Source organism: Gilliamella sp. B2887 (assembly GCF_026537015.1).
GTDB lineage: Bacteria > Pseudomonadota > Gammaproteobacteria > Enterobacterales > Orbaceae > Gilliamella.
Genome location: NZ_JAFNMX010000002.1, coordinates 115,343 through 230,685 on the forward strand (window position 1 = coordinate 115,343; position 115,343 = coordinate 230,685).

The window sequence follows — 115,343 nt, forward strand, 5'->3', positions numbered from 1 at the left end:
GCTTATGCTAAAGTTAATTTGAACATCATAGATATTAATACATCTCAAGTGGTTTACAGTGTGCAAGGAGCAGGTGAATACAGTTTATCCAATCGTGAAATTATAGGTTTTGGTGGTAAGGCTAGTTATGATTCCACTCTTAACGGAAAAGTACTAGATCTCGCTATTCGAGAGGCGATTAATAATCTCGTTAATGGAATAAATTACGGTGCATGGAAACCTGCAACTAAATAAAAAATTAGATTTTAATTATTAAAGGATTATTATAATGTTAAAAAAACAATATATTACATATTTATTGTTTTCAGGAGTTTTGTTGTTATTAAGCGGTTGCCAATCCTCGAAAACAATCTATTATTGGGAGGGTTATCAAGAAAATCTTTATAACTATAACCTATCAGATAAATCAAGCCATTCTGAACAAATTAAAGCTCTAGAAAAAACCATTGAAAAAGCAAAATCAGCCAATAAACCTATTCCTCCAGGATTACATGCTCATTTAGGATTGTTATATACAACTGTAGGAAACAATAATAAAGCTATGGAACAATTTGAGTTAGAAAAATCACTTTTTCCAGAATCCAAAAACTTTATTGAGTTTGTTGAACACAAATATCAAGGACATTAATTAATGAAGAATAAAATTATTGCTCTATTAGGAACTTTATTGGCACTTTTTATGCTAGTTGGCTGCTCAACACAAAAAGGAAGCTACGATTACACCGCATTTAAAGAAAGCAAACCAGCATCTATATTGGTATTATTACCTACCAATCATTCAAATGAATTGAGTGCCAGCTTTGGTGTTTTTTCACAAGTAACATTTCCATTATCTGAAGCTGGGTATTATGTTTTTCCAGTTAACTTAACTTATGAAGTATTTAAACAAAATGGCTTAATCGTTGCAGATGAGATTCAATCGGTTAGTTTAGCAAAGATACGAAAAATTTTTAATCCTGATGCTGTTTTATTTATTAATATTCAAAATTATGGAACAAATTATCAAATCATTCAAAGTGACACACGAGTAACATTAGACGCAAAATTAGTCGATGCTCGTTCTGAAAAAATTCTTTGGACTGGCTCTGCTTCAGCGTCAAGTTTAGAAAACCAACAAACTAGCAACAGCCTAATTTCAACTCTAATTTCTGCCGCAATAACACAAATTACGAATACAGTTAGAGATCACAGTGTTGCTATTTCTGGAGTCGCTACAGCACGATTATTTACTCCCAATCCAATAAAAGCAGATGGAATTTTATATGGGCCTTATGCAGCGACTAAAGTAGAAAATTAGGTTAACCCTTAATCAAATTCATATAAATAAAATCATTTATTGTGAATGCAAGGCGGTATCTTTTACCGTCTTTTTTATATAAATATTATACTATTATATTTTATTCTTGTTTAATACTTTCTATTGAATAATACTACCGATTTTTTATTGGTTATGTTAATTATGCTCTGCTAATACAACAATATTTCCAATTAATATTTTTTGACATGTCCAGTCAAATTCTTCCTCCAATTGAATATGGTTTAGTCATACTTAATCCAACAAATATCGTTGTAAAATTATTTATCGCTTTTTACAAATTGAGTTGGTGCAAGAGTGCTTACTTCGATAGTTTTTCCTGATTGACTATGATGTAACAAATTTAAAAATTTTGAAAAACTTAAATAACTTACATTAATTACAAAATCAGTTATATAAATTTCTTATTCTTCTGAATTTTGCGTCAACAATTATACTGTTTTAAAATTCCCAATAGAAGTTTCACAATAAAAAGGTTGAGTTATGAACATGACAAAGGATTTCGAAATTAATAAAATTTACGTAGGATCGCTTCCCTTACCCATTTTTGTGATTTGTTCAATTATTGTAATTATTGCAGCCCAATTGGATATGTTACCAAAAACATTGATTGGAGGATTTGCTGTTATTTTACCATTGGGATGGTTTTTAGGAACTGTAGGTCAAAATATCCCTTTTTTTAAAAAATTTGGAGCTCCAGCAATTTTGTCCTTAATTGTACCTTCACTATTCGTTTATTACGATGTTTTTGATGCGAATACTTTAACAGCAGTCAAAATGTTAATGAAAGATTCTAATTTCCTACTCTTTTATATTGCCAGCTTAGTATGTGGTAGTATTTTAGGTATGCATAGAGTCATTTTAATACACGGTTTTATTCGTATGATGATTCCGATGTTACTTGGGATGTGTTTAGCTGCTTTAGTTGGTGTCTGTGTTGCTGTTGCTTTTGGTGACACTTGGGAACATGCATTTTTCTATACTGTTTCGCCTGTTATGGCGGGAGGAATTGGTGAGGGGGTATTACAACTTTCAAACGCTTATAGTAATATTCTTGAGCAAGATTATGACAAATTTGTGAGTGCATTAATTCCTGCAACAGTCGTAGGTAACTTTTTTGCAATTACCTTCACTGCCATAATGAGTCGAATTGGTGAAATTAAGCCTCATTTAAGTGGACATGGACAACTGGTAAAAATCGAATTTGCTGGGTTAGCAGATGCATTAAAAGAAGATAAAACATCATTAGATGCCAGAGCAATGAGTGGTGCGGTGATGATTTTAGCCACATTGTTCATATTTGGTATGATTTTAGAAAAGATAACGCATTTTCCTGGTCCCGTATTAATGATTATTGCCACGGCATTTGTTAAATATTTTCGTTTATTACCCGAAAGTGTCGAACGTGGAAGTCAGCAATGGTATAAATTTATCTCGGGTAATTTTACCTTTCCATTAATGGCAGGTTTAGGTCTGTTATATATTGATTTAGGTAGTGTTGTAAATGTTCTAACAATCCCTTACTTTATCACAATCATTTCTGTAGTATTTACCGTTTCAATGACAGGTTTTATCTGTAGTTTTTTTCTGAAAATGTATCCCGTCGAAGCCTCAATCATCTCATCATGTCAAAGCGGTATGGGTGGAACTGGTGATGTCGCTATTTTGTCAACGGCAAATAGAATGAACCTAATGCCATTTGCACAAGTTGCAACAAGATTAGGAGGAGCTTTGATGGTGATATGTACTACAGCACTATTAAGATCTTTATATATGTAATGACATAATATTATAAACTAATGGAGAGTGATAATTTTAAGAATAATTAATACAATATCAATAACAAAATATTAATTATTGATTTGATATTTTTTAAGTGAAATTGGAAAGGAATAATTATGACAACAGTTCAAGAAAAAGCTTTAGCCATCAGTAAACAAAAGCATGGTAAATTTGAAATCCACTCAAAAGTACCGGTTAATTCAATGTCGGATCTTAGCGTTGCTTATACTCCCGGTGTGGCAGCAGTTTGTACTGAGATCGCAAAAAATCCTGAATCTGTTTATGAGTATACGAGTAAACGTAATTTAGTGGCGGTTATTACCGATGGATCAGCGGTATTGGGACTTGGTAACATTGGACCAGAAGCAGCTATTCCGGTTATGGAAGGTAAAGCAATATTATTTAAACAATTTGCGAATGTAGATGCAATTCCCTTATCTTTAAATACACAAGATTCTGATGAACTAGTTAATTATATTGCTGCGCTGGCTCCATCCTTTGGTGGCATTAATCTTGAAGACATCAGTGCTCCACGGTGTTTTGAAATTGAAAAACGTCTCCAAGAAATCTTAGATATTCCTGTTTTCCATGATGACCAGCATGGTACTGCAATTGTTGTTTTAGCTGCATTATTTAATGCCTTGAAAGTTGTAAATAAAAGTATTGAATCAGCTAAGGTAGTTATAAATGGTGGGGGAGCCGCTGGATTAGCTATTGCAGATATGTTACTAGCAGCTGGGGTAACAGATCTTAAAGTTGTCGATAAAATAGGAATTTTATCTGAAGATGATAGCTCTTTACCTTCCCATCATATAGCAATAGCAAAACGAACTAATCGTTCAAGACAGCGAGGAACCTTACAAGATGCAATAAAAAATGCAGATGTGTTCATTGGTGTTTCAGCACCTGGTGTGTTAAAACCTGATTGGGTTTCTACAATGGCAGAAAAATCAATTATTTTTGCCATGGCTAATCCAACACCTGAAATTTTTCCAGAAGAAGCCAAAGCAGCTGGTGCTTACATTGTTGGTACAGGACGTAGTGATTATCCAAACCAAATCAACAATGTACTTGCTTTTCCTGGTATTTTTAGAGGGGCTTTAGATGCGAGAGCCAAAAATATTACGTTGGAAATGCAATTAGCAGCCGCTAAAGGGTTAGCGAGCATCGTATCTAATGATAAATTGTCAGCAGATTGTATCTTACCAAATGCCTTTGAACCCAATGTGGCAAAAATAGTTGCAGAAAGTGTAAAAAATGCAGCTAAAGAGTAGTGATCATTCTGAAATTATCTAATTTATTTCAAATACACCTACTAATAATTTTTTTGTTAGTAGGTATTTAATACGTTAGAACAATAATGTTGGTATTAAAAAATTGAATAATAAAAATGAAGTATCTCTTTAATCGATTAACACTGAAAGCTAAACTCATCACACTGATTTGTTTGGTTTTTATACTTTCAGTGATTGTACAAAATATATACATTATTCATGTTGTGAACGACGAGTATTTCGATCATTCGCGTCAACAAGTTGAAAAAATAGCTAATATAATTTCAAATTCAAATGATTTTATTGATAAAATGCAAAGCCCAACCCTACTAAATCTAGATTTTATTCAAATAAATACTGAACAAATCCGAAGATTGACGCAAGTCGATTTTGTCGTCATTTTCAATATGCAAGGTGTACGTTACTCTCATCCTGATAAAAATAAAATAGGTCGATTCGTTGTTGGCGGTGATGAACAAAGAGCATTAAAAGGTGAATCTTACACATCAATCGCTAAAGGAACTTTAGGTAACTCTGTACGTGCATTTAGCCCTATTTTTAATGAACACAATCATCAAATTGGCGGAATACTGGTAGGTCAAACTCTAAAGAAAATTGATCATTTAGCTGCAAAGACAAGTCAACCAATTTGGTTATCACTGGTTGCATCATTAGTCATTGCTATCATTTTGGCCTCATTGCTTTCTCGTAATATAAAAAAAATCCTACATGGACTTGAGCCATTAGAAATGGCGCAGCTATTTGAAGAAAGAAATGCAATTATAAGAACAGTTAAAGAAGGTATCGTTGTGGTTAATCGTCAAGGCTTTATTACCCAAATTAACAATGAAGCAAGGCGCATATTACGCATTAATAACAGTAAAGAGAATATTATTGGACATCAAATTGATGACATTATTCCCAATACCCGATTATATGAAGTCATGATGACTGGTGTTGCACAATATGATTGTGAACAAAACATTAATGGTGTTGTGATTCTTACCAATAGGACACCTTTGTTTGTAAGAGAATCATTAGTTGGAGCCATTGCTTCGTTTCGGGATATGACTGAGGTTCGACAGTTGGCCGAAAATCTTACCGGTGTGAATCGGTATGTCGATGCATTACGTTCTCAATCTCATGAATTCAACAATAAATTACATGTAATTTATGGTTTAGCATGCAACAATAATAAGCAAGAACTCATTGAGTACTTGAAGGAAATAATAGGTAATAAACAAGCTGAATCAAATGTGATTAGTCAAACAATAAAAGATCCTATTCTTGCTGGTTTCTTAAACAGCAAATTTATCAGGGCGAGAGAACTAGGTGTTAGTCTATCTTTGAATGTTGATGGTGAATTAAAAGTGATTCCCAATCCCTCTGTAACACATGGTTTGATAACAATTCTTGGTAATCTCATTGATAATGGTTTAGATGCAGTTCAATTTTTAGATAAAAAACAGATAGATGTGAATTTAATTATATCCAATCAGACCTTTCAAATGGAAATTAATGATAATGGTAAAGGTATTTCTGAAGAAGATACACACTATATTTTTCAAAAAGGATATTCAACTAAAGGGGATAATCGAGGGATTGGACTTTATTTGGTTTTAGCAAGCATTGATGAATTAAATGGTTATATTCAATTATGTGATTTAGATAATAAAAAAGGTGCCTGTTTTAAAGTATTATTACCTTTGAAAGAGATCTATAGAGAGAAAGAAATTCATGATTGAAGTTTTAATAGTTGAAGATGATCCTATGGTTGCTGAATTAAACAAAAAATATTTACAAATGATCACAGGTTTCAATTTAATTGCTAATGTCAATGATGGAGAACAAGCATTACATTTTATTCATGATAACCATATTGATCTCATTTTACTTGATGTCTTTATGCCAAAACTAAATGGGCTTGAACTTTTACAACATATACGTATTAGTTATCCGCAAATTGATATAATAATGGTTACAGCTGCATGTAACGCTAGTGATATCCAAACAGCATTACGGTTAGGAGTAATTGATTATATAGTTAAACCTTTTACTTTTGAGCGATTAAGAATAGCACTTATTTCATATCAAGAACGCATTCGTTTATTATCATCCTCAACAAGACTTAATCAACATCAGTTAGATGATCGGATTTTTGCAAAACCTACTATTCAATATAAAAATCTTCCTAAAGGTATTGATAGCCAAACACTAAAAAAAGTTAGAGAGGTTATTATTAACTATAATAAAGAATTTTCAATGAGCAATATTGTTAAACTAATTACTTTATCAAGGATATCTTTAAAAAAATATCTCGATTATTTAGAAGAATTAGGCGAACTTGAAAGTTATTTGACTTATTTATCTATTGGCCGTCCTGTAAAACATTATATTTATAAAAAATAATTTTTACTGCTTTCAAATAATCAGATATTCAGTTAAATCAATATACACTCAATTTATAATTTATTGATTATCATTTTTAATCGTTTATCATTTCATTTCTTTATAAAAATTTTTTAAATAAAACAATGAAGATCAAACCAATTTCTTTTCTCATAACAACTGTATTTGGCACAAGTTATGCTAATGCTTATAATTATAATTATGATGCATCAACAGATATTGTCTTACCCTTTAATCAGATTAATGAACGTTATTTTCTAACAAACAATATTAATCTACCTATCAATATTACAACATCCGATAGTTTAATCGTTCATAATAAGGGATCATTTCATCTTGGTTTTACTGGTAAAACGGCAAAAGAATCTGCTTCCATTGCTAACAGTGATATCAATATGACGGTTAATGGTAATTTTCAAATTTTTAATGATACTTGGATTGGTAAATTCGATACCAAGTTCTTTACCGAGTATTTAGGGCTGCATACTGATTTTCCGTATGCTCCTATCGATTATAATATTGATGTACATGTAACAGGAAACATTAATGTTGAATTAGGTGCAGACAAAAAAAGAGGCGGGCTCATGATTTTATCTGGTAACGTCATGGGTACGGGGACAACAGTGAAGGTAGAAGGTGATACTAATATCCGTAGTGGTGATAACCATTTAGCAGGAACATCATCATCTCCTGCAAGACTTATTACACGTAGTTTTAATCTAACTGGTGGCGATATAGAAATTATCGGTGCTAAAACAGTATTAGAAACAACCAATAATGATATTCAAAGATCCTCTGTTTTAATAGGAAAAACCGGAAAAATGATCATTATGCATGGGGCAACTGTTGATTTGAGTCGTGGTGGTAATTTTGATGTGATGGATAAAGGTCAATTAACTTCCAGTAGAGGGGATGGTTTTGTAAAACTTTCATCTAATGGACAACTTAATATTGATAAAACAGCCACTATAGAGTCATCTAAAGGTTCATTACATATAAGTGATCACAATAATCATACTTCCCATTTGAATATTGCTGGAACGCTTAATTTTGGAATATCAGAGACCAAACAGTATAACAATATTCATGGAGATAATGTTAATATCTTATCTTACGCTAAAATCTCTGCAATCGATGATTTTATTAAATACAGTCTCAAATATAGTTCCTCTGAAATAAATGCTACCGTTTTATCTGCAAATAATTCATTAAATATTTCTAATATTAATGATGGTGAAACTAAACCCACTAATTCAAAATATTTATGGTGATTTAAACTTTAAAAAAATAGGAAATAAACTTCAATTTGTAAATGCAAGCAATGTAACCAATTTCAGTGATCTACATCATGCAAAATTGGCGGCAGAACGACAAATTTATCGTTACTATGAGCAATTAGGTACTCAAATTAAAAATATTGCTCAAGGTTTTTGCTCAAAATTTAGCAAAAGTATCGTACGAATCACTTTACAATATAGCCCAAAATGGCAATGTAAGTTCTGATAAATCTTTAGCTGGAGATTTGAATTGGGAAATTCTAGCAGCTATAGGAAAAGGAAATTTGGCAATTGAAAATAGAAATACAGCTCTATATTTCAACAAGAATTTAGCAGGATTATACAATAATCATCATGGATTACATTTAACAGAAATCACAATGCATTCGTTTAATTATACTCGAAATACAAATAATGACTATGACATCTCTGGATACAAATATACATCTAGTGGTTTCATAGTAGGATATGATAAAAAAATAATTGATAATTTTTTAGTCGGCACAACGTTGAGTTATACTTCGGGTAAATACAAAGATAATGCTGCATCCTCAAATAATTCCGATATAAGTAATTATCGAATCCGATTATATTCTGGCTATAGTTTTCCAAATAATATTATAATTTCTGCTTATGTTGGTTACACTTATGGAAAAATCATCTTAATACCTATGATAATTATTATTCAATTAATGAGAAATTTCACAGTAATACTTGGAATATTGGGAATACTATTGGATATAATTGGCAAGTTAAAGAAAGTTAAATTTAACGCCTAGTATAAGTTTAAATTACCTCTATACAGAAAACAGTTCACATAATGCTAGCTATAATAAAATTGACCTAGTTAAATATGGTAAAGCATCAAATTCGACATTATTAATTCCTCTGGATCTGAAAATTGATTATTTAATTTTCCAAAATCAGGATATACAGTTAATTTAAGTCATAATGAATTTGATAGTGATATCACTATCAATGGAATTAATGGAATATCTAAAATGAGTTCCCATACCTCTAATCGATCTAATAATCAATACAATCTAGGATTGGAACTAACCTATAATTATAATCTTATTGATCTTAATATTGACTATCAATATTTTGGCGAAAGCAAGACAAACTCAAACTATATTACTGTGCTTGCTAAATTTAATTTTTAATCATCTAAAATAACAATAGGATGTTGCATATATTTTTTATGAGCATCTAGACCTCAATAATCATTTTTTTGAATATTAAAATCTACTAATAATCCATAGTGATTTCATCTAAAGATAACTTAAAACTTGGAACAAAGACTTCTAAAAAATAGTCCATTTCAGGACTATGACGTTGTGATAAGGTTTTTTTTAAACGCTGTTCTGCTAATCTAAATTCATTATTGCCAGCACTCAGTTCCTCAATCGTTTTTAAATACGCACATAATGCATCAGCTTGCTTTACTATACTTTTTTCTGCTTCATCATAATAGTCATCATCAATTAATAATTTAAACTCATCTTGTAACTCTTTAGGAAGCATATTTATAAGCTTATGCTGTGCTATTTTTTCAATCTTTTTATATTCAACCGTGATTTGTGGGTTATAATATTTCGTTGGTGTTGGTAAATCTCCTGTTATTACTTCTGAAACATCATGATACATAGCCAATAATGCAATTCGTTCAGGATTAACATTACCATTAAATTTTTTATTTTTAATAATTGCTAAGGCATGTGCAATAAAAGCAACTTGCAAACTATGTTCAGATACATTTTCAGTTCTCACATTACGCATTAATGGCCAACGATTAATTAATTTTAATCGTGATAAATGAGCAAAAAAATGGCTGCCGTTCATATAAAAATCTCTTTTTTAAAAAATAAAAACGCCTCCATATAATTGGAAGCGTTCAATCGATTAAAATGTATTACTTTAGAATTTTATGCTAAAACAAGTTGTTGTGTACCTAAAGCAAGTGGAACATTTTGCTCTTCAGTAAATGTTACATATTCCCATGCTTCTTGGTTTACCAACAATGATTGTAATAATTGGTTATTTAAAGCATGACCTGATTTATAACAAACAACTTCACCAATCATGTTATGACCACTCATGAATAAATCACCAATAGTATCAAGCATTTTATGACGAACAAATTCATCTTCAAAACGTAAACCATCTTCATTAAGTACTTTGTAGTCATCAACAACAATAGCACAATCCAAACTACCACCTAAGCATAACCCTTTTGATTGTAACGCTTCAATATCTCGCATAAAACCAAATGTTCTTGCTCGGCTAATTTGGCGAATAAAAGATTCAGACGAAAAATCTAATTGATAACGCTGTGAGCTACTATCAATAGCCGGATGATGGAAGTCGATAGTAAAATCTAATCTAAAACCATTATACGGTCTTAATTCTGCCCATTTATCGCCGTTTTCAACTCGAACTGTTTCTTTAACTCGCAAAAATCTTTTTAATGCATTTTGTTCAGTAATACCTGCATCAAGTAATAAATATACAAATGGACTTGCACTACCATCCATAATTGGAATTTCTGGCGCATTAACTTCAATAATAATATTATCGATACCAAGACCTGCTAATGCTGAATTAATATGCTCAACAGTTGAAATGCGAACATTATCTTCATTCACTAGACATGTACAAAGCATAGTATCACGCACAGATTTAGCATCAACAGGGAAATCCACATACGGATTTAAATCAGTACGACGATAAATAACCCCTGTGTTTTCAGGTGCGGGACGTAAGGTCAAAGTAACTTTTTTGCCAGTATGCAAACCAACACCTGTCGCTTGTATTGTCTTTTTTAATGTTCTTTGTTTCACTTTGCACCTACTATTCTATTTGTTTTTACTGAAATATTAGACAATAAAAAATCAACTAAGTTCAATACTAATTTGCCTGCTTACGGATAAATGCAGGAATATCTAAAATTTTATTTTCTTCAAGAGGAGAAATACCTTGTTCATTCACAACTTTAGCTAATCTCTCTTCTTGTTGTCCTAAATTACCACTTTGACCAAATAATGGATTTTGAGTCATTGGTTTAGCTATTTTTACTTCTGGACGTTTGTCCATACCAATACCTGTTGCTACAACCGTTACTCGAATCTCATCTGACATATCTGGATCAAAAGTCGTACCAACCACAACAGTCGCGTTATCAGAAGCAAAAGCTCTAACTGTACTACCCACTGTTTCAAACTCTTCTAATCCAAGATCTAAACCAGCTGTAACATTGACAAGGACACCACGAGCTCCCGATAAATCAATATCTTCAAGTAAAGGGCTTGAAATTGCCATTTCAGCCGCTTCTTCAGCACGATTATCACCACTCGCACAGCCTGAACCCATCATAGCATATCCCATTTCAGACATAACCGTTCTGACATCGGCAAAGTCAACGTTAATATGACCTGGTTTAGTAATCAGCTCTGCAATACCTTGCACTGCACCTTTTAACACGCCATTAGCTGCTGCAAAAGCATCAAGCAGTTTAACTCCACGACCTAACACCTTTAATAATTTATCATTTGGTATCGTAATAAGCGAATCTACATGCTTTGCTAATTCAGCTATACCTTGCTCAGCAAAAGCCATGCGCTTTTTACCTTCAAAACCGAAAGGTTTAGTCACAACAGCAACAGTTAAAATACCTAACTCTTTAGCTATTTCAGCAACTACTGGTGCTGCACCTGTTCCTGTGCCACCACCCATTCCAGCAGCAATAAACACCATGTCAGCACCTTCAATAGCACTACGAATTACTTCACGATCTTCCTCAGCAGAGTTTCTACCCACTTCAGGATTGGCTCCAGCACCAAGTCCTTTAGTAACATTGGTACCGATTTGGATAGTTTGACCTACCTTAATTCTTCGCAATGCTTGTGCATCTGTATTTGCCGCAAAAAACTCTACACCTTCGATATGTTCAGCAATCATATGTTCGACAGCGTTACCGCCACCACCACCTACACCAATAACTTTAATGACTGCTGCTGGTTCATCATCTGCAACCATAGGCTCAAACATAACTTATCTCCAAATTTACGCTCTACGAACATTGTACAGATAACCGCCTGCAATGTCCACGAAGTTCTTGTAATATATTAGCTAAAATTCTTTTTTAAACCAACCGGTCAAACGTTTAGCTATCCCTTTTAATGATGATTTATCACTATCTTTAGAGTCATCATTTAATAAACTCTGTTTTCCATAATGCAATAATCCTACTGCTGTTGAGCAATAAGGTTTTTGTACATAATCCGTTAAGCCCGAAATATTTAAAGGATGACCTATACGCACTTGATTTTGAAAAACTTTTTCAGCACATTCAACCATTCCTTTAATTTGTGCTGCGCCACCGGTTAATACAATCCCTGCTGCTAATTGATATTTGACATTTTGTTTTTTCAGCTCATCTTGTAATGTGAGCAACTCTTTTTGTACTAATGAAAGAAGCTCTGAATATCGGGGTTCAATGACATCAGCAAGCGTTTGTCTTTGCAAAGAACGTGATGGCCTTCCACCAACACTTGGCACATCAATCACTTCATCTTTACCAATTAGCGATCCTACGGCACATCCATAACGGATTTTAATATTTTCAGCATCCATCGGAGGTGCACCAAATGCATAAGCAATATCACTAGTAACTACATTTCCTGCATAAGGTATGACAACGGAATGTCGTAATGCACCACCTGTATAGACAGTTACATCCATTGTCCCTCCCCCCATATCAATGACACAGACACCAAGTTCTTTTTCATCATCAGTTAATACGGCATAGCTAGAAGCTAAACCAGAAAAAATAAGTTGATCCACCTTCAATCCACAACGTTCAACAGCTTTTACAATATTTCTTGCCATATCGTTATGACAAGTAACTAAGTGTACTTTTGCTTTCATTCGTACACCTGATAAACCGATTGGATTTTTTATCCCTTCCTGTAAATCAATAGAATATTCTTGAGCAATCACATGCAGTATACGGTGTTCATCTAAAATTCGAACTGATTTTGCTGTATGCACAACATTTTCAACATCTTCTGCTGTCACTTCTTCTTCTGCAATTGGCACCATACCAATTTCATTTTGACAACGAATATGTTTTCCTGAAAGGCTTAAATAAACGGAAGATATCTGGCAGTCAGCCATTAGCTCTGCTTGATCAACTGCTCGTTGGATTGATTTCACTACCGACTCGAGATCGTTAACACCACCTTTATCAACCCCTTTTGATGGGCAATGACCTACACCGATAATATTTATAATACCATCGGGAAGAACTTCACCAACGAGAGCAAGTACTTTAGAGGTACCAACTTCTAATCCAACAACCAATTTTTTTTCTGTTGCTTTCATATTTCAGCCTTTATTGATTCCTTACTGCGCTATTTTCTCTGTTTGTACTGAAATACCATTTTCATAACGTAAATCAGCGACTATTATTCTTTCATCAACCGGCGTTTTTGACTTAATTTCAGGAAACAATCTAATAAATTGCTCATAACGTTCTTCAATGTTTTTATTTCCCAACACTAATTTTATTTCCTGATTTTCATCGCATACACCAGCTATACATTGTGTAACCATCAGTTGTAAAGAATTACGCTCATCAGATATTGTAGCGTTAATCTGTAATGCCAACTGATTATTAGCTAATTTTTTAGAAAGATTTTCTAATTTATAATAATTTTCAAGTACAGATTTAGCTTTACCCTCTGGACCATAAAGCCTTGATAACTTTAAATCAGCGATACGATCCGATGGCACACTAAAAACATTTCCTTTTTTATCAAGAAAAAACAAATCATTCCAATAATAGGCTGGCTTATAGTCTTCTACGTAGACAATTAATCTATCCGGCCACTGTTTTCGCACACTCGCTTGCTTAACCCATGGAAATCTCATTATTTCTTGCTGAATATCAACAACATCTTGCCCAACATAAGTATTAGGCAAACCTAATCCTAAAATTGCCTCACGAAGATCATCTTCTGTTGTAAAAATGTGCTCACCACTTAATGTTAACTGTGACAGTACCATTTGTTCAGGATCATCCATCCAGTTTTTAATGCTTTTTACAATCCAAGCACTTATTAGAATAATCACAATAAAGAACAAAAATCCCATCAAATGTTCTTTACTGCGAAAAATAAGCAGCCTTCTTCTTTCATCTCTTCTATGTGCTGCTTGTCTAACTTGTTTCATAAAATTAGCCAGTTAAACTGCTGCTAGTTGTAATATCTGGCTAACTAGTTGATTAAATGACCAACCATGTTGTTTAGCTGCCATTGGAACTAAGCTATGATCTGTCATACCAGGAGCAGTATTAACTTCAAGTAAATATGGTTTTTGACTATCATCAAACATAATATCGACTCTTCCCCAACCTCTGCAACCAACAGCTTTATAAGCATCCAAAGCTAATTTACGGATTTCTTGTTCTTTTTCATCAGATAATCCACTTGGACAAAAATATTGAGTTGAGTCTGATAAATACTTTGCATCATAATCATAAAATTGGGTAGATGGCTTAATGTAAATTGAAGGTAAAACTTCATCTCCTACTATTGCCACTGTAAATTCTGGACCTGATAAAAATGATTCAACCATCACAACACTATCATATTTAAAAGCAATCTCAAGGGCAGCTTTTAATTCCGATACTTGATTAACCCTAGTCATACCTACACTTGAACCTTCATGACTAGGTTTAACAAACAAGGGTAAACCCAATTGTTTAACAATATCGTCAATATCAATGGATTGCGTTTTTTCCACCATTACATAATCAGCAACAGGTAAACCTAATGATTTCCAAACTAATTTAGTTTTTAATTTGTCCATTGTTAATGCTGAAGACAATACGTCACTGCCAGTATAAGGAATATTTTGATAAGTCAATATTGCCTGAACAATACCATCTTCACCACCTCGCCCATGTAAAATTACAAAAGCCTTGGTGTATCCTTCTTGTTTTAAATTAGTTATAGGGTGATCTTTTGTATCAATAAGATGTGCATCAATACCATTTGCTAATAAACCGGTTAGAACCGCATTACCTGATTTAAGCGACACTTCTCGCTCTGCAGAGGTACCACCATATAATATGGCAACTTTATCAACCATTTATAATTCCTCTTTTGAAAATAATTGTGTATTGGCCAACTGACGTGCAACTCGACCAACACTACCAGCACCTTGTGTCAATAAAAGATCTCCACCTTTTAATATTTCTTGCATAATTTCAGGTAATAGATTTAAATCAGACACATAAATGGGGTCAACTTTACCTCGATTGCGAATAGTACGACATAATGAACGACTATCAGCGCCAGCAATTGGTTGCTCACCAGCTGAATAGACATCTAACATAACAAGCGCATCAACTTGTGATAATACTTGTGCAAAATCATCAAATAAATCTCGAGTGCGTGTATATCGATGTGGTTGAAATAACATAACTAATCTACGATCCGGCCAACCATTTCTTGCAGCTTGAATGGTTGCATTAACTTCACTTGGATGATGACCGTAATCATCAACCATCATGACATCGCCCCCATCTGAATTAGGAAAAATACCTAATAAATCAAAACGTCGACTAGTACCTGCAAATTTAGCCAAAGCTTTTACAATAGATTCATCATCAATACCATCTTCAGTTGCAGCAATGATAGCAGCTGCTGAATTTAGGGCATTATGTTTTCCTGGTGCATTTAATTCAATTTGTAAATCTTGGCGATCAGGGCGACAAACGGTGTAATAACTAACACCTCTTTCCTGACGATAATTTTTAATAACAATATCTGCCTCTTCATTGAATCCATAAGTGATGATTTTACGACCAACAATTGGCAATAACTCACGATTAATTGGATCGTCATAACACATAATAGCTAAACCATAAAACGGAAGATTACGTAAAAACGAAATAAAGGTCTGTTTGAGATTTTCAACACAACCGTTATAAGTATCCATATGATCAGGCTCTATATTTGTTACTATAGATACCATTGGTTGTAAATGAAGAAATGACGCATCACTTTCATCTGCCTCTGCAATAAAATAACGACTGCTACCTAATCTAGCATGTGTTCCAGCAGCTTTAACTAAACCACCATTAACAAAAGTTGGATCAAGTTTTGCCTCAGCATAAATAGCTGTAACCATTGCCGTTGTAGTAGTTTTACCATGAGTGCCTGCTATTGCAATACCATATCGAAAACGCATCAATTCAGCTAACATTTCTGCTCTTTGAATAACCGGTATACGAGCTTCACGTGCTGTAATTACTTCAATGTTATCTTGTGAAATAGCTGAAGAAATAACGACAACACTTGAATTACGCACATTTTCAGCGGCATGCCCAATAACAATTTTTGCACCTAATGTTTCTAAGTGTTGAGTAACCGCATTTTCAGCAATGTCTGAACCACTAATTTGGTACCCTTCATTAGCCAGAACCTCAGCAATGCCCCCCATTCCTGCGCCACCAATCCCAACAAAATGGATATGTTTAACACGTTTCATTACGGGAATAATTGCTCTTAATTCAGCTAATTCCTTAGTATTCACTATTTAACTCCTAATCATTTTATTTAGTGTTTATCGTCAAATCTTTATGGAAAACTCAGTTCATATTACGAATTTATAATTTCAATAAAACATTTAACTCAAAACTACAAATTAACCGAAACCATTACATAACGTTATGTAAAAATTATTATTTTACCACTGAACAAATAGTTTCAGCCACTTTTTCTGTAGAATCGACAATAGATAAACTTTTTGCTTTAATGGCCATATCTGTTAACTTATCACGATTAAAATTCAATAATAAACTTGATAACACTTCAACATTAAAATTTGGTTGTTCTATAATATATGCTGCTCCGATATCGGCTAAAGATTTTGCATTCCAATATTGCTGGCGATCTTTATGCATAAATGGAATAAATATTGCACCAATTCCAACAACTTCAATTTCACTTACAGTTAATGCTCCACTACGGCAGATTACTATATCAGCCCAGCTGTAAGCTTCAGCTACATCAGAAATAAATTCAGTAACCTTATTCTTTGTCATATCACAATTTTGATAAGATTGAGAGACAGAATTCAACATCCCTTTACCTGTCTGATGCCATACCACAAAGTTATCGGATAACTTTGTTATCGCTTGAGGTACTATGTCATTAATAACTTTTGCTCCCTGACTGCCTCCCATAACTAATACTCTAATAGGTCCATTTCGATCTTTAAATCTTACCTCTGGATTTGTAATAGTTAACAAATCATTTCGTACCGGATTACCCACTAGTTCAGCTTTATTAAATGCCGTTGGAAATGCTTGTAACACTTTAGTTGCAAATTTTGCAAGATATTTATTAGTTAAGCCAGCTATACCATTTTGTTCATGCAATACAATAGGTATACCAAGAGTTTTAGCCGCTATAGCACCTGGACCAGAAACATATCCCCCCATGCCTAGGACAACATCAGGACGATAAGTTTTTAAAATTTTTCTAGCTTGTAATACTGCTTTTAAAATTTTATAAGGTGCTTTTAATAATGCCATTCCCCCTTTTCCACGTAATCCTGAAATCTCGATAAAATCAATATCAATACCATTTTCAGGTACAAGACGCGCTTCCATCCTATCTGCAGTACCCAACCATCTCACTTGCCAACCTTGTTTCATCAAATAATGCGCAACTGCAATACCAGGAAAAACATGACCTCCTGTACCACCTGCCATAACTAACAATTTTTTCATTACTTTATAATCCTAATTCTTGCTTGCGATTGTTTTTGTCTAAATTCGAAATCAATTCTTAGTAATATTGCTACAGCAATGCTCATTACTATAAGACTTGAACCACCATAACTAATAAATGGTAATGTTAATCCTTTAGTTGGTAACATACCTGATGTAACTCCAATATTCACAAATGTTTGAAAACCAAACCAAATACCTATTTCACAAGCTAAATATCCTGAAAACAGTGAACCGTCATTTAATGCTCGGTATCCAATGGCCAATGCTTTAAATGTTAAAAAGAAAAGTAATATTAATAAGGTAATTACACCAACGTAACCAAATTCTTCCGAAATAATTGAAAAAATAAAATCAGTATGACATTCTGGTAAATAGCCTAATTTAAGAATTGAATTACCCATTCCTTGACCGGTGATACCACCACTACCGATTGCCATTAATGATGCAACTAACTGATATCCCGAACCTGTCGCATCTTGCCAAGGATCAAGGAAGGTTAATAAACGAGTTAAACGATAAGCTTCAAACAATATCAAACAAATTACAGCACCAACACCAGTTAATAAAATAGCAATAAATTGCCACAATTGAGCTCCAGCTATAAATAATATGCCGATTGTCACCATAAATAATACAATAACTGTCCCTAAATCAGGTTGTTTGAGTAACAAAATAGAAAGAACTGTCATTACAACCATAGGTTTAAAAAATCCCCAAAATCGATTTTGGACTTCATCAGATTTTCTTGATAAATACCCTGCTAAAAAGATAAAAAGGGATAATTTAGCTAACTCCGCTGGTTGAAAATTAAAAACACCTAACGGAATCCATCTTGAAGCACCATTGATTGAAGAACCTATACCTAAAACTGCAATTAACATTATAATGGCAACAATTAATAATGCAGATCCAAATTGTTGCCATCGTTGCATAGGAATATATAAAGTAATAATCATCAATAACAATGAAATTGTTATCTGAATCAGTTCTCGCCGTGTATAAAAAAAAGGATCGCTTTCACTAAATGACATTGACGCTGATGTGACCATTATCAAACCAAATACCATTAAACTAAGGATTATCCAAAGTAATGAATTATCAAATGGTATATTAGGATTAACTTGTTTTTTTATTCCTAAAAGTGTCATTTTTCACTCCTTAGAACATATTGCTTGGCAAGATAGGCAAAGAGATTTCCTCGCTCAATATAATTTCTAAACTGATCCAAACTTGCACAAGCAGGGGAAAGCAAGACTACATCTCTTGATAGTACTTTCCGAGCTATAATTTGCATAGCATCTGTCATCGTTTCTATAACGGTAGATAAATTAGGCGCTAATTCAGCAAGTAAATTACGATCTCGACCAAAACAAAAAATTTCAAGATTTTTATCTTGTAAATAAGGAATTAAAGGAGAAAAATCAGCTGATTTTCCATCCCCACCTAATAATAAATATAATTTTCCATGACAGACAACACTTTTCAATGCGGCTTCAGTACTACCAACATTCGTTGCTTTAGAATCATTAATCCATTTCACACCATTTTGTTCTAAAACCAACTCAAAACGATGCGGTAAACCTTGAAATGTCATAATTGTAACTAAGCTTAACTGCCTATCTATATTTAATTTATCGGAAATAGCTAATGCAGCCAAAGCATTAAGATAGTTATGACAACCTATTAGTTTCATATCTTGAGTTGACAGTACGGGGTGATTTTGAGCAATTAAATATTCACATAGCTCATCTAAATGGTAATCACCTTCTTTTAATCCAAATGAAACTGTATGATGATGTTTAGATAATGGTACAGTTAATTGATCATCATGGTTAATTATGCAATATCTCGCATTATGATAAATCCGTTGTTTAGCCGCTGTATATTGCTTTAGACCTAATGGATAACGATCCATATGATCTTCGGATATATTTAAAATTGTAGCGACTGTGGCTTTTAGACTATTTGTTGTTTCTAATTGAAAACTAGATAGTTCAAGTACATATACTTCACAATCTTGATTTAATAAAGATAATGCTGGTTCACCAATATTACCTCCAACACCAACTTTAATACCTGCAGACTTAACAATTTCACCAACTAAAGTTGTCACTGTCGTTTTTCCATTCGCACCAGTAATTGCAACAATTTTTTTATTTTCTTGTTGATTCACTTCACGACAAAACAGCTCAATATCGCCTATAATTTCAATACCTTTGTGAGATGCTTGTTTCAATTCAGGTGAGGATAGGGCAATACCAGGACTGACAATAATTAAATCAGCAGCTAATAGCCAATCAATTTTTAATGCCCCTAAATGATAATCAATGCGATCATCTAATTGTTCTAATCCTTGCGGTTTTAGACGGGTATCAATGACTTTAGGAATAACATTTTGAGCAAGAAAATAATCAACACAAGATAAACCTGTGATGCCTAATCCAATAATAACAATATTTTTGCCCTGATAGTTAACCATAATTTAATCCTGATATTTTTATTAACGTAATTTCAAAGTTAATAAGCCAATTACAACTAACATTAATGAGATTATCCAAAACCGCACAATTACACGAGGTTCTGGCCAACCTTTTAATTCATAGTGATGATGAATGGGTGCCATACGAAATATTCTTTTTCCCCGTAATTTAAAGGAACCCACTTGCAATATAACCGATAAAGTTTCAATAACAAAAATACCGCCCATTATCAGTAATAAAAATTCTTGCCTTAGTAAAACAGAGATAATGCCAAAGACTCCACCTAAAGCTAATGAACCAACATCTCCCATAAATACCATCGCGGGGTAGGTGTTAAACCATAAGAAACCTAGCCCAGCACCAATAATAGTGGTACAAATAATCATTAACTCACCACTAAATTTTATATACGGAATATGTAAATAAGCAGCAAAATTGACATTACCTGTTGCCCAAGAAACCAGTGCAAATCCAGCTGCAACAAATACCGTTGGCATAATCGCAAGTCCGTCGAGTCCATCTGTTAAATTAACGGCATTACCAGCGCCTACGATGACAAAATAAGTAAGTAAAATAAAACATATACCTAATTGTGGCATGACATCTTTAAAAAATGGTACTACGAGCACTGTAACTGAGCTATTTTTACCATAAGCATAAAGACCAAAAGCTACAACTAAGGCAATTGACGATTGCCAAAAATACTTCCATCTTGCAATCAACCCTGCACTATTTTTACGAATGACTTTTAAATAATCATCAGCAAAGCCAATTATTCCGTAACCAATTAATACAAATAATGATATCCAAACATAAGGATTGCGAAGATCGGCCCATAGAAATACGGATAACAAAATAGAGGCTAAAATTAAAATTCCTCCCATAGTTGGAGTGCCTTTTTTACTTAAATGAGATTCTGGACCATCATTACGAATAACTTGACCAATTTGTAATTTTTGCAACCAATTAATGACTTTTTGTCCCATAATTAACGAAATAGCTAATGAAGTTAATAAACCTAAAATAGCTCTTACCGTTAAATAAGAGATAACATGAAAAAAAGTAAAATATTTAACCAAATATTCTGATAATAAAACCAACATAATTTTTATCCTGACTCACTATTGTTTAATATATATTTTTTCGATGAGTTCTTCCATTTTTGCACTACGCGACCCTTTAACAAGCATAGTTAATTTTGGATACTGACGTAGTAAAGTTAGCAAATAGCTAACTGCATCTTGTTTATTACTAAAATGGTGTCCTACACCACTAAACTCACTGATAGCCTGACTAAGTATACCAACACTTACTACACAATCAATTTGCTCTTGTTTAGCTATCTCGCCTATTTTTTGGTGATATTTTTCTGCCTCACTGCCAAGTTCAGCCATATCACCAACAACAAATACTCGATATCCTTGCTGCTTTGCTAAAACTTTGAGCGCAGCAGACATTGAACCAACATTGGCATTATAAGTATCATCTAAAATTAGTTGAGTTCGATTTAGTTTTATTGGAAATAACCGACCTTTCACTGGGTTCAAAGTAGATAAGCCTTTAACTACTTGTTCAAAATTGGCACCAACCGAAATAGCTAAAGCTGAAGCTGCAATAGCATTAGAAATATTATGCTCTCCAATTAATGGTAATATAATTTCGCATTCGCCATGAGGGGAATGTAAAATAAATCTTGTATATTCAGAAAGTTGAATATTACTAGCATAAAAGTCTGCCGACGAATTATTCAAAGAAAAAGTCCAGACAGTTTTATTTGTTAATTGAGTAAACCATTTATCACTGCAACTATCCAAATTAATAATTGCAATACCATCATTGGATAACCCCCGAAAAATCTCACCTTTAGCTATTGCAACACCTTCGATCGAACCAAAACCTTCAAGATGCGCCTCAGAAATATTATTAATTAAAGCACTTTGAGGTTTAACAATATTGGTTGTATAAGCAATTTCACCGATATGATTAGCGCCTAATTCTATAACGGCAAACTGATCTTGCCGAGTTAAACGAAATAGCGTTAATGGTACACCAATATCATTATTAAAATTACCTTGTGTATAAAGCGTTTGTCCGCAATTTTGTAAAATAGAAGCGATCATTTCTTTAACTGATGTCTTACCAGAAGAACCAGTAAGTGCTACAATTTTTGCTTTGCTTTGTTGGCGAATATATGCAGCTATTTTACTCAAAGCCAAATGAGTATTGCTTACAATAATTTGTGGTATTTCACTATCAATTTTATGATTAACTATCACCGCAATAGCACCATTTTTTATAGCTTGATCGACAAATTCATGACCATCAAAATTATCACCAATAAGTGCAATAAATACAGACATATTAGAAATTTTTCGCGAATCGGTACTAATAGCCTCAACTACCCTATTCTCATTATCGATATAATAAGATTTTCCATTGATCACTTGCTTTATTTTTTCAATACTTAATGGGATCATAATTGATTCTCAATTCCTAGTAACTGTCTGACTGTTTCCTGATCTGAATAGTGGTACTTCGTTTTACCAATAATTTGATAGTCCTCATGACCTTTTCCTGCAATTAAAATCACATCATTCGCTTTTGCTTGTGCAAGTGTTTGCATAATAGCTTGTTTTCTATCTGTAATCACTTGTGTTTCTTGATTATTATAAAAACCTTGTTCTATATCCCGAATGATATTCATTTCATCTTCGGTGCGAGGATTATCATTAGTTAATACTACTTTGTCAGCAAATTGCTCGGCTATTTCAGCCATTAAAGGCCTTTTCCCTACATCCCTGTCTCCACCACAACCAAAAATTACCCATAAAGTTCCTTTACAATGAATTCGACTTGCTTGTAATGCTTTTTGTAGCGCATCAGGAGTATGAGCATAATCAACAATAATTGTTGGATTATTGTTTGAATGTATGACTTCCATTCGTCCACAGATTGGTTTAAGAAAAGATGCCATATTAATTACTGCAAAAAATGGATAATCAAGCGTTAATAATGTTGCTATAGATAGCAAAATGTTAGACACATTAAATTCACCTAATAATCGACTGTTAATAATGGCATTACCCCAAGTTGATTCCATATGAATTTTGGCACCTTTATCGTGATATTCGATCATAGATACACCAACGTAAGGGATATTTAATGCTTTTAAGCGTTTTAAAGATTTAGGCTGACAAGACACAGCTGTTACTTCTAAAAGCTTATCAATCCAACGTTTACCATATTTGTCATCATAGTTAATGATTGACTTACCTGAATTTGAAACTTGCTTTTCTTTTTCATCAGGATTGAATAATGACCATTTTGCTTTAGCATATTTACTCATGGTTTTATGATAATCAAGATGATCACGACTTAAATTAGTAAATACCGTTGCTGCACAATTCAAACCTTTCACTCGATTCATTACTAATCCATGAGATGAAATTTCCATCGCCAAAACTTTGACATGTTTTTTTACAAAATCAGCTAATAATGATTGAACATCTATAGCGGATGCCGTTGTATTAACTGATGGTTTTAGATGATTATAGATTCCATTTCCGATGGTACCTAAAATAGCTGTTTTGTCATTAAGAAGTGTTGTACATTGAGCAATAAGCTGCGTAATTGTTGTTTTTCCATTTGTACCTGTCACACCAATAACCGTTAATTTTTTTGATGGAGAATGATAAAAATCATTTGCAATAGCGGATAAACGCTGTGAAAGTTGAAAAACACTTATCTGTGGTATAAGCGATTGATCATCTTTCTTCAAATAATCAATTTTTAAATCATTCGATTTCTTATAAGTTTCAATTAAAACAACAACAGCGCCCGCTGTAATAGCTTGAGGAATAAATTTTCGTCCATCAACTGAATAACCTTTGATAGCAACAAATACATCATTTTTTTTCACTTTGCGACTATCAATTTGCAAATTATTAAGCGGGAAATCATTTAATTTTTGAGTGTGTTGTCCTCCTAATAATTTAAATAATGATTTAAATGTGCTTGTAGCCATCATTTACCACCTATTAATAAATAATCGTTTGACCGTCAATTTGCCGATCTGGTTTAACATTCATAGTTCTAAGTACTCCCCCCATAATTCGACTAAAAACTGGAGCAGAAACCGAACCTCCGTAATATTGACCAGCTTTCGGATTATCAATTATAACGACCAACGAATATTTTGGCCTTGTTGCTGGTGCAATCCCTGCTGTGTACGCTAAATATTGATTAACATAGCGTCCACTCGATAATTTTTTAGCTGTGCCTGTTTTAACCCCGACACTATAACCAGGTACGGAGGCTTTTGCTCCACCACCTGAAACAGCTACAGCTTCCATTAGTTGAACTACTATTTTAGCTATTTTTTCTGGCACAACTCGCTGACCATCGACTTGGGTATTTACTTTTAAAATAGAAACAGGTCGATAAATTCCATAACTACCAATAGTTGCATAGGCTCTTGCTAACTGTAGTGGTGTCACACTTAATCCATATCCAAAGGCGAAAGTTGCTCTTTCAATATCAGCCCATTTTCTGGTTCGCTCTGCGGCTATTGACCCATTAACTTCTCCACCTAATCCAAGTCCTGTTGTTTGCCCTAAGCCAAAACGACTATAATACTCAACAAGTTCGCTAGACTGCATTTGCAAAGCTAATTTACTCACGCCAACGTTACTCGATTTTTCCAAAATTCCTGCTAAATTTAATGATTTTTGATATGACACATCTTTAATCTCATAACGATTGACTAAAAAAGGTCTAGTATCAATAATGGTATTCAAATCCGCGATTTTCTTCTCTAACGCAGCCATAACAACTAGAGGTTTTACAGTAGAACCCGGTTCAAATGCATCTGTTACAGCACGGTTACGCAGCAAATTATAATCAATTGATGAGCGATTATTAGGATTATAAGATGGACTAGTTGCCATCGCTAAAATCTCTCCGGTATGTACGTCAATTAAAACTGCAGTACCACTGTCTGCTTGATTAAATGTAACAGCTTGACTAAGCTCGCTATAAACTAAAGATTGTAACCTTTCATCAATACTTAATATTAAATCTTCTGCTGCTTCACTTTCGGTTCGTTCTATTTCTTCAATAACGCGCCCTACTCTGTCACGTCTAATAACTCTTTGCCCTGATTCACCCGTTAACCATTTATTAAAAGTTTTCTCGATACCTTCAGCGCCTTTTTCTGTACCATTTTCATCGATATCAGTTAAACCAATAAGTTGAGCAACGTTCTCTGCTGCCGGATAGTATCGTTTTGAAGTTTTTGCAAATGAAATCCCTGGCAATTTTAATTGTTTTAAATAATTCGAAATTGTCGGCGTTATCTGTTTAGATAAATAAACAAAACGCATAGACGGATTACTCAATTTTTGCTCAAGCGTTGACATCGGAATATTAAGAATTTTTGCTAATCCTTGCCACCTTATATCAGTAGCTTTTACACCGCCTTTTTGCACAACAATTTTTGGATCAGCCCAAACATCAAACATTGGTACGCTAACAGCTAATGCTCGCCCATTACGATCGGTAATCATGGCTCTTGGAGCATCCATCTCTTGATGACGAATGGATCGCTTATCACCTTCAGCAATAAGTTTATCTGGTTCAATGATTTGCAAAATTGCCATTCGGATAATTAAACAAACAATAGCAAAAATAATAAAACCATATACAACATAGAAACGATTAGGAGTAAAAAACTGTTTTTTATTATTCAGTTTATTTACTTTATTTGTCTTTAAAACCTTTTTAGATTTATCTTTATTATTTTTTATAACAGGTTTCATTATTTACTCTTTATCACAATAACGGTTTCATTTTGCGGTGTCACGTAAGACATACCTAATTCATTTTTTGCTCTGTATTCAACACGTTTTGGATCTGCAAGTACATTTTCTTCAATGACTAAATTACGCCATTCACTTTCTAATACATCTTGCTCTAATAGAAGTTGTTCACGTTCAGATAGCTGCTTACGAACCTGCTGAGTTGTGATTAATACACATCCAGCAGACAAAATTATAAGAACTAGTAATAGTAATGAAAATTTTTGATACTCAATGAGATCACCAATAATTAGACCAAATAGACTCTTTCTTGGCCTTTTTTGGCTATCAATTTCTGCATATAAGTTATCAAAATCATTATTTTGATTACCGTTCATTTTTCCTTTCAGCTACCCTTAATATTGCACTTCGTGAACGAGGGTTGTGGTTAATCTCATCATCACTTGGTTTAACTTTGCCAAGTGTTTTCAATTTAGCCCGACCATATTGTTTAATTTGTTGTTCTGTTAGTGGTAATCCAGCAGGGAGTTCTGGTCCTTTACTGTTTTTATTAATAAATTGTTTAACTATTCTATCTTCTAAAGAATGAAAACTAATTATTGCTAATCGGCCTTGGTCAGCAAGTACTGATAAACTACTATTTAGTGCCTGCTCAACTTCTTCCAATTCACTATTGATATAAATGCGTATTGCTTGAAAACTTCGAGTTGCAGGATGTTTATATTTATCTTTTTTAGGTGTGGCTAGTTCAATTAAATTCGCCAACTCTAAAGTTCGGGTTATTGGTGAAATTTTATTTTGTTCAACTATGGCCCGTGCAATACGCTTAGCGAACTTTTCCTCACCAAATGTTTTTAGTACCCAAGCAATATTGCTTTCATCGCTACTCAATAACCATTCACTCGCAGTCATACCTCTATGGCTATTCATTCTCATATCTAAAGGGCCATCACGCATAAAAGAAAATCCCCTTTGTGGATCATCTAATTGAGGTGATGAGACACCAAGATCTAATAAAAAACCATCAACTTTACCGAGTAATCCTAAATTATCAATATATTGATAAACATTAGAAAATTCTCCTCGAATAAACGTAAACCGCGGATCTTTTATTTCTGTTGCGGCTTGTTGTGCTAAAGCGTCACGATCTATAGCAATTAACTTTCCTTGTTCGCCAAGTTGTTCAAGTATCAGTCGAGAATGTCCACCTCGGCCGAAAGTTCCATCAACATAAATGCCGTTTTTTTTTATATTCAATGCTGTTACAGCTTCACCTAATAAAACTGTTGTATGTTGATAGCTCATTAATTTTTTTACTCTTTGTTAAATAGTTAAACTTTTCAAATTATCAGATAAATTAGCAATATCGGATGGTAATGCAGCGATATCTTCACTAATTTGTTGATACCATATTACTTCATCCCAAATCTCGAATTTATTAGATTGTCCAACAAACATGATATGTTTTTCTAATTTGGCATATGCACGTAACGTTGGCGGTAACAAAATTCTACCTGAATTATCCATTGGACACTCAATTGCATAACCTAATAATAACCGTTTAACTCTACGTTCAGCCTCAACCACTGTTGATAGTGTTGAAAGTTGTTGCTCGATTCTTTTCCATTCAGACATGGAGTAAAGGGTAAGACAAGAATGATATAATCCAATAGTACAAACCATACCTTCAGACAAAAATTCACGGTAGCGAGTAGGGATAGCCATTCGCCCTTTACTATCTAAAGTGACTGAAGTTGCACCGCTGAACATAAAAGCACCGTTAGTAATAAATTTTAATTATTTTTTATTTGTTAATAATCAATTGGTTAAATAATTATGACTTTCTTGCCACTTAACCCCACTTTTTACCACAAAAGTTACAAAATTAATAGGCATTTAATTAATTAATTTCTAATTGTTTAATAGTACAGTTTTTTTTATTTTTAATATAAATAAGCCAAAAATCACAAAAGTTATTATTTTAAATAATAACAGAGTGTTAAAAATAAAATTCACATGATGCTACTACCTTTGACCATAAAAATTACACATTGATTAATGATATAGATTTATATGAGTAGAAATTTTTTGAATTAGTAACGACAGGAATTAATGAAATTTTACAACAAATTAATTAATTTATTTAAAAATCATTAGCCGACAAATGTCGGCTAATTTATATCATTTAGCAAGCTGACCAAAATCCAGTTACTTTAACTTTATTTTGATGTAGAATAGCTCGAATTGGCATTTGATTAACATCATCACCATTTTCTGCTTGCTCTAATACTGCCATTTTACTTTCTCCAACTAAAAGCAAATAGATATTTGTACTATTTAAAATAGTCGGCAAAGTCAGAGTAATACGATCAAGAGGGGCTGTTAAAGGAGTCATACCAACAACCTTTCGTCCTGATTTCATATCTAAGCCCAATTGCAAATTAGCTGCACCAGGGAATAATGATGCTGTATGACCATCTTCTCCCATACCTAAAATGATTACATCAAAAGGCATTGGTACTTTATTTAAAGTTTCGTCAGTAAGTTCAGCACCATCAAATGGATTATCATAACTATTTTTTAGTCCTATAAAATTAGCTAATTTTGCTTTATTTTGTAACAAATAGGTCATGACTAACTTTTCATTACTAGCATTATCAGTATCATCAACCCATCTATCATCAACTAACGTGATAAAAACTCGATTCCATTCTAGATCTTGTTGACTAAGTAAGTTAAATAATGGAATAGGCGTTTTACCTCCAGAAACAGCAATAGAAGCATGACCTTTTTTTTCAATTGCTTGTTTTAAAGCATTAACAATATGTGAGGTTAAATCTTCAATCAAAAACTGACTATTTTCATATTTGTTTAACGTAAACATATTTAATTTTCCTTTATTCAAATTCATGCCATGAATACCCATCTTTAGTGATTAAGGCAACCGATGCAACTGGGCCCCATGTACCTGCCTGATAAGTTTTTGGTGACTCTTTATCTGATTCCCAAGCGCTAATAATTGAATCAACCCATTTCCATGCTGCTTCGACTTCATCACGATGGACAAATAGTGCTTGTCGTCCACGCATAACCTCAAGTAATAATCGTTCATAAGCATCGGCTCGATGTTGATGAAAAGTTTCATTAAAACTCAGATCAAGCTTAGTTGTTTGTAATGTATGTGTACTATCTAATCCAGGAACTTTATTTAAAATTTCAATATCCATTCCTTCATCGGGTTGCAACCGAATAGTTAATTTATTTTGTGGTAGCTCTGGATAAGATTCATTAAATAAATTAAGTGGTAATGGTTTAAAATAAACAACGACTTCGGAACATTTGCTTGGTAAACGTTTACCTGTACGCAAATAAAAAGGTACACCAGCCCAGCGCCAGTTATCAATATCAACACGAATGGCTACAAATGTTTCAGTATCACTTTCTTTGTTTGCCCCATCTTCTTCTAAATAACCCGGTACATTAATACCATTTACAAATCCTGCTGTATATTGACCTCGTACAACTTTCTCACGAATGTTGTTTTTATTTATTGGTCTAAGTGCATCAAGCACTGCTATTTTTTCATTACGTAGGCTATTATCTTCTAGATTAGCTGGAGGCGACATCGCGATCATAGTTAAAATTTGTAATAAATGATTTTGCACCATATCACGCATTTGTCCAGCTTTATCAAAATATCCCCATCGACCTTCAATGCCAACTTGTTCAGCTACCGTTATTTCTACATGATCGATCGAATTTCTATCCCAAAATGAGGCAAACAATGGATTAGCAAAACGTAATGCTAATAGATTTAGAACTGATTCTTTACCTAAATAATGGTCAATACGATAAACTTGTGATTCACTGAAATATTTTGCTACTGAATCATTGATTTCACGAGATGATTGCAGATCAGTACCAAGTGGTTTTTCCATCACGATTCGATTCTGATCTTGATTTAATCCAGCTTCAGCTAGACCTCGACAAATAGTACCAAAAGCGCCCGGATGCATCGCAAAATAAAAAATAGTTGGTCGAGTTTGATCAAGTTTATTTTTAAGCTCTTTAAAACCAGAAAGATTATTAACATCCAATTTATGGAAGTTAAGCCGTTGGCTAAATCTTTGCCAAATATTATCATCCAATGGTTCTGACATAAAGGTGGTTAATGCATCTTTAGCAACTTCAACATAAGCAGCATGATCCCATTCTGCACGTCCAACACCTAAAATTTTGGTCTGTTTTGGCAATTTTCCATATTTTTCTAATTGATATAAAGACGGTAATAATTTGCGTCTTGTCAAATCCCCTTTAGCACCGAAAATAACTAAATCGCAAGCTGGGATATCAGACATGGTTCTCTCCTAAGATAGTAGAATATGATTTATTCTATTCTGTTGTATTACCTATGTATACCTAGTTAATGGGGTAAATCATAATAATAGGCATTTGCCTTATTTTTCTAAAATAAAAGGTCACCATGAAGGTGACCTTTATTTTAAATCTTTGATTGGATAATATCCAATTAAAATATAATTATACGCGTACAAAATCCATATGGACTAGTTTTGGCTTGAATGGGTGGCGTTGTACTGCTTGCACTTTCGCTTTAACCGCTTTACCGTCAACTTCAAGGGTTAAAACTTCAGAATAAAATTCTGGTTTTTCTTGCATATTAAAGATTTGGTTGTGATCAAGCACAACAGAGATTGCAGGTTCAGTTCCACCATAAATAATAGCTGGGAATTGACCAGCGTGACGCAGGCGGCGGCTCGCACCCTTACCATGCACTTTTCTAACTTCTGCTTTAAATTTAAACATTTTTATTTCTCTTAATTGTTTTAACATAAAAACCAATTACAGGCGACCCAGTAGTTGGCTATAAAATAGGTGCTTTAAAAAAAGCGCTAGCGATTATAAAGTTTTATCCAATTAAACGCAATCAAATAATACTATTGTCTTAGTATAATATTGATCGCGTATACAGCTAGAATAAAAATGATTAAATCAATTCTATCTTGAAACCATAAGTCGACTGTTTATTTAGTGACAATTTTAATGGTTTATTGATACGCCCTGCTTCAACACAAACCATATATCTATATTCCTCATCACCAAAATCAGACATTGCTTTAGATTTATCTATCCATGGATTCCAAGTAACCACATCACTTGCATCAGTAGTGGTAAGTTTAACAGTTCGAACATTATCATTAATAGTTATTTCAGTATTAGCATTTGTATAAATACGATCAACTTCTTGATTAAAAGTCATGTGACCAACAGTAACGGGGTTATTTTCAACAACAAGTCGTTCTTGATAAGTTTCACCTAATCCCTTAACAATAACATGACTAATATTATCAATACTAAAATAAGTATGCAGTGCACTGGTTGCTTCAAAGTCACCTGTACAGTTCAAAGTCACTTCACAAGTTTTACCTAAATGAATCTTTAAAGACACATTAAAAGGTTTGTCAAAATAAGATTTTGTTTGTTGATTTTGGGAGAGTACCAAAACAAGATTAACGCCATTATCATCTTCATTACATGAATCTAGAGTCCATTGAACAAGGCGAGCAAAGCCATGAGAAGGAGTTCTTGAAGCTCCAAACCAAGGCCAACAAACTGGTACACCACCACGAATTGCAACGCCTTTTTCAAATTTTGATTGTTTACTTAACCAAATAACAGGTGTCTGCTCTGTTGAAGGTTGCCAGAATAATAAATGAGCGCCTTGCAGACTAACAGCAGCACAACAACGATTATGTTGAATAACTAAAATAGGCAATTCACCAAATTTTATTTGTTTAACTGATGAGGTTAATAACTTTGATTCTGTAGTACTAGTTAAAATTTGTTTATAAATATTCATATTGACTCCTATATTTAACTTGATCGACGATCAATGTCATAAAAAATGAATTTAAATACTAGTATTGATTTTACGCTTTTTGAGCACATTATAAAAACGATATAAATGTAAATAAGATTTTTTCAGTTATTTAGAGTAATATACCCCGCACTCATTAAGTCATCATTTATCATTTGTCAAAAAATTTCAGGAAATTTGTATGTTACAGTATAAAATCCCAATAAGCCTATATATTCATATGCCGTGGTGTGTGCATAAATGCCCTTATTGTGATTTTAATTCACATACTGTGAAAAAAATCCCAGATTATGCAGCATATATCGATAATTTAATTAAAGATCTGCAACAAGATGCTGTTCTTTGTTCAGATCGTTCAATTCACTCAATTTTCATTGGTGGTGGCACACCAAGTCTATTTTCCGCTGAATTAATTTCTAATCTTTTGACAAAAGTTAACCAAATAATTCCTGTAAATAAGGATGCAGAAATTACAATTGAAGCTAATCCAAATTCTGTTGATGTGGACAGATTTAATGGTTACCAACAAGCAGGAGTTAACAGAATTTCAATAGGGATTCAAAGTTTTCAAGCCGATAAACTAAAAAATTTAGGACGTATACATAATCCAGAAGAAGCCATAAATGCAGGAACTCTTGCTCACAATCTAAATTTACGTAGCTTTAATTTAGATTTAATGCACGGTTTGCCTAATCAAAGAGTTAATGATGCTTTATATGATTTAAAACAAGCAATTAAGATTGCTCCACCTCATTTATCTTGGTATCAATTAACTATAGAGCCCAATACATTATTTGGTTCTAAACCACCAATATTACCGGAAGATGATAATCTATGGGAAATTTATCAACAAGGTCATCAATTATTAGCTGATCATGGATATCTACAATATGAAACATCAGCTTATGCAAAACCAGATTTTCAATGTCAACATAATTTAAATTATTGGCGTTTCGGTGATTATTTAGGTATTGGTTGTGGAGCACATGGTAAAATTACGAGCTCGAATGGCGAGATTATCCGTACAATAAAAACACGTCACCCTAAAGGGTATCTAGAAGGACGGTATTTAGATAGATCTTATACTGTTACACAAGAAGAATTACCGTTTGAATTTTTTATGAATCGTTTTCGGTTATTTGAAATTGTGCCTAAACACGAATTTGAACAACGAACTTTCTTGCCGCTAAAAACTGTAAACAAACAAATTAATCTTGCTATTGAACAAAATTATTTAATTGAAAATGCACTAGGTTGGCAAGTAACCGAACGGGGAAAGCTGTTTTTAAATTCTTTATTAGAAATATTCCTATAGATAATTATAGGATAAATATTAATTTATTAATAGAAGAATCATGGTTTACATTTATTTAACGATATTAATACTAACCATTTAATTAATAATTTAGTTATTTTTACATACATTTTAGGAAAAAAAGTGCATACTTACGCCCGACAATGCATTTATTTCATTGTTTTCCTATTCCTTATGTTTTCCCAATAACTTTGTTATTGGGATTTTTTTCATTCACGTTTCTAGTTGAATAATAGCGTAATATTATTATTAATGTTTATACTGAGCTATAAATTGTTTTAATTGAGTCAATGTAGAAGTTCCTTCCATTGGACCTGTTTTCGATACAGCTAACGCACCACTAGCATTAGCATATTGCAATGCATTCTTGACCGAATAACCAGCCAACATCAGACTGATAAATGTCGCACCAAAACAATCTCCTGCTCCTGTTGGATCAACTGGGTTTGTATTAAAACCGTCTACATGCAAAGTTAATAAATTATTGTTATCATCATATCCATAATAATTTGCACCTTTACGCCCTTTTTTTACTACAATGTGCTTAATACCTTTATTGAGTAATGACAACATTATTTGCTCTTCACTTTCATCGTCACTATTAGCAAAATAGCTTACTTCGCCCTCACTTGGTAAAAATATATCAGTATAGTCCATAATATAGTCAAAAGATTGCTCCATCTCTTGAATATTAAACATCTCTTTTCGTAAATTAGGATCGAACGAAATTGTCCCCCCTTTACTTTTAATAATATCAATTGCTTTACGCATCGCATCAATTGCACGAAAAGAATATAATGATGATCCCATAACATGCAAATGATTACAGTCTTTTAATAAGTTTTCATTGATATGATTGAAAGAGAGTAAACCACATGCACTATTAGGAATATTGAAAATAAAGTCCCTATCATTTGAGCCTTTATAAGTTACAAAGGCACTACCCGTATTAGCCTTATTATGAGTTGTAATACCATCAATAATAACCCCATCTTGCTTAAGCCGCTTAATACACATATTACCAAAGGGATCTTTACCGATACAGCTAAAAAAAACGACAGAAAAACCTAATTTTGCCACTTGATCAGCAAATATTGCTGGAGCGCCACTTGGGAAAGGTCCAACAAATTCACCTGTTTGATCAAAACGTTGATTTTGCCGCTTTGCTAAAAACTCAACAAGCAATTCTCCAATAGTACAAATTTTAAATTGCATATTAAGTTACCTTTGAATTATGATAAGTTATGCAGTATTTGTTTATAGCACGTTGCTTAAAATCTGAATCTAATAATTGTTGATGATATTCAGTAACAGCTGGTTTTGATAATATTACAACATCCAGATGTTTTAATTTTCCAATACTATAATTATCAGATAATAAAAATCGCTGAGGCATAATACCAATGGTATGATCAGCATTTTTAAATATCTGTTGATAAGTATTTTGTTGTTCACTATTTTCAATCATCAATTGATTATGAGCATTGATAGCTGCTAGTTCAAAAATAAAATGCGAAATATGAAATTGGTTAAGGATAGGAGTTAATGTATTACTATTTTGGAGCGTATTTCCATCTTGTAAAATCCCTCCAATAAGAATAACTTCTGCATCAGAAAATTCTCTAACTAATTGAGCATTCCTAATGTCATTCATAATCAATCTTAATGACTTCTTATTATGCAAAAAAGGGATCAGTTTTCGAATTGAATTACCATGACTTAAAAAAACAGTATCACCATCATTAATATAATTTAAACAATTTTTTACTAAATCTATTTCACCACCCTCTATACCTATATTAATACAATTTGGTGGTTCAATATTTGTATGATTAATCAAATTTTCTGGAGAAATATAAATCGCTCCTCCAAAAGAACGTTTTAAATATCCTTGTTGTTCTAAATAAGTTAAATCTTGTCGAATAGTAACATTCGAGACCCGAAGCATGTCAGATAACTCATCCACTTTTACTTCACCTTGCTTACGTACGATTTGGGCAATATCTAATCGACGTTTTAGTAGGGCTGAAGACGCTCTAGCCAAATTTTATTTCCTATATAACTGATAATTATTAAAGCGAAGATAATAAAATTTATCCTACTAGTGGTCAATATTAATTACTCCAATAATTACTTAATCCTTTTAAAAGGATTAAGAAAGATTATATTGTTTTTACAACCTGATATAGCTGATGAGTAGTTAACCGCTAAAATTAAACTTTAGCAACAAATTTATTATTTTTTGAATATTAAAATCCATTTTTGTGATCTTTCTCACTCTATTAACACTAGTATAACTTTCGTTTTGCAAGCATAATTTTTATTAATACCTTTCAATTAAAAAGTTATTATGTTTGGTAATTTATGCAAATTTAAGGAGAAAACACATGTCTATCATTTCCACTCACAATATGTTAAAAAAAGCACAAAAAGAACATTATGCCGTTCCTGCCTTTAATATCCATAATTTAGAAACCATACAAGTCGTTGTAGAAACAGTTTCTGAATTACAGTCACCAGTTATTTTAGCTGGAACACCTGGTACTTATAGTTATGCTGGTACAGAAAATATTATCGCCATTGCTGAAGAATTATCGAAAAAATACAACATTCCTTTAGCAATTCATTTAGATCATCATGAAGAATATAACGATATCGCTTACAAAATTAATGCTGGTATAAGATCGGTAATGATCGATGGTTCACACTTTCCTTTCGGAAAGAATATTGCCATCGTAAAACAAGTTGTTGAATATGCTCACCGTTATGATGTCAGTGTTGAAGCAGAATTAGGGCGTCTTGGTGGTGTAGAAGATGATTTAATGGTAGATGCTAAAGATGCCTTATATACAAATCCAAAACAAGCAGTCGATTTTATTGAAAGGACGGGAATAGATTCACTCGCAATTGCAATAGGTACAGCTCATGGACTTTATAAATCTGAACCAAAACTTGACTTTGAGCGTTTATCAGAGATCCGTTCAATGATAGATATTCCATTGGTATTACATGGTGCTTCAGGTGTTCCTGATAAAGATGTTCGTGAATGTATTAAACGAGGTATTTGTAAAGTCAATGTAGCAACAGAATTGAAAATCGCTTTTTCTGATGCATTAAAACACTATTTTATTGAGCACTCTGATGCTAACGATCCTCGTGATTATATGAAACCAGCAAAAGCGGCAATGAAAAAGATTATTGAAAAAATTATTACTACTTGTGGATGTGCAGGTAAATTATAGAGGCCAAAATAATGATCTATACATTAACACTTAATACTGCAATTGATATGAATATACATTGCCAAGAGTTAATTCCATATTCGGTTAATCGTACATCACATACGAAATACAGTCCAAATGGTAAAGCGGTCAATGTTTCAATAGTTTTGCATACATTTAACAAACCGACGTGTGCATTAGGATTTTTTGGTGGTTTTACTGGCAAATATATCGTTGAAGAATTAACTAAGATGCAAATTCATACGATACCTTGTTTTATTGACGATATCACACGAATTAATGTTTTTATTAACGATGGGCAAAAAGAATATAAATTGGTAAGTAAAGGACCTTTTGTTCCAGATAATAAAAAAACAGAAATGCTAAATATTATCCATACTCTTGAAAAAAATAGTTATTTGGTCATTAGTGGCAGTTTACCAAATAATATTGAATCTGATTATTATCAATCTATCATGGAATTATGTCATACACAAAATATACAAGTTATTTTGGACATCAGCCATCCAAATTTAAAGCAATTACTCACTTATCATCCCTTGTTAATTAAACCAAATGATGATGAATTAAATGATATTTTTGGATTGAAAACTCAAACAATCAAACAGGTCATTACTGCTATAGAAACAGTACATTCATTTGGTGCTCAAAATATTTTATTAACAATGGGATCGAAAGGTCTCTATTTTTCAAATGGACAGCACATTTGGTTTTGTGATGCCGTTACAATCAAACTGGTTAGCTCTGCATGTGCAGGTGATGCATCGTTAGCAGCTTTTTTAAGCGAGTGGTTACCAGAACAAAAACATATTGAGAATGCAATGAAAAAAGCCTCAGCAACTGGTGCTAACGTTGCTGAATCTGATGGCTTAGGTCAACTGAATAAAATCAGTTCCTATATGGAAAAACTAGCCGTAATCCAAATTAAATAAAAGGGAAATGTTATGAAGAAGATATTAGCCGTTACAGGTTGCCCGACAGGCATTGCCCACACTTATATGGCAGAAGAAGCTTTAAAAAGCGCTGCGCAAAAAGCAGGAATACAGATAAAAGTTGAGACAAATGGTGCTGGAGGTGTTGACAATGCAATTACTGATGATGATATTGCCAATGCTATTGGTGTAATTATCGCAGCTGATAAAGACATTAACCCCGATCGGTTTGATGGCTTGCCCGTTATTGAAGTTCCCGTTAAAGATGGTATTCATAAAGCTACAACATTAATAGAACAAATTACTTCTGGAATGATTCCCATTCGTAAAGGAAAACAAAATAGCACGATTAATACGACACCATCAAATCAATTCGTAAGAAAAGAGTCAATAGGACGCCAAATTTATAAACATTTAATGAGTGGCGTATCAAACATGTTGCCTTTTGTAGTAGCTGGTGGTGTCTTAATTGCTTTATCATTTTTATGGGGAATCTATTCTGCCGATCCAAATAATGCTCAATACAATGAGTTCGCAGCGTTATTAATGAAAATAGGTGGACAAGCATTTAACATAATGGTACCAATCTTTACAGCTTTTATTGCTTACTCCATAAGTGGAAGGCCAGCGATGGTTGCAGGGTTTATTGGTGGATTAATAGCCAATATTACTGGCGCTGGTTTTTTAGGTGGCATTATAGCTGGTTTTGCTGCCGGTTACTTGATGCTTTATGTCAAAAAATCACTTAATGAACTACCTCGTTCATTTGAAGGTCTTAAATCCATTTTTATTATGCCGTTAATTGGTGTATTTGTAATTGGATCAGGTATGTTCTGGCTTGGTGGACCAATAGCAGGCATTAACAATGCAATGAAATCATTCCTTGAATCATTACAAACTGCCAATCCAGTTCTGCTCGGAATAGTTATTGGATCAATGTGTTCATTCGACTTTGGTGGACCTGTTAATAAAGCTGCCTATGTAACAGGTACTATGTTATTGGGTGAAGGTAATTTCTACTTTATGGCTGGTGTTTCGGCTGCTTGTATTGTGCCACCTTTTGTTATTGCTTTTGCAACAACTATTTTTCGAGATAAGATTTTTACTGAAGAAGAACGTGCCGCTGGGATAGTAAATTATATTTTAGGGGCTACCCATATCACCGAAGGGGCCATTCCATTTGCAGCAAAAGATCCATTACATGTCATTCCTATCATGATGTTATCTTCCGCTATCGCATCAGTATTGACATTTATTTGTCAAATACAAGTACCAGCACCACATGGTGGTTTTTTAGTACTTCCATTAGTTAATAATCCATTTCAATGGGTTGGTTGTATTTTTGCTGGCGCGTTAGTTGGAGCAATATTATTCGGTTTACTGCGTATTCATCAAAACCGACAATTAACGACGAAAATGCCTAAATAAATTACTATTTAATATTCTGTTATGTTCAATTAATAAGGAGATAAAATGAATAATTTTAAACTAACAGCCGATGACATTTTAATTATTGATGGATATTATTCTAAATCACAAGCAATTCAAACTGTAGCAGAAAATATGATTAAAGCTGGTTTAGTAAAAGATAATTATACTCAAGCTATGTTAGATCGTGATGCACAAATTTCAACATTTTTAGGTAATGGTATTGCTATTCCACACGGAACTACAGACAAACGAAATAGTATAATTGAAACTGGTTTAAAAGTAATTTACTATCCACAAGGTATAAGATGGGATGAAGATAACAACATTGCTTATGTTATAGTTGGTATAGCAGCTAAAAATAATGAACATTTAAATGTGCTAAGACAACTTACGCGAGCTGTGATTGATGAAGACACAATAGAGCGAATTCAATCAGTTAAAAAACCAGAAGATCTATTAACAATTCTTCAAGGAAACTAATATAACCATCCCATGAGAAAAATAATGTGAATTCATGGGAGTTTATTTCTATTTTATTAACAATCACTTTATTATTTCAAGTCGTTATGTTATTCAAAATAAGGTTATTGAACTACCATCAAGAATGAAGTTTACTTTCTTTTTAAAATAATTCTTAAATCATCGCCCATTGCTGTTACAGATTCAAATTTAAATTGGGGTGCTAGAGATAATTTTCTTAGATGAGGCAATACACATAAATCTTTTGCATTATGACCTAGCAGTTTAGGTGCATAATATATTATTAGTTCATCAACTAAATTTTCTTCAATCAAAGCACCAGCAAGATGTGCTCCTGCTTCAACCCAAACAGAATTAATTTGATTTTTACCTAATTGCTTTAATAATTCAACTAAATTTATATGATTTTGAGCTGAAGATTCAATTATCAGCTTAGTGTTGGATTGAGTAATTGGGATATTTTCCTTTCGCACTATCCATGTTTCAGCTGATTGACTAAAGATATTTTCATTCCCTGTTAATCGATTTTTACTGTCTATGATAATGCGAACAGGTTGTCGAATATTTTCTTGTGAATAAAATTTTCTGATCTCATTAGGTAATTCATTATATCTAACCGTTAAACTGGCATTATCAACTTGAACTGTTGCTCGCGTACTCAAAATACAACCAGCCTGAGCTCGAAATTGTTGAACATCTTGTCTTGCTACACTTGAAGTTATCCATTTACTTTCGCCCGATGCCATAGCAATCTTTCCATCTAACGAGGAAGCGAGTTTAAGTTGGACATAGGGTATGCCTGTGCGCATACATTTTAAAAAGCCTTTATTAATGGCTTCAGCTTGATCAGTTAGAACACCAACAATAACTTCAATTCCAGCGCCTTTTAACCGTTTAATACCATTACCTGCAACTTTTGGATTAGGGTCTTGCATAGCAATAACAACACGAGTTATACCTGAGTTAATCAACGCATCAGCGCACGGAGGAGTTCGACCAAAATGACTACATGGCTCTAGTGTTACATAAGCTGTTGCTCCTTGAGCCTTATCACTAGCCATTGTTAGTGCATTCACTTCTGCGTGAGGCTCCCCAGCTTTTTGATGATAACCTTTGCCGATTATCTTATCATCTTTAACAATAACGCAACCAACATTCGGATTGGGAGGAGTAGTAAAGCGTCCAAGTTTAGCAAGCTCGATTGCTTGCTGCATATAAAATTGATCTTTATCATTAATCATATAACGTAATTATTTTTGTTGTAGTTTAGCGATTTCGTTACTAAACTGCTCAATATCATGGAAGCTGAAATAAACGGAAGCAAAACGGATATAAGCGACTTTATCTAAATCTTTAAGTTCTTCAATCACATAATTACCAATAAGTTTAGCGGGTATTTCACGTTCTCCCGTTGCTCTAATTTTTGATTTTATACGCGTAATTGCATCTTCAATAGCATCAAAAGCAACAGGGCGCTTTTCTAATGCGCGTTTTATACCATTGCGCAATTTATCTTCATTGAACGGCTCACGAACTTTATTACTTTTGATAACATTAGGCATAATTAATTCAGCAACTTCAAATGTGGTAAAACGTTCATTACATTCTACACATTGTCGACGACGACGAACTTGAAAACCCTCACCAACAAGGCGTGAATCAATCACCTTAGTATCATCAGCATTACAAAAAGGACAGTGCATAAAATCATCCTAATAACGTCACAATTAACATTACAATAGCTGAAAATATCAATTAAAACAAGGTTTCAATAATGAATGATTATTTCATTAATAAATTAATAATTTTGCTTAGTTTAAGCATAATTAAAATTATCCAATATTTCTCATTGATTTTCTTTAAAAACCTGTGATATATGAATAAAAAAGACATCTTTCATTCATATCATTATTTTCATTGCCAGCATGTTAAAACGTAGATTAATGTATAAAATTTGAAGCGTTTTTAGTCATAATGTAAAGACCGGATAATAAGATAAGCTCGAAAGAATAAGGTAGAAAATTGAATACTTTAAAATATCAGAATCATTTACAGTGAAACAACAGGCGAAATCAAAAAATGCAAAGATTTATTCAATCATAATGTTCAAAAATAAAGAATGTGAATAGTAATTCAAGATTAGCATTAATGTTAATGTCATGAAATTATCACTAACAGGACAATTATAAAAAGATAAAGCAATGATCGTATAAATTAGATTAATACTAATAATGAATAAAAAACTCCGTCGCCAAACTAACGACGGAAATAACAATTTACCAATCTAATTTGATCAAAAAATCACGCAATTTAGTAAAATCATCAGGCATGTAATGAGAGAGTAATGTCATATTCGCACGCTCACTAAGGGCTTTAGGTAAAGTAATGGATTTACCAAGAATTTCTTCAACCACTTCTTTAAATTTAGCTGGATGTGCAGTACCTAAGAATAATCCGTATTCTCCTTTTTGTAACTGATCACGCAGTGCACGATAAGCAATTGCGCCATGAGGTTCAGAAAGGTAACCTTTTTGGTCAAGTTCTCGCACAGTCTGTTTGCATATTTCATCAGAAATTGCAGCATGACCAAGTGATGTAAGCACCCACCCTTCTCTTTTATAAATCTCTTCAATACGTGGCCAATTATTAGGTTGGCTAACATCCATGGCATTAGATAGCGTTGCTACCGTTGCATGAGGCTCCCATTTACCTGTTTCCAAATAACGCGGCACTGTATCATTGGCATTGGTTGCAGCAATGAAACGTTTAATTGGTAACCCCATTGTTTTAGCAAGTAGACCCGCTGTCAAATCACCGAAATTACCGCTCGGTACAGAAATTACTAATTGCTCACGTTGTGCTGGAGTTAACTGTGCAAATGCTTCGAAATAATAACAAACTTGTGCTAATAATCGGCTAATGTTAATAGAGTTAGCTGAATTTAAGCCAATTGCAGTTTTTAATTCTTCATCATCAAATGCTTTTTTAACTAATGCTTGGCAAGCATCAAAATCACTTTGTATCGCAATAGTATGAATATTATCACCAAGTGTACAAAATAGCTTTTCTTGTAAGGGGCTAATTTTGCCTTCAGGATATAAAATTACTACTCGAATATTAGGTAGATGATAAAAAGCATGGGCAACTGCTGCACCAGTATCACCAGAAGTCGCCGTTAGAATCGTAATTTTTTTGTCAGCAGCGACTTGCACCAAAGCCTGAGCCATAAAGCGACCACCAAAATCTTTAAAGGCTAATGTTGGGCCATGGTATAATTCTAATGAACCTACATCCTCTTCCACTGATTTGACAGGAGCAGGAAACTGAAACGCATTTTTCACCAATCTATGCATATCATCATCACCAATTTCTTCACCAATATAGGAGGATAAAATCTTGGCACTACGACTGACAAAATCCAGTTCTAATAATGTATCTATTTCATTTAGCGAAAATTTTGGTAAATTTTGAGGAAAAAATAGACCTTGTCCTCTTCCTAATCCTTGTTGTACCGCTTGTGCAAAGCTAACTTGCTGTGAATGATCTTTTAAATTGTACAATTTCATAATATTTTCCGATTATCCTAAGGCTTATAAGGCTTATATTGTTTATTTTATCTGTTAGTCATTTGTAGACCTAACAATAACACGTTGGAAACTTTCATTCTTTCTATCGTAGAAAAAGTTATATCACTCTTGTGCCTTGTTTATCTATTTTGCAAATATGGGTAAAACCTTCCTCATTTTGTAAATAGCATTTTTTCAGCAACAATTCAATTTGCTGGGCCGTTTCAAGCTTGTCAGCAATGACAAACATTGTCGGTCCTGATCCTGAAATACCAGATGCTAAAGCACCAAGTTGTTTGACACGATTTTGCGTTTCATCAAAGTTAGGTAATAATTGTTTACGATAAGGTTCTGCAATATTATCACACAGCATTGCAGCAGCAAGTTTTGGTTGATTCGTGTAACAAGCATGAATGAAACCACCGACATATCGACCATGAGCGATGCAATCTGCCTTTTGATATTGCGCAGGCAGAATAGCTCGTGCTTGAGCTGTCGATATCTTGATACCAGAATAAGCCATTATCCAATACCAATTATCAAAATGTGGAATGGATTCACTAATAATGCCCATTTCATCAAGGATAAGTTGCATTCCACCCAAATAACACGGTGCGACATTATCGTAATGCACGCTCCCAGATATCCGACCTTCAAGTTCACCCATCATTGAAAGCATTTCAAACTCATTAAATGGTTTATCATAAAACTCATTTAAAGCAACCAGTGCTCCCACTACCGAACATGCGCTCGATCCTAATCCTGAACCAATTGGCATATTTTTTTCAAGCGTAATACTGACTGGTAGCGTTTTACCCATTACTTCACAAAAGCGCTGCCAGCATTGATATACAATATTGTATTTAGGATCGCTTGGTAATTTTTTAACAAATATTCCTTTACTTGTGAGGGAAAATTCGGTTGCAGTTTCAACTGTAATAAGATCACCTAACATTACACCACTGATCGGATTAATAGCTGCACCTAAAATATCAAAACCAACACTGATATTAGCCATTGATGCTGGCGCATATACTGTTAAAGATTTATAACTCATTTAACCTCCGATTTTACCCGATGTAGTACGTAAAATATCAGCAAAAACACCAGCAGCAGTTACCTCATTACCAGCTCCATAACCACGTAGTACTAATGGAATTGGTTGATAATAACGAGTGTAAAACGCTAAAGCGTTTTCGCCATTCTTAACTTTATAAAGAGGGTCTTCACTATCAACGGCCTCAATTCTAACACTACATTGATTGTTTTCTATACTACCAACATAACGTAACACTTTTCCCTTTTTTGAAGCTTGTTCAGATTTCGTTTTAAATTCAGAATCTAATTGCGGCAATTTAATCATAAATTCATCAATATTGCCTTGTGAATATTCAGTAGGTAGCACAGATTCGACATTAATTTGATCGAGTTCAAGCTGTAATCCAGCTTCTCGCGCTAAAATAAGTAATTTTCTTGCTACATCTGTTCCCGATAGATCATCACGAGGATCTGGCTCAGTAAAACCTTTCTCTTTAGCCAATTTAGTTGCTTCAGACAATGACATTCCTTCATCAAGCTTACCGAAAATGAAAGAAAGTGAGCCAGATAATATCCCAGAGAATTTAATAAGATCGTCACCGGCATTTAGTAAATTTTGTAAGTTTTCAATTACCGGCAATCCTGCACCTACATTAGTATCATATAAGAATTTTCGTTTACTTTTTTCTGCTTCTTGGCGTAAGCGCAAATAATAGGCCATAGAGCTTGTATTTGCTTTTTTATTTGGAGTAACCACATGGAAACCATTAGCTAAAAAGTCGGCGTATTTGTCCGATACTTCGCTGCTTGAAGTACAATCGACTAAAATTGGGTTAAGTAATCGGTTATTTTTGGCAAATTCAATAATACTATCTAACGTGTATTTCGTTTCACTCTGTTTGATTTGTTCACGCCAATTATCAAGAATAATACCATCTCGATCAAGCACACTGTGTTTTGAATTAAATAAACCACATACCCGCAAATCAATCTGTTTGTTTTTAAGCCATTTTTGTTGACGACCAATTTGATCAACAAGTGCACCACCAACACCACCAACACCAATTATAAAGACATCAAGCATTTTATCTGTACCAAATAGCATTTGATGAGCAACTCGGACACCCATTACCGCAACATCGTTATCAACTACAACTGAAATTGAACGTTCAGATGAACCTTGTGCAATAGCGACAATATTGATATTTGCTCTAGCTAATGCAGTAAAGAAATTAGCTGATAATCCACGTAAAGTCCGCATACCATCACCCACAACTGAGATAATAGCCAATCTTTCAATAATTTCAATCGGTTCAAGTAATCCATCTTTTAATTCTAAGAAGAATTCATCGCTCAACGCTTCTTTTGCACGAAAAAGTTCAGATTGTGGTACACAAAAACTAATACTGTATTCAGATGATGATTGAGTGATAAGAACTACAGATATTCCTGCATAAGACATTGCCGAAAAAACTCGAGCTGACATCCCAACCATACCTTTTAAACCAGGACCAGAAACGTTAATCATAGCCATATTATTTAAATTAGTGATCCCTTTTACAGGGGTGGTAGAATCGACAACATTTGCACCAATAAGTGTGCCTTGTGCGTCAGGATTATTGGTATTTTTTATCAAACATGGAATTTGAAATTGTGCAATAGGTAAAATAGTTCTAGGATGAAGAACTTTAGCTCCAAAATAGGAAAGTTCCATTGCTTCTTGATATGACATAGTTTTTAATAATTTAGCATCTGGTACAATCCTAGGATCACAAGTGTAAACACCATCAACATCGGTCCAAATTTCACAACTATTTGCTTTTAAACAAGCTGCGAGAACTGCGGCTGAATAATCAGAACCATTACGGCCAAGTACTACCAATTCACCCTTTTCATTACCCGCAGTAAAACCAGGCATTAAAATAATGTTTTGTTGAGGAATGCATAGCTGCGCAATTCGATGACTTGATTCAGGAATATCAACAGTAGATTCTAAGTAACTACCTTGAGCAATCAGCATTGTAACAGGATCTATTAGGGTGATAGTATGACCTTTCGCTTTAAGCAGCTCTTGCATAATAGTAATTGACAGTTTTTCACCACGACAAATAATTGATGCATTGATACTATCGGGACATTGACCTAATAAGCGAATTCCTTCCAACAATTGCTTGATTTGATTTAATTCATTTAACGCAAAACGTTGCATTTCCTCGTAAGAAAAATTACGTTGTGCTTTTGCAAGACCAGCTAACAAATCAGCAAAAATTTTTTCGGCATCATAAATATTGTTTTTGATATCTTGTCCGGCAACCGTTTTTTCAACCATCGCAACTAGATGATTAGTAATTTTAGCAGGTGCCGATAAAACAGTAGCTGTTTGTTCTTGCTTAGCATTATTTTCAATTATTTCTGCAACTCGCAAAAAACGTTCTGCGTTAGCAACAGATGTTCCTCCAAATTTTAAAACTTTCATATCACACCTTACTTATCTTTTTTATTTATGCCATTACGATTCAAAATACAATTATTCGACTTTTTTATATCGATAGGTATTATGAAAACCCCTTAGTCTTATAACTTATGTTATAACACTATTTTTTAACTATAGTTAATGTTTAAAAATATTCAATATACAATAAAAAACCCGCCTTTTAGGAGCGGGTTTTTTATATTTATTTGGGAAAAATCAACCCGCCCTAGATCGTGTAATAGTACCTAAGGTGCCTGTAATACCTGTCATACGGGTTGGAATAATCATTATTTTTCCTAAAACTTTTTTCTTAAACTCTAAACAAAACAGCCCGACATTTTCATGTCAGGCTGTAATTTTAAAAAACTTTTTTGCTGTTTTCGTACTCATTAACAACTTTATTCAAAGCTTGATATATACATTGTGCATCTTGCTTATTCAATGCTTCATCCAGAATATTGAGGTACGATAACATTAATTTCTGATTGTCTTCGGCAAATTGTGGTGATACTTCTTGATCTTCATATAACATGACATAAGTGCGAGCAAATCCAAATATCAAAAAATAAACCGATGCATTTTTCGGATCTTCTTGAATCAATGCCCTCATTGCCTTGCGTAGTCTTACATAACTATCGGTACCAGGCAAACTTGTCGCAAATGTTTTCGTTACTTCAGAAAATGTCATTGCAATAAACCTCAATCAAAATCACAAGAAGAAAGGATAGCAACCCATCAGCAGAAGTGCAAGTGTATTTTGTCTACTGAGCATAGTTTTTTATTTTTAATAAACAATATATGCCAATTAATACCGAATAAGTTTATTATTATAATTCTTTATAAATAGATAATCCCGCTGAAGCTTGAGCAACCGGCATTATCTCAATTGAGTTAACATTAAAATGTGTTGGTGTATTAACTAACCATGATACGGTATTTGCTATATCTTCGGGTGTGATATAATCTACACCCTCGTAAACTTCTGTCGCTTGTTCATTATTTCCATGAAACCGTACATTTGAAAATTCTGTACCACCACATAAGCCAGGCTCAATATTAGTCACTCTAATCTTTTTCCCAAGCAAATCAGTTCGTAGATTTGCGCTAAACTGCTTAACAAATGCTTTCGATGCACCATATACATTACCACCTTTATAAGCATAACTACCTGCTACCGAACCAATATTAATAATATAACCAAAATTACGTTCGACCATTTCAGGCAAAATTTGGTGAGTTAAATGTACTAAACCTATAATATTAGTTTCAATCATAGTTTCCCAATCGTTATATTCTGCTTGGTATGCTGGCTCTAATCCTAATGCTAATCCTGCATTGTTAATTAAAATATCAATCGGTTGAAACTCTTTAGGAAGTTGTAATAAAATAGATTCCACGGCATCTTTTTTGGTTACATCTAAAGGTAATGATAAGAAGTTTGCCCCAAATTCATCAGCTATTTTCTGTAGTTTATCTGCTCGCCTGGCAGCACCAATAACTTTATAGCCATCAGCTATTAACTTGCAACAAATAGCATGCCCAAATCCAGAGGAAGCACCAGTCACTAAAGCAATATTCATAGTAAATCTCCTTATAAGCTTAACGATAATATGAAATATGAGTACTTTTTCATAATCGATATGATAAATAAGCAAAAATTGGTCAATTCATAATTTTACTTAAACGTATAGTTAACCTCAAACTTCTTGACAATAATTCAATATAGATATTATAAAAAACCCGCTAATAAAGCGGGCTAATATTTAAATCTCATTTTGCAGTTTCTACTGATGGTTCTTCATCTTTCAATGGAACAATTAGTGTATCAATATGTGTATTATTGATTAATTGACGAGCAGAAGACATCAACTTGCTCCAAAAATCTTGATGATGACCACATACAACAAGATCAGCACCATATTCATGAATCGCTTCTATTAATACTTGACCAAACTCACCATTTCCTGAAAGCGTGTGTGCAATAGGATATGCAGCATTATCAGCCAGTTTATTTAAGGCAATATGTGCATCTTCTGTGATTTTATCTTTCATATCATTCATATTAATATCAACTAACCCTGTATATAAATCAGAATAGTTAATACCAACATGGATCAAAGAAATTTGAGCATTATATGGTCTTGCCATAGAAACAGCTTTTTCAACAAGAACTTCACTTTCAGGTGATAAATCCACTGCGACTAATATATGTTTATAAGCCATGATATTTTACTCCTTCCTATTTTGACGCTCAGGTTAAATTTTAAATTTATACTCTATTATTACTACTAAATTAATTTTTGAGCAAGCCAAAAAAGTGACGCAGATAACAAAATTGAAATCGGTAATGTCAAAATCCATGTTAATGCGATATTTTTAATCGTTTTACTTTGCACACCACCACCATCAACAATCATTGTACCAGCTACAGATGATGAAAGAACTTGAGTGGTTGATACTGGCATACCAGTATAACTAGCAATACCAATTGAAAGCGCTGTGGTAATTTGCGCCGAAACACCTTGAGCATAAGTCATTCCTTTTTTCCCAATTTTTTCGCCGATGGTAACAGCGACACGACGCCATCCAATCATAGTACCAAGAGCAAGCGCTGAAGCAACAGAGATAATGATCCAAATAGGTGCATATTCAATTGTTTTAAGCAGGTCATTGTTGACCGATTTTAAATATTGTTTATCTTCTAATGAAATATTTGGTTGTTTAGCAACATGTGAAACCGTATCGGATAAACAAAGTAGAATACGTCTAGCTTGTGAGCGCTGTTCAACAGTAAGAGATTCATAATCATTCATTTTATTAAATAAATTATTAGCAATATTTAATGTAATAAATGAACTCGAATAATCACAATGATATTGATTCAAATCGCTGATAGGTACACTAGAATCAACGGTGGATTGAGAGCCAATTACCGTTGTCAAATCTTGATTATGAGTAACAAAATAGTCTTCAATATTGTGGATAGCATTACGAGTATTGGTAATATCATAAGTTGAAGCACTCATATTAACAATAAAACCAGCAGGAGCAATGCCCATCAACACCAACATTAATAAACCAATTCCTTTTTGTCCATCATTAGCGCCGTGTGAAAAGCTAACACCAGCTGCCGATATAATAAGCATTATGCGGATCCAAAATGGAGGCTTTTTCTTACCATAGAGTTTTTCACGCTGCTCTGGTGTCATGAAGATACGCTCTCTTTTTTTACTGCTTTTTTTACTTTGACTTTTACGTGTCCAATATTTACGCAATAAAAAAATCATTAAACCAGCTATAACAAGACCAACCACTGGAGAAATAATTAATGATAAAAAGATTTGAATCATTTTCGTAATATTGAGAGCATCAATAATTGATGTATCCATAATAAAGGCATTAGCGAGTGCTACACCAATAATGGAACCAATTAAAGTATGAGAACTTGAAGCAGGAATGCCCACATACCAAGTTCCTAAATTCCAGATAATTGCGGCAAATAAAATAGAAAAGACCATAGCAAGCCCATGTGTTGAACTTACATTGAGTAATAAATCGGTTGGTAATAAGTGCACAATCGCATAAGCTACGCTGAGGCCACCAAGTAACACACCAAAGAAATTAAATACCCCAGCCATAAAAACGGCAAGTTGTTCTTTCAATGCTCTGGTATAAATAACCGTTGCAACAGCATTAGCTGTATCATGAAATCCATTTATAGCCTCATAAAAAAGCACAAATAGTAATGCAAAGACTAATAATATAATAGTTGAAAATTCTAAATCAGAAAATAGATGAAACATAATAGATCTTTCTGTTGTTAATTAACGGCACTATTATCCTTTAGAATAGGACAATGAGCAAAACAATTTTTACATTTTTCGTTTAGCGTAACGGGCAGCTAAAAAAGCACAGATCATTAATTGAATTTGATGAAAGATCATTAAAGGTAAAATCATAATCCCCATAATCGATATAGGAAAAATAACACCAGCCATTGGAATACCACTAGCTAAACTCTTTTTTGAACCACAAAAAACAATTGTAATTTCGTCTTCTTTGCTAAAACCAAATAGTCTTGCGCTATAGGTCGTGATTAATAATACAATTACTAATAATACAATTGAGAAAAATATTATAGTTAACAATGATAAAAAACCAACTTGGGCCCAAATGCCATTAATAACTGCATCACTAAAAGCAACATAAACCACTAATAAAATCGATAAACGATCAAATTTAAAAATAACATTTTTATATTTGTCTATCCATTTGATTATAAAACGGCGCGATAAATGCCCAACCATAAAAGGTAACATCAATTTTAACATTATCGAAGTAATTGCATCTACTATATCCATTGAAGCAATCGCTTGAGTATTCATTAATAACCCAACTAAAATAGGAGTAATAAAAACACCCAACAATGTTGATGCTGAGGCACTACAAATTGCAGCAGCAACATTACCTTTTGCTATCGAAGTAAATGCTATAGCCGATTGCACTGTTGCGGGCAAAACACACAAATAAACAAAGCCTAAATAAAATTCTTGTGATAAAAAAGTTGGCACTAAAAATCGCATCATAATGCCTAAAATTGGAAAAATCACAAAGGTCGTTACAAATATTAATACATGTAATCGCCAATTTTTTATGCCAATAATAATAGATTGAAAAGAGAGTTTGGCTCCATGCATAAAAAATAACAATCCAATGGCAAAAGTAGTAAGATGCCCAAAAAATATTTTAGTTTGTCCCTTACAAGGCAAAAAACTTGCAGTGATAACAACACAAATTAGAGTCAATAAGAATGGATCAATCTTCAAACGTTGGAATATATTCATAGTTATCGATCTTTTTTACTAAAAAAATCGCCACAAAAGTGGCGATTTAGTTTATGGGTAAAAATACTTATTCTAAGAAGCTACGAAGCACATCAGAACGACTTGGATGACGTAATTTACGTAACGCTTTAGCTTCAATTTGTCGAATACGTTCACGTGTTACATCAAATTGTTTACCCACTTCTTCAAGCGTATGATCGGTATTCATATCAATACCAAATCGCATACGTAATACTTTTGCTTCGCGCGGTGTTAAACCTGATAAGATATCACGTGTTGCACTACGTAAGCTTTCAGATGTTGCTGCATCTAATGGCTGCTCTAGTGCGGTATCTTCAATAAAGTCACCTAAATGTGAATCTTCATCATCACCAACTGGCGTTTCCATCGAGATTGGTTCTTTAGCAATCTTTAGCACTTTACGGATTTTATCTTCTGGCATTTGCATACGTTCAGATAATTCTTCCGGCGTCGGTTCGCGACCAATTTCTTGTAACATTTGACGTGAAATGCGATTTAACTTATTAATCGTTTCAATCATATGTACTGGAATTCGAATCGTTCTTGCTTGATCAGCAATTGAACGTGTGATAGCTTGTCTAATCCACCATGTCGCATAAGTTGAGAATTTATACCCTCGACGGTATTCAAATTTATCTACAGCTTTCATCAAACCGATATTACCTTCTTGAATTAGATCTAAGAATTGTAATCCACGGTTAGTGTATTTTTTTGCTATAGAAATCACTAAACGTAAGTTTGCTTCAACCATTTCTTTCTTAGCTCGTCGTGCTTTTGCTTCACCAATAGACATACGACGGTTAATATCTTTAATTTGCTCAATAGAAAGATTAGTTTCAGCCTCTATTTGTTTCAATAAGTTAACTTGTGCAGCAATCTGCTCCTCAAAATCTTTTAAATTAACAGCAAAAGCATTTTTAGAAGTTAATGCTTTATTATACCAATCCATATTATTTTCATTTCCAGTAAAATAATTCATGAATTGTTTTTTCGGCATTTTACATTGTTCAACGCAGATCTTCATAATTACACGTTCGTGTGCTCTTACACGATCCATCATGCTTCTCATATTGTTGACAAGTATATCGAACTGTTTAGCGACTAAACGAAATTGCTTGAAAATCTCTGATAAATTTTCGATCTCTTTTTGTGCTTTTTTGTGACCACGTCCATATTTTTTTATAGCTTCAGATGTTTTATTGTGTTGCTCTTGTAATTCAGCAAATTTTGCTCTAGCAACTTCAGGATCAATTGAAGCATCTTCATCAGCAGATGAATCACCATCCTCATCTTCATTTTCATCGTCACTATCGTCGATTTCGATCTCAGTTTCACTATCTTCTAAATCTTCAGGCAATTCTTCAGTTACTTCTTCCGCATTTGGATCAACAAAACCGGTAATTAAATCAGACAAACGAACTTGTCCACTTTCGATTAAGTTATATTGCTCAAGTAAATAAGTAATTGCTTCTGGGTATTCAGACACGGAAGTTTGAACTTGATTAATGCCATCTTCAATACGTTTGGCAATGTCAATTTCACCTTCACGAGTTAAGAGTTCCACCGCTCCCATTTCTCGCATATACATACGAACAGGATCGGTTGTACGACCTATTTCTGACTCAACATTAGATAAAACTAATGCTGTTGCTGCTTCAACGGCTTCTTCATCAGGGACATTATCTGAAAGTAATAACTCATCAGAATCAGGGGCTTCTTCAAGAACTTGAATCCCCATATCATTAATCATTTGGATAATATCTTCAATCTGATCTGAATCAATAATCTCTTCAGGCAAGTGATCGTTGACATCAGCATAGGTTAGGTATCCTAGCTCCTTACCACGAATGATTAGGAGTTTTAGCTGTGATTGAGAATTTTGCTCCATAAAAGGTATCCACTTTTAGTTATTTGATCATGTGTATATTATATATGTAGAACATTATCTGTTATCTACGTATACCCTATATATTTAGTCTTTTTTTGATAAAACAAGTATTAATGTCGCTAATTCTTTTTTCTCTGCGGTACTTAAGCCGGAGACTCTCTCTTTTGCGATTAGTTCATCTTGTCTTTGGGCGAGTATATTATCATATAACTCTTTTAAAGTATGTGTAAAAATCGATTCTATATCATCATCTTGATAATGAAACTCCCAGGTTGATAAACGACTGAGTTGTCTATAAAATGGCCTCTCTAAACACTCAGTTAATATTTGTGCAGTATTTATATTAGGATAACGCTGGCATAATTCAAGTAGCTCAATAAAAATATCAATGCCAGCCATTTTTACTTGGCCAATAGCATTAATATTGGACACAAGTTGCGCAAGATTAGGATATTGAAGCAATAAACCAATCAAAATACGCATTGTAGTTAACTTCATTTGTGCTATTGGTGCAGATTCTTGGGACTTAATTTCGTATTTTTGGCGATTTGATTGCATTAATTGCTCTATTTGAGACAAATCAAGTAACCCCAAATAACGCCCAAGTTGTTGTAATAAATTTAATCGGAAAGCTTTTGCTTTTATTTGATCAAGTAAAGGAAGAGCTAATGAACTTAATTTCGCTTTTCCTTCCGGTGTTTTCAAATCAACTTGCTTTAATAATTCATCAAATAAAAATTTAGATAGATTTGACGCAGTGTTCAAGTAATCTTCAAAACCTGAGTTACCGATTTTACGTACAAAACTGTCAGGATCTTCATCTTGAGGTAAAAAAGCAAAACTGATCTCTTTACCATCAATCAAGCAGGGTAATAAAACATTCAGTGCTCTCCAAGCGGCACTCCTTCCCGCATTATCGCCATCATAACAAAAGATTACAGAATCAGTAGCTCTAAACAGAAGTTTAATATGTTCTTCTGATGTTGCAGTTCCTAAAGCCGCTACAGCATAGTCAATTCCATACTGAGCCAGAGACACCACATCCATGTAACCTTCTACAATTATCAATTGTTTCGGATTACGATTAGCTTCTAAAGCTTCATAAAGTCCATATAATTGAAAACCTTTATGAAAAATAGGAGTTTCTGGCGAGTTTAGATATTTTGCAGAATCATTAATAATAGTTCTTCCCCCAAAGGCAATCACATTACCTTGTCTATCACGAATTGGGAACATGATTCGCCCACGAAAGCGATCGAATCGATTACCTCTATCATTATTAACTGACATTCCTGCCTTATCATATAACTCTGCTTCGTTTTTGGTCTTTACAATATTTTGAAAAGTTAATTGGCTTGAATTAGGTGCGTAACCAATTTTATACCTAGCTATAATTTCCCTATTTAGTCCACGTTGTTCCAGATATTTATGCGCATCAATCGAGGTTGATAATGCTAATTGCTGTTGGTAAAAATTGGTTATTTTAGCCATTAACGTATACAGATCACGGCGTATATTTCGAGACTCAATCTGTTTGGACTGATCTATTTGGTTATTATTATCCGTATAAGGAACTCGAATTCCTTGCATACTGGCTAATTCTTCAATTGCTTCAGGAAAAGACAAACGTTCATATTGCATTAAAAAATTCACAACTGAACCAGATGCTCCACAACCAAAGCAATAATAGATCTGTTTTTTTTCATTCAATGAAAAAGAGGCAGTTTTCTCATCATGGAAAGGGCAACAACCAAAGTAGTTATTCCCCTTTTTTTTCATTTTGACACGTTTGCTGATCACATCAAGTATACTTGTGCGAGCAATCAAGTCTAAAATAAAATCTCGAGGAATAAGACCTTTCATGATAATTTAACCGATATTGGCACTATACGCAAAGACAACAAGCCGCATGTATATGTACGGCTTGTAAAAAATTTTTTATAAAAAAATAGATAAAATTGAGTTTTATATCAATTTAAACTTTTAGTATAAATATTAATATAGACGAGTGCGACGAGCGTTTTCTCTTTCTAATTTTTTAGCGTGACGTTTAACAGCAGCTGCTTTTGCGCGTTTACGAATAGTAGTTGGTTTTTCATAAAATTCACGGTTACGAACTTCAGCTAGAACTCCTGCTTTTTCGCAAGAACGTTTAAAACGACGTAATGCTACATCGAAAGGTTCATTTTCACGTACTTTAATTACTGGCATGTGCCTCTCACCTCAAATTTGTTTAATATCACAAAGGACTAAAAATTAGTGCGCAATTTTACCCCTAATAGACATACGTTGTAAAGTAAAATATCGAATTATTGTATCATAACAAATTAATTTGCTAATCTCCCTACTCAATTAGATAATAAAACCATTTTTATTAAGATAGATAGGTATTTTTATGTCATCATTTATCATCGGTCAATACCCAAAGCGTCGCCTACGCCGCAATCGTGTTTATGATTTTAGCCGCCGTTTAGTTGCAGAAAATCACCTAACAATTAATGACCTGATTTATCCTGTTTTTATAATTGAAGGTAACAATATTATTAAACCAGTTATATCAATGCCAAATGTTAATCGAATGAGCATTGATATGCTATTAAAAGAAGCTGAATATGTAGCTAAACTAGGTATTCCTGTTCTTTCACTGTTTCCAGCCATTGAACCAGAAAAAAAATCATTACTTGCTCAAGAAGCTTATAATGAAAATGGGTTAGTGCCCAAAGCGATTCGAGCATTAAAAAAAGAAATTCCCGAGTTAGGTATTCTAACTGATGTAGCACTTGACCCTTATACAAGCCACGGACAAGATGGCATTATTGATGAACATGGTTATGTTCAAAATGATTTATCTGTTGAAATTCTTGTTAAGCAAGCTTTAATTCAAGCTCAAGCTGGTGCAGATATTATCGCGCCAAGTGATATGATGGATGGACGCATTGGTGCAATTCGTGATGCGCTTGAAAATCATCATTTTGTTAATACACAAATCATGGCGTATTCGGCTAAATATGCTTCAAGTTTTTATGGCCCGTTTCGTGATGCAGTAGGATCTGCTTCAAATATAAAAGGCGGTAATAAAAAAACTTATCAACTTGATCCTGCCAACAGCAATGAAGCTTTGCAAGAAATTTACCAAGATCTTAGTGAAGGCGCTGATATGGTCATGGTTAAACCAGGTATGCCTTATCTTGATATGGTCAGAAGAGTGAAAGAAACCTTTGCTGTGCCAACATTTGCCTATCAAGTTTCTGGCGAATATGCCATGCTGTGCGCAGCAATTGAAAACGGTTGGTTAGATGAACAATCAGTAATTATGGAATCCTTACTTTGCTTTAAACGCGCTGGTGCAGATGGAATATTAACATATTTCGCTAAACAAGTTGCTGAATGGTTAGTTCAAAGACAATAAGATGTATTAACTCACTGTAAAGTCCCCATATTATATAATGGGGATATTTATCAAAACACAGCAAAAGACTTCATTTAGATTATTGGCTTTGTTCATTCTATTTTTCGGTAAAATTAGCTATTAAATTAGGAACTTTTTTAAACTTTTACAAGTGGATAAAGCTATGTCGATTTTACCTCCAAAAATCCGATTTTCAAGCAAAACACTTTTCATATTTATTTTATCCGTCAATTTCAGCATATAAATAATTAACATGATTTAATAGCAATATAAAGTAAGTAACCAATATTTAGTAAAGCGTGTAAAAAAGTTTTAGGAAAACTATATGTTTATATAAATATCTGATAATATTTCATCAGATTAATGACAAGAGAATGAAAAATGATCTATGAACTCATACCGATAGAATTGCATGAAGAGCTTAATGATTTTCGTCAAGATTTAGAGAGGATAGTTTTACAGTATGTTGAAGTTTGTCCTTATTGTGACAAAAAAGAATTTTATCTAATCCGTTCAAAACCAACTACTACTTACCGTTGTAAAGCTTGTTATAAATATTTTACGGCGGCAACCAATACACACTTTAATCGTCTAACTCCTTTTAACTGGTTAGAAACTATTTTTATTAGCCGGATAAAAAACTACAGCTATCAAGCAATAGCAGATAAATTTGATTGTTCAACTGAGAAAATAATGCGTCGTGACCATGCTATAATGAATCACTTAAAGCTACATTATTTATCATTATATAAATGGTATATCAACAAACAACAAACAACTTTAAATCCAATCTTAATTGAACAATATAATTATATCAAATCAAAAATAAATACTTTACTTAATACGACAACTCCCGTTTGTTTACACTGCAACTCAACAGAAACAGTCAAAATAGGCAAACGAACATGTTACCGATGTAAACGATGTCGACATAGTTTTAATCTTCTAAGTAATACTAAACTAAATCGTTTACCCAAACCTGAATTATGGCTAAATTTTATTGATTTACTCTTAGCCGGAGAAGACAATATACAAATAGAGAAAAATTTAAAATTGACGAGCAATACCATAAGGAGATGGCGATCGGTATGGTGTGAAATGATGATAGCTTGGAAGTGTGATGCCCTATCTATTTGGTGTAGCAGCCATTAAAAATGGTAAAGATAGCATGATGAATGACAATTTCATGTTTTACTCTAAATAATCTTTAACCCATAAGATTAATAATAGAAGATAATGTTATGAAAAACTATATTTCTCTTCTCTATATAAGTTTATGCAGCAGTACACTATTAATTAGTGGTTGTGATGACAAAAAAACAACTAATACAAACTCAACTCATATTGCCGTGACTAACAGTTATCTTTTTCATACAGAACCAGAATTATTGCCTGTTCACAAGTTATTTAAACAGCAGAAAATTCAAGGTCCATCACATAAACTAATTAACTATAACTATCAGGGTTATGTGACTAATTATAATTTAGAAGGACTTTATGGTGAAATTAATTATGATGAAGCCAAATACATTTACGGAATGGAAGGAACCAGAGATGAATATGAAATTACTTTTGACAATACAAAAAACATACTTGGCATGAAAAATAGTAATGGAGATATTGTTGCTTTTTCTGAATTTGATGGGCAAGGTCATTTAGTTGAAACAACTTTATCTCACTTTGCAGAAAATAATATTATTTTTAACAGCAAAATAATTTATGAAGAAGACCGGGTTGAGAAGGTTTTGTATAATGCTTATATTCCAGTTGATGAAAAAACCAAATTTCCTGTGTTAGTACAAGAAAAAGATATTATTTACAATGATAGTAAGCAATTGGAAAAAACTATCACTAAGTCATTTAAACTATCATCAAATGGTGACATTATTATCAATGATAAAAATGAACAAGAAGTTGAAATGACTGAGACTTGTACCTATTCTAATTATAATGAAAACCGAGATTGGACTAAGGCAATTTGTATTACAACAGGAAATGAGTCAAAAACCGTTACTTTAATAAGAACCATCGAATACCAATAGCTTTATTTATTCTCTTAATACCAAAGGGAATATGATTAGTCATGACCGTACTCATCGTATTTACGGCAAAGTATAATGGTGTCTTCAATTAAGCGCCGAGCAATAGTTCCATATTCAGGTATTTTAGGTAATTGAGAGTAATGATACCAATTTGCTTCAACTAATTCGCAAGTATCTACTTGAATTTCGCCACTTTCATAATCTGCTAAATAAGCCATCATCAATGAATTTGGAAACGGCCAAGGCTGAGATCCTACGTAACGAATATTTTTAATATTTAATTTTGATTCTTCAAATACTTCTCGTTTAACAGCCATTTCCATTGTCTCACCAACTTCAGTAAAACCAGCTAAAACAGTATATAAACTATTTTTATTATGTCTAACATGTTTTGCCAATAATATTTTATTTTTTTTGCGAATAGCGACAATGATAGATGGCGAAATTTGAGGATAATAACGTTCATTACAGTTATGACACATACAACACCATTCTGTTGTACTAATACACATTTTGTGACCACAATAACCACAATATTTATGAGAACGATAGAACTCTGATAATTGAACAGCTCGGCCAGCCATGTAAAATAATGATTGTTCAGTATTATCAAGCAAAGATCGAATTGAACTCATTGCAGTTTTCATTTCACGACAAATAAGCCAAGCCGTTTGTCCATTCCATTCACCGATGGGTTGGGCAATCAGATTTTTGAAACCCAGTTTACTGGCATTTCCAACAGGAACTTCCCCGTTTGGTAACCATAACCTTCCATTTTTACTGACAAACCAATAGCCCGTTTCATTTCCATTCAAACTTATTTGTTGCTGTATGTTCATATCAATTTACACTCAAAACAACGAAAAAGGAGGGGTTAGCCTCCTTTATTATCAATATTATTTCTTTTTCTTCTCGTGAAGTCCTTTTTTCTCAAGTTCCCAATAAATGATACGTTGCTGAGCAATTGTAAATAAATTACTTACGATATAATATAAAACTAAACCTGAAGGAAACCATAAGAAGAATACTGTAAAAATTAATGGCATATAAGTCATTAATTTTTTTTGTAATGGGTCAGCGGCCGGTGTTGGGGACATCATCTGAATTAAGAACATTGTACCGCCCATTAATAAAGGAAAAATATAATAAGGATCTTGTGCAGATAAGTCATAAATCCAAAGTGCAAACGGGGCATGACGTAGCTCAACAGCATTACCTAACATATAGAATAATGATAAGAAAATTGGCATTTGAATAAAGATTGGCAAACAACCGCCTAATGGATTTACTTTCTCTTGTTTATAAATCGCCATAGTTTCCATACTTATTTTTTGTTTATCATCACCATAACGTTCTTTCAATGCTTCTATACGAGGTTGTAATAACTTCATTTTTGCCATTGAACGATATTGAGCACGTGTTAATGGGAATAAAATACCACGGACAATAAAAGTAATAATAATAATTGCAAAGCCCCAGTTACCAACAAAGCTATGAATAAATTTTAACAAATAAAACAGTGGTTGTGATAAGAACCATAACCAACCATAATCAACGGTTAAATCGAGATGATTAGCGGTCTCTTTTAATTGGTTTTGAATTTCTGGCCCTAACCATAATTTTGCCCCAATAGTTTGGCTGCTACCTGATTGTATAACAGTTGATTTACCCTTAAAGCCAATTGTTGCTTGAGATTTGTTAGCTGTAGCTCGAGAATAAAATAAATTATTTTGATCCTGAGTTGGTACCCATGCTGTTACAAAATAGTGTTGTAGCATTGCAATCCAACCAGTTTTAGTACTAACATCTAAAGCTTTATCTTTTATATCATCAAAACTGTATTTACTATAGTTAGTGTTAGAACTAGAATAAGCCGCACCGCGAAAAGCATTTAGACCTAATCCACCACCACCTTCAGTCACTGTGCCTTTAGGTAACTCTATAGTTTGTTTTAATTGACCATACATTGAAACATCAATAGGATTTCCACTCTGATTATTAATGTCATATTGAACATCAATAGCATAATTACCGCGATGCAATATATAATATTTAGTATAGCTAATACCATTTACCTGATAAGTCAGTGGTACACGCAATTCATCTTGTCCTTCAGCTAATGCATATTCGGTTTGTTCAGTTTGATATATTGGTCGTTTTGATCCTTGAATAGCATTATCAGGTCCATCTTTACCAGTTAAACCGCTTTCAGCAATATAAATAAAATCGGGACTTGATGTTAACAACTGGAAGGGGGTACCTGAATGAAGTGTTTGCTCATATTTTAATAATTGAGCAGCTTGCACATCGCCACCATACGTATTGATAGTAAGTGACAATACATCTGATTTTACAGTAATTATTTTACCGAGCTCAGCAGTATTAGTTGAATTATCTTCACCTATCTGTTGTGTTAACTGATTAATCATAGGCAGCTTAGGAGCATGATCGTCTTCCCATGCTTTCCAAATAAAAAAAGATAAAAAAAGTAAAGCAATGACTAAAATATTACGTTGAGATCCCATTAGTGTTTTTCTCTATTGGTTTTAATTTTAGGAGGAACAAAATCTTCTCCTCCTTCATGTAAAGGGTGACATTTTAATACACGTTTAACCATTAGCCAACCACCTTTTATTAATCCAAAGCGTCTTACTGCAATTACAGCATATTGTGAACATGATGGTGTAAAACGGCATTTAGGACCAAATAAAGGGCTAAGAATGCGTTGATATATACGAATAAAAAAAATAAAAATATTAATTATCAATAAATTAAATGCAAAAACATGCCTTTTTATCACTAATTTTACTTTATTTAAATTTTTTGCTTGGCTATGATTCGTTGGCATAGTTTATCTAAAATCTCAACTATTTGTTGATTATCTAAGTCAATGACAGGAGATTTAGCCATCAGAATAAAATCAACATTAGGGAGTTGATGTTGATGATAACGAAAATACTCTTTCACAAGTCGTTTGATGCGATTACGTTCATGGGCACGCTTTACCTGCTTTTTAGCTATGGCAAATCCCAAACGAGCATGTGCTAAATTATTTCTACGTGAAACAAGCGTAAGAAAAGGAGATCCAGCTCTAATGGATTCTTGGAAGACATGACTGAAATCAAAGGGAGTTAACAATCGCAACTCCCGAGGATAAGTGAATTTAATCACTCAACTTTAAATCAGCTAGCAACGGTTAAACGAACACGGCCTTTAGCACGACGGCGAGCAAGAACTTGACGACCATTTTTTGTTGCCATACGAGCACGGAAACCGTGAGTTCTATTGCGTTTTAATACTGATGGTTGAAATGTGCGTTTCATGACGATTTATATCCAAATCTAATTTATCAACAAGGTTGTAGAGTGTAGACTCCACAGCATTAATTAAAGAGGTCGAAATTATAGTGTTTATTTTATTTGTCGTCAATGAGATTTTAACAGATAAATTTTTAAGAAATCCATTAGCACCTGATTAAGATACAATTATATAAAAACTGATATATACCTTATTAATTTAAGCAGATATTTTAATCCTTAATATCAAGAAATAATCAGCAAAATAATAGACTATGAGATTAATTTATCTTCTTTATAGATTAATATAACGTATAAAAATAACACCAAAAAAGAAGAGCGAAAATTAAATTTATTAATCACTAAATGCAATGACTCTCTTACTTTTTTCACCACCTATTTCACGCGCTAATTTAGGCACTAAATAACCTGAAACTTGAGCAGCCAGTTGACTCATTAATTGTTTGGCTTTTTCATCACTAACCATAAAATGAGCGGCCCCCTGTACCTTATCAAGTAAATGGATATAATAAGGCAAAATACCAGTATCAAAGAGCTTATTACTTAATTGTGCTAGTATTTCAGCTTTATCGTTAACATTTTTTAATAAAACACTTTGATTAAACACGGTTACATCTTGATGTTTTAATAATGAAACCGCTTTAGCTACATTTTCATCAATTTCGTTTGAATGATTGATATGAGTAACCATGATAATTTGTAATCGGCTATTAGCAAATAGCTGACAGAGCGCTAATGTAATTCGTGATGGTATCACAACCGCTAAACGGGTATGGATTCGTAATCGCTTAATGTGAGGAATTTTTTCTAATGCGTTCACTAAAAATTCAATCTCATGATCCTTAGCCATTAAGGGATCTCCCCCAGAAAGAATGATTTCATCAAGCTCCGGATGATCGGAAATATAATTAAGCGCTATATTAAGATTCTTTTTATTACCCTGATTTTCATGGTAAGGAAAATGCCGTCTAAAACAATAACGGCAATTTATAGCACAGGCCGTTTTAGTAATTAATAAAGCACGATTATGATATTTATGCAATAATCCTGGAATAGCATTTTGTTGTTCATGCAAAGGATCATTGCTATATCCATCAATATGAATCATTTCATGATCATCACAAAGAACTTGTAATAACAAAGGATCTCTATAATCTCCCTTTTTCATTCGATTGATAAAAGCCATAGGGACACGAAGCGGAAATTGTTTTTTCGCTAGTAACATAGAAATTGAAATGGAATTAGGATCTAATTCTAAATAAGAATAGAGTTTCTTGATATCAGTCACGACATTGTTTAGATCTAATATCCATTCATCTTTATTATTTGGTAGTTCAATTTTTTGCTGTATAATATGACTCATTTTTGTAATTCAGAATGATAGTTGGAGCTTTTATGGCATCTTATAGTACAAATGAGTTTAAAGCCGGTCTTAAAATAATGCAAGATGGCGAACCTTGTGTAATTGTTGAAAATGAATTTTATAAACCAGGTAAAGGGCAAGCAATTAACCGAGTAAAAATTAAAAAACTACTTTCAGGCAAAACTGTTGATAAAACTTTTAAGTCGGGTGAATCAGTTGAAGGCGCTGATGTTGTTGATATGAATTTAACATATTTATACACTGATGGTGAATTCTGGCATTTTATGAATAATGATACTTTTGAACAACTGTCGGCTGATGCTAAAGCTGTCGGTGATAATGCAAAATGGTTAGTTGATCAAGCTGAATGCATCTTAACATTATGGAATGGCCAACCTATCGCTGTTACGCCTCCAAATTTTGTTGAACTAGAAGTCATTGAAACCGATCCTGGCTTAAAAGGCGACACAGCAGGAACAGGCGGAAAACCAGCAACTTTATCAACAGGTGCAGTTGTCCGTGTACCATTATTTGTGCAAATTGGTGAAGTACTTAAAGTGGATACTCGTTCAGGTGAATATGTATCGCGTGTTAAATAATTATAGTCGTTTTATGCTACTATGTTATTAATATAAAAAAGAGGTTACATTAACCTCTTTTTTGTGTTAAACCGTTTTTTTAATAGCATATTTTTAATCAACAAAAATAAACTTATCATTTATATTCATTATAACATCTTCATTGTTAATAAGAAATTAATCAAATTATTTTGCACCAAAATAATTTAATTGGCGCCACGATTCATAGACCACAACCGCAACTGAGTTAGATAAATTCATACTTCGACTATCAGCTAACATTGGAATACGAATTTTTTTATCTTGTGGTAATGCATCAAGAACCGATGCAGGTAAGCCACGAGTTTCAGGACCAAACATCAAAAAATCATTATGCTGAAAAATAACTTCACTATGAGATTTTTTACCTTTAGTCGTTAATGCATAGACTTGTGTGATGAGATCAAGTCGGTTAACCTCTAAAAAATGAGCGAGATTTTTATAACGAGTTACGTTGACAAACTCTTGGTAATCAAGACCTGCTCTTCTCAGCTTTTTATCATCCCAAAAAAATCCCATTGGTTCTATAATATGCAAATTAAAACCTGTATTAGCACATAGACGTATAATGTTACCTGTATTAGCTGGAATTTCGGGCTCAAATAAAACGATATTTAACGCAACATTTGACACAATACTTTCTCTTCTATTGTTTATATTTCTGAATTGGTAATATTATCACAATTCGGAGTCCTCCAAGATGACTTTTCTCTGCTTTAACATTGCCATGATCTCGCATGATAGCATTAGCAACAATAGCTAGTCCTAATCCTGTTCCTCCTGATTGACGATCTCGCGCTTCGCTAGTACGATAAAATGGTCTAAAAATTTGCTCAAGCTCCTTGTCAGCAACACCAATTCCATCATCGTCAATACTAATTATTATCTGATTCTGTTGGGCAATAAAATTAACCACAATTTCATGATTAGAATACCGGAATGCATTACGTATCACATTTTCAAGAGCACTACATAAAGCCATAGGATAGCATAAAATAGTATGACTAGTTGGAGGATTAGTCACTAAAAACTTTTTCCCTATTTGTTCTGCTTCAAAAGTAGCATTATCAAGCACCTGTTTGAATAATAAGTTAATTTTCTTAAATTGCCGAATTTCATTATTATCATATTGCTGCCTTGCTAAAGACAATAAATCACCTATCATAGAATCAAGCTTTAACGCTTCATTATTAATACGTATAACTTCATTACTTTCTCCTTGCTTATGTCGCAATAAAGATGTGGCAAGTTGTAAACGTGTTAAAGGAGTACGAAGTTCATGAGAAATATCGGAAAATAAGCGTTGCTGTACTTCTTGCATCCGTTTAAGTTCTCTTAACATATGATTAAAACTAGCACCTGTTGCTTTATATTCAGTAGATCCAATTTTTTCAAGTTCTGGCCATTCTTGTAAATTTCCTTTAGCAACTTGATCTGCGGCTTTTTTTAACCCCCGTGCAGGTTTAGCTATACTCCATGACAACCATAACAAAAAAGGAGAACTGATCAACATCATTAGTGTTAATAACAATAAGGGATGATCAAAAAGTAAATTAACAAATTGAGATTGAACATCAGAAGCAGGTTGTAAGACATACAATTGATATGGTTCATCAGCATAATGAACTAAAAATGGCCCTATAATCTCTTGGAAATCATAAATTTTTTTAGCAGGATCTGAAATATTATGTGATATTTCGCTAAAGTTTTTTACTAAATCAATATTTTTGGTATCAGCAGTAATATATTGCCCGTTTGGAGTAACAATAAATAAAAATTGACCTGATTTTTGGTAGGTATCCATTACAACAATAAAACGCATCCACCAACGAAAGCTATCTTTAGGTACATTGGATAGATCTTTTTCTATTTGTTTAGCTAATTCGTTACCTGTTTCTCGCTCTTTATTTGCAATGTAAGTTAAGTTTCTAGAATCTAAATTTGGTAATAAAATGATTAATGCCAAAAAAAAAGCTATTGTTAGAAGGAAGATAGTGAAAATTCGAACAGTTAAACGGTCAAAAATCCACATATCATCACACCTAATTTAAAACTATATCGATGTTGTTATACATCATCATTGCTATCAATAACAAATAAATATCCCTTAGAACGTAATGTTTTAATCCACGGTAAACCATCGCTACGAGGAGGAAGTTTTTTTCTTAAATTAGATACATGTACATCAATTGAGCGAGCAAGAGGAATAAATTCTTTACCTAAAACTGTTTCGCTCAACGTATCTCGAGATATGATTTTACCACCATTTTCGAGAAATTTAAGTAACACTTGAAATTCTGTACCAGTTAATTCAATATATTTATTATCATAATAAACTGACTGCTGTTTTCGATTTAATACCAACTTATCAACTGTATACTGTAAAGGAAGGTCATCAGCATCATTAACTAAATTATCCCAACGTGTACGACGCAATAGAGCATTGATTCTGGCTATAAGTTCTCTATCATTGAAAGGTTTTAAAATATAATCATCAGCGCCAAGTTCAAGTCCAATAATTTTATCATATTCATTATCTTTAGCCGTTAAAAAAATAACAGGGACAGTAAATTTGCTTCTAAGTTGAGATAATACATTTAATCCATTCATTTCAGGCATCATTATATCGAGCAGAATCAAATCAAATGTCATATCAAACTTTTCTAAAGCTTGCATGCCATTATTCGCCGTTTCAACTTCAAACCCTTCTAGTTCAAGAAGCTCGGATAACAACGAGGCGATTTCTGGATCATCATCCACTACAAGTAATTTGTTCATTACAATCCTCTGTTTACTCATTTATCATATTTATTTTTATCGAATTACATCAAGATTCCACACTGTGCCGAGTTATTATATATGCAAAAAATACTATCAATACCAACAATATAGTAAATAATTGTTAAGTTCTAAAATTTTAATACTTTAACATTATAAAAACCTTGATCAATAAGATAAAGTGCTTGTAATTTACTCATTACTCCACGGTTGCAATAAAGCAAATACTGTTTGCTTTGATCTAAACTACCAAATTGAGAAGCCAATTTATAAAAAGGAATTAATTTAATTTTAACATTATCGCCTAATTGTAAAGGTTCATCTTCTTGTTCATCTGATGGGCGAATGTCAATAATAATATGATCGTTGTTAAGAGTAGATACTGTTTCAACCTGTTGAATTGTTGTATTAGATTGTTTCGCTATTTCACGAATATCAATATTTTCTGCATTTTCTATAGCTGTATTAAGTATTGAAAAATCAAAATTCAACTCTTCTGCTTCAATTTTTTCTTTAATTGCTTTTACAGTAGGACTTTTAGATATTACGCCACAAAACTCAGGCATTGTTTTAGCGATATCTTCAGTGCCGATTTGACGAGCAATATTGATAATGGTTTCTTTATCATGTGTGATTAGCGGACGTAAAACCAATGTATCACTAACATTATCAATTAAACGTAAATTAGTTAATGTTTGGCTTGATACTTGACCTAGTGCTTCCCCAGTCACAAGAGCTTGCACATTATAACGTTGAGCTATTTTAGATGCGGCACGTATCATCATTCTTTTTAAGATTACACCCATTTGCCCATCATCAATTTTTTCCAAAATTTCACCAACGACATCCGAGAAATTAATAGCGATAAAACGTACTTTATGTGAGCTTCCAAATCGTTCCCATAAATAGTGAGCCATCTGTTTTACACCAATTTCGTGAGTTTTTCCACCAAGATTAAAAAAGCAATAATGTACTCGACTTCCTCGCCGCATCAACATGTAACTTGATACACCTGAGTCAAATCCACCAGAAATAAGTGAGATAACATCTTCTTGTGTACCTGTTGGGAAACCACCAATACCGTCATGTCGACCTTTAACAAGTAACAACTTATCTTTATCAATTTCTAAATTTACCGTAACCTCAGGACGTGTTAACTTCACCTTAGCTGAAGGTACATATTTATTAAGCCCTCCGCCAACATAACGTTCAACGTCAATTGAAGTAAATTCATGCTTTCCTCTGCGTTTGACCCTTACACAGAAGGTTTTATTTTCAATTAATGAGGCATAATAACTTAAAACTTTTTCAAAAATATCATGCACATCGACATAAGTTAGTTCATCGACAGCTAGAATGTGATGAATACCAGGAATTCGTGTTAATAGTTCTAGAATCATGGCTTCACTATTTTCTATTTTTGGACGAACTTCGATAAAATCCCAATGACGAATAACAGCAACATCTTCTATATGATGTTTTAATATATTACGAATATTGCTAGTTAATATTTTGATAAAACGTAAACGAACAGAATCACTTTTAATCGTGATTTCAGGAAAGAGTTTAACAATAAATTTCATAAAACTAAGGCGTGATCTAAATAAAAATGGCGGACATTATACTGTTTTTCTAAAAAAACATAAAATTTAATCTAACAAATATTAAATCTAAAATGGATTATAAAACCAATTTATTGAATTAAATCATCTGAACAAATTAATTTAAAATAATATTTATTATGGTAATTTTATTGCAAAAAGCAATAATATTCTATTTTATATCTAGAAGTAAATAATCGTTATGATTTGTCTTCCCTAACGATTAAGACAAAAAATGAATATAATTTTTAATATAAAAATTAATATTGATAATAGTTTTAAATTATCGAAACTCAAATTATACCAACTATACCTTAAATTTTACTTGCTTGTTGGTCTGTCTTTCGTTAATATTTCGCTTCAATAAATTCTGTTGTATAAAACATAAAATTGACAGGTTGAAATGTACGGACTTTTAATTATAAGTTATTTGATCATTGCACTAGCAATAATCGTATTAGTTTTAATTCAGCGAGGAAAAGGCGCCGATATGGGGTCTTCTTTTGGCGCAGGTGCGTCAGCAACTTTATTTGGTTCATCAGGAAGTGGAAACTTTTTGACTCGCATAACAACACTATTAGGTATATTATTCTTTGTAATAAGTATTGTTCTATCTAATTTAGGAAGTCGCGGTCATACCACTTCAACTGGCGAATTTGATAACCTCGAAGATACTGTTCCTGTAACGACACAACAAAACGAAAAAGTCAGTACTCCGACAGCAGATCCTGTTGTTCAACCAGAACAAATAAATCCTACATCAGATATTCCTGAATAAAAACGGCGCCGTGGTGGTGAAATTGGTAGACACGCTATCTTGAGGGGGTAGTGCTCTAAGGGCATGCGGGTTCAAGTCCCGCCCACGGCACCAATTCAATAATCAGTAACATTCTTTAAAATCCTTTAAATCACATCAAAACTAGTACAAATAAGGCTTATAGCCTATTTTACTATTTCGTAAGCATCAGTAAGACACATTTACAACCACATTTTTTAGTTATATGCTTAGTTATACGAATCTCATATAACTAAAAATCGTATAACTATGGCTCGTATAACGACCCCATTAACAGACACTCAAATAAAAACAGCCAAGCCACAGAATAAGAATTACTCTTTATCTGACGGTAACGGATTATATCTTTTAATTAAATCTAACGGCTCTAAAATATGGCGGTTTAACTATTATCGCCCTATAAATAAAATCCGTTCATTAATCAGTTTTGGTAGTTATCCCGAAGTTTCACTACAGCAAGCGCGAAAGCAACGCGACGAAGCACGCGAATTAATTAAGCAAGGCATAGATCCCCAAGAACATAAAGCGGAGCAAGAACAACTTAAGCAAGAAGCAATCTGCAATACATTCTACTCCATGGCTGAACGATGGCTTAAATTCAAGACAGAACAAGGACTAGAAGAACAAACTTTAAAAAAGGCTTGGCGTTCATTAGAGAATCATGTATTCCCTTACATCAAAGACATTCCCATAAACCAAGTAACTGCTGTTAAGGCAATCAATGCTTTACAACCATTAAATAACAATAATAAATACGAAACAGTAAAAAGAGTTTGTAGGCGAATCAATGAAATAATGTATTACGCTGTCAATATGGGAATCATCGATAATAACCCTCTTGCTAAAATTACCGACGTATTTAACAGCCCGAAAGTAAAAAATCAGCCTACCATATCCCCTACTGAGTTACCGCAGTTTATGCAAGCCTTATCCATGGCTAATATTGAGTTACAAACAAGATGCGTGATTGAATGGCAATTACTCACATTAACGCGACCTAGCGAAGCTGTAGGCGCTAAATGGGAAGAAATTAATCTTGATAAAAAATTATGGAGTATTCCTGCCGAACGCATGAAAATGGATAGACCTCATAATATACCTCTATCCCCACAGGCAATAAAAATACTTGAGATAATGAAGTCTATTAACCATAAAAGTGAGTTTGTTTTCCCAACAGCAAGACCCCCTTATAACAAGCCAATGAGTAGCCAGACCGCTAACATGGCAATAAAACGCATGGGTTACAAAGATAAATTAGTCGCGCATGGATTGAGATCGTTAGCAAGTACTACCTTAAATGAACAGGGCTTTAATTATGACGTAATAGAAAGCGCATTATCGCACGTTGATAAGAACGCAGTTAGGCGAGCTTATAACCGAGCAGAATACGAACAACAAAAAAGAATCATGCTTGACTGGTGGGGCGATTTTGTCGAGCAAGCCAGTAAAGGGAATGTTTCACTATCAGGTAACCGCAATTCACCATAGTATAGTCGATTCAACCATAACGATTATAGCAGGCTTATTTTTAATTGAGAAAATTAATAAAAATGGGGCAAAGGTAAACATTGTCCATGTCCTATGTGTGGTGGTAAAGATAGATTTCGGTTTGATAATCAAAATGGACGAGGTACTTATATTTGCAATCAATGTGGTAGCGGTGACGGCTTAGAACTGATTAAACACTATTATCATTGTGATACTAAAGAAGCATCAATTAAATTAGCGGAATGTTTGAATCTACCTAATCAGAGTAACAAAATACGAGAAAAAACCGTATTTAAAAAGATAGATTCTGAACAGTTGCATAATAACAACACACCAGAAAATCCCGTATGTAAAAAGGATTAAAAGCAATTACTGGGGGTGATGAGGTTGCAATAGATCCAAAACACAAGCAACCTTACTCATGTAAAATTCCTGCTGTGGTATTAGTAATCAACAATGAAGCTAGGCGATTTAATGAGCGTAATGCCGGTATATCTCGGCGCAGAGTAATCTTTCATTTTGGCAAGGTCATCCCTGAAAAAGAACGAGATTTAAACTTAGTCAGCAAAATAGAACAAGAGTTACCCTCTATTGTCAGATTGCCATTAAATGAATTTACTAACCCAATAGAAGCAAAAGAAAGGCTACACAAGCAACAACAATCTAAGTAAGCCACTGCGATTAAGCGCGAATCTGACCACCTAGTCGATTTTTGTAGTTATCTTAATACTCTTGATTATCCCAATGGGATGTTAATTGGCAATTTAGGCATAATACCATTTATCCCTAAGAAATATTTATACCATGCTTATATTGAGTATGTCCGAAACACAAGACTTAATAATCCATTGTCCTTGAGTGGCTTTGGTGCATCATTAAATTACGCCATAAAAGAAAATAGAAAGGCGTACATTAAAAAACGAACTAATATAGGGGTAGAAACTAATTTAGTAATAAACCCAGATATGTGTAAAAATTGGCTAGATAAAGCCGAAGATCCTAACTAGTAGCTCAAATTGAACCACTAAAATAAGACAGCCCTAATTGGCGTTTTTTTATTGAGTGAATACCTAAAGTGTATACTTATGTTTAGAAGGAAATTGATGTAACTATTTATATAGGTTTATTATTTTGTGTAAAGTATACGAAGTTAATAGCATTACAATAGGCTAAATATGACTATATAATCAATAACCATAAAAAAATACGAAAGAAAAATATAAAAAAGTATATATCACTGCTCTTTTCGGCTATGCTATAAAAAATTGTTTAATAGTTTTTCTATTAGTCTTTACTCTCTTATTTTCAAAATAATCATTAAACTCATCAATGGAATATATTATGAAAAAATTAATATCAATATTATTTTTAAGTAGCTTATTTTGCAGTCATAGTTATGCTAATGAAAACCAAAACAGTTTTCAAAAACAGCCTAGGTCACAAAATAATAACCAATACACAGAATATAAGGCTCAACTTGCTGATAATGTTTTTTTATCATTTTTTGTCGATACCCAAGAGCAAAAAGCAATACCTGTATTATTTAAAGATGGCAAAAAATATCAACCTCTGAGTGTTGAATTTTGTATTAAAGATTCTGATGAATGTTGGCGACAATTCCTTTATCACAATTCACTTTCCAACATTACTTTTAACTTTGATAAACCAGAAAATAAGAAAGATTTGTTAGAATGGAAGATAGACTACCTTGATAACAATCAATTAGTGACTACTCATTTTATGCATCCTCCTAAAACTGGAGCTTTACCAAATGGCGATGATGACTATGACCCTTATATTCTTTGGCAATCTGACTTAAGTAATTTTTAAAATTGATTAATGGCACTCGAATAAGATAAATAAGTTAATATGATTCAGACAATAATTGATGATCTAAGTGATTTTGTATTAATTATATTGGTTTACATCATTTTGGCTAACTAAAGATTATTTATTTTAATCAGCTATTAAAAGATATATTTCACCACTTTTCACTTATAAATTTTATCAATAACATCTAATTTATTACATTAGGTTATTACTTTTTTGTAATAACCTTTCTTAAATCTCAATAATGCTAATTGCTCATTTAGTTATATTATCGTATTGATTAATTTATTTTCTGGTTGATTGATGATAGTAAGATGTTCATCCAATGTTTCATCTCCTTGTAAGCAAAACTTAACATAATGTTGTATATCGTTAATTGATATATTCGCATTACAAAAACATTCAGTTAATTTTACCTATTGCAAATCTGCATCAGAAAAACGCTTTACATTTTGAGCGAGTTACAGAAATAGAAATAACCTTAATGAATCATAATATTTCAGCATTTGCACTGATAAACCTGACATTTTGGTTACTTTAGTCACAGTATATTTAAATGATTGGTTTAGTTCACCATTTTGAGTTATTGATGCAAATATCGTGTAACGTTAAAAAATGGTGAAAATTATCATCGTAGACAATCCTATGTTACTGACGAGTTTTGAAAAAGATTACGTGTATTGAAGAACTATTTATTAATACAACAATTATATTCCTATAGAAGATGTAGGTAAGATTATGGGACTCTGTCAGAAGAAACAACGGTGTGTTTATGTAGATCTGATGTATCAGAATAATAAAATGACCAAATTAATATTTAAACTGCCAATTTCATGAATTGATTATAATTATTATAATTCACTAAAATCAATTACGTATTGATATGTGTCATAAGATTACTAAGACCGAAGTTATATTGTAACAGATTTAGTTAAAATGGATATTTGGTTGAATGATGAAATTGTCGATGCTTTTTCATTTATTTTGCCACGAGATAGAATCTTTGAACGCAATAAGCCAATTGTTCAGCAAATGAAACATGTTATACCTCGTAAATTCTATGCAATGCCAGTAAAATCGGTATTTGAAAGTTAACTCATTATAAAGGGAGATATTCCACTATTACGCAAAAGTGTAATAGGACGTGGTTATTAAGGATCTGCATCAAGAAACAAAAAAAACAAAAAATAAAATAACGCAACGTAAGTTTGGCTGTATTGATATCCCACAAGAAGCATTTCATGCCGTATTGAATATTCATGAATAATATTCACTAGTTGCTCTCCTAATTGATTATAAATTATAATATCTTCTAACAGACTGAGATGATAAAAAATTTTTCCGGCAATTTGTGGTGAAACTTTTTAATATACACAGTATAAATTTCTTTATGCAATGCTTCTTAATCCAACAACAGCAAGTTCTCAATAGCAACAGATCAACGATTACATCCTATACCTGAAAGTTTTAGTTGTCTCTATGACTATCCATTTATTTTTATTAATATAATCATTGTATTATATAAATTTAGTATTCTAAACATAGCTGAAACAAAAAAATAAATAACTATTTTTTTAATTATTGTATTTCTATATTCAAAATAAATTAACTAAAGTAAGTTTTAAACAGTAAAATTTAATATACCATTTTCAGCAAATCGTGAAGTGAAAGTATTAAGAATATTACCATTGCAGAAAATTTACTAACTAAGCAAAATAATAGCAATGTTCATTTCTAACTTTAAAACCCTTGCCTGCTGAAATGATAAATCACATTTTATTGCTAATAAGTTGAAGTATTTTGTCCTCTCTGACTGTTGCTTTAATTTCAAAAACTTTTATTACATATTTAAATGTGATAGCTTTCGCCCCTTATTATTTTTTAATAATTTACTTCACCAATATTAACAACACGATCAGCACTCTCAATTGTTGATTTTCGATGAGCAATAATAATACGCGTAATTTTTAATGAAGATATCGCCTTATTAATTGTAGTTTCATTATCTTCATCTAAATGACTTGTCGCTTCGTCAAGAAATAATAAACAAGGCTTACGATACAATGCTCTTGCAATTAGTAATCGTTGTTTTTGACCGCCAGATAAGCTATTTCCTAACTCACTTACTAACGTTTCATATCCCATTGGCATTCTCATAATTTCGTTATGAATATTACAATATTTTGCACATTCAATAAGCCATTCATAATTTTTTTCATTATCAAAACTTGAAATATTATCCGATATAGATCCTGCAAAAAGTTTATCATTTTGTAATACACTACCGATAATATCTCTATAATTATTAACACCAAATTTATAAATATCAATTCCATTTATAAGAACTTCACCATGAGTAGGTGTAAGCAATCCATTCATAACTTTCATCAATGTGGTTTTTCCTGAACCTGAAGGACCAATAATTGCAACACTTTCACCCGCTTTAACTTTCATGTTTATATTAGTAAAAATAGGTTTAGAAAGATTATCGTATTGATACGCTATGTTGTTCAGTTCAAATTCAACAGGGATATCTTTAGGGAAAGAGTGCTTTGATTCGATATCATTTTCAGTATCAGTTAATACAATATCGGTTAATCGTTCAGTATGTAAATTCAGCATTTTCAAATCTAATACCATATTTATCAAATTTGCTGTTTGTTCTGAAAATTGAGCTCTATATGCTGTAAACGCGATAAACATACCTAGCGTCATTTTATCATCCATAACAAGTGCAGCGCCGATCCACAATATTGAAGTTTGCTCAATCATCATAATCAATGTGTTAACACCACTAAATATCATTTCTAATTTAGTAAGACGAATATTTGCGTTGGATGTATCAATATTCATATTGAGCCAATATTGAGCTCTTGAGTCAGTAAGTTTCAGTGATTTTAAAGTATCAATACCATATAAACTTTCCATAAAATGGGAATTAGCTTTAGCCTCTTTCACAATTTTTTCTTCTGATGCTTGTCGATAACGTTGATAGGTAGCTACACGTAATATTATGTAGATGAGAGTAAAACCACAGACAATCCAAACCAACCATCCACCATACAGAAACATCATGATAAAAACACCAATTGACATCAAAATATTAATAATACTTTTTACGATATTATTAGTTAGTGTTGTACAAATTATTTCTAAGGATGTGAAACGAGACTGAATATCACCAAGTTTCCTTTTTTCAAAATAGGCTAATGGTAATTTCATTAAATGATCAAAAAGTCCAGCTTTCCATTGAATATCTACTAAAGATCCCATAATTAATGATGACCAAGAACGTAACATGGCAATAAATGTTCTGAATAATATAAAAAACAGTAATCCCATACAGATTAATCCAAGTAAACTGTGATCTTGTGCCATAATTACATGGTCCATTACCAATTGAGTTCCAACGGGCAGCAATAAATTAATGGATTCAATAATAAGAGATAATGATAAAATTTTAACTAAAAATCCTTTTAAACCATCAATTTGGAAAAGCATTTTAATCAAACTAAGTTGACTGCGTTCTGTGCGAGGTTCAAACTCTTTATCAGGCCATAATTCAAGTGCTATTCCACTAAAATGTTTTGACATTTCATTAAGACCTACTTCACGGCGACCAAATGCGGGATCATGTAATATAAATTTACTTCTTTTAACTGCCACTAATACAACAAAATGATTGAGGTCCCAATGTAAAATACAAGGGGTTTTTAACTGTTTTATTTCATTTAAATCTAAAGAAAGTGGACGACTTCTTAAATGTACAGAGGCTGACATATTAATTAAGGTGGCAAGAGTGACGCCATGAGATGAAACGCCAATTTGATTTCTTAAACTAAATAAATCTACGTTCATACCATAATAACGACAAATCATAGTTAAACATGCAAGACCACATTCAGCAGCTTCTGTCTGTAAAATTTGTGGTATTTTTCTTTTCCAACCAAAATGTAAACTTTGAAGTATATGCTGAAACTGATTTTTATTCATTGACTGGTCCTGTAATACTTTTTTGAACATCATAAAAAGGAGATAGCATCCATTGATAAATAGGTCTTTTTTCTAAAAAGAGAGTGATGTCAGCTTTCATTCCATTTGTTAATTTAATTTTATTATTAAATTTGGCCATTTGTTTTTTATCAAGAGAAACCATTACTTTGTAATAAGCTTGATAACTAATATTGTTTTGAGATAATGGAGAACTACTGTAAGTTGACATTTCTTGGCTTGAGGCAGGCACCTTGGATATTGATATAATTTTACCTGAGAACTGTCCAAATTTTTGATAAGGATAAGCTTCATAACGAATATTAATTTTATCATTAACTGAAATATAAGGAACACTTTCATTAGGAGCCCAAAGAACTAAATAGTAAATATCAGTATTAGCAGGAATAAGTTGTGCTAGGCTATCATCTGTTTTTACCATCTGACCGTCTGTTACACTAAGTGATTCAATACGTCCATCACTAGGAGCACTTATAACTAATGTTCCTTTAGCATTTACTTCTGTTAATTGACGTTGTAGAGCATTCAACTGAAATTGATATTCAGATATTTTGTTATCAAAATCAGCTATCTTTGTAACTAATTCACTATTAAGTTGTATAATACTTAAATTTTCTTGTATTATTTGATTTTGTAAAAATTGATAAGAATTTTGTTGTTGATAATATAAGTATCTTTGATTATTGAATTGTTCATTATTAATTAGTCCTTTTTTTTGGTAATCAGCATAGTTTTGCATGCTTTCATACATTTCACTCATCCCTTTTTCTGCATTTTTGACAAGCAATAATGAATCTTGATGGAATCGATTATATTCATCTATTTGTTGTTTCAATGCATTTGAAGTGATCTGTTTATTTTCCTTTAGAGTTTCAATAATTTCAGATATATTTTTGATTTGATTATTGATTGATTCAATTGTTTTTTGAGTGACATTACCTAACTGTGTCGTTTGGCTGACATCTAATTCATAAATTGGATCGCCTTTTTTAACTTTATCGCCAACTTTCACATGAGAGTTAATAATAAAACCTTGCTGTGTTGAAAACAAAGTAATTGCTCTTGGTTGTGTAGTTATTTCACCTGGCACATTAATTCGTCTAGTATAAGTACCGAATATGATAGCAAGAACTAAAACGATAACAAAAATAATCGATAATAAAAAAACAAACCATGCAGAATATCCTTTTATTAATAACGCTTTTCCCATCCATTTTGCTTTCTGGTAATTAATAGCTTCTTGCCGAAACAATCGATTATTTTCCATAAAATGTTTTACCTACTTATACTTATATTTATTTATTATTATTTATTCAATAATATGAATTTTAATTTTCAATAAAGAAATCATGTTTAAAAATATACTAATAAGTTTATTACTAAACATAATTACTTAAATGATCAAATCTGTTTAATGATAGATGACCAATCACATAAAATAAATTATTAATTAATATCTTATCTAATTTTATTTTTTAATTGAACAATCCCTTATTATTCTAAAATAGAAATACTGAATTTTAGTTTAAAATGCATAATTTCATATAACTAGTTGATTTTTTAAAACAAAACGAGAAGCGGATAATCGCTTCTCGTTTGACGATATTAAATAATATCAATTATAAAGGAACACGCGCTGGGTAATGTAGACCTAAATGAGTTTCAACAATTTTACCAATATTTTCACCTAGTATTTGACCGGCATTTTGAGAAGATTGAGTTAAATCATTATTTATTGCATCAATTACAGCACCAATACCAGCTCCTAAAGAACCTGCTGCATCAGCAATATAGCCAGCACCAGAAACTTGTTCAACTTCCATTAAATTTAATTCTTTCATAATATGTTCCTTTTCTCCATAATAATTATTTTCAAATTAAAATCCAAAAATACCAATTTCTAAATGGTACCAATGAAATTCGTGATTATTTAATCAGAAAATAAAATTCTTATCAAGTCAATTATTATTACATATATTTTTCACATGAAATAAATGAATGTTAGATTTAATATAAGTATTTTAAAATTAATGATTATTTTTAATTTAAACTTAACTTTTTATAGGCAAAAAAATTATATTAAGTAAGCAAAATAAGGTTATTATTTATTGATTTTTTTATTGATAGTAGTAGGAAGGTAAACAGAAAAAAAACTTCATGTACATAATGTACATATTTCCCTTTCAAGTTTAATGATATTAAATGAGGTAATAATGAGAAAATTTTAATCATCATCTTCCTTGATAATTTATATCCAGTAAAACACATATATAAATCAAATCATTTAACTTATTAATTATATAAAATATTGATTTTAGCTTAAGATATATGTTTTAATTCCCTGGATGATTTTTTATACAAAACGAGAAGCGAATGATCGCTTCTCGTTCAAAACATTAATTATGGACGGCATGCTGATGGGCAATTTATACCGATAACAGCTTCAACAACTCTACCAATCCCTTGACCTAGTAATCTACCTGAATTTTGTCCAGCATTACTTTCGTCACCATGAGCTGCATCCACTACAGCACCAATACCAGCACCTAAGGCACCCGCTGCATCAGCTATAAAGCCAGCACCTGAAACTTGTTCAACTTCTACTAAATTTAATTCTTTCATAATGTGTTCCTTTTTTCCACAATAGTTATTTTCAAATTAGAGTCTAAAAAATACCATTAATACATAGTACTGTTTAAACCCATAAATATTTAAACAGAAAATAAAATTTTGATCAAGTCAATTATGATTACATTTAATTTTCACATGAAAAAAAAAGACTTTAAATTAAGCATAAGTGTTTTAAAAATATTAATAATTTTTTTACTAAAACTTAACCTTTGTATAGAGAAAAATTATATTTTTAGAGCGAAATAGAATCATTCATGATGGAGTAATTATATAAATTTAAAATTAAGTGATAACATCAAAATATTTTATTCGTTAGTATACATCATAAGCAATCAAATTTCTTAAAAAATAAGATATTGCTGGTGGTAATCACCAGCAATATTATTAAGCAAAGCCTTTTAATCCAACAACATGAACATGTTCTTGGTTATTAATAACTTTACGAACTAATTTATAAGTAGTTCCTTTTTCTGGGCTAATATTTTCGGGTGCAGCAATAATAAGCTGCATTTCTAATCGCTCACATAGTTCAAAAAGCGTTGCAATTGATTTAGTATCAAGACGAGCAGCTTCATCTAAAAATAATAATCGACATGGTAAAATATCTTTATTACGCAGTCGTTTAGATTCTTCTTCCCAGCTTTGAATCACCATCAATAGAATCGACATACCAGTACCAATCGCTTCACCAGTCGATAAAGCGCCACTTTCGGCACGTAACCAACCATCAGCACCACGATTAACTTCAACATCCATCTCTAGATAGTTTCGATAGTCAAGTAATTCTTCACCGATATTTTGTGAACTTCGTTGCCCCATATCAATATGAGGGTTTAAGCGATGATATAGTTTAGCTAACGCTTCTGAGAAAGTGATTCGATTGTTACTAAACAAGTCTTGATATTCATCTTGTTCATCAGCCAAGGCTGATAATAAAGCAGAATGAGCCTCACGTATACTTACGTTCAAACGTACACCATTAACTTGACCAAATGCCACTGCTTGTAAACCTTGATTTAACATACGAATACGATTTTGCTCACGTTGTATAGTTTTACGTATAATATTGGCTACACTTTTGGAGCTTATTGCTAATTGCTGTTCACGCGAGGTGAGTTCTTCAGTTAAGCGAGATAATTCGATTTCCATTTGTTCAATGGCTTCAATTGGATCATCAGTTTTCACGATATCTTGGCGAATTCGTTCACGCAGATGTTTATAAACCGCAATATAGAATTGAACCTTTCGTTCAGGCCGTTTTGGATCTTCAGATAGCCTTAATACATCTCGTAGATGTTCATTATCATTTACAGCTAAACGTAAGGAACCCAACGCCTTATCCGACATAGAACGAAGCTCATCGGCACTTAAATAAGCAAGTTCCCGGCGATGTAATCGACGCTCAACACTATTGTCTTTAACTAATCGTAATACTAAACGCCACCCAGCTTTAGCTTGCACCACTTGTTCCCGTAATTGCTTATATTCTCGCGATATTTGGTTCAAACGTTTTTGCATTTGAGTCATTTCGCCTTCACACATAATCAATTGTTTTTCAAGAGAAAGACATTCCAGACGATTATCATTAAGTTTTTGATGGATTTCATTACGGCGAATTTTAGCACGTTCCTCGGTAATCGTATCAGCTTTTACACCAATTTGTTTTATCTCTTTAAGTAGTTCATTAAGCATATCCTGCTTAGTTTCAAAAGCACTTTTTAATGAAGCAAACGTTTGGTTATATTGATTATACTTGTCTTGATAGTGCTGCATTTGACTACGGGATTTAGCTCTTTGTGCTTCAACCACTTCCAATCGAGAACGCAGTTTTTCATTTAAATCAGTATTTTCACCTAACATATCAGCGGAATCTTCATAACTAAAATGAACTCGACGCTGTATCACTTCGGTTAATGCAAAGACTTGTTGGCGAATAATCTGTTGTTGTTCTTTTATGATGTTGTATTGTTTATGTAAAGCTTCATTTTGTTCAGGATCGCTCTGTAAAACAGCAACAATTGGTTCCAGTTCTGAAACAGTGTTACGATTGCGATTGACATATTGTACTGCCTCTTGTGCTTCTACCACTTGTTCACGTAAGTCATCAATACGATCTGCTAGATCATCATCAGCCAATAAATGTATCTGTGCAACAAGTCGATTAACAGTACTTAACTGTTCCTTATAGCTAGATACTTGTTGCTGATTTTGTTTATCAATAGTTTCTTGAGACGACAGCAATCGTTCAACTTCCACACTCCTTGCGACTAATTTTTGCGCTTCAGCTTCAGGATCAATATCAAAAGCTACCGCTAAATATTGACCGATAAATTTCCCAACATTTTGCTCAATTCTCTGTAATTTTTGTAGATCAAATGAGGCTGTTGCATAACGTTCATACAGTTGTTCTCGTTCAACAGATAATTTTTCAAGATAAACCTCACGTGCAGCTCGGCCAAATAATGGTACTTTAGGAAAACTAGAAAAACGCCATTGACGATCGCCTGTTTTAACCAATACCGCTTTATTCATCTCTTCACAATCAAACACGTTATCATCAAATGATGACGGATCACCTTCAATAAAATAGATATCTTCAGGATAATCTTCTTCACTTGCAGTAAGAGTTTCAAGTTGTGCTTTTACTAAAGATAAATCGGGTACCACAATAGCTTGCCTAGATGGACCATATACCGCCGAAAAATATGGAGCATCATCAATAGTAACATCTTCATAAATTTCAGATAGCAATACGCCATTAAATCGTTCTGCTAATGCTGATAATCGTCCATCATCAACCCCACTTGGTTGATTGAGTTGTTCAATTTGTCTATCAAGCTGATTACGTCTAAAATTGATTTGATCACGTTCAGTAACAAGTACTCGCTCTTGTTCAAGTAACTGCTGCATATGTTGTGTAATCGCTTGGCTATGGGCAAATGTTTGACCAGATTGTTCTTGCAATGAAATTAAAGCATCTTGTGCTTTTAGCCATAAAGGTGCTTTTTGTCGATAATCAGAAATTTTAGCTTGAATCTGTTCTAGTTCTTGCCTACATTCAATACGTTTTTCGCTAGATTCATTGGCTAACAGAGCACTTTCGTCTAATTGTACTTCAATCTCTTGTTTTAACTCTTCAAGATCTTCATAATTAACTTGACGACCAATACGTTTACAAAATTGAGTTAATAATGATTCTGCTTCTTTTTGCTCAAAAAAACGTTGTTCTAATTCATCTAAGTGTAATTGTAAATGTTCAGCTTGATCAGCTTGATAACATTGTGATGGCCACTTCCTTAATGCTTCTTTGGCAACAATAAATGCATCACTACGCACCACATCGCCAATTAATTTGACAACAAGTTGATAAGCTCTATCAAATTGACTGATTGCCGCATTAGAAACACTGAGCCTTTGTTCAAGTTCTAATACTTTCTCTGTTATTACTTTCTGTTTTTCGTCAAACTCTTCAAAATGATTTTCAATATTATTAAGGTCTAGTTTAGGTAATTGGCATAAAGACTGCGCATTTTTAAGGGTTTGCAATGCTTGTTGATATTGAATAGCACGGGTTTGTTGGACATCAAGCGCTTGCTGATAATCAGCCAGTTGTGTTTTGATTTCATCAACTTCTCGTTCTGTGTGTTCAAATTGATCACGGTAAACTTGATATTGTTCGTTAGCTTCAACAACAACTTCACTTTGCTCCTCAAGCTTGACATTTAAATCGTCTAAATCTGCTTGATAGCGATCAATCTTTTCTTGTTGGCGTAATGCCGTTTGTGCTAGATTAAGATGATCATTAGCTGCTTGTAAATCGGTTTCCAAATCGCTTTGTGCTTCTTGATATTCTTTCAACTCTTTCGCCATTTCAATTTGGCGGAATTGATTACTTATAAGTAGCGCTTGCGTTTTAAACATATCTTGGCGTAGACCTAGCACTGATTCAATATGTACACGACGTTCATTAGCATGACGCATATAATCAGCTGCTACATAATTAGTTGATTCGGTAATCAGATGTTTGAATAAATCCCGATCTGATTGCGTCACTCTAATGGCTTCTAATGTCATTCGATTTTCACGTAGTGCAGCCTCCATATCTTGGAAAGCTTTACGTACGCCACTATTTTCGGGCAATAAATAATCACGAAGTGAACGAGTAATAGCGCTTGAAATACCACCATAAAGTGAAGCTTCAATTAGGCGATAGTATTTACTACGATCAGAAGATGTGCGCAGACGCTTTGGTAATACACCGACATCAAACATTACCGAATGATAATCAGTAATTGAGTTAAATTGTTTAAAAATTACGCCTTCCATTTCTTCAATTTTTTCTTTTAATTCAGGTAATGAAAGGATTCGTGCTTGTTTATCAATTAATCTCTCAGTAACTAATTCTGTTGGGGAAATGCCAACAAATAAACCTTGTATTAGGAAAGGTTTAATATCGACTTTTTTATCACGACCAGCTACTTGCTGTAAACGTACTCCACAAATTATACGTTGATTACGAGAATTAATTACATCAAGTATTGAGTAACAAACGCCAGGTTTCAATTTTCCGTGTAAGCCTTTATCTCGTGAACCTGATGTTGCCCCTGCTTCGGTCGTGTTTCTGAAATGTAATAAAGTTAAATCAGGAATTAAAGCAGTAACAAATGCTGCCATTGTGGTTGATTTACCCGCGCCATTTCCCCCAGAAAGTGTAGTAACTAATTTATCCAGATCAAAAGTTCGAGCAAAAAAACCATTCCAGTTAATCAGTGTCAATGAGTGAAATTTACCATGTCCGATCATAATTATTCTATCTCCTCATTAACATCTTGGTCTTCATTATTATCATCTAAAATAAGTGACGATTCTATATTGATTGCTTCACCATCACGGATTAAACGCAATTGAGCTTCTTGCATATCATCACTACTACGGACTTCAGCGCCAAAACGAAAAATTGATTCATTAATGCGAAAACGGCTACTGTCATTGCCAACAATAAAGAAAATCATACCAAGTCTACGTAATCGATTTAAAGCTGTTTTGACTTTATCAAATAATTTTTGACGATCTAAATCAGAACCAGTAGAACGCTGATTAACTAATTTGAGCAATTTACTTTCATCTGCTAATGAAATCAGTTCATCAAACAACTCTTGCAACGTAAAGATCCCTTCATGCGCTAATCGTTCAGGACTTAAATAAAGATAACAAAGTACTTTGCCAACTAACATTTCTAACTCAGATAATACCGAGCGAGAAATTAACGACGTTGAACGAGGACGAAGATAAAAAAATCCTTCTGGCGCCCTGACTAATTCAACATTATAACGTTGGTAAAATTGTTCAAGTTCTAATTGAAAATCCATTAAAAATGCATGATTATCAAGCTCATCAATGCCAATATGACGCCCTGAACGCAAAGTACTATCAAGCTCAGGGAAAATCGGATTTGCAATTGCTTGCGCCAATTTAACTGGCATATATTTATCAATGGATGCTTGTGAATTTGCCGCTATGCGCTCCATAATTTCATCAAGATGATGTGCAGTTTGTTGTGTTTCTAAATCGTTAGTATCTGTTGATGACATGTGCTTGTACCTTAGCTCCATAATCGTTAATAGGTTTCCATTCGCTGGGTATACCGAGTAAATCATCTTTGGCAATACCAAGTCGAATAGCCTGATCGATAAATAACCTTGCTATATCAAAATGTTGTTCGCGTGGGAATTGTGCCAAATAGTTACAAATTGCTATACCAATATCAAGTGGTTTATTTTCTTGTTTAAAAATCAACAAATTTTGTTCGATATGCATAATAATATGTTCTTGAATCTCTTCTATCATTTCAAATTCAAGTTCTGAAGGTAATTCACCTGTCACTTCTGCTTCGTGTAGTGCGAGTTCTTCATCACGCATATCGAGTAAACGATCAGCATTTGCGAATGTAAGAGACCATGGCATATCAAAATAATTCTGAATTGATTTTCGTAACCGTTGTGAAAATACACGGTTTTTATCTAAATCGATCGCTGTTCGGATAAATTTATGAACATGTCTATCATAACCTATCCAAAGATCTATCGCTTTTTGCCCCCAACCTATAATTCGATCTAATTTACTTTGTAAATCTAATACTACATTGTTAATTTTATCAAGTTCAGGATGATCCAGTGTTGCGTCTTGAATTAATAACAAACTGGCTTGTAGTTTATCGCCTGCAGCAGCTAAAGTGTCTTGCAACTCACGAAGTGTTTGTGATGTCTCCGTTAACAATCCCTCACAGCTACTAATTGCAGCTTGCCAATCTTGGCTTAATAATGCAGAAATATTTCGTTTTACATCAACTTGCTGCTCATCCATAACACGTTGCGTTATATCAATGCTATCAAAAATTTCAGCAACCGAATATTTTAAAGGAGCAAAGACATTTCTATGCCAATGTAAATCATCCCCCCCTTCGACAGCTGCATCGGCAGCACGTTTCAATTCTTGTGCCACAATGGATAATTGGATGGATAAACGCAGTGAAGAAAATTCCCGCTGTCGAATATAATAATCAGAAATCCCAATTCCAAGGGGAGTTAAACGATAAATTGAATAGCCATCAGGCATTTCACTTGTAAAACGTGTAATTAGATGCTGACGCACTAAATCATTAATGGCATTATTGGCTCGTACAGTGATGGTATCTTCACTTTGTTCGAAAATCTGTGAAACATGCCGAAAAGCATCAATTAATTCCGATTCAGTCATTTCACCATCAAAACGCTCACTATTTAATACAGCAATAGCCAATAAAAAAGCTAACCTTTCAACAGGTAAAGTAATTGAAAAATCATTCTTTTTTGCCCAAGAGACCAGTTCAGGTACTGTTTGGGAAAAATCCAACATAGAGGTTTCCTTAGATTAACGTATCGTTTTATATAAAAATACCTTAAAAAAGTTTAATAAATACAATATAGAGATTAAAAAGACAAATATTATCGATTATATAACAATTTGTACTAGTTAAAAATAACCAAGCTTAAGATTTACGATTAGATGATTGAATAACAGTAAATGAACATTTATATAGCCTCATTTTAGATTTTATATTGCATTCGTCAAATTTATCTTAACTGGCACCTATACTCAACGTGACAATACCAAACATAAAAGAAAATTCATTATTTTTTAAAAATTAGGTTAACATATGCGTAAAATGTTGCTTTTGATGTTATCAAATTTTGCCACTTCTTTTAGAACTCTAACATTCTCCCCTACTTGTGGTATCTCAATTGCAATCGGTTGAATAAAAGCATATTTATGTCTATCCAATTGATTAGATTACATAATACTTTATAAAAAACCCGCAGTAACTCTATTACTATTGAACTATTGGAAAAAAATCAGTGATGAGGATGGATTTTAATTACAGATGTTGGACAAAAAACACTGAAGAAAATATGTTAATTTACCTATAAATCAAGTTCCAGACATTACTTCAGGTAATTATGTCATAAAATATAGCGTAAATTATTTATTATTTTAACTAATTTTGAAATAATTGGAGATATTCCATTACAAATCCTACCTAAAATTGGTCTGACAAAATTAATATATGGTAAAACAGTTTCTATTATTACTTATGAAGATGGTAAACCTTTCTTAAAAGTTTCTGAAATGATTAAATTGGGAAATAATTTAAATTAATCTTTAAAAAAACTGATAATAACTAAAAGTTGATATTATTGTTCCTAAAAAGGCTTTAATGTTATTTGTATTGAAATTAGTTTACTATTAAAAATAGCAAGTTAGTTACTGAAGACAAATTCTTCATAATATTAGTTTTTACTTTAATACCCAAATCGTAGAACATAGATTTTCGAAAAACATCAAATCATAAATAGTAGTAAGCCAATGACAGAAACAATATATTTATTACACTCAAAGCTAAAAATCCTAGATAATATTATCTAGGATTCATTAAAAATTTATACTTTTTATAACTCTGCATTAATAGGTCGAGGAATTAAAAAGCTGCAAAGTAAAGCTAAAATAGTAATGATCAATCCCAATAACATACCATTAAAATAACCTTTGATAGTATTAGCATTTACCATTTGTATAGCGGGTAACAATGCAAAACTTAATCCTGCGCCTAAATTAAAGGCACCTGCATTCATACCAGGTAAAAATCCTGGATTTTCTGATGGCGATAAAACAATACCTAATCCATTTAAGATAATATTAGCCATTCCTGCATAAAAAATTCCAAGTGCTATAACGCAAATGGATAAAATTGTTAACGAGTAAACACCATAGAACATAATTACTAAAATACTAATGATACAACCCAATAAACCTAATTTTAATACATTATTATATCCCATCGTTGGCGCTAAACGACCTGAGAACGGACCCACAAGCCAACCAATTAATGCATATGGTGTAAGAAAAATGAGTGATGCCCAATCAGGATCAAGTCCGAAACCTAATTCATGATTTTGTGCTATTGACATAACTAAACCATTAACTATTGCAAAAATACCTGTCATGGTTAATGTTGTCGTTAAGAGTAAAGCCCAAGTTGACCTTCTTTTTAAATGTTCAATTGTTACCAATGGTTGTTTATTGCGTTTTTCTGTGCACCAAAATAACATAAAACAAACAATAGCAATCAGTGTGAGTCCAATGACATAAAGCCAATTGGCACTACCAATATTGCCGGCCTCATTAAGTGCTAACAGTAAAGCTGCAATCGTCATTACAATGAACAGAACACCTATCCAATCCATTTTAGTTCCCGCTGATGGTTTTGATTCTGGAGAAAAACGATAGACAAGATAGGTAGAAATAGCAGCAACGACCGCAATAACCCAAAAAACTGAACGGAAACCAAAATATGTAGCAAGTAAACCACCCGCAATTGCATCAACACCAGCAATACCACCATTTACTGCTGTAATAATTCCCATTAACATTCCATATTGTTTGGCATCTTTTACTTCATAACTAAGCATCAATAAACAAAGTGGTACAACAGGACCTGATACACCTTGTATAATTCGTGCCGCATACAATACTTCTATATTAGGTGCTAGTGCTGCTAGTATTGTACCAAATGTCATAATAAGCAACATAAAGGTTAATACTTTCTTACGGCCTTTTATATCACTCAAGCGTGGCAAAAATAGAGAAAATAACGCTGCAGCTGTAAAAAAAGAGGTTTGCGATAAACCTACGGCCGCATCATTGGTCCCTAGCTCGTTAGCTATGGTTACTAATACTGGACTTAACATGCTTGCATTAAGTTGAAATGCAGTACAAGCTGCAAGTAACGCAACCATTAATGTTATAATATTTTTCTTTTCCTTACTTTGATCTATCATGCATTTACCTCATTGGTGCGTTTAAAGAATCAATATATAAATTAATTGTATGTATTGGGTTTAACTGTATACTGGTTTTTGATTGTACTCGTCTATCCAAATTTGAATCATTATAAATATCTTGTGCTATGTCGACTTTTTTCACTAAGGGTTTAATAGCTGCTAATTCAATATCAGGATCACCCTGTGCCAATAAAATCGCGAAAGTATCATGATGACAGAGATCATAATCTAAAATAATTTTTTTTGGTTGATTTGTCATAAATCATTTCCTATAGAAAATTGATTTGTTAGTCATTTTGTAAAATATACTCTGATAAAATGGCATTTTTTTATGCTTCTTAATTGTCTATTGACAAAGAAGCATAAATCGCTTATTGGTAAAGTGATTCATCTTTTTCCTGTAATTTATAAAACACATCATTAAAAATATCTTTTGTACCTATTGTATCTAAAGTTATGGCTAAAAAGAGTTAATGTATTAAGGATCTATCCCATCAAAATCAGTAAATTTTTACTACTAAAAATAACAATAACGGTTTGAATACCTATTAAATATATTTTTCGAGTTGCAAGTTTTGCAGTATCTAAATTAGCCGCATTAAATTTGCCTCGGTGTTATTTGGGATAATAATTGGATGATATTTAAAGAGTATGAAGCAGGGTCAAATACAACTTTTACTCTTACATATTTAGGTAATTTCATTGTATGAAAAACAGCATTAATAATATTTTCAAGTTGAACTAATAAAATATCAGATTTTTCTAAATAAGGTTCTAACATTACAATTTCTTTATCAGTAATTGTTAAATTGACCTAAGAGAAATAACAATTATAGGTTCTTTTAAAACATAAATCATTGCATTACCTATTGGCTATTTCTTAGATTTATATGAAGTATACGTATTAATTTTTTCCAACTTTGGAATAAAAATGAACTTTCCTTCAATATTATTAATAAAAAAACCAGATTAATATCATTAATCAATTTGAATTTATGATATTTTTTAGATAATAGCGATTTACAACCTTTTAAAAAAATTACTACTTAAGCAATGATGTTAATATTGAATGAACCCAAAATATAATTGTTGCCTGTTATTTTTTCTTGCTTTTTATTTTATGTCTAAAAAAATAAATTCATGTTTTAACTACCTAATTTGCATTAAATATAAATTGAAACATTAAAAAAGTATTTATTATCATATCTTATGAAGTAAAACTGAAGCAAATAGAACTAAACTTAAATATGGTCAATTGCTTTAAAAATAGAAAAAAATATTAAAAAAACAACAATTTTTTAGCATAAATAATCATATTATTATTTTAATCCTTATTACCCGTTTTCATTATTGAGCGTATTTATTGATATGATCTTATAATATTATTAAAAATAATAATGTGGACTGAATAATAAAAAATAAATTACCTACTCGCTCTGCCGCAATTTTATGCTAGAATCAAAGTACTATTACCAACTCACTTTAACATAAGGATGAAATGCAATGCATATCGGTATACCCAAAGAACGGTTAGCCAATGAAGCTAGAGTTGCAGCAACTCCCCAAACAGTTGGACAACTGTTAAAACTTGGATTTACAGTCTCTGTAGAACAAGGTGCAGGACACGCTGCTCATTTTGAAGATCAAGCATTTATTGATGCTGGAGCAACAATTCAAAATAATCAAGAGATTTGGCAAAATGACCTTATCTTAAAATTCCATGCACCAACGGATGAAGAAATTTCACTAATGAAGGAGGGGTTAACTCTCATTAGTTATATTTATCCAGCCCAACATCAAGCGCTTTTAGAACAGCTTGCAGCTAAAAATATAACTGTAATGGCTATGGATTGTGTTCCACGTATCTCACGTGCTCAGTCACTTGATGCATTAAGTTCCATGTCTAATATTGCTGGCTATCGATCTGTTATTGAAGCAGCAAATCAATTCGGACGATTCTTCACTGGGCAAGTAACGGCAGCAGGAAAAGTGCCACCAGCAAAAGTTTTGGTAATTGGTGCAGGTGTTGCTGGTCTTGCAGCAATTGGTGCAGCAGTTAGTTTAGGTGCTATTGTTCGAGCATTTGATACGCGTCCAGAAGTTGCAGAACAAATTAATAGTATGGGCGCTGACTTCTTAGAGTTAGATTTCGAAGAAGAATCTGGTTCAGGTGACGGTTATGCGAAACAAATGTCTGCTGCTTTTATTGAAGCTGAAATGGCATTATTTGCAGACCAAGCAAAAGATGTAGATATCATTATAACTACAGCACTAATACCAGGTAAACCAGCACCAAAACTTATTTCGAAAGAAATGGTTGAATCAATGAAACCTGGTAGCGTTATAGTTGATTTAGCAGCCTTAACAGGAGGCAACTGCGAATTAACTAAACCTGGCGAAATATTTGAAACAGATAATAATGTAAAAATTGTTGGCTATACTGATTTAGCTAATCGTATGCCAACTCAAGCATCTCAACTTTATGGGACTAACATTGTTAATTTATTAAAATTGCTTGCTAAAGAGAAAGATGGCAATATTGACATCAATTTTGAAGATGTGGTTATTCGTGGAGTAACTGTAGTCAAAGATAAAGAAATCACTTGGCCTGCGCCACCAATTCAAGTATCTGCCCAACCTCAGAAAAAAGCAGCCGATCCTATTGCAAAACCAGAACCAAAGCCAATGGATCCGCAGAAAAAATATGGGATTTTAGCGTTAATTATTATTGCTTACTTCTGGTTAGCAAACTCGGTACCTGAAAGCTTCTTAGGGCATTTTACTGTATTTGCGCTATCTTGCGTTGTTGGTTATTACGTTGTATGGAATGTTACCCATTCTTTGCATACACCACTTATGTCTGTAACGAATGCTATTTCCGGAATTATATTAGTTGGGGCTATATTGCAAGTCGGCGATGATAATGGCTTAACAACAGCAATTGCATTTATTGCTATTTTGATTGCGAGTATCAATATTTTTGGTGGATTCTTTGTTACCCAAAGAATGCTAAAAATGTTCCAACGTGGTAAATAAAGGAGAGAATCAATAATGTTAAGTAACGGAATTATTCAAGCAGCCTATGTTATTGCTGCATTACTTTTTATATTCAGTTTACGAGGTCTTTCCAATCAAGAATCAGCCAAATCAGGAAACATCTACGGTATGATCGGTATGGCAATAGCCCTTATCGCAGCAATTGCCAGCATAAATGGTGGATTACACTGGATCATTATTGCCATGATTATAGGCGCTGCTATTGGTTTATACCTAGCAAAAAATGTTGAAATGACACAAATGCCTGAATTGGTTGCTTTGCTACATAGCTTTGTTGGAATGGCAGCCGTTCTTGTTGGTATAAACAGCTTTTTAGATCCGCATATGGTTACATTTTCAGCAAATGAAATAACAGTTCATTTAATTGAAATTTTTGTAGGTGTATTTATTGGTGCGGTTACCTTTTCAGGTTCAATTGTAGCCTTTGGAAAGTTAAATGGTAAAATTAGTTCAAAACCATTATCTCTTCCAAATAAACACTATCTAAATCTAGCTGCAATAGTTATATCTGTTATTTTGATGTTTACATTTATCAATATACAAACTGGTGCTGGCGCTCTAATTTGTTTACTTATTATGACTATTATTGCATTAGTGTTTGGTTTCCACCTTGTAGCATCGATTGGTGGTGCAGATATGCCTGTTGTTATCTCAATGCTCAATTCTTATTCTGGTTGGGCTGCAGCAGCGGCAGGCTTTATGCTACAAAATGACCTTCTAATTGTAACAGGTGCGTTAGTGGGTTCTTCTGGTGCAATTCTTTCTTATATTATGTGTAAAGCAATGAATCGCTCATTTATCAGCGTAATTGCCGGTGGTTTTGGTAGCGATGGCAGCTCATCAAGCTCTTCAGAAGAAGAACAAGGTGAATATCGCGAAATTCAACCCGCTGAAGTTGCACAAACCTTGAAAGAAGCACGCTCAGTTATTATTGTTCCAGGTTATGGTATGGCGGTTGCACAAGCACAAGGCGCGGTGAGCAATATTACTGAAAAACTACGAGCTATGGGTATTGAAGTGAGATTTGGTATCCACCCTGTTGCCGGGCGTTTACCGGGGCATATGAATGTATTATTAGCCGAAGCGAAAGTACCTTACGATATCGTGCTTGAAATGGACGAAATCAATGACGACTTCCCTGATACGGATGTTGTATGGGTCATTGGTGCAAATGATACGGTTAATCCAGCGGCGGAAGAAGATCCAAATAGCCCTATCGCAGGTATGCCAGTTCTTGAAGTTTGGAAAGCTAAAACGGTTATCATTTCTAAACGCTCAATGAATACCGGTTATGCCGGCGTTCAAAATCCACTGTTCTTCAAAGAAAATAGTTATATGCTATTTGGTGATGCCAAAGATAGTGTTGAAAAAGTGTTACAAAATCTTTAATGACAATTAGTCTTATAGATAATACAAAATATTACTGCGGCCTAGCCGCAGTAATATTATAAGAGTTAAGAGTTTAAATTTATTTGAGCTAAAAAAGTAGTAATTTGTTTAATTATTTCACGATGAATTTCGGCTCGAGTCCGTTTCCCTCCATCCTTACAAATAATGCCTTCGCTTCGAGCTTCTTGTTCTAATATCGCTATCGCCTTAGGTTTACAAACTTGTATAAAACTAAAATGCATTGCATCTGGTATCACCGTATAAGTTAACAGAAACTGTATAAATAGCCTAAGCCAAGTTTTGCATCCATATCGCCAACATCGACTCTTGCATCAATAATTAAAGAAAGAATTTTAAACATCTTTTAAACTTTCTGAAGTAAAACCTCTGACTAATCCCGCATCCAAAGAGATAAATGATTTTATTCTTGGATCGAATAAGATTTTATTTAATTTAGAATTATCAAGGCCAAGTTCAGTCACTAATTGGCAAGCTTTCAAATGGGCATGAATTGTACAGTTTTGCTTAAAAAGCTCAGTATCAAATTTTGCTCCAGTAAGTGCGATTACCCTTCAGCCGCCAAGGGAATGCTTAATCGCTGATATATTATCCAATATCAATATTGTTTGCTAAAGTCTCGTCTTCTTCTAAAGAATCAATTGTTTTACTTAAATCTTGTTGGCGTAGCCATAATTTAAAGGATTGTTGAATATCATTATTAAAGAATTTTGTACCTGGATGATTTGGTGTGGCAACAAAATACTTCCTTTTTGGCCAGTTCATAGGCAAGCCAACTTAAATTTTGCCAACTGCCACCATAACCATGCGAAAAAAAATTAGGGGATGTTTACAGTAATCTGAAACAGGCGTTGCATTAAATAGAACCTTAAAAAATGGCATTATCGCAACCATTAAACTATCTTATTGATTCTTTGGTCAATACCATGTTGCTATGCTCAAAGATGGGCTACTTTCTTTACTGTAATAGATTCACTTAAATCCTATATCTGAATATGTATAATTGATAAAAGTGAAAATTAAATAAAAATTAAGCCCAAGTAGTATTGAGTCATTCAATGAATACCTACTGAAAAATGTGACTATTTTGAACTTTAACAGCTATACTTAATTGATAACAATATAAATATTACAACTGGTTAATTAATAGTTTACTTTATTTAGTCAAGTAATAAATAAACAATCTAGTAAGTTAATTCTTGTTAAAAAGCTTTAGGTTAACCATACATTTTAGTATAAAAAATTGTAATTATCTTTTTCCTTGCTTTATTAATTCTTTGTGATAAAGATAATAAGCACCTCGTGAAACCATTCGAAGCTGGAAAATAAGATCTTCGATTAATCTTTGACGTTGAATGGTATCAAAATCAATCGCTTCCGCTCCCGCATTAAAAGCAATAGTTACCATTGCTTCAGCTTGAGCTTCGTTATAATGATGAGGCATTTTGTTAGCATTATCCAAATAATCAACTAATTCTTCAATAAAATGTTGAATTTCACGTGCAATGGCTGATCGAAATGCCGATGATGTCCCTGCCTTTTCACGAAGTAATAGTAAAAAAACTTTAGGATTTTTATCAATAAATTCAATAAACGTTGTTACAGAAGTACGCAACACGCTACCACCTTTTTCAATACGTTTTCGCGCTTGGCGCAACAATTGGCGAAGGGTTAAACCACTTTCATCAACCATAGCTAAACCCAATTCATCCATATCACGAAAATGTCGATAAAACGATGTTGCAGCAATACCAGCTTCTCGAGCAACTTCACGTAAGCTCAAACTGGCAAAACCCTGCTCGGCATTTAGTTGATTAAACGCCGCATCAATTAATGATCGACGAGTTCTCTCTTTCTGCTGTGCACGTACGCCACTTGTTTTAATGTTTTTCATTTTATATTTATTGATTTTAACAAACGTTCTTTTTCTGCAAATACTTTTGGCATATGTTCGCGAATCGTTTTTGCAATTGTTTCATAACGTGAACGCAAAGGTGAACCAGGTCTATAAATCAAAGCAATACTACGTACTGGAATCGGATCGGTACAAGGAATATAGCAAATATTATCTCTCATTCGCTCATTTGGAGCAGCTAGCTCAGGAAATAAAGTTATTCCTCGACCCGCAGAAATCATACTACGCAAGGTTTCTAAGCTTGTTGCTTTAAATTGTTTATCTTCATCAATACCTACTTGAAAACAATATCCCATAGCATGTTCACGTAAACAGTGCCCATCTTCCAACATTAAGAATTTTTGACCTTTTAAATTAGAAAGTTTAACTGTTTGTTTATTTGCTAACTCATCGTTTGCTGGAACAGCTAAAAACATTGGCTCATTAAATAATGGAAGTTCAATAAATTGCGCCGTTTCTTTTACTTGTGCAATTATTGCGCAATCTAATTTACCACTTTCAAGTTGAGCGACAATATTAGCAGTTTGTGCTTCATGTAAATAAAGCTCTAATTGAGGAAAAGATTCATGTAGTACAGTTATTACATGTGGTAATAAATAAGGAGCAATAGTTGGTATTAAACCAATATGCATCGGACCTGACATCTCTTCCCCTTGGCGACTAGCCATCTCTTTAAGGATTTGAATATTGCGTAATATCTCTTTAGCTTGCTCAACAAGCATCATACCTGTTTGAGTAAATAATACTTTGCGACTAGTACGTTCTAATAACATCACGCCTAGTTCATCTTCCAATTTTCTGATTTGTCCACTTAAAGTTGGTTGACTCACATTGCAAGCATCAGCAGCTTTACGAAAATGACGAAACTCAGCTAACGAAACAAAATATTCCAAATCACGAATATTCATAATGTCCCCAAAATAATTTATCAGTTAATGGTATATACTCAAACAATTTTTATTGGCTAATCCTGTTTAAAAAATTAACAGATTGAAAGATAACTTAAATATTTATCATGTTGTTTATATGAGCTATTTTCTATAATATATTAAAAATTTTTGAATATAGGTTAGTTAATTATAATTAGATAGTAAAATTACACATAAAATACATGTAAATAGATAATGTTGTTTTCTAGACCAATATCGCTAATTGTACTATATAAAGTGCTATTATTGATAATTATGTTTAAAAATTAAATAGAATATTAAACTAAAATCCTAAAGTATTTAATTTTACTATAGTTAAAGTTGATAAATGAAGAAAAATGGAAAGTTATAAGCAATTGAGATATAATCGCGCGCTATATCACTTGAGTAAATATACTTTTAGAGGTGCACTATTTTTAAACAAGTCTCTCGCTTTTACCGTAAAATGTTTCACATCGAAAAACAGAAAGAATCTCGATATGTTTTGATATCTCGCAATGAACACAATATTTCACGTAAAGATATTAGTGAAAATGCGTTAAAAGTTCTTTATAGATTAAATAAACAAGGATATGAAGCTTATTTAGTTGGTGGATGTATTCGAGATCTTTTACTAGGTAAGACACCTAAAGATTTCGATATTGCAACCAACGCAACACCAGAACAAGTACAAAAAACGTTTCGCAATTGCCGTTTAGTTGGCAAAAGATTCCGTCTGGCGCACATTATGTTTGGTAAAGAGATTATTGAAGTAGCAACCTTCCGCGGTGAGCATAGCAACCAAGATGAACAAAACAATATTGCCAAACGTTCCCAATCGGGAATGCTGCTACGCGATAATGTATATGGAACAATTGAACAAGATGCTGTTCGTCGTGATTTCACGATGAACGCTTTTTATTATAGTATAAAAGATTTTACGTTACGTGATTACTGTGGTGGCTTAAAAGACTTACAAAATGGAATTATTCGCTTGATTGGTGATCCAAAAGTTCGCTATCGTGAAGATCCGGTTAGAATGTTACGAACGATTCGTTTTGCCGCTAAACTTGATATGCAAATTGAACCTACAACAGCTGAACCAATCAAACATCTTGCACCTTTGTTAAAAAATATACCGTCAGCAAGACTTTTTGATGAATCACTAAAATTATTACAATCAGGCAATGGATATAACACTTATTTATTATTAAAAAAATATCATCTTTTTGAGCAATTATTTCCGATCATTGAACAACTATTTACTCAAAATAATAATAGCTATTTAGAAAAAATGATTGAGCAAGTTTTAAAAAATACTGATTACCGAATAGCTAATAAGCTACGTGTTAATCCTGCATTTTTATTTGCTGCTTTTTTTTGGTATCCAATTATTGAACAGACACAATTAACTTGTGTTGAAAGTGGTTTGTTATTTCATGATGCATTTTCAATGGCTATTAATGATATACTAAGTGAACAATGCCGAATGATTGCAATACCTAAGAGATTAACAACAATAATGGGAGATATCTGGCGTTTACAATTACGAATGAAAAAACGTGAAGGAAAACGTGCATTTGCAATTTTGGAACATCCTAAATTCCGTGCAGCATATGATTTATTAGAAATGCGGGCATCCATCGAAAAAGGTGAACTTTTAACTCTAGCTAAATGGTGGGATGAATTTCAGCATACTTCTGTCGACAAAAGAATTGCAATGGTTAAACAAATCAGTAAAACAAATAAGCGCAGAACCAAACATTAATTTTTCGTTCGCACTTTTATAAATAACCGTTATAATGCTTAGCATATAATAATCATAACTACCTTTAATTATTGATGAAAAAATTAACGCCGTCATTTATTGCAATTACCGTTACCCTTTCATTGTCTAATAGCTGCTATGCTATAGGTTTACCTAAAGCTGAAAGTAATAATCCACAATGTTTTGCCAGTGTTCCAAAATATGATCGCCCTTTAGTTAAAGGTGATATTAACACATTGCCTGTTAATGCCGAAGCAAACCAATTTGAAGCGATTTATCCAAATACTGTCATTTATCAAGGTGATGTTTCAATAGAACAAGGGAACCGCACAGTACAAGCAAATAAAGTCACAATTGACTCAACTAATCAAAAAAACCGTTTAGCAATCTTACAAGGAAACATTAATTATCAAGATAATTTGATTAAAATAAAAGGTAATAATGCATCAATGAATCTTAATAATAATGATACCCAAATCAGCCCTGGTGAGTATCATCTTGTTAATCGACTTGGTCGCGGTGATGCTGATGAGATGAAACTTGAGAAAAATCGATTGGTTATTTTGAAAAACGGCAGTTTTACCTCATGTCCTGTCGATGACGGTACTTGGAGTATTAAGGGTTCAACGATTATTCACGATAATGAAGAGCAATTACTTGAAGTATGGAATGCGATATTTCGTATTGGTAAAGTACCTGTATTGTATTCACCTTACTTACAATTACCAACAGGTAATAAGCGTCGGTCAGGTTTATTAATGCCTAATATAAGTTATGACAGCGTCAGTGGTATTGATTTTACTTTACCTATTTATTGGAATATTGCACCTAATTATGATGCCACATTCATCCCGAGGCTATTACAGCGTCGCGGCCTTCAATTACAAACCGAATTCCGGTATCTGAATGAGCTTGGTTTGGGTACACTCGCATTTGATTGGCTACAACATGATGCTAAATATAATGAAGATAGAGATAGATTATTAAATGGTAATAACTATGATGACAATCGTCATCGCTGGTTATTCTATTGGAAAAACGACGAATTAATTAATTACAATTGGCGTTTTACTGTTGATTCGACACGTGTAAGTGATAATCAATATTTAGCAGATTTAGATTCTAAATATACATCTCAAACAGCAGGATATCTAACTCAGTTTTATAAATTAGGCTATAATGATCCAAATTGGGACATTACTTTGGGCTATAGACACTTTCAAGCCTTTCAAGATGGTGTGAAAGATTCATTGTATCAAACTCAACCACAATTAAATATTAATTATTATAATTATGATTTTGGACCAATTAAATTTAAAACGTTTTCTCAAGTATCTCATTTTATAAGCTCCGGAAAGAATAATCCTAAAGCATGGCGCACTCATATTGAACCATCAATTAATTATACTTTAACTAATTCTTGGACAATATTAACAACTTCAGCCGGTATAATGGCAACACATTATAGTCAAGATAATATTAAAAGACACATTGATAGATATAGACAGTTAGATAAAAATGTAAACCGTTTTATACCAAAATTTAGTATTGATGGTAAAATTATATTTGAGCGTGACTTCAATTTCATTGATGGCTATACCCAGACATTAGAACCTCGAGTAAAATATATATATATTCCATACCGAAATCAGTCTAATATAGGAACTTATGATTCCACCTTATTACAATTTGATTATGTGGGTTTATTTAGAGATCAACCATACAGTGGATTGGATCGAATTGCTTCTGCTAATAATATAGCCACAGGGGTAACAACTCGTTTTTACGATAATAATAAAGTTGAAAAGTTTAATTTTTCCATTGGACAGATTACTTATTTTACTAAATCAAAAACCAGCGAACATAATACTGGATTAGATGAAAACTCAGATACTGGTAGTATCACTTGGGCTTCTGATAATTTTTGGCGGATCACTGATAATATGATTTTCAGGAGTGGTATACAATATGATACTAGAATTGATACTGTCTCTTTAGCTAATGCAATATTTGAATATCGTCCATCAAGTGAAAAACTACTACAACTATCTTATCGTTATGCTAACCATAATTATATTAATACGGTTGATTTAAGTTCTTTATATAAGAATTATAAACAAGATATCTCACAAGCTGGATTTGTTACAGCGTGGCCGTTGTCACAAACAATCAATGCGGTAGGTTCATACTATTATGACGTCAACTTAGGCCAAACGGCCGATAGCTCCATAGGGTTACATTATAGTGATTGTTGCTGGGGAATGACTGTACAATATGGACGAAAGTTAACAGATTGGGATTCAATTACGCGTAGCAGTAAATACGAAAATAAACTCTCCGTTAATTTTGAATTACAAGGTTTAGGGCGTAACCGTGATGCGAAAGCAAAAATGTTAAACTTTGGAAAACTTCCATACACAACGACATTTTAATGAACATATTAATTTTATTTAATATAACTAATTAAATTAATACAGTAATATTTATACTGTAACAAACAATACGAGTAACGCAAATATGAAACTATCAAAATTATTGATTACTTTAAATTTAAGTTTAACCATAGGACTACTTACTCCATTATCAACAGTTGCCGCACCTAAGGTTATCGAACGAGTAGCTGCAGTAGTTAATAATAATGTCATTTTAGAAAGTGATATTAACGACATGTTAAAAACAATAAAGGCCAGTACTGATGCGAGTAATCTGCCTAATGATAATGTATTAAGAGAGCAAATTCTGGATCGCTTAATTATTGAAAATTTAATTTTGCAAAAAGCAGCTAAAGCAAAAATTACAATCAATGATGATGAAGTCACCAACGCTATTGCTAGAATTGCAGAGCAAAACGGTATGACGATTGATGAACTCAGAAGTAAACTTTCGATAATGGGTATTAGTTATAGCAGTTATCGGGAACGTATTCATAATGATATGTTGATCGAACAAACCAGAATGAATGAGGTTAGGCCTAGAATTAAAATTTCAGAAAAAGAAGTTGAAACTTTGACTAAAAATCTTTCTGAACAGCCAGCTAACAATATAGATGTCAAAATTAGCCATATTCTTATATCTGTACCAGAAAAAGCGTCTAAACAACAGATTGATAATGCAACTAACAGAGCAAATGATATTATAAATCGGGCACAAAAAGGTGAAAATTTTGCAAAATTAGCAACGACATACTCAAACGATGATCTGGCTTTAAAAGGTGGCAATATGGGTTGGAATAAACTTAACGAGCTACCAACTATCTTTGAAGAACGACTTGTTAGAGCACAGAAAGGCAGTATTATTGGCCCAATTCGTTCTGGTGTTGGTTTACACATTTTAAAGGTAGATGATACCCGCAAAGAAGCCCCAAAAAAATATACAATTGAAGAAATGAATGCTCGCCATATTTTAATTAAAACGAATGTATTGGTGACAGACCAAATAGCTAGACAAAAATTGAATGATATTCGTAAATCAATAATCAATGGTACAATGAGTTTTGAAGCAGCTGCAAAAGCTAATTCAGAGGATCCTGGATCAGCCGAAAATGGAGGGAATTTAGGTTGGAATCGTCCAGAGGTCTATGACAGTGGATTTAGAAATGCTTTAGTTCATTTGAAAAAAGGTGAGATCAGCCAGCCAGTTAAATCATCCTTCGGTTGGCATTTGATTCAACTAATCGATACTAAACAAACTGATGGAACCAATGCAATTAAACAAGATCGGGCTTACCGATTAATATTCAATCGTAAATTTAGTGAGGAAGCTCAAGTGTGGATCCAAGAATTAAAAGGCGATGCCTACATTAACATTACAGGTGAAAATAAGCATGAATAATCGTGTTCATCAAGGGCATTTTGCCCGTAAACGATTCGGACAAAATTTTTTACATGATGACTATATTATTGAAAGTATTGTTGCAGCCATACAACCTAAAACAGATCAAGCTCTAGTAGAAATTGGTCCTGGGCTAGCTGCATTAACAGTTCCAGTCAGTAAATACGTTGATCATTTAACGGTTATAGAAATTGATAGAGATTTAGCCAGTAGATTGATTGATAACCCTTTGTTAAAGAATAAATTGACTGTTATCGAACAAGATGCTTTAACCTTTAACTTTAATGAGTTAAACCAACAATTAGGTAAACCATTAAGAGTATTTGGTAATTTACCCTATAACATTTCTACACCGTTAATGTTCCATTTATTTGAATATGCCAATATCATTGTTGATATGCATTTTATGTTACAAAAAGAAGTCGTAACTCGACTTGTTGCGGCACCTAATAGTAAAGATTATGGTAGATTAAGTGTCATGGCACAATATTATTGCCAAATTATTCCAGTATTGGAAGTACCCCCAACATCATTTAAACCAGCACCAAAAGTTGACTCTGCGGTTGTAAAATTGATCCCTTACAAAGAAAAACTTCATCAAGTCAATGATGTCAAAATACTTTCTCGTATTACAACCGAAGCATTTAATCAACGCCGAAAAACAATTCGTAACAGTTTAGGTAATATGTTTACAGTTGAACAATTAGTAGAACTAAATATTGATCCAAATTTACGTGCTGAAAATATAACTGTTCAACAATATTGCCAGCTTGCAAATGCATGGAAATAGCTTTATGGCAAATTTACTCATTGGTGATATTCATGGCTGTTATGATGAATTTATGCGATTACTCGAAAAAGCAAAATTTGCCTCTTCAGATACTTTATGGTTAACAGGGGATCTTGTTGCCCGTGGCCCTAAATCACTAGATGTTTTACGATTTGTTAAGCAACATAGTCAAAAAATTCGCATGGTATTGGGAAATCATGATTTGCATTTATTATCGGTATATGCTGGTGTTACACTTACTAAAAAGAAAGATAATTTAGATGAAGTCATCAATGCTCCCGACTATGATGAGCTTATGAACTGGCTACGTAAACAGCCATTGGTTCAGATTGATGATTCATTAAAATTAATCATGACCCATGCAGGTATTTCACCACAATGGGATCTTGAATTACTAAAAAAGTGCGCTCAGGATCTGAGTGTCATGTTATCTAGTGATTCATATCCCTTATTTTTAGATAATATGTATGGTAACTTTCCTGATGAATGGTCATCAGAATTACAAGGATTAGATCGCCTACGTTATATTGCCAATGCGTTAACACGTATGCGTTTTTGTTATGAAGATGGTCGATTAGATTTTTATTTTAAAAAATCACCTGAACAAGCACCAGTAAAACTTAAACCTTGGTTTTTATTGCCAAGTAAAATACCCCCAGAATACAATATTGCTTTTGGACATTGGGCTGCGTTAAATGGTAAAGGAACACCCGAAAATATTTATGCACTTGATACCGGATGTTGTTGGGGTGGAAAACTAACATGTTTACGATTTGAAGATAAAAAATATTTCAAAAAACGTAATAATGAAACAAAAAATTAAAGTTATTGTTAACAAGGACTAATAATTATGTCTGCATTATCTGTCATAAAATCTATTTGGAAAGTGATTAATGTAATACGAGAAATGTTTCTTAATTTGATATTCTTAGTTATTATTCTGATTATCTTCGGAGGTATTGGCTTAATAAAAGAAGCCAAAAAACAAAATACAGTACCTCAATATGGTTCATTAGTTTTAGATCTTGAAGGTGTGATTGTCGATAACACGAATTACAGTGATGAAATCTATGCCTTACAAAATAAAATATATGGCAAGAAAATCAATACATCGCGCGAAAATAGCTTATTCGTATTAACTCAAAAAATTGCTCAAGCAACCATCGATCCAAATATTAAAAGCATGGTTTTGAAGTTAGATAATTTTGTTGGTGCTGATTTGAGCTCTTTACAATATGTGGGTAAATATTTAACAAAATTCAAAGAAGCAAAAAAACCAATTTATGCTTTTGGTACAACTTATAATCAAAGCCAATATTATTTAGCGAGTTATGCCAATAAAATCTATCTAACACCTCTTGGTTCAGTCAATGTATATGGATTATCTGCTAACAATTTGTACTATAAAACTCTACTTGATAATTTAAAAGTTAATACGCATGTTTTCAGAGTAGGAACGTATAAATCTGCCATTGAACCATTTGTTCGCGATAATATGTCAGAAGAAGCAAGAAATAATACAACTCGTTGGTTAACTCTTATGTGGGATAATTATCTTAATGATATCTCAACACAACGAAAAAAAGCCAATACCCAATTAGTACCCACACCTGAAAAAATGCTATCAGAATTGAAATCTGTAAATGGCAATATGGCTCAATATGCTTTATCTAATGGTTTAGTTGATATCATTACTTCAAATCATCAATATGAATTAGAATTCATTGATCAACATGAAATTAGCATTTACGATTATCTACTCAAATCAGAAGAAGAACAATTAATAAGTGATAATAATAAGAGCAACACTCCACTTATCGCTGTTGTATTTGTTAATGGTACTATCAATAATAGTGAAAATAGTCGTGCTGTAGCAGGAAGCCAAGATATTGTTCAGCAACTTAAAGAAATTCGTCAAAATCTAGATAAGCATAATGTGCAAGCCGTAGTGTTACGAGTAAATAGCCCTGGGGGAAGTGTTGATGCATCTGAAGCAATTCGCAGTGAATTAGAAGCTTTACGTAGTTATAAAATTCCAGTCGTTGTTTCTATGGGAGGAATGGCTGCATCAGGTGGGTACTGGATCTCAACTGAATCTGATTATATTGTTGCTAGTCCGAACACCATTACAGGCTCTATAGGTATATTTGGTATTATTCCAACATTTGAAAATTCTTTATCTCATGTTGGTGTTTATAGTGATGGAGTAAGCACATCACCATTAGCAGGCAATAATTTAACTAAAAACTTGCCTGAAGAAACAAGTCAATTAATTCAAATGAACATCAACAATGGCTATCAAAAATTCATTTCACTGGTAGCAAAAGCGCGAAAAATGACTACAAAACAAGTGGATAAAATTGGACAAGGTCAAGTATGGTTAGGATCAGAGGCAAACAATATAGGACTCGTTGATAAGTTAGGTGATTTCGATGATGCTGTTGAAATAGCAGCAACATTAGCAGATTTAACTGATTATAGAATTGATTGGCCAAAACCTGAAGTAAACTGGTTTAATGCATTATATTCAGATATGATAGCTATATTACCTCAATCAACAGCTGAGATATTCTTTGAACATCTCCCTGAAGCAAAACAGCTACAACAACATATATCTTTATGGAATAATTTTAACGACACTCAAAATCGTTATATTTATTGTTTAAATTGTGCTGATGTTCATTAAATCATATTACTATCCGCCATGAACTGGCGGATGGAATTCTTCAATGGTACTAGATGATAAAGTTCTAATATTTTAATCATTTTTTTCTCGATTGAAAAAATAACTCATATTTTTCATTGCTTCTTGAATATATTGGTAATTTGGTACTTCATTAAGCTCATGATTGTGCAGATCCATATAACGACTAATACCAATTCTATTAACAAAGTAAATATTATCAGATGTTCTAACTGCATAAGAACTGTAGTTGGACATTAATAACCAATTACGATCAGTTATAGGTTTAAATAAATCATATCCAGTAGAGTAATCCTTTATATCATTTTCAACATATAAATAATGCTTCATCAGGGATGGAACAACATCTTCATGGTTAGTTAATTTATTACTGTTATTTATCAAATTGCCTAATTCTGTCGCACCAATAATAATAAAAGGTACTTTAGTTTGAGCATCGGTATAATTACCATTATGCCCCCAAAAACCGAGTTTATTATCATTCATTTCTTGACTATGATCACCAGTGATAATTAACAATGTATCATTTAATGAGTCTGATTTAATAAGTTCATCATAAATACTTTGTAATAAATAATCATCATAATAAACGCTTTGTTTATAACGATTAAAAATTGGCAAAGGATCTGTATCATTATTTAATGTCATATAATTAAGATCGCCAATAGGTTTAAACCTAACTGTAAAATCATCAGGAAAATCATAAGCATGCGGTGCATCATAAAATAAAAAAGAAAACGTTGGCCTTGAGGTATCTCGCGATTTATACCATGATAACCAATCGTCAGTGATTTGTTTATCCCGTTTAGATGCAGAGCCATCTTTACTACTGATTCTTAAATTTTCAATGGTAACAAACGCAGTTCGGTCAAATTCAGGTGCAGTAACTTTAGCTGATGTAAAAATACCAATATTATAATTTTCTTTCTGTAAAGTTGTAATAAATAAAGACGGAATACTACCACGTAAAAATGAATCCCAATAGGTACCTGGAATACCGTAAAAAAGTCCAAAAATACCCGTGCGCGTTGCATTACCTGTAGAATAATGATTATTAAAGACAACGCCATCGTTGTTCTTAACAAACTGGAAGGTATTTGGAGAAATTTCATTACTGAAAGTATCGTATCGCCATGAATCTAAAACAATAAACATTATGTTTTTAAGTTTTTTATTTTCTGGGTTAATGACTAATGGATTTTTAGGATAATCTATAGTTGCGTTGATATAATCCTTATCATAAACAACTTTTCGCTCTCCTTGCTTATCAAAAAAATTCATGATTTTTTTTGAAGTCAATGGACGATAGAGCGGAATATATTCTTTCACCACCATTATTGGGGAATAAGCATAATAAAAAGCAACCATATGTCCGAATTGGCTAATAAATAAAGAAACAATCAAAAACAGCGTAGAAAATAAAATTGCATTCGTTTTACTGTGTGGTTTTGATATTTTGAAATCAATAATATAGATAATAAGATATTCAGCACAAAATGAAACGACAATAAGTACCAGCATTAGCAGATAAGTTGCTATCGAAAAATCAACAATTTGACCCGACAATACCATTGATAAAACTGATTCATTAATGTGGAATCGATATTGTTGAAAGACAATTGTATCAACATATAATGTTATCTGAATAAGACTAAACAAAATAGCAAGAATAGCATGGCATAAATATTTTCTTAACCATAGTGTTGGTATACAGATTAAAAAGAACAATATATATAATGAAAAAAAATGCCCAAGTACTGCAAACACTGAAAATGTGCTACCAAGCCAAGAAAACGATATATCGGGAACAAGAAAGAAGCGTATTGCAATAAGAGATGAAATGAAGATATTTATTAAAACACAACAATATAATTTTTTCATAGTATTCACTATTAGGTAATTCATTCACTTTTTTAAGAATCTTACAGCATTTTATACTGAAACGTAGTGCTTTCCTGAAACTTTTTTACAAGTTAGCATTATCTAGATAAATACTAATAAAATATTAACAAAAAAGGGCTCTATTTGAGCCCTTTTTCTAGATTCAAAAAAGTTATCGACGATCGGCAAAAATTCTTAGTAACATAATAAATAAATTGATAAAATCAAGATAAAGTTGTAATGCACCTAAAATAACATAACGTCTAAATAAATTCTGATCATCTTGAGGTAAACCATCACCTAACTCTTTCAATTTTTGAGTATCATACGCAGTTAATCCTGCAAAAACAAACACACCAATATAGGTAATAGCCCACATTAACGGTTGACTATGCATAAACATATTCACTAATGACGCAATGATTAATCCAATTACACCCATAAATAAGAAACGGCCGAAACCAGACAAATCTCGCTTAGTAGTATAGCCATAAAAAGCCAAAGCTGCGAACATGCCTGCGGTAATAAAGAATACACTTGCTATTGATGATGAAGTATAAACCAAAAAATAGATAGAAAAAGTACAACCATTTAAAACCGAATAAAGCATAAATAATGTGGTTGCAGCAGCACCAGAAAGTCTATTGATCATGCCAGAAATGACGAAAACTAATGCCAGTTCCGCAATTAACAACAACCACATACCTTTATATAATAACTGCACCAATGCCATATTACTTGATGCAAACCAAGCAACTAAAGCTGTTAGTAATAAACCTACTGTCATCCAGCCATATACATGGCTCATATACGTTTGTACACGACTACCAGCTTGTTCGTTAATTAAACCATTAGGCGAAAAACTTGCCATTCTTTACCTCTCCTAAAATGTTACATAATCTTATGTATTATATATTAAATAAGGATTAATTCCATTTTTTCAATGCGTCTATGTCAGTTTTTTTTGCTTCAACCCAGTGTTCTCCATCAATGATTCGTTCTTTCTTCCAAAATGGTGCCTCATTTTTTAAAAAATCCATTATAAATTCAGCAGCCGAAAATGAATCCGCACGATGAGCACTACTTACTCCAACAAATACTATCTGCTCATTAGCATTAATTTCCCCAACTCTGTGAACCACCACTACTCGACTTAATTGCCATTTTTTTCGAGCATTAGCAATTATATTAGCTAATACTTTCTCAGTCATTAATGCATAATGTTCAAGATAAAGGCTTAATGTTCGTTTTTCAAAACAACGAACTTTACCCATAAAAGTAACAATAGCACCATCTTGGGGTAATTCTGAAAGCCAATTAATTAACTGATTAGTATCAATTGACTCTTCATTTACTCTAATAATATCCATAATTTTAACCGCCCGTTACAGGAGGAAAAAAGGCAATTTCATCATTAGTCTGAATAATATAATCAGTATCCACCAACGTTTGGTTCACTGCACATAAAATAACTCTCTCTTTAAATGCTAAAGCCCACCTATCGCCACGTTTACTAAGTTGTTCGAGCAATTCAAAAATAGAAACTTGATTAGCATCTAAAAAGATGCTATCAACTTCCACTAACTCTCTAATTTGAGCAAAAAAAATAATTTTATTCATTTATTTCCTTGGCAATAAACTCTCCTGACTTACCACCACTTTTAGTCAATAATTTTACTTGTGTAATCACCATATCCTTTTGCACAGCTTTACACATATCATAGATAGTTAAAGCCGCAACTGATGCAGCAACCATAGCCTCCATTTCAACACCTGTTTGCCCATTTAATCGACAACTAGCTTGAATGCGAATACAACTTTTTATTCGATCAGCTTCGATATCAATTTCAATTTTACTTAGTAAGAGCGGATGGCAAAGAGGAATAATATCCCAAGTTTTTTTTGCAGCTTGGATGCCTGCAATTCTTGCTGTCGCAAAAACATCACCTTTATGATGCTTACCTTCTATAATCATATCAAGTGTATTGATATTCATTAAGACTAGTGATTCTGCGCTTGCTTGCCGCATTGTGAGCTGTTTGCTTGAAACATCAACCATATGAGCATCACCACGATGATTAATGTGCGAAAATGACTCAGGCATCTTTAATTCCTTAAATATTTATTCACTTGTTAGAATATAGCCAAGATAGAAAAATTTTACAAGTAGCTACCCATATGATTAAATTAATTATTATAAAAACAAATAAAAATAAATTTATTTTAACCTATCTAATCATCAATAAATTTGATATGTTTATGCGAGTTAAATAAAAACTGCGTACAATATTACTTTCTGTTAATTATAATTGTGATTCTCAATGCTTATTGCTCATGTAGCCTTACCAGTACCACTTTACCAACTTTATGATTATCACTTAACTAAGCCAGCTAAAATTGGAATGCGGGTGAAAGTTCCATTTGGTTTCCGCAATGCCATAGGTATTATTGTTAGTATAGACCAACAAACCGATATTAATGTTAAAAATTTAAAAAATATAACTACTATTATTGATAGTGAGCCTATTTTTACTTCAGATATCTGGCAGTTATTAAACTGGGCGGCAAATTATTATCATTATCCAATTGGTGAAGTTTTATTTCATGCAATGCCCGTTTTATTAAGACAAGGACGTAAAGCGAATAAAGATGAAATCAAAGATTGGCAATTAACTGAATTAGGGAAAAATATCGATCTGACATCATTATCACGAACACCAAAACAAAAATTATTATTATCATCATTTAGAAGTAATGCTGTTGATTTTATTAATCCAAGTACCGCCATCTATAAGGAATTAGAAAAAAAACAACTTATAACTCGCGTAAATTGCCAACCAGATACTATAAGATGGCAAACAAATTTCTCTACCAATCCAAACTTGATTAAATTAAATCAAGAACAATTTTATGCTATAGATACAGTAAATAAACAACGTTATAATTTTGCTGTATTTCTATTAGAAGGCGTTACTGGTTCAGGAAAAACTGAAGTTTATCTCAATATAATATCTAATGTATTAGCTAAAGGTGAACAAGCATTAGTATTAGTTCCTGAAATTAGCCTTACACCACAAACAATCAAACGTTTTAAAGAACGATTTAATGTACCAATAGATATTTTACATTCAGGATTAACTAATAAGCAGAGACTGGCTGTTTGGTTAAGAAGCAAAAATGGAGAAAATGCAGTTGTTGTTGGTACCCGTTCATCACTTTTCACACCGTTTAAAAATTTAGGCATGATTATTATTGACGAAGAGCATGATAGTTCTTACAAACAACAAGAAGGATGGCGTTATAATGCTCGTGATTTAGCAATTATTCGTGCTAAACTTAAAAATATCCCTGTTTTATTAGGTTCAGCAACACCTTCATTAGAAACTTTAAATAATGTTAAAAATCGTAGATATCAATTATTGCAATTAACAAAACGTGCAGGACAAGCTAAGCCAGTAAAGCAATCTATTTTAGATATTCGAGGTTTAACACTTATAGCTGGCTTATCACAGCCTTTAATTGAACAAATAAAAATACATCTACAAAATAATAATCAAGTCATGTTATTTTTAAATCGGCGTGGTTATTCACCTTTATTAATTTGTCATGATTGTGGTTGGATTGCAGAATGTCCCCGTTGTGATCGTCCATATACTTTTCACCATCAACAACAGAAACTTAACTGTCATTACTGCGATACACCAAGGGCAATTCCCAAACAATGTCCAAAATGTGGTTCAACTCACTTAGTACCAGTAGGTTTTGGAACTGAACAATTAGAAAAACAACTTGAACTCCTTTTCCCTAATACTAAAATAAGTCGTATTGATCGTGATACTGTAACTAAAAAAGGAGCATTAGATGGTTATTTGCAAAGCATCCAACAAGGTGGTGCACATATTTTAGTGGGTACACAAATTTTAGCGAAAGGACATCATTTTCCTGATGTAACATTAGTGGGTATTATAGATGTCGACGGTGCATTATTTTCGAGTGATTTTCGAGCCACAGAACAATTTGCTCAGATCTACACTCAAGTATCAGGACGAGCTGGACGTGAAACAAAAACAGGAGAAGTAATATTACAAACCTATCATCCAGATCATCCATTACTAAATGTCTTATTAAACAAGGGATATCAAGAGTTTGCCAAACAGACCTTAAAAGAGCGTCAACAAACGCTATTACCACCATTCAGTTATCAAGCATTAATACGTGCAGCTGATCGCAATAATCATCATGCACAAAACTTTTTACAACTTATTCACGAGAAATTGAAAGAGTATGGTGATAATACTTTATGGCAACTTGGTCCTATTCCAGCAAATCAGCCTAAAAAAGCAGGATATTACCGTTGGCAACTTTTACTACAACATACAAATAGGCAACTATTGCACTTAATTTTAGACAAACTTGTTATTGATATAGAAAAGTGGAATGAGACATCAAAAGTAAGATGGAGTATTGATATTGATCCTATCAATAATTAAGATATTGTAGTCGCCGACCGATATTAAAAATCGGCGGCTTAAAATAAAATTATAAAGCTATTTTGCCTACATTTTTGTCCAGTGTTGCTTGACCAATACCTGAAACTTCTTTTAATTGTTCTATAGAAACAAATGGTCCTAATTTTTCACGATATTCAACAATTTTTTTGGCTTTACTTATACCTATACCCGTCAAGACTTTAGTTAACTCTTCTGCAGTAGCTGTATTAATATTAACTTGTATAATTTGTTGCTGTTCTTTTTTAGTTACTTCATTAGGTGGATTATCCGCAATACTTAAACCGGAAAAACTGATACTTGATAATAAAATACATAAAATTGAAAATAGTTTCATTTGATTAACCTCTTAAATATAGTTATGCAATTAATATGCTTTTTAACTATCTCATTTAATCAAATATTAAACGTTTACTAATTTCATAAATGAGAAAAGTCACCGAAGTGACTTTTCATTTTTGCTAAATTTTGCATTAATTTATGATTTGGATCACAAATTTGCATCAGGCATAATTTCAATCTTAGCTTTAGAACGAATATCGTCAGTAAGATAATAATATATATTGTTGATATATAATGGCAATAATTCCGAGGACACATCTTTTTGTTCATTAGGCGTTTTCACATCGGTTAATACCACAATTGTAGCACTTTTATCATCTAAATATTGAACACCGAAAACTCTTTTAGATGTAACTGATGGTACTAAATCAAAAACCATATTAACGATTTTCTTATCCAGTGCTTTTGAGTCTCTAGAAAGTTTAACACTTTGAGAAAAATTAACATTTGATGAACTACCTGTTTCATTTAATTGCGTTAATATATTATTGACAGTCGATTTGAAACGCTCATTAGCAATATTTTGATATAGTTTTGTATTAATTTCATCTTTGACCTCTTCAAAAGGTGCTATGCCTTCCTTTCGATAATCAACAATTTGAATTACAAAATCAATCATATTAATGCCTTGACCAACAGTTATCATTTCAGAAACGTTACCTGTTGCTTGACCATCAACAATCATTTGATCACCAAATGCAACATCTCTAACTTCTGGGTATCGTAAGATGGTAGCGATATCATTATAATAAGACCAATCTGAATTAACTATTTGTAAATCTGAATCTTTTGCAATAGCTTCTAATGAATTAGGATTTTTATTTATCGCAGCCTGAATTTTCTTTTCTACAGAATCAAACATGGCATTTAATTTATCATCTTCTAGTTTTGAAGTAATCACATGTTTTGCATAATCAAAATCCATAACTTTAGACTTTTGTACATCATCTAATTTGACAATAATATAACCATCGTCAACTTTTATCGGCTTAGAAGTTTGTCCAACTTTTTTCAAATTAGCGTCTTTAAATGCTTGAGGTAAAGAATCATCCATAGTAAACCATCCTAATGAACCATTTTTTCCATACGGAGAGGTACTAGGGCTCTGATTAACCGTTTTAACAATATTATCAAAACTACCACCAGAAGATAGATCCTTAATAATATCATCAGCCTGTTCTTTATCAGTGACATAAATTACACTGTAAGCTTGTTTTTCAGGGAAGGAATAATCTTTTTTATTTTTTTTAAATTGTTGTTGTACTTCTTCATCACTAATACGAATTTTATCTACATAGTTATATTTCTTATTCAAAATATAATTAAACTTAACCCTTTCTTTCCGATAAAACTCGCTCTTATGTTCTTCATAATATTTTTTTTCATCTTCAACAGTGATTTTAACATCATCCATATTAACCACTTTAGGGCTTAAAGTTGTTGCATAAACTGTCCTTGTTTGATCTTGTAATTTAGCTAACTCAGAATCCACTGGTAATACAAAACTGGAGCTGACTAAAGCATTAATCACTTGTTGTTGTTGCAAAGAAGTTTTTAAGCTTGCACCATAACTATCAGGTGTAAATCCGTTTGCTGAAAGGAGTTCTAAATATTTTTTATTACTAAATTTACCATTTTCAAAAAACACATGTTGTTGCTTGATGAATTCTTTGACTCTTTCATTACTAATATTTGCGTTTAATTGTTCAGAAAATTTATAAGATAAAAAATTCGTAATTTGTGAATATAATACATTGCGACGAAGTTGTTTAATAAAAGCGGGATCACCAGCTGAACCTGATGTAACTTCTCTTACTTGAGCTTCAAATTGTGCTCGATTTATCCCTTCTCCATCAACTTTTGCGATGTATTGTTGAGCATCTCGTGCATTATTACCGCCACCAAACCCCAAAAAACCTATCCCTGTGAATATAAATGATAAAATAATTATTGTAAAAATAATTTTAACTACAATATGGTTTGCAGCTGTGCGGATTGTATCCATCATTTCTTGCGATTCTCCATATATCTAAAGATTAATTCGGCAAGTATAGCATATTTACCTAAATTGGCTATTATCGGAACGTTAAGAGATAAAAAAAGATCAACATTAAGTTGATCTTTTTAAAATTAAATATAATTAATTTAATTGTGTCTGAACCGGAATTTTAGATTTAATTTGTTTTGTTGCCTTTTTAGTTGACTGTTTTAAATTAATTTTCTCTTCTTCCAATTCTATACCAAATGGATTATTTTGTAATGCTATTGTGATTACTTCATCAATCCATTTTACTGGGCAAATCTCAATTTCAGTTTTAACATTATCTGGAATTTCTTCTAGATCTTTTACATTATCCATCGGTATAACGACAGTTTTAATTCCACCTCTATGTGCCGCAAGTAATTTTTCTTTAAGACCACCAATAGGTAATACTTCTCCTCTTAAAGTAATTTCTCCAGTCATAGCAACATCTGAACGAACAGGATTGCCTGTTAAAGTTGATATTAATGATGTACACATAGCAATACCAGCACTTGGACCGTCTTTCGGTGTAGCACCATCGGGAACATGTACATGAATATCACGTTTTTCGTAAAAATCACTGTTAATACCTAACTTTTCAGCACGAGAACGAACTACCGTCAATGCAGTTTGAATAGACTCTTGCATCACATCACCCAATGAGCCTGTATAAGTTAATTTACCTTTACCCGGAACACTAACTGATTCAATTGTTAGTAAATCACCACCTACTTCAGTCCAAGCAAGACCAATAACTTGCCCAATCCGATTTTCATTATCGGTTTTACCATAATCAAATCGTTGTACCCCTAGGAAATCTTTTAAATTATCCTGAGTTACCGTCACTTTTTTCAACTTGCTGTTTAAGGCTAATTGTTTTACAACTTTACGGCAAATTTTTGCTATTTCCCTTTCTAAGCTACGCACTCCCGCTTCACGGGTATAGTAACGAATAATTCCAATAATAGCCGAATCATCTATACAGATTTCTTTCGGTTTTAACCCATTATTTTCTATTTGTTTAGAAATAAGGTGCTGTTTAGCAATGTTTAATTTTTCATCTTCCGTATAACCAGAAAGACGAATAACTTCCATTCGATCTAATAAAGGAGCAGGAATATTCATAGAATTAGCAGTTGCAACAAACATTACATCAGATAAATCATAGTCAACTTCCAGATAGTGATCACTGAAAGCACTGTTTTGTTCTGGATCAAGTACTTCTAACAATGCAGAAGCAGGATCACCTCTCATATCAGATGCCATCTTATCAATTTCATCCAATAAAAATAATGGGTTTTTGACGCCAACTTTTACCATACGTTGAATCAATTTACCCGGCATGGAACCTATATAAGTTCTTCTATGACCGCGAATTTCTGCTTCATCACGAACTCCACCTAATGCCATTCGAACATATTTACGCCCCGTTGCTTTAGCTATCGATTGACCAAGAGACGTTTTACCTACACCAGGAGGTCCAACTAGACATAATATAGGCCCTTTAACTTTATTAATTCGACCTTGAACAGCTAGATATTCTAAGATACGATCTTTAACTCTTTCTAAACCATAATGATCTTTATCTAGAATTTTTTGAGCGCCCTCAATATCTTTTTTAACTTTGCTATGCTTATGCCATGGAATTTGTAGCATCCAATCAAT

Annotated in this window: 101 protein-coding genes, 1 tRNA gene and 1 pseudogene (2 of these 103 running past the window's edge); 35 read left to right on the top strand and 68 right to left on the bottom strand. The window is 32.9% G+C overall.

Going from position 1 to position 115,343, the window contains the following annotated elements:
• From J3U13_RS02345 to J3U13_RS02385, 9 genes are all read left to right on the top strand, one after another.
• Positions 1–234, top strand: partial view of a CsgG/HfaB family protein gene (locus J3U13_RS02345; protein ID WP_267339880.1) — the end only. The gene continues 438 nt to the left of window position 1, outside the view; 234 of the gene's 672 nt are visible here — the last part of the coding sequence; its start codon lies beyond the left edge, outside the window; the stop codon is at positions 232–234.
• Between the two features lie 34 nt (positions 235–268).
• Positions 269–628: a DUF4810 domain-containing protein gene (locus J3U13_RS02350; protein ID WP_267339882.1), complete on the top strand. Its 360-nt coding sequence runs from the start codon at positions 269–271 to the stop codon at positions 626–628.
• Between the two features lie 3 nt (positions 629–631).
• Positions 632–1,297, top strand: a complete 666-nt coding sequence (locus tag J3U13_RS02355; RefSeq protein ID WP_267339883.1) for a DUF799 domain-containing protein — start codon at positions 632–634, stop codon at positions 1,295–1,297.
• A gap of 501 nt (positions 1,298–1,798) precedes the next feature.
• Positions 1,799–3,094, top strand: a complete 1,296-nt coding sequence (locus tag J3U13_RS02360; RefSeq protein WP_267339884.1) for a 2-hydroxycarboxylate transporter family protein — start codon at positions 1,799–1,801, stop codon at positions 3,092–3,094.
• 119 nt (positions 3,095–3,213) lie between these two features.
• Positions 3,214–4,371 carry an NAD(P)-dependent malic enzyme gene (locus J3U13_RS02365; RefSeq protein ID WP_267339885.1) on the top strand — a complete coding sequence of 386 codons (1,158 nt, stop codon included), beginning with the start codon at positions 3,214–3,216 and terminating at the stop codon, positions 4,369–4,371.
• 116 nt (positions 4,372–4,487) lie between these two features.
• Positions 4,488–6,116, top strand: a complete 1,629-nt coding sequence (dcuS, locus tag J3U13_RS02370) for a DcuS/MalK family sensor histidine kinase (RefSeq protein ID WP_267339887.1) — start codon at positions 4,488–4,490, stop codon at positions 6,114–6,116.
• Complete coding sequence (locus J3U13_RS02375; RefSeq protein WP_267339889.1) at positions 6,109–6,780, top strand: response regulator; 672 nt, start codon at positions 6,109–6,111, stop codon at positions 6,778–6,780. Before dcuS ends, J3U13_RS02375 begins: the two co-directional genes overlap by 8 nt.
• A gap of 125 nt (positions 6,781–6,905) precedes the next feature.
• Entirely contained in the window at positions 6,906–8,051 is a 1,146-nt protein-coding gene (locus tag J3U13_RS02380) for a hypothetical protein (RefSeq protein ID WP_267339891.1), read from the top strand.
• A gap of 146 nt (positions 8,052–8,197) precedes the next feature.
• Complete coding sequence (locus tag J3U13_RS02385) at positions 8,198–8,836, top strand: autotransporter outer membrane beta-barrel domain-containing protein (protein ID WP_267339893.1); 639 nt, start codon at positions 8,198–8,200, stop codon at positions 8,834–8,836.
• Between the two features lie 469 nt (positions 8,837–9,305).
• Here J3U13_RS02385 and yfbR read toward each other — a convergent pair whose 3' ends face one another.
• From yfbR to J3U13_RS02490, 21 genes are all read right to left on the bottom strand, one after another.
• On the bottom strand, positions 9,306–9,899 hold the full coding sequence (gene yfbR, locus J3U13_RS02390) for a 5'-deoxynucleotidase (RefSeq protein WP_267339895.1): 594 nt from the start codon (positions 9,897–9,899) through the stop codon (positions 9,306–9,308).
• A gap of 83 nt (positions 9,900–9,982) precedes the next feature.
• Positions 9,983–10,897 carry a UDP-3-O-acyl-N-acetylglucosamine deacetylase gene (gene lpxC / locus J3U13_RS02395; protein ID WP_267339896.1) on the bottom strand — a complete coding sequence of 305 codons (915 nt, stop codon included), beginning with the start codon at positions 10,895–10,897 and terminating at the stop codon, positions 9,983–9,985.
• Positions 10,898–10,964: 67 nt separating this feature from the next.
• Positions 10,965–12,104 carry a cell division protein FtsZ gene (gene ftsZ, locus J3U13_RS02400; RefSeq protein ID WP_267339897.1) on the bottom strand — a complete coding sequence of 380 codons (1,140 nt, stop codon included), beginning with the start codon at positions 12,102–12,104 and terminating at the stop codon, positions 10,965–10,967.
• An 81-nt stretch (positions 12,105–12,185) separates the two neighbouring features.
• The gene (ftsA, locus tag J3U13_RS02405) at positions 12,186–13,439 is read right to left on the bottom strand and encodes a cell division protein FtsA (RefSeq protein ID WP_267339898.1); all 1,254 of its coding nucleotides are present in this window, start codon (positions 13,437–13,439) and stop codon (positions 12,186–12,188) included.
• A 21-nt stretch (positions 13,440–13,460) separates the two neighbouring features.
• Positions 13,461–14,288: an FtsQ-type POTRA domain-containing protein gene (locus J3U13_RS02410; protein ID WP_267339899.1), complete on the bottom strand. Its 828-nt coding sequence runs from the start codon at positions 14,286–14,288 to the stop codon at positions 13,461–13,463.
• 12 nt (positions 14,289–14,300) lie between these two features.
• A complete protein-coding gene (locus tag J3U13_RS02415; RefSeq protein ID WP_267339900.1) occupies positions 14,301–15,209 on the bottom strand; it encodes a D-alanine--D-alanine ligase in 909 nt (302 codons plus the stop codon).
• Complete coding sequence (gene murC, locus J3U13_RS02420) at positions 15,210–16,658, bottom strand: UDP-N-acetylmuramate--L-alanine ligase (protein ID WP_416380539.1); 1,449 nt, start codon at positions 16,656–16,658, stop codon at positions 15,210–15,212. It lies immediately after the preceding gene.
• 148 nt (positions 16,659–16,806) lie between these two features.
• Positions 16,807–17,859 carry an undecaprenyldiphospho-muramoylpentapeptide beta-N-acetylglucosaminyltransferase gene (gene murG / locus J3U13_RS02425; RefSeq protein WP_267339901.1) on the bottom strand — a complete coding sequence of 351 codons (1,053 nt, stop codon included), beginning with the start codon at positions 17,857–17,859 and terminating at the stop codon, positions 16,807–16,809.
• A complete protein-coding gene (gene ftsW / locus J3U13_RS02430; RefSeq protein WP_267339902.1) occupies positions 17,859–19,010 on the bottom strand; it encodes a cell division protein FtsW in 1,152 nt (383 codons plus the stop codon). The genes murG and ftsW overlap by 1 nt, the downstream gene beginning before the upstream one ends.
• Positions 19,007–20,341 carry a UDP-N-acetylmuramoyl-L-alanine--D-glutamate ligase gene (gene murD / locus J3U13_RS02435; RefSeq protein WP_267339904.1) on the bottom strand — a complete coding sequence of 445 codons (1,335 nt, stop codon included), beginning with the start codon at positions 20,339–20,341 and terminating at the stop codon, positions 19,007–19,009. The genes ftsW and murD overlap by 4 nt, the downstream gene beginning before the upstream one ends.
• A 21-nt stretch (positions 20,342–20,362) precedes the next feature.
• Positions 20,363–21,445, bottom strand: a complete 1,083-nt coding sequence (gene mraY, locus J3U13_RS02440) for a phospho-N-acetylmuramoyl-pentapeptide-transferase (RefSeq protein ID WP_267339905.1) — start codon at positions 21,443–21,445, stop codon at positions 20,363–20,365.
• Positions 21,446–21,463: 18 nt separating this feature from the next.
• A complete protein-coding gene (gene murF / locus J3U13_RS02445; RefSeq protein ID WP_267339906.1) occupies positions 21,464–22,819 on the bottom strand; it encodes a UDP-N-acetylmuramoyl-tripeptide--D-alanyl-D-alanine ligase in 1,356 nt (451 codons plus the stop codon).
• Positions 22,816–24,369 (bottom strand): UDP-N-acetylmuramoyl-L-alanyl-D-glutamate--2,6-diaminopimelate ligase, encoded by a 1,554-nt coding sequence (gene murE, locus J3U13_RS02450; RefSeq protein WP_267339907.1) that lies wholly within the window; start codon positions 24,367–24,369, stop codon positions 22,816–22,818. The genes murF and murE overlap by 4 nt, the downstream gene beginning before the upstream one ends.
• A 10-nt stretch (positions 24,370–24,379) precedes the next feature.
• Positions 24,380–26,158 carry a peptidoglycan glycosyltransferase FtsI gene (ftsI, locus tag J3U13_RS02455; RefSeq protein WP_267339908.1) on the bottom strand — a complete coding sequence of 593 codons (1,779 nt, stop codon included), beginning with the start codon at positions 26,156–26,158 and terminating at the stop codon, positions 24,380–24,382.
• Positions 26,158–26,535 (bottom strand): cell division protein FtsL, encoded by a 378-nt coding sequence (gene ftsL, locus J3U13_RS02460; protein WP_267339909.1) that lies wholly within the window; start codon positions 26,533–26,535, stop codon positions 26,158–26,160. The genes ftsI and ftsL overlap by 1 nt, the downstream gene beginning before the upstream one ends.
• On the bottom strand, positions 26,525–27,463 hold the full coding sequence (gene rsmH, locus J3U13_RS02465; RefSeq protein WP_267339910.1) for a 16S rRNA (cytosine(1402)-N(4))-methyltransferase RsmH: 939 nt from the start codon (positions 27,461–27,463) through the stop codon (positions 26,525–26,527). The genes ftsL and rsmH overlap by 11 nt, the downstream gene beginning before the upstream one ends.
• Positions 27,464–27,481: 18 nt before the next feature.
• On the bottom strand, positions 27,482–27,928 hold the full coding sequence (mraZ, locus tag J3U13_RS02470) for a division/cell wall cluster transcriptional repressor MraZ (protein ID WP_267339911.1): 447 nt from the start codon (positions 27,926–27,928) through the stop codon (positions 27,482–27,484).
• Between the two features lie 415 nt (positions 27,929–28,343).
• Entirely contained in the window at positions 28,344–29,042 is a 699-nt protein-coding gene (pgl, locus tag J3U13_RS02475) for a 6-phosphogluconolactonase (protein WP_267339913.1), read from the bottom strand.
• A gap of 13 nt (positions 29,043–29,055) precedes the next feature.
• Positions 29,056–30,516 carry a glucose-6-phosphate dehydrogenase gene (gene zwf / locus J3U13_RS02480; RefSeq protein WP_267339915.1) on the bottom strand — a complete coding sequence of 487 codons (1,461 nt, stop codon included), beginning with the start codon at positions 30,514–30,516 and terminating at the stop codon, positions 29,056–29,058.
• A 181-nt stretch (positions 30,517–30,697) separates the two neighbouring features.
• A complete protein-coding gene (rplY, locus tag J3U13_RS02485; RefSeq protein ID WP_267345362.1) occupies positions 30,698–30,982 on the bottom strand; it encodes a 50S ribosomal protein L25 in 285 nt (94 codons plus the stop codon).
• Positions 30,983–31,163: 181 nt separating this feature from the next.
• On the bottom strand, positions 31,164–32,036 hold the full coding sequence (locus tag J3U13_RS02490; RefSeq protein WP_267339919.1) for a D-hexose-6-phosphate mutarotase: 873 nt from the start codon (positions 32,034–32,036) through the stop codon (positions 31,164–31,166).
• A gap of 199 nt (positions 32,037–32,235) precedes the next feature.
• On the opposite strand from J3U13_RS02490, the gene hemW reads away from it, so the two are divergent.
• Positions 32,236–33,369 carry a radical SAM family heme chaperone HemW gene (gene hemW, locus J3U13_RS02495; protein WP_267339921.1) on the top strand — a complete coding sequence of 378 codons (1,134 nt, stop codon included), beginning with the start codon at positions 32,236–32,238 and terminating at the stop codon, positions 33,367–33,369.
• Between the two features lie 249 nt (positions 33,370–33,618).
• Here hemW and J3U13_RS02500 read toward each other — a convergent pair whose 3' ends face one another.
• Positions 33,619–34,584: a sugar kinase gene (locus J3U13_RS02500; protein ID WP_267339922.1), complete on the bottom strand. Its 966-nt coding sequence runs from the start codon at positions 34,582–34,584 to the stop codon at positions 33,619–33,621.
• A gap of 1 nt (position 34,585) precedes the next feature.
• Positions 34,586–35,413, bottom strand: coding sequence for a DeoR/GlpR family DNA-binding transcription regulator (locus J3U13_RS02505; RefSeq protein WP_267339923.1), 828 nt, complete (start codon positions 35,411–35,413; stop codon positions 34,586–34,588).
• Positions 35,414–35,756: 343 nt separating this feature from the next.
• Here J3U13_RS02505 and J3U13_RS02510 point away from each other — a divergent pair, with 343 nt between their 5' ends.
• Genes J3U13_RS02510 through J3U13_RS02525 form a run of 4 tightly spaced genes read left to right on the top strand, consistent with a single transcriptional unit; the run spans position 35,757 to position 39,454 of the window.
• Positions 35,757–36,611, top strand: a complete 855-nt coding sequence (locus J3U13_RS02510) for a tagatose bisphosphate family class II aldolase (RefSeq protein ID WP_267339924.1) — start codon at positions 35,757–35,759, stop codon at positions 36,609–36,611.
• 11 nt (positions 36,612–36,622) lie between these two features.
• On the top strand, positions 36,623–37,543 hold the full coding sequence (locus tag J3U13_RS02515; RefSeq protein ID WP_267339926.1) for a 1-phosphofructokinase family hexose kinase: 921 nt from the start codon (positions 36,623–36,625) through the stop codon (positions 37,541–37,543).
• Positions 37,544–37,555: 12 nt separating this feature from the next.
• Positions 37,556–38,971, top strand: coding sequence for a PTS fructose transporter subunit IIC (locus tag J3U13_RS02520; RefSeq protein ID WP_267339927.1), 1,416 nt, complete (start codon positions 37,556–37,558; stop codon positions 38,969–38,971).
• 45 nt (positions 38,972–39,016) lie between these two features.
• Entirely contained in the window at positions 39,017–39,454 is a 438-nt protein-coding gene (locus tag J3U13_RS02525; RefSeq protein ID WP_267339929.1) for a PTS sugar transporter subunit IIA, read from the top strand.
• 131 nt (positions 39,455–39,585) lie between these two features.
• Here J3U13_RS02525 and ribD read toward each other — a convergent pair whose 3' ends face one another.
• The 13 genes from ribD to rpsU all read right to left on the bottom strand — a co-directional run bounded on the left by ribD (position 39,586) and on the right by rpsU (position 55,495).
• Positions 39,586–40,695, bottom strand: a complete 1,110-nt coding sequence (gene ribD / locus J3U13_RS02530) for a bifunctional diaminohydroxyphosphoribosylaminopyrimidine deaminase/5-amino-6-(5-phosphoribosylamino)uracil reductase RibD (RefSeq protein ID WP_267339931.1) — start codon at positions 40,693–40,695, stop codon at positions 39,586–39,588.
• 9 nt (positions 40,696–40,704) lie between these two features.
• On the bottom strand, positions 40,705–41,157 hold the full coding sequence (gene nrdR, locus J3U13_RS02535; protein ID WP_267339932.1) for a transcriptional regulator NrdR: 453 nt from the start codon (positions 41,155–41,157) through the stop codon (positions 40,705–40,707).
• A 573-nt stretch (positions 41,158–41,730) separates the two neighbouring features.
• The gene (thrC, locus tag J3U13_RS02540; RefSeq protein WP_267339933.1) at positions 41,731–43,020 is read right to left on the bottom strand and encodes a threonine synthase; all 1,290 of its coding nucleotides are present in this window, start codon (positions 43,018–43,020) and stop codon (positions 41,731–41,733) included.
• A 118-nt stretch (positions 43,021–43,138) separates the two neighbouring features.
• Positions 43,139–44,077 (bottom strand): homoserine kinase, encoded by a 939-nt coding sequence (gene thrB, locus J3U13_RS02545; RefSeq protein ID WP_267339934.1) that lies wholly within the window; start codon positions 44,075–44,077, stop codon positions 43,139–43,141.
• Positions 44,078–46,534 (bottom strand): bifunctional aspartate kinase/homoserine dehydrogenase I, encoded by a 2,457-nt coding sequence (gene thrA / locus J3U13_RS02550; RefSeq protein WP_267339935.1) that lies wholly within the window; start codon positions 46,532–46,534, stop codon positions 44,078–44,080.
• 355 nt (positions 46,535–46,889) lie between these two features.
• Positions 46,890–47,219, bottom strand: coding sequence for a hypothetical protein (locus J3U13_RS02555; RefSeq protein ID WP_267339937.1), 330 nt, complete (start codon positions 47,217–47,219; stop codon positions 46,890–46,892).
• A gap of 139 nt (positions 47,220–47,358) precedes the next feature.
• Complete coding sequence (locus J3U13_RS02560) at positions 47,359–48,111, bottom strand: SDR family NAD(P)-dependent oxidoreductase (protein WP_267339938.1); 753 nt, start codon at positions 48,109–48,111, stop codon at positions 47,359–47,361.
• Between the two features lie 190 nt (positions 48,112–48,301).
• Entirely contained in the window at positions 48,302–48,754 is a 453-nt protein-coding gene (uspA, locus tag J3U13_RS02565) for a universal stress protein UspA (RefSeq protein ID WP_267339939.1), read from the bottom strand.
• A gap of 65 nt (positions 48,755–48,819) precedes the next feature.
• The gene (gene pitA / locus J3U13_RS02570; protein ID WP_267339940.1) at positions 48,820–50,334 is read right to left on the bottom strand and encodes an inorganic phosphate transporter PitA; all 1,515 of its coding nucleotides are present in this window, start codon (positions 50,332–50,334) and stop codon (positions 48,820–48,822) included.
• A gap of 69 nt (positions 50,335–50,403) precedes the next feature.
• Positions 50,404–51,375, bottom strand: a complete 972-nt coding sequence (locus J3U13_RS02575) for a bile acid:sodium symporter family protein (RefSeq protein WP_267339941.1) — start codon at positions 51,373–51,375, stop codon at positions 50,404–50,406.
• A 67-nt stretch (positions 51,376–51,442) separates the two neighbouring features.
• Positions 51,443–53,284, bottom strand: coding sequence for an RNA polymerase sigma factor RpoD (rpoD, locus tag J3U13_RS02580; protein ID WP_267339942.1), 1,842 nt, complete (start codon positions 53,282–53,284; stop codon positions 51,443–51,445).
• 84 nt (positions 53,285–53,368) lie between these two features.
• Positions 53,369–55,147, bottom strand: a complete 1,779-nt coding sequence (gene dnaG, locus J3U13_RS02585) for a DNA primase (protein WP_267339944.1) — start codon at positions 55,145–55,147, stop codon at positions 53,369–53,371.
• Between the two features lie 132 nt (positions 55,148–55,279).
• Entirely contained in the window at positions 55,280–55,495 is a 216-nt protein-coding gene (rpsU, locus tag J3U13_RS02590; RefSeq protein WP_034882800.1) for a 30S ribosomal protein S21, read from the bottom strand.
• A 184-nt stretch (positions 55,496–55,679) separates the two neighbouring features.
• On the opposite strand from rpsU, the gene hemB reads away from it, so the two are divergent.
• The 3 genes from hemB to J3U13_RS02605 all read left to right on the top strand — a co-directional run bounded on the left by hemB (position 55,680) and on the right by J3U13_RS02605 (position 58,735).
• Complete coding sequence (gene hemB / locus J3U13_RS02595) at positions 55,680–56,693, top strand: porphobilinogen synthase (RefSeq protein WP_267339945.1); 1,014 nt, start codon at positions 55,680–55,682, stop codon at positions 56,691–56,693.
• A 381-nt stretch (positions 56,694–57,074) separates the two neighbouring features.
• On the top strand, positions 57,075–57,845 hold the full coding sequence (locus J3U13_RS02600; protein WP_267339946.1) for a hypothetical protein: 771 nt from the start codon (positions 57,075–57,077) through the stop codon (positions 57,843–57,845).
• Positions 57,846–57,934: 89 nt separating this feature from the next.
• Entirely contained in the window at positions 57,935–58,735 is an 801-nt protein-coding gene (locus J3U13_RS02605) for a hypothetical protein (RefSeq protein WP_267339947.1), read from the top strand.
• A 35-nt stretch (positions 58,736–58,770) separates the two neighbouring features.
• On the opposite strand, the gene nudC is transcribed toward J3U13_RS02605, so the two are convergent.
• The 6 genes from nudC to epmB form a co-directional block, all read right to left on the bottom strand.
• Positions 58,771–59,574: an NAD(+) diphosphatase gene (nudC, locus tag J3U13_RS02610; RefSeq protein ID WP_267339949.1), complete on the bottom strand. Its 804-nt coding sequence runs from the start codon at positions 59,572–59,574 to the stop codon at positions 58,771–58,773.
• Positions 59,575–59,631: 57 nt separating this feature from the next.
• Positions 59,632–61,260, bottom strand: coding sequence for a membrane protein insertase YidC (gene yidC, locus J3U13_RS02615; protein WP_267339950.1), 1,629 nt, complete (start codon positions 61,258–61,260; stop codon positions 59,632–59,634).
• Positions 61,260–61,583, bottom strand: a complete 324-nt coding sequence (yidD, locus tag J3U13_RS02620; protein WP_324123907.1) for a membrane protein insertion efficiency factor YidD — start codon at positions 61,581–61,583, stop codon at positions 61,260–61,262. The genes yidC and yidD overlap by 1 nt, the downstream gene beginning before the upstream one ends.
• Positions 61,550–61,906: a ribonuclease P protein component gene (gene rnpA / locus J3U13_RS02625; RefSeq protein WP_267345374.1), complete on the bottom strand. Its 357-nt coding sequence runs from the start codon at positions 61,904–61,906 to the stop codon at positions 61,550–61,552. The genes yidD and rnpA overlap by 34 nt, the downstream gene beginning before the upstream one ends.
• An 11-nt stretch (positions 61,907–61,917) precedes the next feature.
• Positions 61,918–62,058: a 50S ribosomal protein L34 gene (gene rpmH / locus J3U13_RS02630; protein ID WP_025314679.1), complete on the bottom strand. Its 141-nt coding sequence runs from the start codon at positions 62,056–62,058 to the stop codon at positions 61,918–61,920.
• A 328-nt stretch (positions 62,059–62,386) separates the two neighbouring features.
• On the bottom strand, positions 62,387–63,415 hold the full coding sequence (epmB, locus tag J3U13_RS02635; protein ID WP_267339953.1) for an EF-P beta-lysylation protein EpmB: 1,029 nt from the start codon (positions 63,413–63,415) through the stop codon (positions 62,387–62,389).
• 32 nt (positions 63,416–63,447) lie between these two features.
• Between epmB and efp the strand changes: the two genes are divergently transcribed.
• Positions 63,448–64,014 carry an elongation factor P gene (gene efp, locus J3U13_RS02640; RefSeq protein WP_267339955.1) on the top strand — a complete coding sequence of 189 codons (567 nt, stop codon included), beginning with the start codon at positions 63,448–63,450 and terminating at the stop codon, positions 64,012–64,014.
• Between the two features lie 165 nt (positions 64,015–64,179).
• Here efp and trmL read toward each other — a convergent pair whose 3' ends face one another.
• The 4 genes from trmL to thiI form a co-directional block, all read right to left on the bottom strand.
• Positions 64,180–64,665 carry a tRNA (uridine(34)/cytosine(34)/5-carboxymethylaminomethyluridine(34)-2'-O)-methyltransferase TrmL gene (gene trmL / locus J3U13_RS02645; RefSeq protein WP_267339956.1) on the bottom strand — a complete coding sequence of 162 codons (486 nt, stop codon included), beginning with the start codon at positions 64,663–64,665 and terminating at the stop codon, positions 64,180–64,182.
• Between the two features lie 13 nt (positions 64,666–64,678).
• Positions 64,679–66,058 (bottom strand): envelope stress sensor histidine kinase CpxA, encoded by a 1,380-nt coding sequence (gene cpxA, locus J3U13_RS02650; RefSeq protein ID WP_267340145.1) that lies wholly within the window; start codon positions 66,056–66,058, stop codon positions 64,679–64,681.
• 41 nt (positions 66,059–66,099) lie between these two features.
• Entirely contained in the window at positions 66,100–66,810 is a 711-nt protein-coding gene (locus J3U13_RS02655; RefSeq protein WP_267339957.1) for a response regulator, read from the bottom strand.
• A gap of 131 nt (positions 66,811–66,941) precedes the next feature.
• Positions 66,942–68,393, bottom strand: a complete 1,452-nt coding sequence (thiI, locus tag J3U13_RS02660; protein ID WP_267339958.1) for a tRNA uracil 4-sulfurtransferase ThiI — start codon at positions 68,391–68,393, stop codon at positions 66,942–66,944.
• 421 nt (positions 68,394–68,814) lie between these two features.
• Here thiI and secG point away from each other — a divergent pair, with 421 nt between their 5' ends.
• The 8 genes and pseudogenes from secG to J3U13_RS02695 all read left to right on the top strand — a co-directional run bounded on the left by secG (position 68,815) and on the right by J3U13_RS02695 (position 73,620).
• Positions 68,815–69,189 (top strand): preprotein translocase subunit SecG, encoded by a 375-nt coding sequence (gene secG, locus J3U13_RS02665; RefSeq protein WP_267339960.1) that lies wholly within the window; start codon positions 68,815–68,817, stop codon positions 69,187–69,189.
• A 7-nt stretch (positions 69,190–69,196) separates the two neighbouring features.
• A tRNA-Leu gene (locus J3U13_RS02670) sits at positions 69,197–69,282 on the top strand.
• Positions 69,283–69,456: 174 nt separating this feature from the next.
• Positions 69,457–70,695 (top strand): integrase domain-containing protein, encoded by a 1,239-nt coding sequence (locus J3U13_RS02675; protein WP_267339962.1) that lies wholly within the window; start codon positions 69,457–69,459, stop codon positions 70,693–70,695.
• Between the two features lie 75 nt (positions 70,696–70,770).
• Positions 70,771–70,921: pseudogene (locus J3U13_RS11455) on the top strand (primase-helicase zinc-binding domain-containing protein); the annotation flags it as partial.
• Between the two features lie 211 nt (positions 70,922–71,132).
• On the top strand, positions 71,133–71,366 hold the full coding sequence (locus J3U13_RS02685) for a hypothetical protein (protein ID WP_267339964.1): 234 nt from the start codon (positions 71,133–71,135) through the stop codon (positions 71,364–71,366).
• Positions 71,367–71,375: 9 nt separating this feature from the next.
• On the top strand, positions 71,376–71,702 hold the full coding sequence (locus J3U13_RS11460; RefSeq protein ID WP_416380344.1) for a primase-like DNA-binding domain-containing protein: 327 nt from the start codon (positions 71,376–71,378) through the stop codon (positions 71,700–71,702).
• 334 nt (positions 71,703–72,036) lie between these two features.
• Positions 72,037–72,525, top strand: coding sequence for a hypothetical protein (locus J3U13_RS02690; RefSeq protein ID WP_267339965.1), 489 nt, complete (start codon positions 72,037–72,039; stop codon positions 72,523–72,525).
• Between the two features lie 936 nt (positions 72,526–73,461).
• On the top strand, positions 73,462–73,620 hold the full coding sequence (locus J3U13_RS02695; protein ID WP_267339966.1) for a hypothetical protein: 159 nt from the start codon (positions 73,462–73,464) through the stop codon (positions 73,618–73,620).
• A 786-nt stretch (positions 73,621–74,406) separates the two neighbouring features.
• On the opposite strand, the gene J3U13_RS02700 is transcribed toward J3U13_RS02695, so the two are convergent.
• From J3U13_RS02700 to J3U13_RS02745, 10 genes are all read right to left on the bottom strand, one after another.
• Complete coding sequence (locus J3U13_RS02700; RefSeq protein WP_267339967.1) at positions 74,407–76,518, bottom strand: peptidase domain-containing ABC transporter; 2,112 nt, start codon at positions 76,516–76,518, stop codon at positions 74,407–74,409.
• On the bottom strand, positions 76,511–77,803 hold the full coding sequence (locus J3U13_RS02705; RefSeq protein WP_267339968.1) for an HlyD family secretion protein: 1,293 nt from the start codon (positions 77,801–77,803) through the stop codon (positions 76,511–76,513). Before J3U13_RS02705 ends, J3U13_RS02700 begins: the two co-directional genes overlap by 8 nt.
• 352 nt (positions 77,804–78,155) lie before the next feature.
• Positions 78,156–78,377 carry a hypothetical protein gene (locus J3U13_RS02710; RefSeq protein ID WP_267339969.1) on the bottom strand — a complete coding sequence of 74 codons (222 nt, stop codon included), beginning with the start codon at positions 78,375–78,377 and terminating at the stop codon, positions 78,156–78,158.
• Positions 78,378–78,936: 559 nt separating this feature from the next.
• Complete coding sequence (locus tag J3U13_RS02715) at positions 78,937–79,158, bottom strand: hypothetical protein (protein ID WP_267339971.1); 222 nt, start codon at positions 79,156–79,158, stop codon at positions 78,937–78,939.
• A 393-nt stretch (positions 79,159–79,551) separates the two neighbouring features.
• The gene (gene mukB, locus J3U13_RS02720) at positions 79,552–83,970 is read right to left on the bottom strand and encodes a chromosome partition protein MukB (RefSeq protein WP_267339973.1); all 4,419 of its coding nucleotides are present in this window, start codon (positions 83,968–83,970) and stop codon (positions 79,552–79,554) included.
• Between the two features lie 2 nt (positions 83,971–83,972).
• Positions 83,973–84,695, bottom strand: coding sequence for a chromosome partition protein MukE (mukE, locus tag J3U13_RS02725; RefSeq protein ID WP_416380343.1), 723 nt, complete (start codon positions 84,693–84,695; stop codon positions 83,973–83,975).
• Positions 84,696–84,738: 43 nt separating this feature from the next.
• The gene (gene mukF, locus J3U13_RS02730) at positions 84,739–86,061 is read right to left on the bottom strand and encodes a chromosome partition protein MukF (RefSeq protein ID WP_267339975.1); all 1,323 of its coding nucleotides are present in this window, start codon (positions 86,059–86,061) and stop codon (positions 84,739–84,741) included.
• Positions 86,062–87,152: 1,091 nt separating this feature from the next.
• Positions 87,153–88,541, bottom strand: coding sequence for an MFS transporter (locus tag J3U13_RS02735; protein ID WP_267339976.1), 1,389 nt, complete (start codon positions 88,539–88,541; stop codon positions 87,153–87,155).
• A gap of 4 nt (positions 88,542–88,545) precedes the next feature.
• Complete coding sequence (locus J3U13_RS02740) at positions 88,546–88,803, bottom strand: hypothetical protein (RefSeq protein ID WP_267339978.1); 258 nt, start codon at positions 88,801–88,803, stop codon at positions 88,546–88,548.
• Positions 88,804–89,142: 339 nt separating this feature from the next.
• Positions 89,143–89,325: a hypothetical protein gene (locus J3U13_RS02745; protein WP_267339979.1), complete on the bottom strand. Its 183-nt coding sequence runs from the start codon at positions 89,323–89,325 to the stop codon at positions 89,143–89,145.
• 722 nt (positions 89,326–90,047) lie between these two features.
• On the opposite strand from J3U13_RS02745, the gene pntA reads away from it, so the two are divergent.
• Together pntA and pntB are read left to right on the top strand one after the other, a co-directional pair.
• Positions 90,048–91,580, top strand: coding sequence for a Re/Si-specific NAD(P)(+) transhydrogenase subunit alpha (pntA, locus tag J3U13_RS02750; RefSeq protein ID WP_267339980.1), 1,533 nt, complete (start codon positions 90,048–90,050; stop codon positions 91,578–91,580).
• A 15-nt stretch (positions 91,581–91,595) separates the two neighbouring features.
• Positions 91,596–92,990: a Re/Si-specific NAD(P)(+) transhydrogenase subunit beta gene (gene pntB, locus J3U13_RS02755; RefSeq protein ID WP_267339981.1), complete on the top strand. Its 1,395-nt coding sequence runs from the start codon at positions 91,596–91,598 to the stop codon at positions 92,988–92,990.
• Between the two features lie 65 nt (positions 92,991–93,055).
• On the opposite strand, the gene J3U13_RS02760 is transcribed toward pntB, so the two are convergent.
• From J3U13_RS02760 to oxyR, 4 genes are all read right to left on the bottom strand, one after another.
• A complete protein-coding gene (locus J3U13_RS02760) occupies positions 93,056–93,232 on the bottom strand; it encodes a hypothetical protein (RefSeq protein ID WP_267339982.1) in 177 nt (58 codons plus the stop codon).
• 364 nt (positions 93,233–93,596) lie between these two features.
• A complete protein-coding gene (locus tag J3U13_RS02765) occupies positions 93,597–93,773 on the bottom strand; it encodes a hypothetical protein (RefSeq protein ID WP_267339983.1) in 177 nt (58 codons plus the stop codon).
• Between the two features lie 484 nt (positions 93,774–94,257).
• Entirely contained in the window at positions 94,258–94,902 is a 645-nt protein-coding gene (gene fabR, locus J3U13_RS02770) for an HTH-type transcriptional repressor FabR (protein ID WP_267339985.1), read from the bottom strand.
• Positions 94,899–95,831, bottom strand: coding sequence for a DNA-binding transcriptional regulator OxyR (gene oxyR, locus J3U13_RS02775; protein ID WP_267339986.1), 933 nt, complete (start codon positions 95,829–95,831; stop codon positions 94,899–94,901). The genes fabR and oxyR overlap by 4 nt, the downstream gene beginning before the upstream one ends.
• 433 nt (positions 95,832–96,264) lie before the next feature.
• Here oxyR and pcnB point away from each other — a divergent pair, with 433 nt between their 5' ends.
• The 6 genes from pcnB to sppA all read left to right on the top strand — a co-directional run bounded on the left by pcnB (position 96,265) and on the right by sppA (position 104,906).
• A complete protein-coding gene (gene pcnB, locus J3U13_RS02780; RefSeq protein ID WP_267340147.1) occupies positions 96,265–97,599 on the top strand; it encodes a polynucleotide adenylyltransferase PcnB in 1,335 nt (444 codons plus the stop codon).
• A 74-nt stretch (positions 97,600–97,673) separates the two neighbouring features.
• Positions 97,674–100,031: an LPS assembly protein LptD gene (gene lptD, locus J3U13_RS02785; protein WP_267339987.1), complete on the top strand. Its 2,358-nt coding sequence runs from the start codon at positions 97,674–97,676 to the stop codon at positions 100,029–100,031.
• Positions 100,032–100,116: 85 nt separating this feature from the next.
• On the top strand, positions 100,117–101,430 hold the full coding sequence (gene surA, locus J3U13_RS02790; protein WP_267339988.1) for a peptidylprolyl isomerase SurA: 1,314 nt from the start codon (positions 100,117–100,119) through the stop codon (positions 101,428–101,430).
• A complete protein-coding gene (gene rsmA / locus J3U13_RS02795) occupies positions 101,423–102,220 on the top strand; it encodes a 16S rRNA (adenine(1518)-N(6)/adenine(1519)-N(6))-dimethyltransferase RsmA (RefSeq protein ID WP_267339989.1) in 798 nt (265 codons plus the stop codon). The genes surA and rsmA overlap by 8 nt, the downstream gene beginning before the upstream one ends.
• 4 nt (positions 102,221–102,224) lie before the next feature.
• The gene (gene apaH / locus J3U13_RS02800) at positions 102,225–103,043 is read left to right on the top strand and encodes a bis(5'-nucleosyl)-tetraphosphatase (symmetrical) ApaH (RefSeq protein ID WP_267339990.1); all 819 of its coding nucleotides are present in this window, start codon (positions 102,225–102,227) and stop codon (positions 103,041–103,043) included.
• 27 nt (positions 103,044–103,070) lie between these two features.
• Complete coding sequence (gene sppA, locus J3U13_RS02805) at positions 103,071–104,906, top strand: signal peptide peptidase SppA (RefSeq protein WP_267339991.1); 1,836 nt, start codon at positions 103,071–103,073, stop codon at positions 104,904–104,906.
• A gap of 72 nt (positions 104,907–104,978) precedes the next feature.
• On the opposite strand, the gene J3U13_RS02810 is transcribed toward sppA, so the two are convergent.
• The 5 genes from J3U13_RS02810 to moaC all read right to left on the bottom strand — a co-directional run bounded on the left by J3U13_RS02810 (position 104,979) and on the right by moaC (position 108,909).
• Positions 104,979–106,805 carry a sulfatase-like hydrolase/transferase gene (locus J3U13_RS02810; protein WP_267339992.1) on the bottom strand — a complete coding sequence of 609 codons (1,827 nt, stop codon included), beginning with the start codon at positions 106,803–106,805 and terminating at the stop codon, positions 104,979–104,981.
• Between the two features lie 172 nt (positions 106,806–106,977).
• A complete protein-coding gene (locus J3U13_RS02815; protein WP_267339993.1) occupies positions 106,978–107,676 on the bottom strand; it encodes a Bax inhibitor-1/YccA family protein in 699 nt (232 codons plus the stop codon).
• A gap of 55 nt (positions 107,677–107,731) precedes the next feature.
• Positions 107,732–108,175, bottom strand: coding sequence for a molybdopterin synthase catalytic subunit MoaE (moaE, locus tag J3U13_RS02820; RefSeq protein WP_267339994.1), 444 nt, complete (start codon positions 108,173–108,175; stop codon positions 107,732–107,734).
• Between the two features lie 4 nt (positions 108,176–108,179).
• A complete protein-coding gene (moaD, locus tag J3U13_RS02825; RefSeq protein ID WP_267339995.1) occupies positions 108,180–108,425 on the bottom strand; it encodes a molybdopterin synthase sulfur carrier subunit in 246 nt (81 codons plus the stop codon).
• Complete coding sequence (moaC, locus tag J3U13_RS02830) at positions 108,418–108,909, bottom strand: cyclic pyranopterin monophosphate synthase MoaC (protein ID WP_267339996.1); 492 nt, start codon at positions 108,907–108,909, stop codon at positions 108,418–108,420. The genes moaD and moaC overlap by 8 nt, the downstream gene beginning before the upstream one ends.
• Positions 108,910–109,126: 217 nt before the next feature.
• On the opposite strand from moaC, the gene priA reads away from it, so the two are divergent.
• Entirely contained in the window at positions 109,127–111,295 is a 2,169-nt protein-coding gene (gene priA / locus J3U13_RS02835; RefSeq protein ID WP_267339997.1) for a primosomal protein N', read from the top strand.
• A 49-nt stretch (positions 111,296–111,344) separates the two neighbouring features.
• Here priA and J3U13_RS02840 read toward each other — a convergent pair whose 3' ends face one another.
• From J3U13_RS02840 to lon, 3 genes are all read right to left on the bottom strand, one after another.
• The gene (locus J3U13_RS02840; RefSeq protein ID WP_267339998.1) at positions 111,345–111,650 is read right to left on the bottom strand and encodes a ComEA family DNA-binding protein; all 306 of its coding nucleotides are present in this window, start codon (positions 111,648–111,650) and stop codon (positions 111,345–111,347) included.
• A 153-nt stretch (positions 111,651–111,803) separates the two neighbouring features.
• Entirely contained in the window at positions 111,804–113,663 is a 1,860-nt protein-coding gene (locus J3U13_RS02845) for a SurA N-terminal domain-containing protein (protein WP_267339999.1), read from the bottom strand.
• Positions 113,664–113,795: 132 nt separating this feature from the next.
• Positions 113,796–115,343, bottom strand: partial view of an endopeptidase La gene (gene lon / locus J3U13_RS02850; protein ID WP_267340000.1) — the 3' portion only. Its footprint extends 888 nt past the window's final position; 1,548 of the gene's 2,436 nt are visible here — the last part of the coding sequence; its start codon lies off the right edge, out of view; it ends in the stop codon at positions 113,796–113,798.

Excerpts from the sequence above, each read along its gene's own strand:
- J3U13_RS02410 (WP_267339899.1), bottom strand. The coding sequence starts at position 14,288 with ATGAAACAAGTTAGACAAGCAGCACATAGAAGAGATGAAAGAAGAAGG.
- secG (WP_267339960.1), top strand. The coding sequence starts at position 68,815 with ATGTACGGACTTTTAATTATAAGTTATTTGATCATTGCACTAGCAATA.
- J3U13_RS02715 (WP_267339971.1), bottom strand. The coding sequence starts at position 79,158 with ATGAAAGAATTAAATTTAGTAGAAGTTGAACAAGTTTCAGGTGCTGGC.
- moaE (WP_267339994.1), bottom strand. The coding sequence starts at position 108,175 with ATGGATATTATTAGAGTAAATGAAGAGTCAATTGATACTAATCAGTTA.
- rpoD (WP_267339942.1), bottom strand. The coding sequence starts at position 53,284 with ATGGAGCAAAATTCTCAATCACAGCTAAAACTCCTAATCATTCGTGGT.
- J3U13_RS02520 (WP_267339927.1), top strand. The coding sequence starts at position 37,556 with ATGAAGAAGATATTAGCCGTTACAGGTTGCCCGACAGGCATTGCCCAC.
- J3U13_RS02815 (WP_267339993.1), bottom strand. The coding sequence starts at position 107,676 with ATGGCAAGTTTTTCGCCTAATGGTTTAATTAACGAACAAGCTGGTAGT.
- J3U13_RS02355 (WP_267339883.1), top strand. The coding sequence starts at position 632 with ATGAAGAATAAAATTATTGCTCTATTAGGAACTTTATTGGCACTTTTT.
- hemW (WP_267339921.1), top strand. The coding sequence starts at position 32,236 with ATGTTACAGTATAAAATCCCAATAAGCCTATATATTCATATGCCGTGG.
- J3U13_RS02675 (WP_267339962.1), top strand. The coding sequence starts at position 69,457 with ATGGCTCGTATAACGACCCCATTAACAGACACTCAAATAAAAACAGCC.
- mraZ (WP_267339911.1), bottom strand. The coding sequence starts at position 27,928 with ATGTTCAGCGGTGCAACTTCAGTCACTTTAGATAGTAAAGGGCGAATG.
- J3U13_RS02740 (WP_267339978.1), bottom strand. The coding sequence starts at position 88,803 with ATGACAAATCAACCAAAAAAAATTATTTTAGATTATGATCTCTGTCAT.
- rsmA (WP_267339989.1), top strand. The coding sequence starts at position 101,423 with ATGAATAATCGTGTTCATCAAGGGCATTTTGCCCGTAAACGATTCGGA.
- moaC (WP_267339996.1), bottom strand. The coding sequence starts at position 108,909 with ATGCCTGAGTCATTTTCGCACATTAATCATCGTGGTGATGCTCATATG.
- efp (WP_267339955.1), top strand. The coding sequence starts at position 63,448 with ATGGCATCTTATAGTACAAATGAGTTTAAAGCCGGTCTTAAAATAATG.
- J3U13_RS02845 (WP_267339999.1), bottom strand. The coding sequence starts at position 113,663 with ATGATGGATACAATCCGCACAGCTGCAAACCATATTGTAGTTAAAATT.
- zwf (WP_267339915.1), bottom strand. The coding sequence starts at position 30,516 with ATGTCTGATATCCCAGCTTGCGATTTAGTTATTTTCGGTGCTAAAGGG.
- pitA (WP_267339940.1), bottom strand. The coding sequence starts at position 50,334 with ATGTTTCATCTATTTTCTGATTTAGAATTTTCAACTATTATATTATTA.
- oxyR (WP_267339986.1), bottom strand. The coding sequence starts at position 95,831 with ATGAATATTCGTGATTTGGAATATTTTGTTTCGTTAGCTGAGTTTCGT.
- mukF (WP_267339975.1), bottom strand. The coding sequence starts at position 86,061 with ATGTTGGATTTTTCCCAAACAGTACCTGAACTGGTCTCTTGGGCAAAA.
- J3U13_RS02525 (WP_267339929.1), top strand. The coding sequence starts at position 39,017 with ATGAATAATTTTAAACTAACAGCCGATGACATTTTAATTATTGATGGA.
- J3U13_RS02700 (WP_267339967.1), bottom strand. The coding sequence starts at position 76,518 with ATGAATAAAAATCAGTTTCAGCATATACTTCAAAGTTTACATTTTGGT.
- J3U13_RS02510 (WP_267339924.1), top strand. The coding sequence starts at position 35,757 with ATGTCTATCATTTCCACTCACAATATGTTAAAAAAAGCACAAAAAGAA.
- thiI (WP_267339958.1), bottom strand. The coding sequence starts at position 68,393 with ATGAAATTTATTGTTAAACTCTTTCCTGAAATCACGATTAAAAGTGAT.
- J3U13_RS02350 (WP_267339882.1), top strand. The coding sequence starts at position 269 with ATGTTAAAAAAACAATATATTACATATTTATTGTTTTCAGGAGTTTTG.
- J3U13_RS02760 (WP_267339982.1), bottom strand. The coding sequence starts at position 93,232 with ATGCATTTTAGTTTTATACAAGTTTGTAAACCTAAGGCGATAGCGATA.
- ftsI (WP_267339908.1), bottom strand. The coding sequence starts at position 26,158 with ATGAAACCTGTTATAAAAAATAATAAAGATAAATCTAAAAAGGTTTTA.
- yidD (WP_324123907.1), bottom strand. The coding sequence starts at position 61,583 with ATGCCAACGAATCATAGCCAAGCAAAAAATTTAAATAAAGTAAAATTA.
- pntA (WP_267339980.1), top strand. The coding sequence starts at position 90,048 with ATGCATATCGGTATACCCAAAGAACGGTTAGCCAATGAAGCTAGAGTT.
- moaD (WP_267339995.1), bottom strand. The coding sequence starts at position 108,425 with ATGAATAAAATTATTTTTTTTGCTCAAATTAGAGAGTTAGTGGAAGTT.
- nudC (WP_267339949.1), bottom strand. The coding sequence starts at position 59,574 with ATGAACATACAGCAACAAATAAGTTTGAATGGAAATGAAACGGGCTAT.
- mraY (WP_267339905.1), bottom strand. The coding sequence starts at position 21,445 with ATGTTGGTTTTATTATCAGAATATTTGGTTAAATATTTTACTTTTTTT.
- sppA (WP_267339991.1), top strand. The coding sequence starts at position 103,071 with ATGTCTGCATTATCTGTCATAAAATCTATTTGGAAAGTGATTAATGTA.
- ftsW (WP_267339902.1), bottom strand. The coding sequence starts at position 19,010 with ATGACACTTTTAGGAATAAAAAAACAAGTTAATCCTAATATACCATTT.
- pntB (WP_267339981.1), top strand. The coding sequence starts at position 91,596 with ATGTTAAGTAACGGAATTATTCAAGCAGCCTATGTTATTGCTGCATTA.
- murD (WP_267339904.1), bottom strand. The coding sequence starts at position 20,341 with ATGGTTAACTATCAGGGCAAAAATATTGTTATTATTGGATTAGGCATC.
- J3U13_RS02490 (WP_267339919.1), bottom strand. The coding sequence starts at position 32,036 with ATGAATATTTATAAACAAATTTTAACTAGTACTACAGAATCAAAGTTA.
- ftsL (WP_267339909.1), bottom strand. The coding sequence starts at position 26,535 with ATGAACGGTAATCAAAATAATGATTTTGATAACTTATATGCAGAAATT.
- uspA (WP_267339939.1), bottom strand. The coding sequence starts at position 48,754 with ATGGCTTATAAACATATATTAGTCGCAGTGGATTTATCACCTGAAAGT.
- pgl (WP_267339913.1), bottom strand. The coding sequence starts at position 29,042 with ATGTTTACGTTAAACAAATATGAAAATAGTCAGTTTTTGATTGAAGAT.
- J3U13_RS02360 (WP_267339884.1), top strand. The coding sequence starts at position 1,799 with ATGAACATGACAAAGGATTTCGAAATTAATAAAATTTACGTAGGATCG.
- J3U13_RS02655 (WP_267339957.1), bottom strand. The coding sequence starts at position 66,810 with ATGAACAAATTACTTGTAGTGGATGATGATCCAGAAATCGCCTCGTTG.
- ftsA (WP_267339898.1), bottom strand. The coding sequence starts at position 13,439 with ATGAAAGCAACAGAAAAAAAATTGGTTGTTGGATTAGAAGTTGGTACC.
- nrdR (WP_267339932.1), bottom strand. The coding sequence starts at position 41,157 with ATGCACTGTCCTTTTTGTAATGCTGATGATACTAAGGTGATTGATTCA.
- ribD (WP_267339931.1), bottom strand. The coding sequence starts at position 40,695 with ATGATTAATGATAAAGATCAATTTTATATGCAGCAAGCAATCGAGCTT.
- priA (WP_267339997.1), top strand. The coding sequence starts at position 109,127 with ATGCTTATTGCTCATGTAGCCTTACCAGTACCACTTTACCAACTTTAT.
- hemB (WP_267339945.1), top strand. The coding sequence starts at position 55,680 with ATGTCATCATTTATCATCGGTCAATACCCAAAGCGTCGCCTACGCCGC.
- J3U13_RS02500 (WP_267339922.1), bottom strand. The coding sequence starts at position 34,584 with ATGCAATTTAAAATTTGTACTATTGGAGAATTGCTTGTTGAGTTTTTA.
- murG (WP_267339901.1), bottom strand. The coding sequence starts at position 17,859 with ATGAAAAAATTGTTAGTTATGGCAGGTGGTACAGGAGGTCATGTTTTT.
- apaH (WP_267339990.1), top strand. The coding sequence starts at position 102,225 with ATGGCAAATTTACTCATTGGTGATATTCATGGCTGTTATGATGAATTT.
- rplY (WP_267345362.1), bottom strand. The coding sequence starts at position 30,982 with ATGTTTAAATTTAAAGCAGAAGTTAGAAAAGTGCATGGTAAGGGTGCG.
- yfbR (WP_267339895.1), bottom strand. The coding sequence starts at position 9,899 with ATGAACGGCAGCCATTTTTTTGCTCATTTATCACGATTAAAATTAATT.
- J3U13_RS02765 (WP_267339983.1), bottom strand. The coding sequence starts at position 93,773 with ATGAACTGGCCAAAAAGGAAGTATTTTGTTGCCACACCAAATCATCCA.
- murE (WP_267339907.1), bottom strand. The coding sequence starts at position 24,369 with ATGATGGCTACAAGCACATTTAAATCATTATTTAAATTATTAGGAGGA.
- J3U13_RS02690 (WP_267339965.1), top strand. The coding sequence starts at position 72,037 with ATGAAAAAATTAATATCAATATTATTTTTAAGTAGCTTATTTTGCAGT.
- J3U13_RS02810 (WP_267339992.1), bottom strand. The coding sequence starts at position 106,805 with ATGAAAAAATTATATTGTTGTGTTTTAATAAATATCTTCATTTCATCT.
- fabR (WP_267339985.1), bottom strand. The coding sequence starts at position 94,902 with ATGAAAAACATTAAAACAAGTGGCGTACGTGCACAGCAGAAAGAGAGA.
- J3U13_RS02695 (WP_267339966.1), top strand. The coding sequence starts at position 73,462 with ATGGATATTTGGTTGAATGATGAAATTGTCGATGCTTTTTCATTTATT.
- J3U13_RS02575 (WP_267339941.1), bottom strand. The coding sequence starts at position 51,375 with ATGAATATATTCCAACGTTTGAAGATTGATCCATTCTTATTGACTCTA.
- epmB (WP_267339953.1), bottom strand. The coding sequence starts at position 63,415 with ATGAGTCATATTATACAGCAAAAAATTGAACTACCAAATAATAAAGAT.
- yidC (WP_267339950.1), bottom strand. The coding sequence starts at position 61,260 with ATGGGATCTCAACGTAATATTTTAGTCATTGCTTTACTTTTTTTATCT.
- J3U13_RS02745 (WP_267339979.1), bottom strand. The coding sequence starts at position 89,325 with ATGTTAGAACCTTATTTAGAAAAATCTGATATTTTATTAGTTCAACTT.
- rpsU (WP_034882800.1), bottom strand. The coding sequence starts at position 55,495 with ATGCCAGTAATTAAAGTACGTGAAAATGAACCTTTCGATGTAGCATTA.
- J3U13_RS02380 (WP_267339891.1), top strand. The coding sequence starts at position 6,906 with ATGAAGATCAAACCAATTTCTTTTCTCATAACAACTGTATTTGGCACA.
- mukB (WP_267339973.1), bottom strand. The coding sequence starts at position 83,970 with ATGATCGGACATGGTAAATTTCACTCATTGACACTGATTAACTGGAAT.
- J3U13_RS02735 (WP_267339976.1), bottom strand. The coding sequence starts at position 88,541 with ATGATAGATCAAAGTAAGGAAAAGAAAAATATTATAACATTAATGGTT.
- rsmH (WP_267339910.1), bottom strand. The coding sequence starts at position 27,463 with ATGAGCTATCAACATACAACAGTTTTATTAGGTGAAGCTGTAACAGCA.
- rpmH (WP_025314679.1), bottom strand. The coding sequence starts at position 62,058 with ATGAAACGCACATTTCAACCATCAGTATTAAAACGCAATAGAACTCAC.
- lptD (WP_267339987.1), top strand. The coding sequence starts at position 97,674 with ATGAAAAAATTAACGCCGTCATTTATTGCAATTACCGTTACCCTTTCA.
- surA (WP_267339988.1), top strand. The coding sequence starts at position 100,117 with ATGAAACTATCAAAATTATTGATTACTTTAAATTTAAGTTTAACCATA.
- J3U13_RS02560 (WP_267339938.1), bottom strand. The coding sequence starts at position 48,111 with ATGAATATTGCTTTAGTGACTGGTGCTTCCTCTGGATTTGGGCATGCT.
- J3U13_RS02415 (WP_267339900.1), bottom strand. The coding sequence starts at position 15,209 with ATGGTTGATAAAGTTGCCATATTATATGGTGGTACCTCTGCAGAGCGA.
- J3U13_RS02710 (WP_267339969.1), bottom strand. The coding sequence starts at position 78,377 with ATGAAAGAATTAAATTTAATGGAAGTTGAACAAGTTTCTGGTGCTGGC.
- J3U13_RS02515 (WP_267339926.1), top strand. The coding sequence starts at position 36,623 with ATGATCTATACATTAACACTTAATACTGCAATTGATATGAATATACAT.
- J3U13_RS02840 (WP_267339998.1), bottom strand. The coding sequence starts at position 111,650 with ATGAAACTATTTTCAATTTTATGTATTTTATTATCAAGTATCAGTTTT.
- J3U13_RS02365 (WP_267339885.1), top strand. The coding sequence starts at position 3,214 with ATGACAACAGTTCAAGAAAAAGCTTTAGCCATCAGTAAACAAAAGCAT.
- J3U13_RS02555 (WP_267339937.1), bottom strand. The coding sequence starts at position 47,219 with ATGACATTTTCTGAAGTAACGAAAACATTTGCGACAAGTTTGCCTGGT.
- thrA (WP_267339935.1), bottom strand. The coding sequence starts at position 46,534 with ATGAAAGTTTTAAAATTTGGAGGAACATCTGTTGCTAACGCAGAACGT.
- thrB (WP_267339934.1), bottom strand. The coding sequence starts at position 44,077 with ATGAGTTATAAATCTTTAACAGTATATGCGCCAGCATCAATGGCTAAT.
- murF (WP_267339906.1), bottom strand. The coding sequence starts at position 22,819 with ATGATCCCATTAAGTATTGAAAAAATAAAGCAAGTGATCAATGGAAAA.
- J3U13_RS02600 (WP_267339946.1), top strand. The coding sequence starts at position 57,075 with ATGATCTATGAACTCATACCGATAGAATTGCATGAAGAGCTTAATGAT.
- dnaG (WP_267339944.1), bottom strand. The coding sequence starts at position 55,147 with ATGAAAGGTCTTATTCCTCGAGATTTTATTTTAGACTTGATTGCTCGC.
- thrC (WP_267339933.1), bottom strand. The coding sequence starts at position 43,020 with ATGAAATTGTACAATTTAAAAGATCATTCACAGCAAGTTAGCTTTGCA.
- J3U13_RS02705 (WP_267339968.1), bottom strand. The coding sequence starts at position 77,803 with ATGGAAAATAATCGATTGTTTCGGCAAGAAGCTATTAATTACCAGAAA.
- ftsZ (WP_267339897.1), bottom strand. The coding sequence starts at position 12,104 with ATGTTTGAGCCTATGGTTGCAGATGATGAACCAGCAGCAGTCATTAAA.
- dcuS (WP_267339887.1), top strand. The coding sequence starts at position 4,488 with ATGAAGTATCTCTTTAATCGATTAACACTGAAAGCTAAACTCATCACA.
- J3U13_RS02375 (WP_267339889.1), top strand. The coding sequence starts at position 6,109 with ATGATTGAAGTTTTAATAGTTGAAGATGATCCTATGGTTGCTGAATTA.
- mukE (WP_416380343.1), bottom strand. The coding sequence starts at position 84,695 with ATGGAGCGCATAGCGGCAAATTCACAAGCATCCATTGATAAATATATG.
- J3U13_RS02605 (WP_267339947.1), top strand. The coding sequence starts at position 57,935 with ATGAAAAACTATATTTCTCTTCTCTATATAAGTTTATGCAGCAGTACA.